Source organism: Anaerofustis stercorihominis, assembly GCF_024623185.1.
GTDB lineage: Bacteria > Bacillota > Clostridia > Eubacteriales > Anaerofustaceae > Anaerofustis.
This window is the reverse complement of sequence record NZ_JANJZK010000005.1, coordinates 1-115,343: the sequence shown is the minus strand read 5'-3', so window position 1 is coordinate 115,343 and position 115,343 is coordinate 1. Positions and strand designations below refer to the sequence as shown.

Annotated in this window: 111 protein-coding genes and 4 tRNA genes (1 of these 115 running past the window's edge); 60 read left to right on the top strand and 55 right to left on the bottom strand. The window is 32.7% G+C overall.

Going from position 1 to position 115,343, the window contains the following annotated elements; all coding sequences use genetic code 11:
- Positions 1-581, bottom strand: partial view of a DMT family transporter gene (locus NSA01_RS04555; protein ID WP_257480327.1) — the 5' portion only. Its footprint begins 280 nt before the window's first position; only the first 581 of its 861 coding nucleotides appear in the window; it begins with the start codon at positions 579-581; its stop codon lies beyond the left edge, outside the window.
- 137 nt (positions 582-718) lie between these two features.
- Between NSA01_RS04555 and NSA01_RS04550 the strand changes: the two genes are divergently transcribed.
- The 3 genes from NSA01_RS04550 to NSA01_RS04540 all read left to right on the top strand — a co-directional run bounded on the left by NSA01_RS04550 (position 719) and on the right by NSA01_RS04540 (position 3,282).
- On the top strand, positions 719-1,741 hold the full coding sequence (locus NSA01_RS04550) for a bifunctional glycosyltransferase family 2/GtrA family protein (RefSeq protein WP_257480326.1): 1,023 nt from the start codon (positions 719-721) through the stop codon (positions 1,739-1,741).
- 104 nt (positions 1,742-1,845) lie between these two features.
- Positions 1,846-2,322, top strand: a complete 477-nt coding sequence (locus NSA01_RS04545; protein ID WP_257480325.1) for a VOC family protein — start codon at positions 1,846-1,848, stop codon at positions 2,320-2,322.
- 225 nt (positions 2,323-2,547) lie between these two features.
- Complete coding sequence (locus NSA01_RS04540; protein WP_257480324.1) at positions 2,548-3,282, top strand: GntR family transcriptional regulator; 735 nt, start codon at positions 2,548-2,550, stop codon at positions 3,280-3,282.
- Between the two features lie 87 nt (positions 3,283-3,369).
- On the opposite strand, the gene NSA01_RS04535 is transcribed toward NSA01_RS04540, so the two are convergent.
- The gene (locus NSA01_RS04535) at positions 3,370-3,792 is read right to left on the bottom strand and encodes a hypothetical protein (protein ID WP_257480323.1); all 423 of its coding nucleotides are present in this window, start codon (positions 3,790-3,792) and stop codon (positions 3,370-3,372) included.
- Between the two features lie 275 nt (positions 3,793-4,067).
- Between NSA01_RS04535 and NSA01_RS04530 the strand changes: the two genes are divergently transcribed.
- The 11 genes from NSA01_RS04530 to pduL all read left to right on the top strand — a co-directional run bounded on the left by NSA01_RS04530 (position 4,068) and on the right by pduL (position 15,064).
- Positions 4,068-4,934, top strand: coding sequence for a class II fructose-bisphosphate aldolase (locus tag NSA01_RS04530; RefSeq protein WP_257480322.1), 867 nt, complete (start codon positions 4,068-4,070; stop codon positions 4,932-4,934).
- Complete coding sequence (locus NSA01_RS04525) at positions 4,927-5,877, top strand: PHP domain-containing protein (protein WP_257480321.1); 951 nt, start codon at positions 4,927-4,929, stop codon at positions 5,875-5,877. The genes NSA01_RS04530 and NSA01_RS04525 overlap by 8 nt, the downstream gene beginning before the upstream one ends.
- Before the next feature lie 12 nt (positions 5,878-5,889).
- Positions 5,890-6,615 (top strand): deoxyribose-phosphate aldolase, encoded by a 726-nt coding sequence (deoC, locus tag NSA01_RS04520; protein ID WP_257480320.1) that lies wholly within the window; start codon positions 5,890-5,892, stop codon positions 6,613-6,615.
- 337 nt (positions 6,616-6,952) lie between these two features.
- A complete protein-coding gene (locus tag NSA01_RS04515) occupies positions 6,953-7,609 on the top strand; it encodes a tetratricopeptide repeat protein (protein ID WP_257480319.1) in 657 nt (218 codons plus the stop codon).
- Between the two features lie 164 nt (positions 7,610-7,773).
- On the top strand, positions 7,774-8,241 hold the full coding sequence (gene trmL, locus NSA01_RS04510; RefSeq protein WP_257480318.1) for a tRNA (uridine(34)/cytosine(34)/5-carboxymethylaminomethyluridine(34)-2'-O)-methyltransferase TrmL: 468 nt from the start codon (positions 7,774-7,776) through the stop codon (positions 8,239-8,241).
- Positions 8,242-8,288: 47 nt separating this feature from the next.
- The gene (locus tag NSA01_RS04505) at positions 8,289-9,989 is read left to right on the top strand and encodes a Na/Pi cotransporter family protein (protein WP_257480317.1); all 1,701 of its coding nucleotides are present in this window, start codon (positions 8,289-8,291) and stop codon (positions 9,987-9,989) included.
- A 10-nt stretch (positions 9,990-9,999) separates the two neighbouring features.
- Complete coding sequence (gene trxB / locus NSA01_RS04500) at positions 10,000-10,920, top strand: thioredoxin-disulfide reductase (protein WP_257480316.1); 921 nt, start codon at positions 10,000-10,002, stop codon at positions 10,918-10,920.
- A gap of 139 nt (positions 10,921-11,059) precedes the next feature.
- Positions 11,060-12,076, top strand: a complete 1,017-nt coding sequence (locus NSA01_RS04495; RefSeq protein WP_257480315.1) for a BMP family ABC transporter substrate-binding protein — start codon at positions 11,060-11,062, stop codon at positions 12,074-12,076.
- A gap of 16 nt (positions 12,077-12,092) precedes the next feature.
- Entirely contained in the window at positions 12,093-13,160 is a 1,068-nt protein-coding gene (locus NSA01_RS04490; RefSeq protein ID WP_257480314.1) for a branched-chain amino acid aminotransferase, read from the top strand.
- Positions 13,161-13,179: 19 nt separating this feature from the next.
- On the top strand, positions 13,180-14,400 hold the full coding sequence (locus NSA01_RS04485) for a peptidase U32 family protein (protein ID WP_257480313.1): 1,221 nt from the start codon (positions 13,180-13,182) through the stop codon (positions 14,398-14,400).
- A gap of 91 nt (positions 14,401-14,491) precedes the next feature.
- Positions 14,492-15,064, top strand: coding sequence for a phosphate propanoyltransferase (pduL, locus tag NSA01_RS04480; protein WP_007049222.1), 573 nt, complete (start codon positions 14,492-14,494; stop codon positions 15,062-15,064).
- 287 nt (positions 15,065-15,351) lie between these two features.
- Here the strand turns inward: pduL and NSA01_RS04475 are convergent, their stop codons facing one another.
- Positions 15,352-18,999 (bottom strand): DNA polymerase III subunit alpha, encoded by a 3,648-nt coding sequence (locus NSA01_RS04475; protein ID WP_257480312.1) that lies wholly within the window; start codon positions 18,997-18,999, stop codon positions 15,352-15,354.
- A gap of 135 nt (positions 19,000-19,134) precedes the next feature.
- Here NSA01_RS04475 and lgt point away from each other — a divergent pair, with 135 nt between their 5' ends.
- From lgt to NSA01_RS04450, 5 genes are all read left to right on the top strand, one after another.
- A complete protein-coding gene (lgt, locus tag NSA01_RS04470) occupies positions 19,135-20,004 on the top strand; it encodes a prolipoprotein diacylglyceryl transferase (RefSeq protein ID WP_257480311.1) in 870 nt (289 codons plus the stop codon).
- A gap of 82 nt (positions 20,005-20,086) precedes the next feature.
- Positions 20,087-20,278, top strand: a complete 192-nt coding sequence (locus NSA01_RS04465; protein ID WP_257480310.1) for a hypothetical protein — start codon at positions 20,087-20,089, stop codon at positions 20,276-20,278.
- Positions 20,279-20,562: 284 nt separating this feature from the next.
- On the top strand, positions 20,563-21,414 hold the full coding sequence (locus tag NSA01_RS04460) for a class II fructose-bisphosphate aldolase (protein ID WP_257480309.1): 852 nt from the start codon (positions 20,563-20,565) through the stop codon (positions 21,412-21,414).
- Between the two features lie 186 nt (positions 21,415-21,600).
- Positions 21,601-22,143 (top strand): DUF6323 family protein, encoded by a 543-nt coding sequence (locus NSA01_RS04455; RefSeq protein ID WP_257480308.1) that lies wholly within the window; start codon positions 21,601-21,603, stop codon positions 22,141-22,143.
- A 13-nt stretch (positions 22,144-22,156) separates the two neighbouring features.
- Complete coding sequence (locus NSA01_RS04450; RefSeq protein ID WP_257480307.1) at positions 22,157-22,951, top strand: DUF6179 domain-containing protein; 795 nt, start codon at positions 22,157-22,159, stop codon at positions 22,949-22,951.
- A gap of 136 nt (positions 22,952-23,087) precedes the next feature.
- Here the strand turns inward: NSA01_RS04450 and NSA01_RS04445 are convergent.
- Positions 23,088-23,163, bottom strand: a tRNA-Trp gene (locus NSA01_RS04445).
- Positions 23,164-23,465: 302 nt separating this feature from the next.
- Between NSA01_RS04445 and NSA01_RS04440 the strand changes: the two genes are divergently transcribed.
- From NSA01_RS04440 to NSA01_RS04385, 12 genes are all read left to right on the top strand, one after another.
- Positions 23,466-24,554, top strand: a complete 1,089-nt coding sequence (locus tag NSA01_RS04440; RefSeq protein ID WP_257480306.1) for an HD domain-containing phosphohydrolase — start codon at positions 23,466-23,468, stop codon at positions 24,552-24,554.
- Between the two features lie 24 nt (positions 24,555-24,578).
- A complete protein-coding gene (locus NSA01_RS04435; RefSeq protein ID WP_257480305.1) occupies positions 24,579-28,211 on the top strand; it encodes a PAS domain-containing protein in 3,633 nt (1,210 codons plus the stop codon).
- Positions 28,212-28,295: 84 nt separating this feature from the next.
- The gene (locus NSA01_RS04430; protein ID WP_257480304.1) at positions 28,296-29,273 is read left to right on the top strand and encodes a biotin--[acetyl-CoA-carboxylase] ligase; all 978 of its coding nucleotides are present in this window, start codon (positions 28,296-28,298) and stop codon (positions 29,271-29,273) included.
- A gap of 314 nt (positions 29,274-29,587) precedes the next feature.
- Entirely contained in the window at positions 29,588-30,073 is a 486-nt protein-coding gene (locus NSA01_RS04425) for a sigma-E processing peptidase SpoIIGA (protein ID WP_257480303.1), read from the top strand.
- Between the two features lie 13 nt (positions 30,074-30,086).
- Positions 30,087-30,788 carry an RNA polymerase sporulation sigma factor SigE gene (gene sigE, locus NSA01_RS04420; RefSeq protein WP_257480302.1) on the top strand — a complete coding sequence of 234 codons (702 nt, stop codon included), beginning with the start codon at positions 30,087-30,089 and terminating at the stop codon, positions 30,786-30,788.
- Between the two features lie 112 nt (positions 30,789-30,900).
- Positions 30,901-32,346, top strand: coding sequence for a UDP-N-acetylmuramoyl-L-alanyl-D-glutamate--2,6-diaminopimelate ligase (locus NSA01_RS04415; RefSeq protein ID WP_257480301.1), 1,446 nt, complete (start codon positions 30,901-30,903; stop codon positions 32,344-32,346).
- 19 nt (positions 32,347-32,365) lie between these two features.
- A complete protein-coding gene (locus tag NSA01_RS04410) occupies positions 32,366-32,926 on the top strand; it encodes a hypothetical protein (protein WP_257480300.1) in 561 nt (186 codons plus the stop codon).
- Positions 32,927-32,941: 15 nt separating this feature from the next.
- Complete coding sequence (locus tag NSA01_RS04405) at positions 32,942-33,163, top strand: hypothetical protein (RefSeq protein WP_257480299.1); 222 nt, start codon at positions 32,942-32,944, stop codon at positions 33,161-33,163.
- Complete coding sequence (gene serC, locus NSA01_RS04400) at positions 33,153-34,226, top strand: 3-phosphoserine/phosphohydroxythreonine transaminase (RefSeq protein ID WP_257480298.1); 1,074 nt, start codon at positions 33,153-33,155, stop codon at positions 34,224-34,226. Before NSA01_RS04405 ends, serC begins: the two co-directional genes overlap by 11 nt.
- 14 nt (positions 34,227-34,240) lie before the next feature.
- Positions 34,241-35,413, top strand: coding sequence for a phosphoglycerate dehydrogenase (locus NSA01_RS04395; RefSeq protein ID WP_257480297.1), 1,173 nt, complete (start codon positions 34,241-34,243; stop codon positions 35,411-35,413).
- On the top strand, positions 35,403-36,644 hold the full coding sequence (locus NSA01_RS04390) for an NAD(P)/FAD-dependent oxidoreductase (protein WP_257480296.1): 1,242 nt from the start codon (positions 35,403-35,405) through the stop codon (positions 36,642-36,644). The genes NSA01_RS04395 and NSA01_RS04390 overlap by 11 nt, the downstream gene beginning before the upstream one ends.
- A 169-nt stretch (positions 36,645-36,813) precedes the next feature.
- Complete coding sequence (locus NSA01_RS04385) at positions 36,814-37,728, top strand: alpha/beta fold hydrolase (protein ID WP_257480295.1); 915 nt, start codon at positions 36,814-36,816, stop codon at positions 37,726-37,728.
- Positions 37,729-37,795: 67 nt separating this feature from the next.
- Here NSA01_RS04385 and NSA01_RS04380 read toward each other — a convergent pair whose 3' ends face one another.
- On the bottom strand, positions 37,796-39,709 hold the full coding sequence (locus tag NSA01_RS04380; RefSeq protein ID WP_257480294.1) for a sensor domain-containing diguanylate cyclase: 1,914 nt from the start codon (positions 39,707-39,709) through the stop codon (positions 37,796-37,798).
- 249 nt (positions 39,710-39,958) lie between these two features.
- Between NSA01_RS04380 and NSA01_RS04375 the strand changes: the two genes are divergently transcribed.
- From NSA01_RS04375 to hxlA, 5 genes are all read left to right on the top strand, one after another.
- Entirely contained in the window at positions 39,959-40,390 is a 432-nt protein-coding gene (locus NSA01_RS04375) for a hypothetical protein (RefSeq protein ID WP_257480293.1), read from the top strand.
- A 70-nt stretch (positions 40,391-40,460) separates the two neighbouring features.
- A complete protein-coding gene (cmk, locus tag NSA01_RS04370) occupies positions 40,461-41,114 on the top strand; it encodes a (d)CMP kinase (protein WP_257480292.1) in 654 nt (217 codons plus the stop codon).
- A gap of 3 nt (positions 41,115-41,117) precedes the next feature.
- Entirely contained in the window at positions 41,118-41,711 is a 594-nt protein-coding gene (locus tag NSA01_RS04365) for a lysophospholipid acyltransferase family protein (RefSeq protein ID WP_257480291.1), read from the top strand.
- Between the two features lies 1 nt (position 41,712).
- Positions 41,713-43,713 carry a bifunctional 4-hydroxy-3-methylbut-2-enyl diphosphate reductase/30S ribosomal protein S1 gene (locus NSA01_RS04360; RefSeq protein WP_257480290.1) on the top strand — a complete coding sequence of 667 codons (2,001 nt, stop codon included), beginning with the start codon at positions 41,713-41,715 and terminating at the stop codon, positions 43,711-43,713.
- 60 nt (positions 43,714-43,773) lie between these two features.
- Positions 43,774-44,403 (top strand): 3-hexulose-6-phosphate synthase, encoded by a 630-nt coding sequence (gene hxlA, locus NSA01_RS04355; protein ID WP_257480289.1) that lies wholly within the window; start codon positions 43,774-43,776, stop codon positions 44,401-44,403.
- Positions 44,404-44,455: 52 nt separating this feature from the next.
- On the opposite strand, the gene NSA01_RS04350 is transcribed toward hxlA, so the two are convergent.
- Both NSA01_RS04350 and lexA read right to left on the bottom strand, forming a co-directional pair.
- Positions 44,456-46,087, bottom strand: coding sequence for a Na/Pi cotransporter family protein (locus NSA01_RS04350; protein ID WP_257480288.1), 1,632 nt, complete (start codon positions 46,085-46,087; stop codon positions 44,456-44,458).
- Between the two features lie 207 nt (positions 46,088-46,294).
- Positions 46,295-46,936: a transcriptional repressor LexA gene (gene lexA, locus NSA01_RS04345; protein WP_257480287.1), complete on the bottom strand. Its 642-nt coding sequence runs from the start codon at positions 46,934-46,936 to the stop codon at positions 46,295-46,297.
- Positions 46,937-47,099: 163 nt separating this feature from the next.
- Here lexA and NSA01_RS04340 point away from each other — a divergent pair, with 163 nt between their 5' ends.
- Positions 47,100-47,447: a LysM peptidoglycan-binding domain-containing protein gene (locus NSA01_RS04340; protein WP_257480286.1), complete on the top strand. Its 348-nt coding sequence runs from the start codon at positions 47,100-47,102 to the stop codon at positions 47,445-47,447.
- A gap of 182 nt (positions 47,448-47,629) precedes the next feature.
- Here the strand turns inward: NSA01_RS04340 and NSA01_RS04335 are convergent, their stop codons facing one another.
- The gene (locus tag NSA01_RS04335; protein WP_257480285.1) at positions 47,630-48,691 is read right to left on the bottom strand and encodes a tyrosine-type recombinase/integrase; all 1,062 of its coding nucleotides are present in this window, start codon (positions 48,689-48,691) and stop codon (positions 47,630-47,632) included.
- 113 nt (positions 48,692-48,804) lie between these two features.
- On the opposite strand from NSA01_RS04335, the gene NSA01_RS04330 reads away from it, so the two are divergent.
- The 8 genes from NSA01_RS04330 (at position 48,805) to NSA01_RS04295 (ending at position 59,926) form a co-directional block, all read left to right on the top strand.
- Entirely contained in the window at positions 48,805-49,509 is a 705-nt protein-coding gene (locus NSA01_RS04330) for an AzlC family ABC transporter permease (protein WP_257480284.1), read from the top strand.
- A complete protein-coding gene (locus NSA01_RS04325; protein WP_257480283.1) occupies positions 49,502-49,843 on the top strand; it encodes a branched-chain amino acid transporter permease in 342 nt (113 codons plus the stop codon). Before NSA01_RS04330 ends, NSA01_RS04325 begins: the two co-directional genes overlap by 8 nt.
- 803 nt (positions 49,844-50,646) lie before the next feature.
- Positions 50,647-52,791 carry a Tex family protein gene (locus NSA01_RS04320; protein WP_257480282.1) on the top strand — a complete coding sequence of 715 codons (2,145 nt, stop codon included), beginning with the start codon at positions 50,647-50,649 and terminating at the stop codon, positions 52,789-52,791.
- 116 nt (positions 52,792-52,907) lie between these two features.
- On the top strand, positions 52,908-54,413 hold the full coding sequence (locus tag NSA01_RS04315) for a class I SAM-dependent DNA methyltransferase (RefSeq protein ID WP_257480281.1): 1,506 nt from the start codon (positions 52,908-52,910) through the stop codon (positions 54,411-54,413).
- Positions 54,403-55,572: a restriction endonuclease subunit S gene (locus NSA01_RS04310; protein ID WP_257480280.1), complete on the top strand. Its 1,170-nt coding sequence runs from the start codon at positions 54,403-54,405 to the stop codon at positions 55,570-55,572. Before NSA01_RS04315 ends, NSA01_RS04310 begins: the two co-directional genes overlap by 11 nt.
- Before the next feature lie 40 nt (positions 55,573-55,612).
- Complete coding sequence (locus NSA01_RS04305; RefSeq protein ID WP_257480279.1) at positions 55,613-55,975, top strand: FRG domain-containing protein; 363 nt, start codon at positions 55,613-55,615, stop codon at positions 55,973-55,975.
- Positions 55,976-56,173: 198 nt separating this feature from the next.
- On the top strand, positions 56,174-56,872 hold the full coding sequence (locus NSA01_RS04300; protein WP_257480278.1) for a type I restriction enzyme endonuclease domain-containing protein: 699 nt from the start codon (positions 56,174-56,176) through the stop codon (positions 56,870-56,872).
- A gap of 18 nt (positions 56,873-56,890) precedes the next feature.
- The gene (locus NSA01_RS04295; protein ID WP_257480277.1) at positions 56,891-59,926 is read left to right on the top strand and encodes a type I restriction endonuclease subunit R; all 3,036 of its coding nucleotides are present in this window, start codon (positions 56,891-56,893) and stop codon (positions 59,924-59,926) included.
- A 435-nt stretch (positions 59,927-60,361) separates the two neighbouring features.
- On the opposite strand, the gene NSA01_RS04290 is transcribed toward NSA01_RS04295, so the two are convergent.
- From NSA01_RS04290 to NSA01_RS04220, 15 genes are all read right to left on the bottom strand, one after another.
- Positions 60,362-61,249, bottom strand: a complete 888-nt coding sequence (locus NSA01_RS04290; protein WP_257480276.1) for a tyrosine-type recombinase/integrase — start codon at positions 61,247-61,249, stop codon at positions 60,362-60,364.
- A 128-nt stretch (positions 61,250-61,377) separates the two neighbouring features.
- Positions 61,378-62,238, bottom strand: a complete 861-nt coding sequence (locus NSA01_RS04285; protein WP_257480275.1) for an alpha/beta fold hydrolase — start codon at positions 62,236-62,238, stop codon at positions 61,378-61,380.
- Between the two features lie 94 nt (positions 62,239-62,332).
- Positions 62,333-62,689 carry a stage V sporulation protein AE gene (spoVAE, locus tag NSA01_RS04280; protein WP_007049257.1) on the bottom strand — a complete coding sequence of 119 codons (357 nt, stop codon included), beginning with the start codon at positions 62,687-62,689 and terminating at the stop codon, positions 62,333-62,335.
- Between the two features lie 11 nt (positions 62,690-62,700).
- Positions 62,701-63,717, bottom strand: coding sequence for a stage V sporulation protein AD (gene spoVAD / locus NSA01_RS04275; protein WP_257480274.1), 1,017 nt, complete (start codon positions 63,715-63,717; stop codon positions 62,701-62,703).
- Between the two features lie 3 nt (positions 63,718-63,720).
- Positions 63,721-64,167: a stage V sporulation protein AC gene (spoVAC, locus tag NSA01_RS04270; RefSeq protein WP_257480273.1), complete on the bottom strand. Its 447-nt coding sequence runs from the start codon at positions 64,165-64,167 to the stop codon at positions 63,721-63,723.
- Between the two features lie 63 nt (positions 64,168-64,230).
- On the bottom strand, positions 64,231-64,983 hold the full coding sequence (locus NSA01_RS04265; RefSeq protein ID WP_257480272.1) for a sigma-70 family RNA polymerase sigma factor: 753 nt from the start codon (positions 64,981-64,983) through the stop codon (positions 64,231-64,233).
- Positions 64,976-65,437: an anti-sigma F factor gene (spoIIAB, locus tag NSA01_RS04260; protein ID WP_257480271.1), complete on the bottom strand. Its 462-nt coding sequence runs from the start codon at positions 65,435-65,437 to the stop codon at positions 64,976-64,978. The genes NSA01_RS04265 and spoIIAB overlap by 8 nt, the downstream gene beginning before the upstream one ends.
- Positions 65,424-65,768, bottom strand: coding sequence for an STAS domain-containing protein (locus NSA01_RS04255; RefSeq protein WP_257480270.1), 345 nt, complete (start codon positions 65,766-65,768; stop codon positions 65,424-65,426). The genes spoIIAB and NSA01_RS04255 overlap by 14 nt, the downstream gene beginning before the upstream one ends.
- A 163-nt stretch (positions 65,769-65,931) precedes the next feature.
- Positions 65,932-66,108: an alpha/beta-type small acid-soluble spore protein gene (locus NSA01_RS04250; protein WP_242648090.1), complete on the bottom strand. Its 177-nt coding sequence runs from the start codon at positions 66,106-66,108 to the stop codon at positions 65,932-65,934.
- A gap of 78 nt (positions 66,109-66,186) precedes the next feature.
- On the bottom strand, positions 66,187-66,672 hold the full coding sequence (locus NSA01_RS04245; RefSeq protein WP_257480269.1) for a MerR family transcriptional regulator: 486 nt from the start codon (positions 66,670-66,672) through the stop codon (positions 66,187-66,189).
- Positions 66,673-66,758: 86 nt separating this feature from the next.
- Positions 66,759-67,913, bottom strand: a complete 1,155-nt coding sequence (thiI, locus tag NSA01_RS04240; protein ID WP_257480268.1) for a tRNA uracil 4-sulfurtransferase ThiI — start codon at positions 67,911-67,913, stop codon at positions 66,759-66,761.
- A gap of 11 nt (positions 67,914-67,924) precedes the next feature.
- Positions 67,925-69,091: a cysteine desulfurase family protein gene (locus NSA01_RS04235; RefSeq protein WP_257480267.1), complete on the bottom strand. Its 1,167-nt coding sequence runs from the start codon at positions 69,089-69,091 to the stop codon at positions 67,925-67,927.
- Complete coding sequence (locus NSA01_RS04230) at positions 69,092-70,150, bottom strand: alanine/ornithine racemase family PLP-dependent enzyme (RefSeq protein ID WP_257480266.1); 1,059 nt, start codon at positions 70,148-70,150, stop codon at positions 69,092-69,094. It abuts the gene before it with no gap.
- 14 nt (positions 70,151-70,164) lie between these two features.
- Positions 70,165-71,517 carry a PFL family protein gene (locus tag NSA01_RS04225; protein WP_257480265.1) on the bottom strand — a complete coding sequence of 451 codons (1,353 nt, stop codon included), beginning with the start codon at positions 71,515-71,517 and terminating at the stop codon, positions 70,165-70,167.
- Positions 71,518-71,527: 10 nt separating this feature from the next.
- Complete coding sequence (locus tag NSA01_RS04220; protein WP_257480264.1) at positions 71,528-71,797, bottom strand: ACT domain-containing protein; 270 nt, start codon at positions 71,795-71,797, stop codon at positions 71,528-71,530.
- A gap of 112 nt (positions 71,798-71,909) precedes the next feature.
- Between NSA01_RS04220 and NSA01_RS04215 the strand changes: the two genes are divergently transcribed.
- Positions 71,910-72,590: an MBL fold metallo-hydrolase gene (locus tag NSA01_RS04215; protein WP_257480263.1), complete on the top strand. Its 681-nt coding sequence runs from the start codon at positions 71,910-71,912 to the stop codon at positions 72,588-72,590.
- A 27-nt stretch (positions 72,591-72,617) separates the two neighbouring features.
- On the opposite strand, the gene NSA01_RS04210 is transcribed toward NSA01_RS04215, so the two are convergent.
- The 11 genes from NSA01_RS04210 to NSA01_RS04160 all read right to left on the bottom strand — a co-directional run bounded on the left by NSA01_RS04210 (position 72,618) and on the right by NSA01_RS04160 (position 81,700).
- Complete coding sequence (locus tag NSA01_RS04210) at positions 72,618-72,953, bottom strand: GNAT family N-acetyltransferase (protein WP_257480262.1); 336 nt, start codon at positions 72,951-72,953, stop codon at positions 72,618-72,620.
- A 188-nt stretch (positions 72,954-73,141) separates the two neighbouring features.
- The gene (gene deoC, locus NSA01_RS04205) at positions 73,142-73,834 is read right to left on the bottom strand and encodes a deoxyribose-phosphate aldolase (RefSeq protein ID WP_257480261.1); all 693 of its coding nucleotides are present in this window, start codon (positions 73,832-73,834) and stop codon (positions 73,142-73,144) included.
- A 13-nt stretch (positions 73,835-73,847) separates the two neighbouring features.
- The gene (locus tag NSA01_RS04200; protein WP_257480260.1) at positions 73,848-74,567 is read right to left on the bottom strand and encodes a GntR family transcriptional regulator; all 720 of its coding nucleotides are present in this window, start codon (positions 74,565-74,567) and stop codon (positions 73,848-73,850) included.
- A gap of 111 nt (positions 74,568-74,678) precedes the next feature.
- A complete protein-coding gene (gene spo0A, locus NSA01_RS04195) occupies positions 74,679-75,452 on the bottom strand; it encodes a sporulation transcription factor Spo0A (protein WP_007049274.1) in 774 nt (257 codons plus the stop codon).
- 80 nt (positions 75,453-75,532) lie between these two features.
- Positions 75,533-76,807 carry a SpoIVB peptidase gene (gene spoIVB, locus NSA01_RS04190; protein ID WP_257480259.1) on the bottom strand — a complete coding sequence of 425 codons (1,275 nt, stop codon included), beginning with the start codon at positions 76,805-76,807 and terminating at the stop codon, positions 75,533-75,535.
- 72 nt (positions 76,808-76,879) lie between these two features.
- A complete protein-coding gene (gene recN, locus NSA01_RS04185; protein ID WP_257480258.1) occupies positions 76,880-78,577 on the bottom strand; it encodes a DNA repair protein RecN in 1,698 nt (565 codons plus the stop codon).
- 4 nt (positions 78,578-78,581) lie between these two features.
- The gene (locus NSA01_RS04180) at positions 78,582-79,037 is read right to left on the bottom strand and encodes an arginine repressor (protein WP_257480257.1); all 456 of its coding nucleotides are present in this window, start codon (positions 79,035-79,037) and stop codon (positions 78,582-78,584) included.
- Positions 79,027-79,890 carry an NAD(+)/NADH kinase gene (locus NSA01_RS04175; protein ID WP_257480256.1) on the bottom strand — a complete coding sequence of 288 codons (864 nt, stop codon included), beginning with the start codon at positions 79,888-79,890 and terminating at the stop codon, positions 79,027-79,029. Before NSA01_RS04175 ends, NSA01_RS04180 begins: the two co-directional genes overlap by 11 nt.
- A 2-nt stretch (positions 79,891-79,892) precedes the next feature.
- Complete coding sequence (locus tag NSA01_RS04170; RefSeq protein WP_257480255.1) at positions 79,893-80,696, bottom strand: TlyA family RNA methyltransferase; 804 nt, start codon at positions 80,694-80,696, stop codon at positions 79,893-79,895.
- The gene (locus NSA01_RS04165) at positions 80,693-81,247 is read right to left on the bottom strand and encodes a hypothetical protein (protein WP_257480254.1); all 555 of its coding nucleotides are present in this window, start codon (positions 81,245-81,247) and stop codon (positions 80,693-80,695) included. The genes NSA01_RS04170 and NSA01_RS04165 overlap by 4 nt, the downstream gene beginning before the upstream one ends.
- A gap of 246 nt (positions 81,248-81,493) precedes the next feature.
- A complete protein-coding gene (locus tag NSA01_RS04160; protein ID WP_257480253.1) occupies positions 81,494-81,700 on the bottom strand; it encodes a hypothetical protein in 207 nt (68 codons plus the stop codon).
- Between the two features lie 73 nt (positions 81,701-81,773).
- Here NSA01_RS04160 and NSA01_RS04155 point away from each other — a divergent pair, with 73 nt between their 5' ends.
- A complete protein-coding gene (locus tag NSA01_RS04155; RefSeq protein ID WP_257480252.1) occupies positions 81,774-82,406 on the top strand; it encodes a DUF421 domain-containing protein in 633 nt (210 codons plus the stop codon).
- Positions 82,406-82,786: a DUF4363 family protein gene (locus NSA01_RS04150; RefSeq protein WP_257480251.1), complete on the top strand. Its 381-nt coding sequence runs from the start codon at positions 82,406-82,408 to the stop codon at positions 82,784-82,786. Before NSA01_RS04155 ends, NSA01_RS04150 begins: the two co-directional genes overlap by 1 nt.
- Here NSA01_RS04150 and NSA01_RS04145 read toward each other — a convergent pair.
- The 10 genes from NSA01_RS04145 to aroF all read right to left on the bottom strand — a co-directional run bounded on the left by NSA01_RS04145 (position 82,773) and on the right by aroF (position 94,757).
- Positions 82,773-83,624 (bottom strand): prephenate dehydrogenase, encoded by an 852-nt coding sequence (locus NSA01_RS04145; protein WP_257480250.1) that lies wholly within the window; start codon positions 83,622-83,624, stop codon positions 82,773-82,775. The two genes, NSA01_RS04150 and NSA01_RS04145, sit on opposite strands and share 14 nt — an antisense overlap.
- A gap of 14 nt (positions 83,625-83,638) precedes the next feature.
- The gene (locus NSA01_RS04140; RefSeq protein ID WP_257480249.1) at positions 83,639-84,802 is read right to left on the bottom strand and encodes a TraB/GumN family protein; all 1,164 of its coding nucleotides are present in this window, start codon (positions 84,800-84,802) and stop codon (positions 83,639-83,641) included.
- A gap of 128 nt (positions 84,803-84,930) precedes the next feature.
- On the bottom strand, positions 84,931-87,894 hold the full coding sequence (locus tag NSA01_RS04135; RefSeq protein WP_257480248.1) for a vitamin B12-dependent ribonucleotide reductase: 2,964 nt from the start codon (positions 87,892-87,894) through the stop codon (positions 84,931-84,933).
- A 254-nt stretch (positions 87,895-88,148) separates the two neighbouring features.
- Positions 88,149-88,643: a shikimate kinase gene (locus NSA01_RS04130; protein ID WP_257480247.1), complete on the bottom strand. Its 495-nt coding sequence runs from the start codon at positions 88,641-88,643 to the stop codon at positions 88,149-88,151.
- Between the two features lies 1 nt (position 88,644).
- Positions 88,645-89,448, bottom strand: a complete 804-nt coding sequence (locus tag NSA01_RS04125; RefSeq protein ID WP_257480246.1) for a shikimate dehydrogenase family protein — start codon at positions 89,446-89,448, stop codon at positions 88,645-88,647.
- 2 nt (positions 89,449-89,450) lie between these two features.
- A complete protein-coding gene (locus tag NSA01_RS04120; protein ID WP_257480245.1) occupies positions 89,451-90,368 on the bottom strand; it encodes a chorismate mutase in 918 nt (305 codons plus the stop codon).
- A complete protein-coding gene (gene aroC, locus NSA01_RS04115) occupies positions 90,365-91,456 on the bottom strand; it encodes a chorismate synthase (protein ID WP_257480244.1) in 1,092 nt (363 codons plus the stop codon). Before aroC ends, NSA01_RS04120 begins: the two co-directional genes overlap by 4 nt.
- Complete coding sequence (aroA, locus tag NSA01_RS04110) at positions 91,434-92,672, bottom strand: 3-phosphoshikimate 1-carboxyvinyltransferase (RefSeq protein WP_257480243.1); 1,239 nt, start codon at positions 92,670-92,672, stop codon at positions 91,434-91,436. The genes aroC and aroA overlap by 23 nt, the downstream gene beginning before the upstream one ends.
- Positions 92,673-93,734 (bottom strand): 3-dehydroquinate synthase, encoded by a 1,062-nt coding sequence (aroB, locus tag NSA01_RS04105; protein ID WP_257480242.1) that lies wholly within the window; start codon positions 93,732-93,734, stop codon positions 92,673-92,675.
- Positions 93,735-93,743: 9 nt separating this feature from the next.
- The gene (gene aroF / locus NSA01_RS04100) at positions 93,744-94,757 is read right to left on the bottom strand and encodes a 3-deoxy-7-phosphoheptulonate synthase (protein ID WP_257480241.1); all 1,014 of its coding nucleotides are present in this window, start codon (positions 94,755-94,757) and stop codon (positions 93,744-93,746) included.
- 381 nt (positions 94,758-95,138) lie between these two features.
- On the opposite strand from aroF, the gene NSA01_RS04095 reads away from it, so the two are divergent.
- Positions 95,139-95,345, top strand: coding sequence for a heavy-metal-associated domain-containing protein (locus NSA01_RS04095; RefSeq protein WP_257480240.1), 207 nt, complete (start codon positions 95,139-95,141; stop codon positions 95,343-95,345).
- 290 nt (positions 95,346-95,635) lie between these two features.
- Here NSA01_RS04095 and NSA01_RS04090 read toward each other — a convergent pair whose 3' ends face one another.
- Positions 95,636-96,745 carry a D-alanyl-D-alanine carboxypeptidase family protein gene (locus NSA01_RS04090; RefSeq protein ID WP_257480239.1) on the bottom strand — a complete coding sequence of 370 codons (1,110 nt, stop codon included), beginning with the start codon at positions 96,743-96,745 and terminating at the stop codon, positions 95,636-95,638.
- A gap of 951 nt (positions 96,746-97,696) precedes the next feature.
- Here NSA01_RS04090 and NSA01_RS04085 point away from each other — a divergent pair.
- The 5 genes from NSA01_RS04085 to NSA01_RS04065 all read left to right on the top strand — a co-directional run bounded on the left by NSA01_RS04085 (position 97,697) and on the right by NSA01_RS04065 (position 102,283).
- Positions 97,697-97,966, top strand: a complete 270-nt coding sequence (locus NSA01_RS04085; protein ID WP_257480238.1) for a sporulation transcriptional regulator SpoIIID — start codon at positions 97,697-97,699, stop codon at positions 97,964-97,966.
- A complete protein-coding gene (locus tag NSA01_RS04080; protein WP_257480237.1) occupies positions 97,947-99,125 on the top strand; it encodes an extracellular solute-binding protein in 1,179 nt (392 codons plus the stop codon). Before NSA01_RS04085 ends, NSA01_RS04080 begins: the two co-directional genes overlap by 20 nt.
- Positions 99,126-99,187: 62 nt before the next feature.
- Positions 99,188-100,345, top strand: coding sequence for an iron-containing alcohol dehydrogenase (locus tag NSA01_RS04075; RefSeq protein ID WP_257480236.1), 1,158 nt, complete (start codon positions 99,188-99,190; stop codon positions 100,343-100,345).
- Between the two features lie 282 nt (positions 100,346-100,627).
- Positions 100,628-101,023, top strand: coding sequence for a hypothetical protein (locus NSA01_RS04070; RefSeq protein ID WP_257480235.1), 396 nt, complete (start codon positions 100,628-100,630; stop codon positions 101,021-101,023).
- A gap of 15 nt (positions 101,024-101,038) precedes the next feature.
- The gene (locus NSA01_RS04065) at positions 101,039-102,283 is read left to right on the top strand and encodes a DUF4153 domain-containing protein (RefSeq protein ID WP_257480234.1); all 1,245 of its coding nucleotides are present in this window, start codon (positions 101,039-101,041) and stop codon (positions 102,281-102,283) included.
- 122 nt (positions 102,284-102,405) lie between these two features.
- Here NSA01_RS04065 and NSA01_RS04060 read toward each other — a convergent pair whose 3' ends face one another.
- The 5 genes from NSA01_RS04060 to sfsA form a co-directional block, all read right to left on the bottom strand.
- Positions 102,406-103,008, bottom strand: a complete 603-nt coding sequence (locus NSA01_RS04060) for a hypothetical protein (RefSeq protein ID WP_257480233.1) — start codon at positions 103,006-103,008, stop codon at positions 102,406-102,408.
- A gap of 10 nt (positions 103,009-103,018) precedes the next feature.
- Entirely contained in the window at positions 103,019-103,774 is a 756-nt protein-coding gene (locus tag NSA01_RS04055) for an exodeoxyribonuclease III (protein WP_257480232.1), read from the bottom strand.
- A 530-nt stretch (positions 103,775-104,304) separates the two neighbouring features.
- Positions 104,305-105,897, bottom strand: a complete 1,593-nt coding sequence (locus NSA01_RS04050; protein ID WP_257480231.1) for a hypothetical protein — start codon at positions 105,895-105,897, stop codon at positions 104,305-104,307.
- Between the two features lie 33 nt (positions 105,898-105,930).
- Complete coding sequence (plsY, locus tag NSA01_RS04045) at positions 105,931-106,548, bottom strand: glycerol-3-phosphate 1-O-acyltransferase PlsY (protein WP_257480230.1); 618 nt, start codon at positions 106,546-106,548, stop codon at positions 105,931-105,933.
- A gap of 131 nt (positions 106,549-106,679) precedes the next feature.
- Positions 106,680-107,369 (bottom strand): DNA/RNA nuclease SfsA, encoded by a 690-nt coding sequence (sfsA, locus tag NSA01_RS04040; protein ID WP_257480229.1) that lies wholly within the window; start codon positions 107,367-107,369, stop codon positions 106,680-106,682.
- A 74-nt stretch (positions 107,370-107,443) separates the two neighbouring features.
- Between sfsA and NSA01_RS04030 the strand changes: the two genes are divergently transcribed.
- From NSA01_RS04030 to NSA01_RS04015, 4 genes are all read left to right on the top strand, one after another.
- Positions 107,444-108,547: an HAD-IIB family hydrolase gene (locus tag NSA01_RS04030; protein WP_373887180.1), complete on the top strand. Its 1,104-nt coding sequence runs from the start codon at positions 107,444-107,446 to the stop codon at positions 108,545-108,547.
- Positions 108,540-109,256 (top strand): class I SAM-dependent DNA methyltransferase, encoded by a 717-nt coding sequence (locus NSA01_RS04025; RefSeq protein ID WP_257480228.1) that lies wholly within the window; start codon positions 108,540-108,542, stop codon positions 109,254-109,256. Before NSA01_RS04030 ends, NSA01_RS04025 begins: the two co-directional genes overlap by 8 nt.
- 36 nt (positions 109,257-109,292) lie before the next feature.
- Positions 109,293-109,368 (top strand) — tRNA-Val (locus NSA01_RS04020).
- 6 nt (positions 109,369-109,374) lie between these two features.
- Positions 109,375-109,449 (top strand) — tRNA-Gly (locus tag NSA01_RS04015).
- A 299-nt stretch (positions 109,450-109,748) separates the two neighbouring features.
- Here the strand turns inward: NSA01_RS04015 and NSA01_RS04010 are convergent.
- The 3 genes from NSA01_RS04010 to NSA01_RS04000 form a co-directional block, all read right to left on the bottom strand.
- Positions 109,749-110,168 carry a DUF2000 domain-containing protein gene (locus tag NSA01_RS04010; RefSeq protein WP_257480227.1) on the bottom strand — a complete coding sequence of 140 codons (420 nt, stop codon included), beginning with the start codon at positions 110,166-110,168 and terminating at the stop codon, positions 109,749-109,751.
- A 356-nt stretch (positions 110,169-110,524) separates the two neighbouring features.
- Positions 110,525-110,833, bottom strand: a complete 309-nt coding sequence (locus NSA01_RS04005) for an MGMT family protein (RefSeq protein ID WP_257480226.1) — start codon at positions 110,831-110,833, stop codon at positions 110,525-110,527.
- Positions 110,833-111,372 carry a methylated-DNA--[protein]-cysteine S-methyltransferase gene (locus NSA01_RS04000; RefSeq protein ID WP_257480225.1) on the bottom strand — a complete coding sequence of 180 codons (540 nt, stop codon included), beginning with the start codon at positions 111,370-111,372 and terminating at the stop codon, positions 110,833-110,835. The genes NSA01_RS04005 and NSA01_RS04000 overlap by 1 nt, the downstream gene beginning before the upstream one ends.
- 298 nt (positions 111,373-111,670) lie before the next feature.
- On the opposite strand from NSA01_RS04000, the gene NSA01_RS03995 reads away from it, so the two are divergent.
- Together NSA01_RS03995 and NSA01_RS03990 are read left to right on the top strand one after the other, a co-directional pair.
- Positions 111,671-111,759 (top strand) — tRNA-Leu (locus tag NSA01_RS03995).
- 632 nt (positions 111,760-112,391) lie between these two features.
- Positions 112,392-112,682: a hypothetical protein gene (locus NSA01_RS03990; protein ID WP_257480224.1), complete on the top strand. Its 291-nt coding sequence runs from the start codon at positions 112,392-112,394 to the stop codon at positions 112,680-112,682.
- An 87-nt stretch (positions 112,683-112,769) separates the two neighbouring features.
- Here the strand turns inward: NSA01_RS03990 and feoB are convergent, their stop codons facing one another.
- Complete coding sequence (gene feoB, locus NSA01_RS03985; RefSeq protein ID WP_257480223.1) at positions 112,770-114,914, bottom strand: ferrous iron transport protein B; 2,145 nt, start codon at positions 114,912-114,914, stop codon at positions 112,770-112,772.
- Positions 114,915-114,979: 65 nt separating this feature from the next.
- Complete coding sequence (locus NSA01_RS03980) at positions 114,980-115,216, bottom strand: FeoA family protein (protein WP_257480222.1); 237 nt, start codon at positions 115,214-115,216, stop codon at positions 114,980-114,982.
- Positions 115,217-115,343: the final 127 nt, after the last annotated feature.

Here is a 115,343-nt window from a genome sequence, read left to right as displayed (position 1 = left end):
AGAGCAGGTTCATTACCTTGAAGCAGTACAGGAACGGAAATCAAGAATATCAAAGCGTTTCCTATTATGCTTGCATCCAGCGCGCTCGAATCGTCGTATGAGTTAAATATAAACATTCCGGAATACCCAAGCCCTGCAAGTATCGCAAGTATATTACCAAGCATTGCTCCGGAACCTACTTTATCTATAAAGAATAAAATAACGCCTATGAATGCTATAGCAACTGTTATAAGCTGTTTCTTGGTCGGAAATTTTTTGAAGAAGAATATACTTAGTATTATTACGAAGATAGGGGCTGTGTACTGGAGTATTATTGCGTTTGCCGCTGTTGTAAGCTTAGTTGCATATACGAATAATATCCCCATGGACACATATGAAAGACTTGCAAAAATCACATGTTTGTTGAATTTAAAATCAAAGGCACCTTTTATCAAAACGAGAGTTATAGTGGATAAAAATGCTCTTACCCCGCTTATTGCCATAGGCTGCCAAGGGATATATTTTATCAGCACGCCGTTGAGGCTCCATAAAAATGCCGCTATTACTATATATATCGCTCCGTTTTTTCTGCTTTTTTCCATATAAATCTCCTAAAATAACAATACTTTTTTATTATAACAAAATTGTTTAGAAAAATATAATTATTTTTTCATTTTCTTTTTATAGTTTTTTTGTTAATATATAATGTGGAAACATGTGAAAAAAAGGTGGAATATGGATGAAGTATAAAAATATCAATCCCATAGTTTTAATTCCCGCATATATGCCGGATGAAAAACTCATCAAGGTTATAAAGGAATTAATAAAAAATGATGAAAAAATACTAATAGTCAACGACGGAAGCGGAAGTGGCTTTGATGATATATTTGATGAAGCAAAAAAACTCGGATGTGTTGTTTTGGAGCATGATATAAATAAAGGCAAAGGAAGAGCTTTAAAGACAGGGTTTAGATACTGTATAGAACATAACTACAGTGCCGTAACCGCAGACGCAGACGGTCAGCATCTTCCAAAAGATATAATGAATATCGAAAGGGTTCTGGATGAAAACCCTGATAAAATGATATTAGGAGTTAGAAATTTCGATGAGACTACTCCGATGAGAAGCATGCTCGGAAATACAATAACCAGAAAAGTATTTAAGGTAATAAATGACGGAGATGAAATAGTAGATACACAGACCGGACTTAGAGGCTTTTCTCTTGATATGATAAAAGAGATCATTGATATTGAAGGGGAGAGATATGAATTTGAAATGAATATGCTTCTGGAACTCAAGGAAAGAAATATAGAAGTGATACAAGAACCTATAGCCGTAGTTTACATAGATGACAACGAATCTTCTCATTATGATACCTTAAGAGATTCACTCAGAGTATATAAGAGGATAATTAAATATATTATTTCTTCGACATCTTCAGCACTCGTAGATTATTTAAGCTTCTGCTTATTTACTTTTTTCGGACTGCCCTTATTAGTTGCAACTTATACCGCAAGGCTTATCTCATCACTGTTTAATTACACTTTAAACAGAAAATACGTATTTAAAAATGATAGTCATATAGGCAAAACCATGTTTAAATATTATATACTAGTTGTCATAGTCGCATTTTTAAGTTACTTTTTCACAAATGTGGTACATAATTATATAGGTATAAACGTCTATATTGCAAAAGCTGTAGTCGATATGTGTTTATACGTAGTAACATACAACGGACAGAAATACTTTGTTTTTAAATAATTATTTGGCATTATAAATTAGAATTTAAATATTTAGCGGACTTATATTGCTCGCTTATATTTTATATCAGTATTATAAAGAATAATCGAAAGGAATAGAATAACATGAAACTAAAAAACCCTATGCTGGTTGTTGAAGATATGGAGAGATCCAAGAAGTTTTATAAAGAAGTTTTGGGACTTAGAGTACTTTTGGATTTCGGAGCAAATATCACTCTGACGGGAGGATTATGTCTGCAGACAAAAGACAGTTATGAAGAATTTATAGAAGTCTCAAAGGATGATATTAAATTGGGGGGCAATGATTTCGAGATTTATTTTGAAGAAAATAAAGCGGGAGAATTTGATAAGTTCATAGAAAAATTAAATAGCATGAATGATATTAAATACGTTCATAAAGTTAAAGAACATTCGTGGGGACAAAGAGTCGTTCGTATATACGACCCTGATAATCATATAATCGAAATAGGGGAAGATATGAAGAACGTTTGTAAAAGATTTGCCGACAGCGGTATGAATAACGAAGAAATAGCCGTAAGAATGGACGTTCCAGTTAAATTTGTAAATAGTTTGCTTAAATAATTATTATATTAATTAGTAAAATAAAACAGTATTGTTTATTTAAGTACTGTTTTATTTTTTTATTTATTATTAATTGGAGTTATCATATAAACGACATAACTTTCGTATTTAATCCGCTTATAAAATATTTTAAATAAAAAAACACTAAATATTTACACCTTTACAAAAATATATTTTATGTGGTAATATCTAGTTATAACCAGTTATATCGGAAAGGCAAATGTTATGCATGATATTGACAGAAACAACTCAAAACCTCTTTATCTTCAGCTTGAAGAGCTCATAAGAGAGAGTATTGAAAAAGGGATTTACAAAAGAGACGAAAAGATACCCTCAGAATCGGAGCTTATGAATAAATATGATTTAAGCAGGATTACCGTTAGGAATGCCTGCAATCATCTTGTCAAAGAGGGGATACTTTACAGAGTAGCGGGGAAAGGGACCTTTGTATCATCTCCCAAGATAATGACTTCTTCTCTTGCTTATATGGGCTTTAGAGAACAGCTTGAAAGAATGGGGTATGAGACTACGACAAAGCTTATGGAGAAAAGTATAATAAGATCCACTCCGATAATCAGTTCTAATTTGAATATAGAGGAAAACAGCGATGTTATGTTCATTAAAAGACTGAGACTTGTAGATAATGAACCTATAAGTTTACATCATACTTATTTAAGCTACGATAAATTCAAGGAAATATATAATTCAGACAGGCTGGAAAGCGAGCAGTTATGCGTTCTTATCGAGGATAAGTATGGTATAACTCCAAAGAAAGTCTTAGAAACACTGGAATCTATGACTACAACGGAAGAAGTTTCTCAGATATTTGAAACCGAGAAGGGTTATCCTCTCCTTATTCTTGAAGATGTAATGTACGAAGAAGAAGGAAATCCTTATGAATATTCAAAAGTGATTTTCAGGGGAGATAAAGTCAAACTCAAATATGAATTTAATAATTAAAAGCTCATATATTAAATCGAATTTAATTAAATAAAGTTTTATAAAAAAGACAATACTTTAGGGTATCGTCTTTTTATTTATTGAATACTATCTTTTTATCATTTTAAATCCACCTTGGACATTATCTATAAGTACCAATTTATATGTTTCATTGTATTTTACATTTAGTTTTATTATATTATCACATTGTACTTCTTTCTTGTTGTTTGAAATCACATAATATTTTATGGAAAATTTTGATAGGTCAGTGTTTTCGGGAAAGTCCTCGGGATAAAATTCATTTGTCAAAACTTCGTTTTTATCCAGTCTGCTGTTATCTGCATTTTCTACATTACCTCCGCCGACAGCTCTTTCGTCAATAAAATATTCATAATGAAGCCCGTAAATTTCTTTACCGCTTTTATTCTTGATGGAAATATTGAATGTATCTTTTGTATTTTTAGCGTTTGTACATGCGATCAGTGACGATAAACTTAAAAGTAATAGTGTTATGCATATAAGTTTTTTCATTATATACCTCTTATATAATATGGTTTATTATTATATCTTACTTTGAATATATATAATAGGAATTAACCCTTGATTAATTTTACATTAATTATTTTATAAAGAAAGTAATGTTATGTTTTAAATATTTTAAAGCAAATAAAAAGTTAGATAATAAAGTAATATTTTTATTATATTTTAAGATATTCTATTGACAAAATCAGTATATATAAATATACTGGTATTAAGTGGTTATAACTAGATATATCCAGTTATAATATTTAAAGGAGGCGTAAAAAATGGCTTATGTTTCAATGAAGAAAATGTTAAATGATGCCAGAGACGGCCACTATGCCGTAGGGGCATTTAATATTGTAAATTATCTTACCGCAAAGGCTGTGGTAGATGCAGCTTCAGATTTAAAAGTCCCGGTAATACTTCAAACTTCCGTAAAGACCGTAAAGCAGTTTGGGATTGAAGAGTTCATGTCATTCTTAAGACCAATATGTGAAAATGCAGACGTAGATGTGGCGGTTCATTTGGATCACTGTACTGATAAAGAATACGCAAAAAGATGTATGGACGCAGGGTGGAGCTCCATTATGTTTGACGGTTCAAAAACTCCTCTTGAACAAAACATAAAAGATACTTTGGAAGTTAAGGATTACATCAAAGGAAGAGATATTTCTCTCGAAGGAGAAGTCGGAAGCATAGTGGGCGTTGAAGATGATATCGTGGTACATAAAGATGACGCAGCTTATGCAAGCAGGGAAGACTGCGAAAAATACTTAAAAGAAACCGGTGTCGACTGTCTTGCGCCGGCAATCGGAACTGCTCACGGAGTATATAAAGGAGAGATTAAGCTCAACTATGATTTATTTAAGGAAATAGATGATATTTCTCCCGTACCTCTTGTTCTTCATGGCGGTACCGGGCTTAGTGACGAGATGTTCAGAAAGCTTATCGATTTAAGGGCAAGCAAGGTAAATATTTCAACCGCCATAAAGATTGCCTACTGTCAGGGAATGTATGCTTATTCTTCCGCTAACAGAGATGAAAATAATCCTCTTAAACTCGATGATTACGTATATAAAAGGATATATGCCCTTGCATTCAAGCATATAAATTTCTTTACCTTAGGAAAGGGGAGCATCGAGGATGACTGATTATAATTTTAAACCCAATTATTTATGTGATATGCACTGTCATACAACTCGTTCGGATGGACTTTGTACTCCAAAAGAGCTCATAGACCTTGCAGCGGGTGCGGGAATGAAAATACTTACCATTTCCGATCATGATATGGTTCCTCCTAACACCGTTGAAGTTGATGGGAAAGAAGTGGACAGTGTGGAATATGCAGCTTCAAAAGGAGTTAAGTTCCTTAAAGCATGCGAATTTTCCTGTGATACGTTTGTAGATGATGTACATATGGTAGCTTACGGATGTGACTTTGAAAACGAGAAAATCAAAACAGTCATGGAAGATATCGCTGACAGTAAGATTGAAAGCTATAAAGAATTTTTACATAGGCTCAATTCTCTCGGATACGATATAACTCTCGAAGAAGTACTTAATTACGGCGGTCAGAAGAGAAACGAAAAGGAAATGCAGAAGAAGCTCATCTTTAATCTGATGGCTGATAAAGGATATACAAGGACCTGGTCTGACGCAAAAAAAATGTCAAAGAAAGATAAAAGACTGGATGTCAGAAGAAGAAAACCAAATCCTATAGATATAATAAAAATAGTACATGAAGCGGGAGGGATAATCGTTCTTGCTCATCCTTATTTGATAGCAGATGAAGTTGAACTTAATGGTGTGAAGGTCTTAAGAAGCGAATATATAGATAATCTTATAGAAAACGGACTTGACGGTATCGAGGCAAGTTACACCTACGATAAAACCAGCTATAACGGTAAGATGAAAAAAGAAGATATAATAGAAGAAGTAAAAGAAGAATATTCTACTAGAGTAAAAATAATTTCCGGAGGTTCTGATTTCCACGGAGACCATAAGAAAGACCCTGATAACCCTAGATTTATAGGAGAATGCGGGATAGACTACGATTACTTTATAAATAACGAACTGTTAAAAAAACTTATTTAAAGGAGATATGAAATGTCGGTAGATTTCACAAAAATGACTAAAAAAGATGTAGGTAAACTTTTTGATTATGCCAGTCTTTCGAAGGACTTGACTGAAGAACAAGTAAGAAAAGGATGTAGGAAAGCTATTAAGTATAATTGTAAGGCTTTCTGTTATTCCTCTTCATACTGGACACCTGTGGTAAAAGAAGAACTTGAAGGGACTGATTTACTTATAGGTGCGGGGATAGGGTTTCCTCTCGGACAGCAATCCAGTGCCGTAAAAGCTTTTGAAGCGGAAGAAGCGGTCAAAATGGGAGCTACTGTTTTAGATAACTGTATGAACGTAGGAAACATGAAAGAAAAGAAATACGACGCTATAAAATCCGAGTTCAAGGATTATGTAAATGCGGCGGGCGGAGTCCTTACAAAGATGATAATAGAATGCTGTATGCTTACGGATGAAGAAATAAAGATTGCCTGTGAACTTTGTGCTGAAGCGGGTATAAACTATGTAAAATCGTCTACCGGACATTATGCAGGTCCTACATTGGAACAGACTGTTTTGATGAGAGACTGTTTAAAGGGAACGGGGACTAAACTAAAAGTATCCGGTGTAAAGGCTCCAAAACCTCAAAATGCTTATGTTTATTTAATGGCGGGAGCAGAGCTTATAGGGACTCAGGACGCACCTATGATAATCGATTCTCTCGATTTGATGAGAGAAGTTGGGATAGTTCCAAAGTATCAAGGTCAATAAAATAATAAGGGATATATTAAATTCCTCCAATAAAACTTATCTCTAACGAAGGAACGCGGGAAACTGCGTTCTTTTAATTTTCCGTAGTATATTGGTAAGATAAAACTTTTCACAATACATAACTTATATTTTATAATCATTTGCTAAAATAAAATTAAAGTATAATAATAAACTTTATCCTAAAGAGTTTTTTTATTAAAATTTTGATGTTTTACAACTTATCTTATTTGTTCATTAAACATTAAATAATTAAAAAATCATTAACATTTTATATCTGAAATTTTTATATTATTTTTTATGATATAATATTTAAAAATTATCAAAAGAGGAATTTGATATGATACAAAGTAATAAAAGAATATTTAAATTTAGTATTTTATTTTTAACTTTATTTATTTTTATTTCCGCTTTTTACGGATGTCAGAAAAAAGAGAGTGCCGAAGAACTGTATGCTTTGGGTGAAAAATATTTTAAAGAACAGGATTTTTATAACACTATAGAAACATTGAATAAAGTTGAAGAAAATGAACTTGAGAAGGATAAAGAAGCAAACAGAAATTATATGACAGGATATTCATACTGGCAGCTTAAGAGATTTGATACCGCTCTCATACCTCTTAAAAAAGCTGATGAGCTGAAACCCAATAACGAAGATTATATGATAGCTTTGGCGAGAGTATATGATATAAACGATAATTTTGAGAAATCAGAGGAGTATTACCTAAAAGTCATCGAAATAAATGAGAAAAACGAAACCGCATATATGAGCCTTGGAAATATATATTTAAAGAAAGATCCTCCCGAGATTAAAAAATCCATTGAATATTCAAAGAAAGCAATAGATATATATCCGGACTGTGCAAATGCTTACGGTAACTTGGCTATTGCGTATGATATGATGAACGATAAGGAAAAGACCAAGCAATATTTGAAAAAAGCAAAGAGTCTCGGATATAATAATTTACCTGCAATAAGAGATATAAAAAACAAATAAAGGTATATTATTATAAAAGTTTGATTAGTTTGTAAAATAATGTAAAATTTATGTAAAATCAAAATAAACAATAAGTAAAATATGAGAAAAGTAAATGTAATATATGTTATATTTATCTCGGTTCTTATATTTTATTTAGGAAAAATAAGAAACGGAGCAGAAAAATGTTTAATATTGTTTTATTTAATCCTGAAATTCCGCAGAATACCGGAAATATTGTAAGAACCTGTGCAGTAACAGATACAAAACTTCATCTTATAAAACCCCTCGGTTTTAGTATAAAAGATAAATACTTAAAAAGAGCCGGTTTAGATTACTGGGATGAGGCAACAATAAGTGTATATGAAAATTTTGAAGATTTCCTAATGAAAAATGATGTGAAAAATCTTTATTTGCTCACAACAAAGGGAGATAAAAACTACACTGATTTTAAATTTAAAGAAAATGATTATTTTATGTTCGGAGCCGAAACGAAAGGGCTTCCGGATTATATTCACCAAAAATATCCGAGTACAAGGCTTAGGATTCCTATGATACCGAAAGAAAATGCAAGGTGTTTAAATCTGTCGAACAGCGTGGCAGTTCTATTATATGAAGCACTTAGACAGCATAATTTCGAATCTATGAAATAAACTATATTAAGCCTGACCTTTTTTTGGTGTAAAGGGGAGGAAAGAATATGGATATTATGATGTTGATTCAGCTCTTCGGAGGTCTGGGGTTATTCCTTTACGGAATGGATCTTATGGGTGAAGGGCTAAAGAAAGCTGCAGGGAACAAACTAAAGGACATACTTAACAAGGTTACCAGTAACCCCATAAAGGCACTTGCTTTGGGTACGGTTGTGACAATGATAATTCAAAGTTCTTCTGCCACGACGGTGCTTGTAGTAGGTCTTGTAAATGCAAATCTTATGACTCTTGCGCAGGCGGCAGGGGTGATTTTAGGGGCGGATATCGGTACTACGATAACGGGACAGATAATTGCTCTTAATCTATCGGACTACGCGCCTTTATTTATAGGTATCGGTTCAGCCATACTTATGTTTGCAAATAAGGATAAACTAAAACATGTTGCAGAATGTATTCTGGGTTTTGGTATATTGTTTTTCGGCATAAGCGTTATGTCTACTGTTTTAAAACCTCTTGCAGACAATCCATTCTTTACCAATATGCTTGTAAGTTTGGGACATTACCCGATCCTCGGTCTTCTTGCAGGCGTCTTTGTAACGGCAGTTATTCAGTCTTCTTCAGCTTCTATCGGTTTGCTTCAGGCTCTTGCAATCGGCGGTGCTTTTGCGGGAGTTGAAGGGTATGAAGCCCTTGGTGTAGTCGTACCTATAGTTTTAGGTATGAATATCGGTACATGTGCAACGGCTATGATAGCTATGATAGGTGTTGAAAGAGAGGCTAAACAGGCGGCGGTATTTCATCTTATTACCAAGACAGTCGGAGTAATATGGATGATGTCTTTATTATTCTTAACTGGAGCGTTTGCAAAAGACGGACATAGTTTTATTTTTAATTTTATATTATCTATATCGGGAAGTGATCCGACTCAGCAGATCGCTAACTTCCATACTATGTTCAACGTGATCAATGCGTCATTGTTATTATTCTTAAGCAAACCTATCATCAAGTTTATAGAGAAAGTTCTGCCTGTGAAAAAAAAAGACGAGGAAGGCGATTTTACACTCAAATTGAATGATATTTTGTTGGAAAATCCCGCATTTGCTGTTTCGGAAGCGTTAAACGAAGTCGAAACGATGTCGGAAATCGCCTATAAAGCGGTAAATCTCGCTTCGAATGCATGTATAAACAATGAATTTGAAAATATCGAAGAGGTCGAGCTTTTAGAAAATTTGATCAATAAGTACGAAACGGGGATTGCAGAGTTCGTTATAAAGATTTCCGCTTTGGACGCAAGCATTCAAAGTGCGGATTTTACCGTTCATCTTCATCAGGTAATTCACGATATCGAAAGGATAGGTGATTACTGTATGAGTATGGTGAGAATTGCACAGAATAAAAAAGACGACGGCGTGGTCTTCAGTGAAAATGCAACAAATGAATTAAGCGGAATGTATGAAATGGTGAGGAAAAATTTAAGACTTGCTATCGATGCATTTAAAGAAAAAGATTTAACAAAGGCCGTTAAAACGGACCTTATGGAAGAAGAAATAGATAAAAAAGAAGATGAACTTAGAAAAGCACACATAGACAGACTCAACAGAAAGTCTTGCACTCCTGAAGCCGGTGTTGTATACTTTGATATAGTAGCCGATCTTGAAAGAATCGGAGATTACAGTGCACATATTGGAGGTTTTGTAAAGGAATACGTGGAATTATTATCACGCAGACAATTTGACATGCTTCCATAAGGAGGTAAAAATGAATTATGATGTAATTATTATCGGTGCGGGTCCCGCAGGTTTGAGCGCAGGACTTTACGCATCAAGGTCTACACTAAATACTTTGATTATCGAAAAGGCTGTGGTAGGAGGACAGATAACTACTACTACTGAAATCGAAAACTATCCCGGAGCCAGTGAAGTTACGGGACCGGAGCTTGTAGAAAAAATGAAAGAACAATGTTTGAGTTTCGGAGCAAAAATAGTAAGTGACGAAGTGATTAGTGTTGAAAAAAAAGACGACGGGATGTTTTACGTTAAAGGAAGCAGGGAAGAATATATAGGAAAAACTTGTATTATCGCTTCAGGCTCTACTCCTAAAGAACTCGGTATAAAAGGAGAAAGAGAATTCAGAGGTATGGGAGTTTCTTACTGTGCAACCTGTGATGCAGGTTTCTTCACCGGATTTGAAGTATGTGTGGTAGGAGGCGGAGATACCGCTTTGAAAGAAGCCATATACCTAACGAAGTTTGCAAAAAAAGTAACTATCATTCATAGAAGAGACCAGTTCAGAGGCGGAAAGAGCTGGGAAAAGAAAGCCAGAGCAAATGATAAAGTACATTTCTTATTAAGCCATGAACCTGTGGAGATATTAGGTGAAAACGGCATGGTAACGGGAATAAAAGTAAAAAACAAGAAGACAGGAGAAATATACGATTATAATACAGACGGTGTTTTCATGTTCGTAGGTCATAATCCTAACAGTACTCTTGTTAAAAACTTGGTCGAAGTGGATGAAAAGGGATATATCGTGACCGATAATTCTTTAGAGACGTCCGTAAAAGGACTTTTTGTTGCCGGTGATGTAAGACAGAAGAATTTAAGACAAGTCGTTACAGCGGCTTCTGACGGCGCTATATGCGCAACAGGTGCCGAAGAATATATAGACGAACTAAAATAAATAAGAATTATATGAATATTAAAAGCGTTAAATTATATTTAGCGCTTTTTTCTTTACAAAAAACTTGAAAAAAATATGAAAAAAGCATAAAATAAATATATTATACAGTATGGAAGTATAAAAGTTTATGAGGTTTGATATGAAGAAAATATTTAGTATATTAATAGCTTTCTTTTTTGTCCTGACAGTCGTCGGCTGCGGAAATAAGAAAGACAGTACCGATCCCAACAGTAAAAAATTTAAGATAGCATATATTTCGGATACATACGGAGAAGAAGATGTTAAAAATAAAGAAATCATCAATGGTGTAAATGAATCATTTAAAAATTACGATTTCTCTTTTGATATAAAAGTTCCTAAATCTTCGGACAATTACGAAACCGTTGCTAACGGATTATTATCATCCACAAAATATGATTTGGTCCTTGCAAATTCTCCTGCGGTATGTTCATCCCTTCTCGCAGTCCATGGTGATTACCCGACAAGTAATCTTGGATTTATAGGGTACGGAGATGAAACAAATAACTCAATGAGCATTACTTTCAAAAATGAAGAAGGAGCGTTCCTGTCGGGGTATTTGGCCGCAAAGACTACAAAGACCAATGTTGTCGGATATATCGGTGCATATGAAAATAAAAACCAAGACTATGAATATGGATTTATGAGCGGTGTAAAAGCTGCAAATGAAAAAGTAAAAGTGGAAAAGGCATTTACAAACTCTTATATCGATGCACAGGCGGGAAGTAAGATAGCGGAAGGACTTATTTCAAAAAAAGCCGATGTTTTCTTTACGGTTTGCGGTGCGGGAGCTATAGGAGTCGATAATGTTATAAGAGAAAAGGGTCTTAAAGTAATTGATTCTGACCTATATAATAAATCCGACAACGAAATAAAGCTCGGTGAGATTTATAAGGATTATAAAAACGCTTCTATGACTATATGTGATTCGGTTATATTCGAATCATTCGATACAAAGGTAAACAACTTAGGTGTCGGTGATTCCGTTGTCAATTTAAAATTAAATCAAAACTTCTTTAAAGAAGGAGACAGTATCACATTAGGTTTGGAAGAGTGTAAAAAAGATATTGCGACAGGTGCTTTAAAGGTACCAAAAGACAATAAGTCGTTTGAGACTTTCAAATATAAAACAAAATAATAAGGAGACGACCAAAATGGATATAAAATATGAATTAGTAGAGAAAAGAAAACAAAAACCGGATGAAAACAATTTAGGATTTGGTAATTATTTTACCGACCATATGTTTATAATGGATTATACCGAAGGAAAAGGATGGCATGACGCAAGGATAGTTCCTTACGGACCTTTATCCATCGACCCTGCAACCATGGTCCTTCACTATGCACAGGAAACTTTTGAAGGGCTTAAAGCTTACAGAAACGATAAAGGAGAAATCCTTTTATTCAGACCTGAAATGAATGCAAAACGTATGATAAACTCAAATAAGCGTATATGTATGCCGGGAGTACCGGAAGATATGTTCGTTAAAGCAGTTGAAGAGCTTGTTAAATGCGAAAAAGACTGGGTACCTACAAAAGAAGAAACTTCATTATACATCAGACCTTTTGTATTTGCTTCAGAAAGCAGTGTAGGTGTTCACCCCGCAAAATCTTATAAATTTATAATCATCTTATCTCCTGTAGGGGCTTATTATCCCGAAGGAGTAAACCCTGTTAAGATTTGGGTTGAAGATGAATATGTAAGAGCGGTAAAAGGCGGTACCGGATTTACTAAATGCGGGGGAAACTATGCGGCAAGTATCGCGGCACAGGTAAAAGCCGAAGAAAACGGTTATACTCAAGTTCTTTGGTTAGACGGCGTACATAGAAAATACGTTGAAGAAGTAGGGACAATGAATGCAATGTTCGTTATTGACGGAAAAGTTGTTACAGCAGCCCTTGACGGTTCTGTACTTCCGGGAGTTACCAGAGATTCTATAATCCATATATTAAAAGACTGGGGAATCGAAGTAGAAGAAAGAGATTTAAGTATCGACGAACTTATGGATGCGGCAAGAAGCGGTAAATTGACGGAAGCATTCGGTACGGGTACCGCAGCGGTAATATCTCCTATAGGAGAGCTATGCTATAAAGGCGAAGCTGTAGAAATAAATGATTTTAAAACAGGAGAACTTACTCAAAAATTATATGATACTTTAACGGGTATACAGTGGGGCAAAATTGAAGATAAGTTCGGATGGACAAGAAAAATAGATTTATAAAAGAAAAGGAATAAATAAAATGAGTGAATTACTTGCTCCAGCCGGAGATTTAGAAAAGTTAAAATATGCGTTTACTTATGGTGCGGACGCTTGTTACCTAGGTGGTAAAAAGTTTTCCATGAGAGCGAATGCGGGAAACTTTACTATAGATGAAATACGTGAAGGAGCTGATTTTGCTCACAGTAAGAACGGAAAAGTTTATGTTACTATCAATATTTCAGGGAGAAATAATGATTTTAACGAACTTGCTAAGTATGTAAAAGATTTAAATAATGCCGGAGTTGACGGGATAATTGCCGCCGACCCCGGTATTATCATGACCGTAAGAGATACTCTTCCGGATATGAAAATATCTCTTTCAACTCAGTCCAGCACAACGAATTATAAAAGCGTGGAATTTTGGAAGCGTAACGGAGTAAACAGGATAGTTCTTGCCAGAGAACTTTCTTTTGAGGACATCAAAGGCATATGTGAAAATAAGCCTGAGGAAATGGAAATAGAAACTTTCGTTCACGGAGCTATGTGTATCTCTTACTCCGGAAGATGTTTACTAAGTAATTATCTTACAGGAAGAGATGCAAACAGGGGAGACTGTGCACAGCCATGCAGATGGAAATACTCTCTTATGGAAAGCACGAGAGAGGGAGAATACTTCCCTATAGAAGAACATAAAGAAGGCAGTTTTATTTTTAATTCAAAAGATTTATGCCTTATAAATCATATCCATGAGCTTATTAAAGCAGGAGTAGACAGTTTCAAGATAGAAGGCAGGATGAAGAGCATATTCTATGTTTCGACCGTTGTAAACGCATATAGGAATGCTATAGACTCTTACGAAAGAGACAGGGAAAATTATAAGATAGATGAAAGCTTATTTGAAGAGCTTACTAAGGTAAGCCATAGGCAGTATACCGAAGGATTTTACTTCGGGAATGCCGACTCTTCTACTCAAAACTACGGGACAAGCTCTTACACCAGAAATTACGATTTTGTAGCTCAAGTAATCGGATTCAATAAAGAAAAAGGTATGTATGAAATAGAGCAGAGAAATAAATTTTTCGTTTCCGACGAATTGGAACTTGTCAGACCGAGAGAAAAAAGTATTACCTTTAAAATTAAAAAAATGTTTAACGAAAAAGGAGAGGAAGTCGACAGTACTCCGCACCCTAAAGAAAGGTTATTTATTCAAACCGACGGCACCGAACTCAGCGAGTTTGAGCTAATAAGAAAAAGAGTATAACTTTGTAAAAATTGTATACAAATTATATGATTTGTGTTAAAATAATCGTGGTAAACATATTAATTTAATTATTGAAGGAGAATTTAAATAGATGAAAACTAGAGTACCTGTAGGGCTTTCAAATAAACATGTGCATCTTAGCAGAAAAGATATCGATGCATTATTTGGTGAAGGCTACGAATTAAAGATCAAAAAACCTATTTCACAACCTGGACAATTTGCTGCGGAAGAATTTGTCGATGTAGTAGGACCAAAAGGTACAATAAAAATGAGGGTTTTAGGTCCGGCAAGACCACATGCTCAAATCGAAATTTTGGCAAGTGATACTTTTAAGCTTGGTGTACCTAAAGTTATCAGAGATTCCTGGGATTTGGACGGAACACCGGGCTGTATCTTAAGAGGACCAAAAGGTGAAGTGGAAATCGATAAAGGTGTAATCGTAGCGAGCAGACATATTCATATGACTATTTCTCAGGCAAAAGAATACGGAGTTAAAGACGGCGATATCGTTAAAGTAAGAGTTCCGGGAGAAAGAGGACTTATATTTGAAAATGTACTTATCAGATCCAACGAAAGATGCGGACTTGAAATGCATATAGACTTGGAAGAAGGAAATGCCGCAGGATGTAAAAACGGCGATATGCTTGAAATAATCAAAGACTAATTAAATACTTACTTAAAAAGACCGCATATGCGGTCTTTTGTTTTATATAGATATAAATAAAATAAAAGCACTCATCAGCTAATGAATGCTTTTTATTTATTATGAGGTTGGGGTAGCGGTCGTTTCAAAAATCCCGGGTAGGGATTTTTAGAAAATCCGAACGCGTAAAGAGCCTTCACGGCAATTGAGTGAAAGATTTTTATCCAATATTTTTATCTTTGGAAAAATATTGGCGAGTAGTAGGGCAGCGCCCTACAAAGGGTTAAAGGGGCAGAGCCCCTGATGTACTATTTAATAATAATATTATTCTTCCCAATAAGTTCCGCAAGCTCGTCTATAAGCCCGATTTCCAGCTTGACCCACATGCTTTTGTCCGCAACATAAGATTTTTTTGAAACAGGGGAGAAAAGTACGACTTTTTTATCTCCCTTGTACTTTACAAAAAGCTGTCTTATATCACTCATAGTTCTTTCGTTTATTTTATTGAGTACCAATGTAAGAGAATTACCTATTATTTTCTTTGAATTAGCTTTCTTGATTTCGGGAGATACCGCTTTTTCCTTTGCCTTTTTTATCCTTGGCTGGATCACATCTTTTTTTCTTATTGCAGGCGGTCTGCTCCTTTTGTCTTCCATATCCCATATCTTATCTGCGATTATAGACACGCTTTTTTCTTCGTCTTCTTCTTTAACGCTTATTTGTCCTTTTATTATAAGCTTATTATCTTCTTTTAAAATATCCTTATATTCGTCAAATGTTCTCGGGAATACGACTATTTCCATATCAGAAGTCAAATCTTCAACCGTCATGAAAGCCATTTGTTTATTGTCTTTTTTCGTATATATAACTTTTACATATGTTACAAGTCCGCCTATCGTAATAAGCTCTCTTTTATTTTTATTGAATTTATTATATTTATTATTAACGGGAACCTGAGGTTCGGCTTCTTCCTCTTCTTCCGAATTCTTGTTTCCATACCTGTCATATACTTCATATAGCTGCATACTAGTATACTTATCAAGGTCTTCTTCATGTTCGGCAAGGGGATGTCCGCTAATGTACATTCCCATTACCTCTTTTTCAAATTTAAGCTTTTCTTTTGCTTCAAATTCTGCCATTGTAGGTATAGTCATTTCAATTTGTTCGTTTTCTTCCTGAGAAAGCATTTCAAGGAGAGTGGTCTGACCTGCGATATTTTGTTTTCTCTGTCTTAAAGTATCGTTTAAGAAGTCTTCATATACACAGTAAAGCTCTCTTCTGTTATTTCCGAGACTGTCAAAGGCTCCCGATAATATGAGGCTTTCCACTCCTTTTTTATTTAGAGAATGAAATTCAATTTTATTTACAAAATCAGGGAATGAAGTAAAGTCTCCTTTTTCTTCTCTTGCCTGTATGATCTCTTCGATAGCTGATTCACCAAGTCCTTTCAAGGCAAGCAGACCAAATCTAACGCTTCCGTCATCAACCGTAAAACGAGAGTAACTCTTATTTACATCGGGAGGTAGGAGTTTGATATCTTTTTCCTTTAAGTGGTTCATATATAACATCCTGTCATCGGAACCGATATAAACAGTTATAAGGGCAGCCATGAATTCAGCAGGGTAATAAGTCTTTAAATATGCAGTCTGATAGGAGATGACTCCGTATGCCGCCGCATGAGATTTATTGAAACCATATGACGCGAATTTTTCCATCAAGTCATATATTTCATTACCCGTTTTTTCATCTATCCCTATAGCTACACAGCCATGAACCTTTTCTTTGTCTTCACCTTTATTAAAGGCTTCTTCATTACCGTGAAGGAATATTTCTCTTTCTTTGGCGATAACTTCATGCTTTTTCTTACCCATGGCTCTTCTGATAAGGTCACTACGCCCCATTGAATAGCCCGCCAAATCCCTAACTATCTGCATAACTTGTTCCTGGTAAATGATGATACCATATGTTACGTTAAGGATGGGTTCCAATGAAGGGTGAAGATAACTGATATTAGCAGGGTTATGTTTGTTATCTATATATGTAGGTATCATGTCCATAGGACCCGGACGGTAAAGCGAAATACCCGCTATGATATCTTCAAATGTATTTGGTTTAAGTCTTTGCATGAAGCTTTGCATTCCGGGACTTGCAAGCTGGAATACACCTATCGTATCGCCTCTGCTTATTGTATCGAATACGTTCTGGTCCGTAAGACTTATATTATCTATATCCACATCAATGCCTTTGGATAGTTTTATATTATCCAAAGTATGCTTGATTACGGTTAAGTTTTTTAGTCCCAAGAAGTCCATTTTTAATAGTCCCAGTTCTTCTACCGTGGTCATGTTGAACTGTGCGGCTATACTGTCTTTGTTTAAATACAAAGGTACATAATCACTAACGGCTCTGTCGGAAATGATGACCCCCGCCGCGTGAGTAGATGAATGCCTTGGCATACCTTCCACCGCTTTAGCCGTATCAAGAAGTTTCTTTATCGTAGGGTCTTCATCGTACATCTGATGAAGTTCGGGGTTCATTGCAATGGCTTTTTCTATGGTTATCTTCGCTTCATCAGGGATGAGTTTAGCGATTTTATTGGATTGGTCAAAGCTTATCCCCATACTTCTGGCTATATCTTTAACCGCCGCTTTAGGTTTAAGTGTTCCGAAGGTAACTATCTGACTAACATTGTCAAATCCGTATTTTTCTATAACGTATTCTATCGCTTCATGCCTTTTTTCGTAGCAGAAGTCAATATCTATATCGGGCATTGATACCCTTTCATTATTTAAAAACCTTTCAAAAATAAGTGCGTATTTAATTGGGTCTATTTGAGTTATATCAAGGGTATAACTTACTATACTTCCCGCGGCACTTCCTCTTCCGGGACCTACGGGGATATCATGAGTTCTTGAATAATTGATGAAATCCCAAACGATAAGGAAATAATCGTTAAAGCCCATATCGTTGATTACGCCAAGTTCGTATTCAAGTCTTTCAGTTAATTCTTTTGTTACATTATCGTACTTCTTATGTAAGCCATCCATACAAAGCTTTTTAAGGTACTGCTGAGATGTCATTCCTTCGGGAAGAGGGAATACCGGCAAATGGTAATGCCCAAATTCGATTTCTACATTACATCTCTCGGCAATTTTATGAGTGTTTTCAATAGCTTCCGGACAGTATTTAAAAAGCTCACTCATTTCTTCCGGAGTTTTTATATAAAACTCATCATTAGGAAAACGCATCCTGTTTTCGTCGCTTAAGTTACTTGCGGTCTGTACGCAAAGAAGGACATCATGAGCTTCGGAATCGGATTTTCTTAAATAGTGGGAGTCGTTCGTGGCAATAAGCCCTACTCCGTACTCCTCAGCCATTTTTATTAATTCTTCGTTTGCTGTTTTTTCTTCTTCAAGACCATGGTCTTGGATTTCAAGGAAAAAATTATCTTTTCCATATATATCAATAAATCTCTCAAGATATTTCTTTGCTTCTTCTATTTCTCCGCTGTTTATCTTTCTCGGTATAATACCCCCGATACAAGCACTTGTAGCGATAAGTCCTTCGGAGTATTTTTCAAGCAAGTCAAAATCGGCTCTCGGTTTATAGTAAAACCCTTCTGTATATGCTATAGATACGACTTTCATAAGGTTTTTATATCCGATTTCATTTTCCGCAAGTAGGATAAAGTGAAAGCTCTGCTTGTCATTCATCGGGTCTCTGCCTTTTCTGTCACCCATAGTCATATATATTTCACATCCAAGGACAGGTTTTATCCCTTCCTTTCTGCACGCTCTGTAAAATTCTATAACACCAAACATATTTCCATGATCGGTTATGGCAATACTATCCATGCCCATATCTTTTACGAGCTTAGGCAGTTCTTTTATCTTACAAAATCCGTCCAATAATGAGTATTCTGTATGTACATGTAAATGTGTAAATGGTATAGACATTTTTTATCTCCCTATCTTAAAACTAAATTTTATTATATAATATTTGGTCAAAAAAGGGAATAATATATTGATAAAATTATTTATTATAAATACAATATATGGTATAATTCTTTTAATTTACCAAGGAGGAAATTTATGTTAATGACACCTAATCCTATAGCTTTTACTATAGGCTCCATAGAAGTAAGATGGTATGCAATATGTATCTTGACGGGGATACTTCTTGCACTGTTCTTTATCGCTAAAAGACTTAAAAAGCTAGGTATAGATCCCGATATACTCTACGATTTTATAATCGTATGTCTGCCTCTCGGAATAATATGTGCGAGACTTTATTATGTAGCATTCGAATGGGAATACTACAGCGAACATCTCAATTTGATATACAGGACTTGGAACGGAGGACTTGCAATACATGGAGGTCTTATAGGTGCATTCCTCGGGGTATATCTGGTATGCAGACATCACAAACTCGATTTTCTAAAAATGCTTGATGTTGCGGCTCCGTGTATACTCTTAGCACAGGCTGTCGGCAGATGGGGAAATTACTTCAACATGGAAGCTCACGGAAGTATAACGAATGTACCATGGGCTATAAATGTAATAGATCCGACACTTGGTTCCATAATGGTTCATCCAACATTCCTTTACGAATCGATTTGGGATTTGATCGGATTTTTCCTTCTTTATTTTATTATAGATAAGAAATTTAAAAAGTTCGACGGAGAGCTTATTTGTTCATATTTTATCTATTATTCCATAGGAAGATTTTTTATTGAGGGGCTCAGAACAGACTCTTTAATGTTTTTAGGGCTTAGAATAGCTCAGTTTGTAAGTCTAGGTTTGATACTTGCAGGAATTATAGGTATATATATAATAAGAAGAAAACATAAAATCAAAGATAATGATGTTAGCACAATGAATGAATTGAAAATCGAAAATAATAACATAGATACTAAAGAAAAAAATATTATAACAAGCAAAGAAGCAAAAAGTAAGGATTAATATAAAATTAAAAAAGACAGTGATGTTTTTTATATAGGAATATAACATTAATTCGATAAATATGGAGCTATGGAGATTAGAAATGGATAAGAAAAAAGTAAATACTTTATTATTTATTTCAAGTGTTGGTCTGATTATAGCAGGAATTATTTTTTTGTTGATAGCTATGTTTGATCAGGAAAAGAATAATTGGCTGCTTGCTTCGGCACTTTTTTGTACCTTGCTTTCAAATTTGTTTAATATAATTCGTGTTCAGCTAAATAAGAAAAAGTAGTGTCAAATTCTGATATCAAAGCTATTTTAGTACATCTTATTAATATAATGTATGAACCGTTCCTAATAGTTAAAAAAGTGTTTAGCATTACTTATAAAAGGATTTTACGTGTACTTTTTATTACGATTACGTGATTTGGAAAACGTCTATTTTATATGCATTAGCGGAACCTTTCTATAAAGAAATTGTTATCTTATTATGATTAAAATAGCTATTAACAATAGAAAATATAAATTTAAAAATAATAATATTTAAATATTTAATAAAGCTTAAAGGAGAAAGTCATGCCACTCGTTACGTCTAAAGAAATACTACTAAAAGCAAAGTCAGAAAATTATGCTGTTCCCGCATTCAATTTTGAAAATATGGAAATGGCAAGAGGGATAATAGAAACATGTGAAGAAGAAAAATCTCCCGTTATAATGCAGACGACAACTTCTACACTTAATTATATCCCTCCCGAAATAGCTGCCAGCATAGTTAAATACTATGCAAAAGATACGAGAATACCGATCGTACTTCACCTGGACCACGGAGCAAGCTTTGAGCTAAGTAAAAGGTGTATTAAAGCAGGATATACTTCAGTAATGATAGACGGCTCAAAAATGGATTTTGAAAACAATATAAAAGTATCGAAGGAAGTCGTGGATTATGCTTTGGATTATGATATACCGGTAGAATGTGAGCTTGGAAGAGTAGGGGGAAAAGAAGACGAAAACGAAGTATTGGATAAAGATGCTATATTTACTTCGCCTATAAAAGCTAAAGAGTTCGCTGAAAAGACAGGGTGCAGTTCACTTGCCGTTGCAATAGGGACCGCTCACGGTCCTTATAAAGAAGAACCGAATCTGGATTTCGAAAGACTTAAAGAAATAGAAAGCTTGGTTGATGTACCTCTTGTCCTTCACGGTACCAGCGGAACGAATGATGAAGATGTTAAAAAGGCAATAAGTCTTGGGATATGTAAAGTAAATTACGCAACAGACCTTAGAATGGCGTTTACAAACGGCGTAAGGATGAGGCTTGAAAACAGAAATATTTACGACCCTAAAGAATATAACACAAAGGGGATAAAGACAATGAAAGATAAGGTAAAACATTTGATAGGTGTATGCGGTTCTAAAAATAAAGATTGATAATCATTTGATAATATATAGGTTAAATCGATAAAAATTTACTGAATTAAATATGAAAGGAGATAAATAATCAAATTTATCTCCTTTTTATGTATTTATAATACCATAAAATCAGGAAAATTTCAAGTCTTGTTATGAGAGTACCTAAAGAGTATAATTGCGTCCTTAAAGGAAAAGGAGGCTATTATGGATATTGGAAATATGGATCTGATACTTTATAACATCACAAAGAAAGAAATTGATTTAATAGGAAAATCAAATGTAAATATAAATAAGTTTGGTTTATCTATCACAAGAGAAGAAGCAAAAGAAATTATTATCAGTAAAAATGAAACACTAAAGAAATATAAGAGGATAGAATTTTCATACGGTGTGACGGAAAAAATAATCTATATATTCTCAGACAGTGAATATATAGACAGGAATAATTATATCGACACTATAAAAGACCTCGTGGATATATTTTATAACTTTAAAAACGAGACCGAAGATAAGCTCACGGATGACGAACTTTTGAATTTTATGAGAGAACAGTTTGATGATGTATGTTACGGAGATTTGGAATACCTTAGAGATACTTGTTTGGAAAGATTTTCAAAAGCTGTAAGAGATGAGAGTTTAGACTATATTTATTCCCAAGGTAAAAATATATATGAAAATTTAAGTGAAGAACAAAGATGGGATAAAGATTTATATCAAAGTGTAATTAAAGAATTATTTTGGGAATAAATGGAGAATTAAAATGAAATATGATTATGAAAAAATATTTCCTATATTGATTGATTTAATGGGTAAATACACTTCAAAGGACAGTTCGTCCGTATCTTATGAAACAGCAGAGATATTGTTACAAGGTATATTATATTGTATCGAAGAAAATTTCAAAGATAACAATATCTTGGATAGGAATGTAAGTGTGGAGTTTTTATATGAAAATGGGCTTGATATAGTAAATAACAAAGTATTGGAGGCAAAAGGTATATATGAAGATATTATAAATGATTTTGAAGATTATGGAGTAAGGAATTATAAAGACATGATACTTAAAGGTATACCTATGTTTTTTATAAAATATACACCAAAGTATTTTCCTCAAAATAATATCCTTACTCTTGATTATCCGATTATAAAAGGAAATCCGAACAGTAAATGCGGTATAGATTTGATTTTGGAATACCTAAACTCCGTAAAGATAGAAAAAGAATTCCTAAGCTTATTCAATAAAGATATGATCATAGATTTTATGGAGTACTCTTTTAATGACTATAGAAATTTGTATCTTGACAATATTTGCTTTCCAATACTGTTCAATACTATTTGCCGCTTTATTTCAGGCAATGAGATAAATAGTCTGATACTATCAGATAAGGATATCATGATTTTAAATAATTTTTTCGTCGGATATTCAAAAGATAAAATAAAAAATAAAATAGAAACTATTATGAATACTATCTTGAATAAAAAAATGTCGGATTATTTTATGTATTTAAGTGACGATTATGCATTCTTTTTTTATAATAAGAGATATAGATTTTAAGTAAAGTTTTATATGTATAATTGATTTAACATAAGCAGTAATACTAAAAATTTCTCTAAGCTTAAATAATACAATCGGAAATATTAAGAAAATAAATATAAAAAAAGCTGCTTATCAAGCAGCTTGAATTTACTTATGGCAGGGGCAGAAGGACTTGAACCCTCGGCACATGGTTTTGGAGACCATTGCTCTACCAACTGAGCTATACCCCTATTTTTGACACTTTTACATTATAACAAATTTTAGAAAAATGTCAATATAATTTTATATATCCTTTTTATTTATATAAAGGTTACAAAAGTAATGTTAAATAAAAATAATAATGATAAAATATAACCTCTTCGACAAGTTTCTTCATATTACATCATATTGTTGGTGATAATATTTTACGCACCGCATGTTATATCTAAACTTAAAAATATTGATTAAATACATAAAAAGTAACTTTATATTGGTAATGGCTCTTTAATTGTGATATAATTTATCGTAGTTAATTCATTATTGAGGAAAAGTTATGAAGAATAATAAAAATGTTATTTTAATTGTAGATGATATAGAAATGAACAGAGTGATTTTAAAAGAATTATTTAAAGATCAATATATAGTCTACGAGGCTTCTGACGGAGAAGAAGCTTTAGATTTAATTGATAAGTTAAAAGAAAGTATCGATATAATACTTCTGGATATAATCATGCCAAAGGTGGATGGTTTTGAAGTTTTGGAAGAACTCAACTCTTCCGGATTGATGGATAGAATTCCGGTATTTTTAGTAACCGCCGCAGATGCTGCTGATATGATAAATAAAGGTTATGATATGGGAGTTCAGGATATAGTCCAAAAGCCTTTCAATCCAAATATTATAACCAGACGTGTAAAAAATGCCATAGAGCTATACAATCGTCGTTTCAGAATGGAAGATACCATTTTTAAGCAATCGGAAGAAATCAAGCTTCAAGACGAAAAATTAAAAGAACAAAGTTTATCTATAATCGACTCTTTGAGTACTGTAGTAGAGTTTAGGGATTTGGAATCGGGAGAACATGTTAAAAGACTTCGTCAGATAACTCAGCTTCTTCTAAGTGAAATCTCAAAAGTAAAACCGGAATACGGATTTACCCCCGCACTCATCGAAACTATATCTATTGCTGCCGTTATGCATGATATAGGTAAAATAGCTATCCCGGACAATATACTTAATAAGCCGGGGAAATTGACCGATGAGGAATTTGAAATAATGAAGACACACACGGTCAAAGGATGCGAAATGCTCGATAGTTTTAAAGATATTTTCGATAATGAAAATTACGAATATTACTACGGGATATGCAGATGGCATCATGAAAAATGGGACGGAAGAGGATATCCCGACGGTTTAAAAGGAGAAGACATTCCCATTTGGGCACAGGTAGTATCAATAGCAGACTGCTTTGATGCACTTATATCCCCAAGGGTATATAAACCGCCTTATGACCCAAATGTTGCGGTGGAAATGATTTTAAACGGGGAATGCGGACAGTTTAATCCTATATTGCTTGACTGCTTTAAGAAAGTTTCTAACACTCTTATTAATTTTGTAACCAAAGACAGCGATGCTATAGCTTAAACTCTGTTTCACAGGGAGTTAAGTATGAAAAACTATGGGATTAAAGAAGTCTTTAAAATAAAAGAAAGAGCTAACAGCGAAAACGATATGATAAAAACATTATATGATTCGATGCCAGGGCAATTATTTGCCTTAGAAGATCATTATCCGTATCGTGTTTTATTTATTAATAAAGAAGCTCTTTCTTTTTTTTGTATAAAAAATGATACAAATATAAATAATCTGACTTTAAAAGACTTGGTAAGCCCGGAAGAGTATGACTACATATTGAATGATATAAAGAAAATAAATAATGGTAAGAAGATAATAAACTGGAACAGGAATTTTAGTGATATCAGAAATAATATCGTTCATTTTCTCGGGAGAACTTCTTTGATAGAAAAGCCGGACGGGACATCTTTTATCCAAATATATTATTACAATATGAATACAATAAATCATTTGCAAAACTCAATAAATCAAATAGAGTATCATGTTAAAAATATTGCCGATAATGTAAACGACGGACTTTGTTTTTATGAAGTGAAGAACGGAGAGTTATTTCCGCTATATGTAAACGAGGGGTATTTAAATATAATAGGCTGTAACAGAAATAATTATGATACGACCTCACCTATAAAAGATAAAGTTCATCCCGAGGATTTAATTGCTCTATCATCAGCAATAAATGAATGTTTGACATCGGGGAAAGTAAGGGAATTTAAACTCAGGGTGATAGATTTTAGTAATGAGTATCACTGGATAAATGCAAAAGCACACAAACTCGACGATTATCCGGGTACGAACAATCCGGTCATTTTTGCTCTTGTAACCGATGTAACGGAGAAGAGAAGAGCCGAAGCAGCTTTAAGAAAATCCGAAGAAGCAAAAAGAAAAACATTCGAAGAATTAAGGAAGAAAAATCAGCAGATAGAATTGATTCTCTCCTCTATAAGCGGAGGTCTTGCTTCTTATGAATGCGATACATATGATTTCTTTTATGTCAGCGATGAATTATGTAAAATGCTGGGGTATTCAAAAGAAGAACTTTTAAGTATCACAAAGGGAAATGTACTAAATTTAATTTATTATATCGATAAGGTAAAAGCAGTTAAAGATTATCACACCTCATTTTTAGAAAATGAAAAGAATTACGCGGTCAAATACAGGGTTGTTTGTAAAGACGGTTCTCTAAAATGGATATTAGACAGCGGATACAAATGTAAGTCTCACGACGGTAAAGATATAATCAACTGCTTGTTTTTAGATATAGATGAACTTCAGCAGTCTACTTTGAAAGTGACGGAGCAGAAAGACTTCCTTGATAGTATCTACAATTCCGTAATGTGCGGGATACTTCGCTATCATAATGTAGGCGGTGAATTTGCATTTATAATGATGAACAATGAAGCTTTAAAAATACTGGGATACGAAACGGAAGAAGAGTGTTTGAAACTCGGCAGGGAAGAGTTCTTAAGCAGGATTTACTACGAAGACAGAGATTATATATTAAGTAAAATAAATGTCTTAAAATATGTGGGAGAAAATTTCAGCGAAGAATATAGAATAAAAAGACCGGACGGTGAAATACGATGGGTCTATGCAACAAGCGAAATGGTAAAAGACGCCAAAGGAAATATCCTCAACCAAAGGGTAATGATGGATATTACCGACAGAAAAAAACTTGAAATGGAAGAAAGACTAAGCGGTATAATACGTACCGCTTATGATGTTGTGGTAGATATAGATTTAAATACCGGTGAATACATAGAAAATGATTTCTCTGAAATGAGTTATTTCAAGAAAAACTATGGAAATTACAAAAGATCGTTCCTACATATGTTAAGGCATGATATAGACCACCGCGATACAAAGTACGTAGCAAATACTTTAGGTATCAAAAATTTAATATGTATAGCAGAAGATAAGCCGGATGTAAGAAAAATATCATGTAAATACAGACTAAAAGAAGACGAACACAAGTGGATCGAAGCTACTGCCATATTTAACTCAGGTAAAAACAGAAACAGAATAAACCTTATTATAAGAGATATAACAGATCAGGTAAAGCAGGAAGAACTGATTGAAGCGCAAAACAGAGCGCTTGAAAAAGCTTTAAAAAAGGCAAATGCAGCAAATGAAGCAAAATCTTTATTCTTATCAAGTATGTCACACGATATAAGAACACCTATGAACGGTATAGTCGGCATGACTACAGTAGCTAAAGAAAGTATCAAAAACGAAGACAGGATAAAAGACTGCCTCGATAAGATAGATGTTTCCTCTAAGCATTTATTGAGCCTCATAAATGACATTTTGGATATGTCAAGGATAGAAAGCGGAAACTTGATTTTAAAAGAAGAAAACGTAAATATCTCGGATTTATTCCATGATACTTTAACTATTATCCTGTCACAGGCTAAAGGAAAAAAACAGCATATCCGCCTTGATATAGATGTAGAACATGAAAATATAATAGTCGATTCATTAAGGCTTCAGCAAGTATTTATAAATATACTATCAAATGCCATTAAATTTACCGATTACAATGGAAATATCAATATTAATATATATGAACTTCCCCAAACAAGGGATGGATATGCAAATTATAAATTTGAATTTATTGATGACGGGATAGGGATGTCAAAAGAATTTGTCGATAATATATTTGAACCTTTCGAGAGGGAAAACAAGGAAATGTCAGGGAAGATCCAAGGTACAGGACTTGGAATGACTATAACAAAACGTATACTGGATATGATGGGCGGAAAAATTTCCGTAAAGAGCGAGCTTGGGAAAGGGACTTGTTTTACTGTTTATGCTTCTTATAAATTAAATCATATAAAAGAAACTAGAATCAATGACTCGGTTAAAGACCTTCGAGTGCTGATAGCCGACAGCAGTCAAAAAAATGCTAAAAGACTTAATTTGATACTAAATTCACTGGGAATAAAAAATGATTTTACGACTTTGGGAGCAAAAGCTTTGGAGATGACTGTAAAAGCATATGAACATTCTATGCAGTATGATGTAATTTTAATTGATTTAGACATGAAAGATATGGATGGTATTGAAGTTTGTAAAAATATAAGAAAGGCTTTGAAAAATAAATATGATCCAACTCTTGTTTTGTCTGACGTTTTAGATTCTGAAGATTATATAAATGCAGATAAGGCGGGATTTGATATAGTAGCAAACAGACCTATATTTAAATCGGATATAATCAAACTCTTTAACGGTTTAATTGATGAAGATATAAAAAGAGAAGTACATAAAAATAATAAATCATCCTTATCCGGTAAAAGGATACTGATAGCCGAAGATAATGAATTAAACAAGGAAATAGCAGTAGAGCTTATAAAAGGAATAACGGGGAATATCGATACTGTTGAAAACGGTAAAGAGGTTCTGGATAAACTTGCCGTTCATGAAGACGGATATTACGATTTGATACTCATGGATATACAAATGCCTATATTAAACGGATACGAGGCTACAAAACAAATAAGAAAAGCTAAAAATGAGTATTACAAAAATATCCCCATTGTGGCAATGACCGCCAATGCTTTTGACAGTGATGTAAAAAAAGCACTGGACAGCGGTATGAATGAACATCTTTCAAAGCCTATAGATGTAAAGAAGGTAAATGAAGTATTGAAAACTTACTTAGGAAATTAAACAATAAGACTGTCAACCTTTTTATTATTTATAGTTGACAGTCTCTTTTTTTTATTTTAAACTACTTATATAAAGGAGTTTAAAATGAATAAAAATAATATACTTGAAATATTAAAGGAAAACAGCGGAAAAGTGATTTCGGGGGGATATATAGCTTTGAGACTAAATATATCCAGAAATGCCGTTTGGAAGAATATCAATATTTTAAAAGAAGAAGGATATAATATCGTTTCTGTCAAAAACAAAGGATATATGCTTGACAGCAATATAAGCTATTTAAATAGGAAAGAAATAGAAAAGGGACTTAACACTAAATTTATAGGAAATATCATAGAAATAGTGGAAGAAACGGACTCTACGATAAACTATTTAAAAAACTTAAAAGAAGAAGAAAAAACAGAAGGCAGAGTAATCATAGCCAATTCTCAGACAAGCGGTAAGGGCAGAAGAGGAAGACCTTTCTTTTCACCAAAGGACAGCAGCATGTATTTAAGCTTATTATTAAAACCTAAACTACCGATCGAAGAAGTTAATATCATAACAATAATATGCGGGCTGAGTGTAGTAGAAGCCCTTAAAAATGCAGCTGGGATAGACTGTGATATAAAATGGGTAAATGATATTTATAAAGACGGACTTAAACTATGCGGGATACTTACTGAAGGTATAATAAGCTTTGAGAGCGGAAGTATGGAAAATGTAGTTTTGGGGGTGGGTATAAATATAAACAGACCCGAAAATGAAGAAGTTCCCGAAGAATTCAAAGATATTATAGGTTTTGTTCAGGACTTTACCGGAAAAGCCCTGAACCGAAATAAAATAATAAGCGAATTCTTAAATGTGTTTGAAAGTAAATATCTGAATTTCGATAAGAATTCTCTCTACAAAGAATACAAGGAAAAGATGTTATACATAAATGAAGATATAACATATATCCAGGGGAATGAAAAAATAAAAGCAACTCTTCTCGATTTAAATAAGGATTTTTCGATAAAAATAAAGACAAGTGACGGTGAGATAAAAAATTTTAACAGCGGAGAAATAAGTATCAGAAGCATATGATTTAATTTTAATAAGCCTGTATGGGCTTATTTTTTTACATTTATATTTCCTTTATCTTATAAATAAATCCAATAAGTCATTTATACTTTTAAAAATATAAATTGCTTTGAATATTTTAAGTTTGGTCATATTTTTATTAAAAGTTAATATAAATGATATATGTCATTACAAAAGGAAAATTTATTGTAATACATAGGAAGTAAATAATTAGAAATGAGAAATAATTATATTCTTTTATAACATATTCATATAATTTCTTTATGACAAATTGAGTATTGGTTTATATATAAAATACTCATTAAGAGGTGAAGGATATGATTAAGAAAAAGAATATTTTTATTAGCATTATTTCTGCGTTCGTAGCATATAAATTACTTAGGAAAATTAATGATTTAAAGTTGGGACTTGAATATATCTGCACTCTGTATATAAAAGATAAGAGCATTTCTTTTAAAGGATACCTTGACACCGGTAATTTGGTAAGAGGTATAAACGGAGAAGGTGTAATAATAGTTCATAACGGTATAATAAATAAAATCTTAGATACAAATCTTTCATACGAAATAGAAGACTATAACGACTACTTACATATTTATAACAACCTTCCCATAACCATAAAAGACTCACTTTCATACACCTTTTATAACACCACAAAAGAAAAACAGATCCTTCCCATACTTAAATTCGATAAGATCGTGATAAAGAACAGAAGAAAAGAAAAAACGGTTTATAACCCATATATAGGTATACTGGGGATAGACTCTTTAGGTGCCTTGATACCAATATCCATATTAAAATAACTCGGAGGTTTACATGATTAATTTATTTAAAATTCTAAAAAGGAAGAAGCATAAAAATAATAAATTATTTTATATTTCCGGCTCATATATGCTCCCGCCTCCGCTTACGAAAGAAGAGGAGCAGGAAGTCCTTAAAAATCTTGAATCGGATGAGACAAATGCTACGAAAACCATACTTATCGAGCGTAATCTAAGACTTGTGGTCTACATAGCAAAGAAGTTCGATACATCATCAGCGAGTGTTGAAGACCTTATATCCATAGGAACGATAGGTCTTATAAAAGCGGTCAAGACATTCAAGGTCGAAAAAAACATTAAACTTGCTACATATGCTTCAAAATGCATAGAAAACGAAATCCTTATGCATCTTAGAAAAGTAAACAGGATAAGAGGAGAAATATCCCTTGATGAGCCATTGAACGTAGATTACGACGGAAACGAACTCTTGCTGTCGGATATACTCGGTACGAACGGAGATCCGGTAAAGGATAAAATAGATAAAGATGTAAACAAGGAGATAATGCTCCTTGCAGTGGACAGGTTGAAAGAGAGCGAAAAAGAAATAATCAATTACCGCTTCGGACTGAACGGAAAAGAAAAGAAAACTCAAAAAGAACTTGCTAATATGCTAAACATTTCACAGTCTTACATTTCCAGGTTGGAAAAGAGAATAATATCGAATTTGAAAAAAGAAGTAAATAAAATGTGTACATAAGAAGGCTTATAGCCTTCTTTTTTATTATAATTGAATTAAGTTTATTTAAAGGTATTTATTTTATCATAAAATAGTGTTATTATTTTAAGGATGAATTCTAAGGAGTTTTGATTTGAAATTAGCAGATATTATAAAAGGATATGATTATTCTTTAAACGGAAATAAAGATATACAAAATATAGATATAAATAGTATCGTTTTTGATTCGAGAAAATGCATAAAAGGTTCTATGTTTGTCTGTATTGTAGGGTATGAAACAGACGGACATAAATATATAGAAAGCGCCCTAAGACTGGGAGCAAAGGTGATTTGTCACTGTGAAGACTTAGAAGAGTATAAAGATGATATTACATATATAAAATGCGAAAACACCAGAAATGCTCTTGCATATTTCGCAAACAGATTTTATTCTTTTCCAAGCAAGAAACTAAAATTGATTGGAGTAAGCGGTACCAACGGAAAGACGTCTTTTTGTGATATAGCAAATACGCTTTTTGAAAACCTCGGCTTTAAAACCGACTATATAGGTACTTTGGGCAGAAAGGACACAAAACTCGAAGGACAGATAATAAGGACTACTCCCGAAATAACCGAGCTTACAAAAGATTTTAGTGATATGGTAAATAGTAATGTAGATTATTGCTTCCTTGAAGTATCTTCCCATGGGCTTGTTTTGGACAGGGTAAGTTATCTCAATTTTTATGTAGGTGTTTTTTCCAACCTTTCAATGGATCATTTGGATTTTCATAAGACGATGGAAGAATACTATCAGGCAAAGAAGAAACTCTATTATATGGTAGATAAATTTTCGGTAATAAATATTGATGATGATTACGGTCACAGGCTCTACAGCGAACTCAAAGAAGAGAAAAAAGACGTCATCTCATTCGGAGAAAAAGAAGAAAGTGACTATAAAATTACAATAAAAGAACTTTCATTAAGTAAATCTTCTTTTACCCTTACAAAAGAAAACAATGAATATGATTTCGTCATCAATTCCATAGGAAAATTTAATATATATAATGTTACCCCGGCTATAATAATAGCTCTTGAAGAAGGTATTGGATATGAGAAGATAAAAGACGCTATACTGGGGTATCACGGTACCAACGGAAGGATAGAGCGAGTAGAAAAGGATATATTCATAGATTATGCTCATACTCCGGACGCAATGGAAAAGATATTAAAGCTCATAAAAGAAGTAAGCAGTAAAAAAATAACTCTTGTTTTTGGCTGCGGGGGAAACAGAGACCATGGTAAAAGACCTATAATGGGAAGCCTTGCAGAAAAGTATGCGGATAATATTATCCTTACAATGGATAATCCCAGAAAAGAAAATAACAAAGATATAATAAATGATATATTAAAAGGTATAGAAAATAAAAATGATACACAGATAATCTATGACAGGAAAGAAGCCATAAATAAGGCTGTTAGAAATAAAAAAGATGATGAAATAGTTTTAGTCCTAGGGAAAGGCCATGAAACTTATCAGGAAATCGGAGATATAAAGACTTATTTTTCCGATAGGGAAGAAATCTTAAACGCATTAAAATAACATTTAAAAGAGAAAGACAATGGAAACTAAAAAAATTTATATAGTGCTTACAAGCACAAGAACGATTTTAGCGAGAATAATAAGATGCTGGGTCAAAAACCCATACAATCATGTTTCGATATCCCTTGACAGGGAACTGAATGAAATGTACTGTTTCGGGAGAAGAAGACCCAGAAATCCTTTTATAGCAGGCTTTATCAAGGAAGACTGGGAAACGGGATTTCACGCAACATTCAATAATATCCCATGTCTCGTATACGAATGTGAGATAGACGCAAAGATATATGACAATATCAAAGAAATAATAGATGAGTTTTATATGGACCATTTGAAATATAAATTCAATATAATAGGGCTTATAGGAAACGCTGTAGGATTTGATATACGCAGGGAAAAACATTATTACTGTGCAGAGTTTTTGTCTTACCTCTTTGAAGAAAGCGGGCTTTATTCTTTCAACGAAGCTCATACAAGAAGAAGACCCATGGATTTCAGCGGTTTTTTGAACAGCAAACTCATATACGACGGATACATAAACGATTATAAAGAACAGAGTGAAGTAAAACAAATCATACTATAATTCGAGGAACAAATAATGAAATTGGTTTTAGCAGTTTTTGCAGGTCTTATATTTATATTCTTAGTTTTTCTATATGCTAAAGCTTTTACGGATAAATATAAGAAGAGGATCGACAATGTAGCCAAACATTACGGCTACAGAGATTATGAGCACCTTAAAAAAGTCGGCGAAAAAGAAGAAGAAAAGATGATAAGAATGAAAATGAGAGAGGACAGGAGAAGAAAATATGGAAAATAAAATTAATTTTTCTGCGTCTTCACCGGTAATGCCAAAAGAAGTAATCAATAGAATAAATAAAAATGTTTTAAACTTTCATTCTCAGGGATTTTCAGCTCTGGAACTAAATTATAAGAATGAATTTTTTATTTCCCTTATGGAAGATACGATTAGGCTAATAAAAAAACTTCTTTATTTAAATGATGATATGGAAGTTTTATTCATAAACGGCGGAGGAAGCATGCATTTTGCAATGGTTCCCATGAACTTTTCAGGTAAGGACGATACAGCAACAATAATAAACAGTGACCTATGGACAAATAATGCTGTTACCGAAGGGAAAAAGCATACAAACATAGAAGAGATAAATCTTATCGGATATAAAAAGCCTCTTCCCAAAATAACTTTAAATGATATAAATAAAAATTCCAAATATCTCTTTATGTGTACGAATAACACATCTTCGGGGTCAAAATTCAATAAAGATAAAATACCTGAAATAGGGGATATACCGCTAATAGCGGATATGACGTCTAATTTACTCAGTGAAACATATGATATAAATAAATTCGCATTATCCTTTGCAAGTTCAGCAAAGAACATGGGCACAAGCGGGATAAGCGTTGTAATAATAAATAAAAATATGCTTGAAAAGGAAATCCCAAAAAGTGTTCCGAAAATCCTTTCTTACAGGGATTATTACAACTCGGGTAATTCCTTTACTACCCCGAATACATTCGCGGTATATATAATATATGAAATGTTAAAATACTTGGATGAAAACGGCGGAGTAGAAGAAATTGAAAAAGTCAATATAGAAAAATCAAATTTACTATACGACTTTATAGACGAGAGTATATTTTACTCTAACGATATTATAAAAGAAGACAGATCTGTCACATCTTTAATATTTAATGTGAAAAATAATAAAGACTTTATTCAAAAAGCCAAAGAAAATGATATAATAAATATCAGTACCTCTATGAATGGGAAAATAAGGGTAGGTTTATACAATGGTGTAACCTTATCCAATGTTAAAGACTTAATCGATTTTATGTATAAATATCAAAAAAACAATATTTAAGGAGAGTATAGGGAATGTACAAAATTAAAACATTTAACAAAATTGCAAAAGAAGGTTTGACTCAATTAGGTGAAAACATCAGAGTTGACAAAGGCGAAGATTACGACGGCGTAATTTTAAGAAGTTATAACTTACATGAAGAAAAACTATCTGATAACTGTAAAGTTGTAGTAAGAGCCGGAGCAGGGGTAAACAACGTACCTGTAGATAGCTGTACAGAAAAGGGCATAGTAGTAATGAATACTCCGGGTGCAAATGCAAATGCGGTTAAAGAACTCGTTATCGCAAGTTTGATTATGACTGCGAGAAACCTTGACAAAGCAACAGACTGGGTTCAAACTTTAAAAGATAAAAACGTAGATGTAGCAAAGACAGTTGAAAAAGAAAAATCAAACTTTAAAGGCAATGAGCTTCAAGGCAAGAGAGTAGGCATAATCGGGCTTGGAGCTATCGGTGTTTTGGTCGCAAATGCTTTATATGAACTCGGTATGGAAGTTTACGGATATGACCCATACTTATCTATAGAACACGCTTGGAGCATAAACAAAAACATCAACAGAAGTTATGATATAGAAAGGATTTTCCAAAGATGTGACTTTGTTACTATCCATGTTCCTTTACTTGAATCTACCAAAAACCTTGTAAACGAACAAGTTCTAAGAAACGCAAAAGACGGAATCAAAGTACTGAACTTAGCAAGAGGCGGTCTGGTAGATGAAGACGCTATATTAAAAGCCGTTGAAGACGGCAGTGTATCTTACTACGTAACAGATATACCAAACGAAAAAGTTTTAGGCAAAGAAAATGTTATCTGTATACCTCACCTTGGTGCTTCAACTGTTGAATCAGAAGCGAACTGTGCAGTAATGGCAGGAAAAGAAATCAGAGATTTCTTGGAAAACGGAAATATCAAAAACAGTGTAAACTTCCCTGAATGCGATTTGGGCGCTATGGCTTCAAACGCAAGGATTTGTATCATACATAAAAACATACCTAATATGGTAGGTCAAATATCTTCTCTTCTAGCAAGTAACGATGTTAATATCGCAAACATGATAAACAAATCAAGAGGCGAAAACGCTTATACTATGATAGATGTAGATAATGATGTGAATGATTATATCGAAAAAACATTGAAAGAGGTAGAAGGAGTTACTTCCGTAAGAATTTTAAAGAATGACAAATAAGAGAGATGTAATAATAATAGGCGGGGGAGCTAGCGGCTTAATGGCTGCTATCTCCTCTTTAGAATGCGGCAAAAAAGTAACACTCATAGAAAAGAACGAAAAAGCTGGAAAAAAGATTTACATAACGGGAAAAGGAAGATGCAATGTAACAAACAATAAAGATATATCGGAGTTTTTTGACCATATCGTGAAAAACAAAGAATTTCTTTACAGTGCATTATATACCTTTGATAATACAATGCTTCTCGAACTTCTACATTCGAACGGACTTAAAACCAAAGTTGAGAGGGGAGACAGGGTATTTCCCCTAAGCGATAAAGCCAGTGACGTAACAAAAACATTGCTTGGTATCATAAATTCAAATAAAAACAGCGAGATATTATATAACACTTCTGTAAAAGATATAATAATCAACGAAAATAGCGAAGCCGAAGGCGTGATACTGGATGAGGGAAGTAAATTATATTCCGATAATGTTATTATTGCAACGGGAGGAAAGAGCTATCCTTTGACAGGGAGTGACGGTTACGGATATACTTTGGCTAAAAAACTTGGACATAAAGTAATAAAACCATTTCCCGCACTAGTTCAGATGTTGTCGAATGATAACTGGGTACATGAATTAATGGGGCTTACCCTTAAAAACGTCGATGTGAGCTTAATAGTAGGCGGAAAAGTAAAAAATTCTCAGTTTGGAGAACTGCTGTTTACGCATAAGGGTATTTCGGGACCTACGGTGCTTTATTTAAGTAATTTTATAGATATGAACAAAATACACGATACTAAGGTAAAAATCGATTTAAAACCGGCTCTTGACGTTAAAACCCTTGAAAAAAGAATGATCAAAGATTTTGAAAAGAATAATAATAAAATGGTAAAAAGTTCTCTTGATTTGCTCCTACCTAAATCACTTGCAATAAAAATAATAGAACTCAGCAAAATCGACAAAGAAAAGCAAATAAATCAGATAACAAAAGAAGAAAGAAAGATTATTTTAAATCTAATCAAAAACCTTGAAGTGAATATAACAGGGCTTGGAAGCTTTAAAGAAGCTATCATTACAAACGGAGGTGTAAGCGTCAAGGAAATCAATCCTTCAACAATGGAATCCAGACTTATAAAAAATCTTTTCTTTGCGGGAGAAGTAATAGACGTCCATGCAACTACGGGAGGATATAATCTGCAAATAGCGTTTTCAACCGGGTATCTTGCAGGGCAGAATTTACATTAAAAGAGATATTAAAAATTAAAGTTGATTATCTAAATACAAATAATAAATGTCTATAAATAATTAAAATTTATTTAGAAATTCAAAAGTTATATATATAAGTCAAAATGAAATATCAGCAATATTCAATGTTATGGAAAATCAGTTTTACAATATAAGAAACGAGAAAGAAATGTATATTAATGAACAATCAAAAATTGAACTGAACGGTAAAAAGCAATATGTTTCCATAAGAGCCGAGAAAGAAAATTTACCATTACTTCTTTATCTTCACGGAGGTCCGGGGGACAGCGCTCTTCCGTTAGTTCTAAAGTATAACAGGGAACTGGAAAGTCATTTTACCGTCGTAGTTTGGGAACAAAGGGGTGCGGGTAAATCATATTATGACTTTAAAAACAGCGAAATCACCATTGATATGTTTTTAGAAGATATTTACAAATTATCAAAATTACTAACAAAAAGATTTAACCAAGAAAAATTATATATATTGGGTCATTCATGGGGTTCTGTACTTGGGCTAAAATTTATACGAAAGCACCCTGAAATGGTAATAAAATATATAGGCTGCGGACAAGTAGTAAACATGAGAAAGTCATGTAAAGCTGCTTATGATTATGCACTTACACATGCTGACGAAAAGACAAAGGAAAAACTAAAGAAAATAGACTGCACTTATGTTGGAGATGACTGGCTAAAAGATTTACTGTATGTCACAAAACAGGTTGTAAAATATAAAGGTTCACTATATGGAAAAACAAATTATAACTCACTGGTAACACCATTTTTATTTTCAAAATATTATTCAGTACCGGATTTATATAAACGCCAAAAGGGGAGTTTGCAGTCCATAAAGTATTTATGGCAGGAACTTATGAAAGTAAATTTTGAAAATCAAGTAAAATACGAAGTCCCTGTTATATTTATTGAGGGAGAACACGACAGACATGTATCATCTAAATTGGTCAAAGATTATTTTGATACCATAGAAACTGATAAGCAATTTTTTCTTTTTGAAAAATCATGTCATTTCCCGCAGTGGAGTGAGAATAAAAAGTTTAACGAACTTATTATAGATTTATGTAAATAATAAATACAGAAAATAAATTTAAAACTACAATAAAAAAGAAGATACCTCTAAAGTATCTTCTTTTTTATTATTTTATCTCAGCATACAAAGTAAATCCGTTCTTTCCGTTTTCTTTAGTTTTATAAAGTGCCTTATCTGCATTTTTATATAGGCTTTCAAAATCTCTTTCGCTTTCAAATGTGGTAGATACTCCTATACTGGAAGATATATTCACTTTACCTTTTTCATCGGTGTATTCATAACTTAAACTTTCCAGAATACTCATTGCTTTCTTCTTGACCATATCCATATCAGTACATGGTATAAAGGCTGCAAATTCATCTCCGCCTATCCTACCTATTATGTCATTATCCCTAAATTCGTCTTTTATTGCATTTGCAAAATCATATATGACCTTATCACCGGCAGCATGCCCAAGTGTATCATTGACATTCTTAAAGTTATCTATATCAAATATGAAAAATGCATAATCTTTATTATTCTTGCTGTTTGATAATATATCATGGATATAATTTTGCGTCGCAGCTTTGTTATAAAGACCGGTCAGAGAATCACTTTCCATTTTTTCAAATAATTTTGACTCTCTTGATTTTTCTTCATCGATATTTTGCCTGTAAACCAGCATCCTTATGGATTTATCATCATCCCAATAAAATATCCTTGTCGTTATTCTTACCCAGTGGTATACTTCTTCGCTATTTTCTCTTGTCATGAAGTCATAATATAAACTCTCTATCCCGTTATTATATTGTTTTAAAACATTTTTGGGACTGAAGGTATTTAAGTAACCTGACCGATATTCTTCCTTTATTTGTTTTTCTGCTATGATATCAAGTGCTTCATTAAAAGGAGTATTTACGGGTACGCCGAGGCTTTCAAAATACTCATCAGTCTCTTCACTTGCTGACTTATTATGCGTTATATCTATTTCATATATATTTTCGTAAATCTTTGCGGTCTCGGTTTGGAATACTGTACGATGCTTCTTTTCTTTTTCTATTGTAAGTCGTTCGATGTTATCTCTGTAATTTCTAATTATTTTAGTTATTATTAGAATTATCAAAATTATTACTACGGTCACAGTAAGAATTCCAAACATCATTTGATTTCTGAAACTGTTTTGTATTTTTGTCATATCATTATCTATTATTAAATGCCAGTTTAGATTTTTTATATAGTTATTTACTATATAACTTTTCTTTTCACCTGAAGAAAACCAAAAAGATTTTGTATTTTTATCGTTAAGAAGCATTTGTTCTTTTAACGATTTTAAATTATCTAACTCGAATATATTTGTATTTTCATAACCGGTATTCGAAGTCGATATTTGGATATCTCCTTTAGAATTAATCAAATAAGCCTTTACGCCGAATTTGTTTTCATAATCCCTAAATAATTTCTGAAGATTATCCACCTTAAATCCTACACCTACAACTCCTAGATTATTGTTATTTTTATCCTTTATCCTGCAGTTTATAAAAACCGTTATTTCATTATTTAAAGCTTCATTATTATCTATATTGATAGAATATTCTTCTTTTGAATTTAAAAACTCATAATACCATTTATTTTCGGGATTACTTTTACCAAGGATCCTGTCTATACCATTATAATGATAATACTTATTTGTCTTTACTGACACTAAAAAGACAGAATCGTAATCATACTTTTTCTTATAAGTATAAAGATAATCTTTAAGAGTATTTATATAGCTTTTATCATTTCCTCTTTTATTTTCGTTCATGAGAAAGTCTTTAAGAAGAGTGTCGTTTGCCATGGTCAGAGAAATATTGATAGGTTTTGTAAAATCAGCATCTATTTTATGATAAATTATCTCCGCAGTAAGGTCTGCAACGTTTTTAACATCTTCTCTCATTATTTTTACATTATTATAATAATTAACAAAAGAAGTGATAAGAAAACCCAATACTATTATTATACCTATTAAAATGTTTACTTTAAGCAGTGTATTTTTTTTCATGATCGTTATTTCTTTCTGATATATTTATATATATTATATAGGATTTAATCTTAAATTATCAATGGTATGCCAAAATAAAAATAAGTTTATGCTCAGTATAATGTAACCTTACTAATGAATTAAATATTTAAATCAATATTAATCAATAATCATTAAAAAGGTTAATTAAATAAAGTGACTTGTAAAGTTAGATTTAAAGTATTTTTTTCTGCCTGATACATACAATATAAATAGGAAATAGGTGGTAATATGGTTTTTAAATTTGAAAAATTTTTATTTAGTTTTATTGTTATCTTAAGTGTTTTATTCGTAGGTCTTAATATCATGAATAAAAACGAAGTCTTATCTACAGTCAGTAACGGTTCTTCAAATGAAACAAAGCTGGTAAACTCCGATAATTATTTAAAAGCCGGAGTCATTAAAATGTCATTGAGCAGTACGAAGAACGTAAAAATTCTGGTAAACGGAGAAGAAAACTTTAATTATACTCTTAAAGATAATATTATGACGCTTGCTGTAAGTGATAAAGATGTAGTGGAAGTGGACCTTAGGAATTTTAAAGAAGGTACACTTGATATTTTGATACTAAAAGTATCAGATGGACTTACAAATCCTCCTGTCAGTCAAAAATATCAGTTCAGTAAAGGAATAAACAAATTATTTGATGTTAAAATGAACTAAAAAAGCTTGTTAAAAATAAAAAGATATTATATAATAAAGCGTAAGTATTTGTATTATTTAGAGGTAATTAATGGATAACATAATAAATATTGCAGTGGACGGTCCCGCAGGTTCGGGAAAAAGCACCGTTGCAAAAATAATAGCAAAGAAATTAAATATAACTTATTTGGACACAGGCTCTATGTACAGAGCGTTTACTTATTATGCTTTAAATAATGATGTAAAAGCTAATGACAAAGAAGGTATAAATGATCTTTTAGACAGTATAGACCTTGTTTTAGACAAAGAAAATGTTTTTGTAAATGATAAAGACGTAACAAAAGAAATAAGATTTGAAAATATAGATAAAAATGTATCCGATTATGCCGCAATAAAAGAAGTAAGAGAAAAAATGGTAAATATCCAGCGCAAAATATCTAAGGGTAAAAGCGTTATAATGGATGGCAGGGATATAGGAAGCGTTGTTCTTCCAAATGCGGAGTTTAAATTTTACCTTGACGCTTCAAGCAAAGAAAGAGCAAAGAGAAGATATCTGCAAAATATCGAAATAGGAAAAGAAGTCCCTTATGAAGATATATTAAAAGATATCGAGATCAGAGATGAACTTGATAAAACAAGAGAAGTAGACCCTCTTGTAATATGTGAAGACGCAGTAGTAGTTGATACTTCTGATATGAATATAGATGATGTAGTTGAATTTATAATTAATAAGGTTAGTAGGTAATTTATGTTATATGATATTCTAAGACCTATAATAAGGGTTTTATTAAAAATTGTATATAAAGTAAAGGTCACGGGGCTTGATAATCTTCCCGATAATGATACATCTTATATCATTTCCGGAAATCACATACATATTTGGGATCCTGTTTTAATGGCCGTACAAATAAAAGGTAGGCATCTGCACTTTATGGCAAAGGATGTCTTATTTAAATCCAAGTTTTTAAACTGGTTTTTACATAAAGTATATGCTATTCCGGTAAAAAGAGAAGATAATGATATCGTAGCTATTAAAACAGCTATGAAAGTTTTAAAGAATAAAGAAGTTTTGGGTATCTTTCCGGAAGGGACAAGAAATCTCACAGAAGAAGAAATGCTTGAACCCAAAGGAGGGCTTGTATTACTTGCAACAAGGATGAAAGTTCCCATAGTTCCCGTAGGTATCAGGGGAGAATACAAATTCAGAAAACCTCTCATAATAAATTACGGAAAACCGATATATTTGGATGAATACTACAGTAAAAAATTATCTTCACAGGACTGCATAGATATATGCAAAAAAGAAATCTATCCTGAAATCATCAGATTAAAGGAGATGTAAGATGAATATAAGAAAAGCAAAGAGTGCGGGTTACTGCTTTGGAGTAAATAAAGCCGTTAATACCGCTTATGAGGCAAGTGAAAACAGCAATGGAACAGTTTATACACTCGGTCCTCTTATACATAATGTTCATGTGACAAATGAACTTAAAGAAAAGGGAGTATCCATAATAGATAATCTCGACGATACAGATGAAGGAACGGTCATAATACGTTCTCATGGGGTCGGTAAGGAAATTTATGAAAAAATCAAGAAAAAAAACTTAAAATTGATTGACGCAACGTGCCCTTATGTAAAATCTATTCAAAATAAGGTTGAAAAATATCACAATAAAGGTTATACTATAGTAATTGTAGGAGATAGCGAGCATCCTGAGGTAAAAGGTGTTAACGGCTGGTGTGAAAACAAAGCTAAAGTAATCTTTTCCAAGGAAGAAGCTAAAAACTTCGCTACAGACGAAAATGTCTGTGTCGTTGCTCAGACTACAATAATAGAAGCTCTTTTTGATGATATTACAAATATAATAAAAGACAACTGCGCTAATGTAGTGATTTTCAACACAATTTGTAATGCTACAAGCGTAAGACAGGAAGAAGCCAGTTTAATAGCATCAGAAGTGGAAGCTATGGTAGTAGTTGGTGATACTCATAGCTCGAACACGAAGAAACTAGTAGAAATCAGCAAGTCAAAATGCGATAATGTTTTCTTTGTAGAAACTGCTTCGGATTTGGATGATGCTATAAAGAAATATAACAATATTGGACTAACGGCTGGAGCATCGACACCAACCCAGTTAATAGAGGAGGTAATTAATACTATGGACAACAACATGGTGGATAGTTTTGAAAAAAACATCGAAGAATCAATGAAAGAATTTAGAGAGGGAGATATCGTAGAAGGCGAAATCGTTGCGGTAGACCACAACGAAGTAACTATGAACATCGGTTATAAATCAGATGGTATCGTTAAAAAAGCCGACTTTTTATACGACCTAATGGAAGATTTGACTTCTAAAGCTGCTAAGGGCGATAAAGTCAAAGTTATGGTCATGAAGATGAATGACGGAACAGGCAATGTTTCACTTTCTAAAATCAAAGTTGACGAACTTGGTGCTTTAGACGAAGCTAAAGAAAAATATGATTCCAAAGAAACAGTCAAAGCTAAAATAACAAAAGTAGTTAAAGGCGGTTTGATCGTTGATTTAGGATTTATCAAAGCATTTATGCCTGCTTCTTACTATGATGTAAGATTTATCAAAGATTTTGACAGTCTTCTAGGCAAAGAAATCGAATGCAGAATCGTTGAATTTGACAAACAAAAGAACAAAATCATCGTTTCAAGAAAAATCTTACTTGAAGAAGCATACAAAGAAAGAAAAGCAAAAGAAAAAGAATTAAAAGAAGCTGCTATAGCCGCTCTTGAAATCGGTAAAGTAGTTGAAGCTCCAATCAAGAACATCACAAACTTCGGTATGTTCATTGACTTAAACGGAGTTGACGGCTTTATCCATATTTCAGATATAGCTTGGAAAAGAGTCGGAAACATCAACGATTTATACAAAGTTGGTGACAGCGTAAAAGCTATCGTAACAGAATTAGACAAAGATAATTACAAAGTTAAATTAAGCGTTAAGGACTTAACAAAAGAACCTTGGCAGGAATTTATCGAAAATTATTCTGTAGGTCAAACTGTTAAAGCTACAATCAAAAATACTACAAACTTCGGTGCATTTGCTGAAATCATACCTGATGTTGAAGGTTTAATTCATATCTCTCAATTATCACATGACAGAGTAAATAATGTTGAAGATGCAGTTAAAACCGGTGATGAAGTAAATGTTAAAATCATTGATATTAACAAAGACAAAAGAAAAGTTTCTCTTAGCATTAAAGAAACTATGGATCCACCAAAAAGAAAGATCGAAAGAAACAAATTATATCATAAAGAAGACAGCAATGTAACTTTAGGCGATATCTTCGGAGATCTTTTAAAATCTGAATAGTATTATAAAATATTCCCTGCATCTATTAGGTGCGGGGATTTTTATTAAAAGGAGAATAAAATGAAACAATTACAAATTGCTTTTGATACCAAAAGCTTGGATGAATGCATTAAAATAGGTAAAGAATGTGAAGAATATTTGGATATCATCGAATTCGGTACTCCTCTTGTATATAAATACGGAGCCGAAGGTATCACAAAGCTGAAAGAAGCTTTTCCTGGTAAGAAAATCCTTGCCGACTTTAAAATAATGGATGCAGGCGAATTTGAAACAAAAATTGCTCTTGATGCGGGTGCGGATATAGTGACAGTACTTGCCGCAGCAGATAATCAAACTATAGAAGACTCTTTAAAAGCGGTAAAAGAGGTCGGTAAAGAATTGCTTGTCGATTTGATTTGTGTAGATGTTTTCGAAGAAAGAGTATCTTATCTTGAAAAAATCGGGGTAGACTATATATGTGTACATACCGGTTCAGATACTCAAAAGCTGGGAGCAAATCCTCTTGAAGATTTGATTAGAGTTAAGAAACTCGTTAAAAATACGAAAGTAAGCGTTGCCGGGGGAGTAAAAGTAGATACTATAAAGAGTATAAGCGATGAATGTCCCGACGTTATAATTGTCGGAGGGGGACTTTATAATGCTGAAAATCCCGGTGAAACAGCTAAAAAAATGGTTGACATTATAAATTAAGAAAGACATAAAAAAGGATAGGATTAAGTTTCCTATCCTTTTTTTATTTATTTTATATCGTTCTTAAAACTTCACTGTCCTGTCTTGCTGCACATGCAATATTATAGGCATGGTCACCAACACGTTCAAAATCGGTTAAAGACTGGATATAAAGCATTCCCGTAGATACTCCGCATCTGCCTTCTCTAAGTCTCAATACGTGATTTTCCTGTGCTTTTAGAGTAAGTTTATCTATCTCTTCTTCTATGCTGTATAATTCAACTTGTTCATCTTCGCTTATTTCCTGATTTGTAAATGATTCAACTGCTTTATCAAGAAGTTCTAAATCATTATCCAAAAGAGATTTTAATTCTTTTCTTGCATTATCGGAAAATCTAACTTCTTTTTTTACTGCTTCTTCGCTTTTTTCCATCAAGTTTACCGCATGGTCGTTTATTCTTTTTATATCGTTTATCACATAGAATATCCTTGATAGATGTTCGGAGTCTTTACCTTGAAGTTCCATGGAATTTATTTTAATAAAGAACTCTGTTAAATGTTCGCTCAGCCAATTCACCAGTTCTTCGTTTTCTTTTATATGGTCTCTGTCTGTGGACTTTGAATATATAAAATCATTTCCTGCTATAAAAAGACTGTCTTTTGCAATATCAGCCATCCTCTTTATTTCACTTATGATTTGTACCAATAAAGATGCTGAGTTTGTTACGATTTGAGGGTCTAAATAGTAAAATCTAAGATTACTAGAATGTTCTCTGTCCGGTATAATTTTATATGATAAATTAACTATCGCGTTTGTAAACGGAAGAAGAACTAACGCCGTAACTATTTTGAATATGATATGTATCATTGCCACTTGAGCTACTGGAGCCGAGAATGTACCGGTAACAAAGTCCGCAAAGGGAGTAAACATACCTATCGGAACGAAAAGGACTGCTCCAAATAAGTTATAGATAAGGTATATAAAAGAAGCTCTTTTAGCATTTGTCTTAGCATTTATAGCTGATAATAGAGGAGGTGCAGCAGAACCTATATTAACACCGCAGACTAAATATATAGCAAAGCTTGCCGGCATAAGACCTTGAAGAGCCAAAGCCTGAAGTACACCTACTGCCGCAGATGAAGACTGCAGTATAGCACAAAGTATAGTTCCGACCAATACTCCGATAATAGGGGAGTTTGCACTGCTTATGAAGTCTATGAAGGGCTGATATGTCCTTAGGCTTACCATTGCTCCGCTCATTGTGCTTAAGCCTTGGAACAATATACCAAAACCAAGGATAATCTGTCCTATATGTTTTTTATTTTGTTTCTTTGCAAATAAAAGAAGCATTGCTCCGATAAAAATGCATACCGGTGCTATTGCCGAAATGTCAAGTGCAATGATTATACTCGTAACGGTCGTACCGACGTTTGCACCGATAATGATTCCAACGGCTTGGTTCAGCGTCATCATTCCTGCGTTTATGAAGCCCATTACCATAACGGTGGTAGCGGAAGAAGACTGTATTACCGCAGTAACTACAAGACCGACAAGAAAGCCCATGACAGGGTTACGGGTAAGTGCCTCCAGGAGTTTTTTCATTTTTGCTCCGGCAGCAAGTTCTAGACCGTCGCCCATGTATTTCATCCCAAATAAAAAGAACCCGAGGCCCCCGCATAACGTAAGAATATTAGTAAATGTCATATGCTTATACCCCTAAATTTTAAAATATTATATATATGAATACAAATTAATTACTATTTTTAATATTATTTATTTAAAGTATACGACAAAAAATGACTATAATCAAGATTATTTTTACCGATAGTTTACTATTATTTTACATTTTGTTTACATTCGCTTAATAAAAAAACACCTAGAATAGGTGTTTCACTTTATATAAAAAAGTTATTAAAGCATTCTCATTACCCCGATAACTTTACCCAGGATCTTTAAATCGGTGGAATAAATAGGGTCATAAACGGAGTTTTCAGGCTGTAGCCTTACTCTGTTTTGTTCTTTAAAGAAAGTCTTTACCGTTGCTTCATCATCGATAAGTGCAACTACTATATCATGGTCATTTGCGGTGTTTTGTTTTTTTACTACAACCAAATCTCCGTTTAGTATACCTGCATTTATCATGCTGTCGCCTTTTACGTGAAGCATAAAACATTCGTTTTTCCCTACAAAAGAGCTGGGAAGGGGATATGTGTCTTCCACATTTTCCTCCGCAAGTATGGGATAACCCGCCGCAACATTACCGATAATAGGTACGTTTATTACGTCATCCACTAAGCTTACTTCGTCCACTTGATTTTCGTCTTTTGTAAAAGGAGAAAACCCTACTACTTCTATTGCCCTTTGTTTTGACACTCCTCTTTTTATGTAACCTTTTTTTTCTAAATTGTTTAATTGATTATGAACAGATGAGGTCGATGTTAAACCCACATTTGAACCAATTTCTCTTACTGAAGGGGGATAACCCTTATCCTTTAATTCAGCTTTAATAAAATCTAAAATTTTAATTTGAATTTTCGTTAAATCGTTATACATAACATTAACCTCCTATGATTATATTATACATAAATTTCCGGTAATGTCAAACTTATGTTCTAACTTTTTCAAAAATTTGTTCTAAATATATTGACAAATAGAACGAACGTTTGCTATAATGATAACGAACAAAGGTTCTTATTTCGATAAGGAGGACGAAACAATGACAAATTATGAATACAATGTATATAGAAATAAACAAAGAAGGATAGAAAGAGCGAAAAGAAAAAGAGCGTTAAGAAGAAAAAGAAGGATTATGATATCCGTTTTGGTTTTAGTTGTGCTGATAAGTGTTCCTACGTTCTTCTATTCCGCTAAAGCAAAGCCTTTACATCAGGATACATATCCTGTTTATACTGTTCAGGCAAATGATACCTTATGGGATATAGCCAAGGATATAACAGATGACAATACTGACGTAAGACAGACTATTTATGAAATAGGCAGGCTTAACAATATAGATGAAAATCAGTCTATAGAAGTAGGACAAAGGATTTTACTTCCTTACTAATTTAATATTTTATTTTTTTTTGATATATCATTCGAACATATGATGTAAACATATGTTTATTAAACTGATTTTTGTTCGAATATAATAGCCCACTCCTCATATATTCTTTAATATATGGGTAATATATAAATTATCAATCAATAGTAAACGCTAAAAAAGACCTTACCCGGGTCTTTTTTAGTTTAATCATCTCTTAATTTGGTTACTCTTGCCGCTATTTTTCTTCTTTCTTCTTCTATTGCCGCGTAATGTTTCTTGGTTGTATTGACATCTTTATGACCGAGAACATCTGCCACAAGATATATATCTCCCGTTTCCTTATATAGATTGGTCCCGTAGGTACTTCTAAGTTTATGGGGTGAGATATTTTTAAGGGGTACCACTATCTTCGTATACTTCTTTAACATCTTTTGTATGCTGCTTTGAGTCATCCTTTTATTTTGAAGGGATAAGAATAGGGCACTTTCCTCCGTATCAATTTTGTCTCTTGTCTCTTTTAAATATCTCAGCAGAGCTTCTCTTACTTCTTCAGGCATATAAAGTATGGCTTTGTTTCCGCCTTTTCTGGTAACAACAAAGCTGTCATTGTCAAAATCCACGTCGTTTACATTCAGTCCCACACATTCGCTTATACGTATACCCGTACCGACAAGAAGCGTTACGATGGCTAAGTCTCTTACTTTGGTTTTGTTATGATATTTAAGCTGGGCGGGAGTAAGGCTTTTTCCGCTTTCTATTTCATCCAAAAGGTTAGCCACTTCGTTCGGTTCCAGCCTAATGATAGGCTTTTCATAGTTCTTCGGAAGGTCAACGAGGACAGTCGGGTTTGTCTTTATCATTTCTTTCTTAAAATAGTATTTATAGAAAGAACGAAGAGTTGAAAGTTTCCTCATTTTTCCTCTGTTGGAATTGGAAAGCTGGACTTTACTGTTCTCATTCTTATAATGTTCTTTTGTGTAATATGAGAGATATTCGGTAAAGTCTTCCAAATCCACTGCTTTTATATTATCCAAATCACTCAGAGAAATATCTTTTATATCTTTTAAATGAGTGAATAGGGGATGATTTTCTATCAGATATTCAAAGAAGATTTTAATATCCATAGCGTATGCAATCCTTGTCTTTATGGAGGTGTTGTTTGTTATACCTCTGAAGAATGCATTTGCAAAGCTTGGAAGCTCTTTTATTTCTTCTCTCAGTTTTATATTAAGTTTGTTTGAGACTTCTTTTGTATAATCGGCCATGTTAACTCCTATATAAATAATATATCTAATTATATTACAATCCTCTTAAAATTCAAAGTTTTATGTGGTATAATGGTAAAAGTTTGATAAATTGATAGTATTAGGGGTGTAGAATGAATAAGACATTTAAAGAGGCATTTAAGGTTACTATGCCGGTACTTCTTGGATATCTATCCATTGGTTTTGCATTCGGACTGATGATACAAAGCATCGGTCTTAATTTTATTTGGGCAGGGGGAATGTCCCTTACCATATATGCGGGAACTCTTCAGTATCTTGCAGTCGTTATGTTTCAAGGCGGCATGAGCCTTATAAGTGTTGCTCTGATGAGCTTTTTCGTGAATTTCAGACATATGGTCTACGGACTTTCTTTAATCGAACCTTTCAAAGGTATAAGTTTCTTTAAAAAGTTATATATGATATTTGCCTTGACAGATGAGACATATGCACTTTTGACTTCTTCCACCGTTCCGGAGAGTGTGAAACATGACAAGGAAAAATATTATTTTTACATAAGTATCTTAGACCAGAGTTACTGGATAATAGGCTCTATACTGGGTGCGACTATAGGCTCTATCATAAATATCAATACCAACGGGGTTTCATTTGCCATGATAGCCTTATTTTGTGTATTATGTGTAGAACAGTGGATGAATTTAAAAGACAAGACTCCTGTTTTCATAGGAGGTTTTTGCGGTATCCTATCACTTGTTATTTTCGGTGCTGATAATATGATGATACCGGCAATCATAGGGATAATAACTCTTTTATTATTAGATAAGAAAAGGGAAGAAAAGGAGGGGATACTGGATGAATAAGTATACATTGATTCAAGGGCTCTTGGCGATTGGGATCATGTGTATCATTACATTTATAACAAGAGCTGTCCCTTTTGTCCTTTTCTCGGGAAAAGATAAGAAACCCGGCGATACTATACTATATTTAGGTAAAGTCCTTCCTCCGGCTATGATGATAATGCTTTTGGTGTACTGCTTAAAGGATATGTCGTTAATAGTTTATCCTTACGGTATCCCCGAAATAATAGGAGTAATTTTAGCAGTGGGACTTCACATATGGAAGAGAAATAACTTTATAAGCATATTCGGTTCTACAATAGTGTATATGATATTGGTTCAGGCGGTTTTTGTGTAATAAGGTAAATTATTTTTATTTTAAAATAAAAATAACTTATATCAAAGATTAAGCATTGCCTATATATCCATAGCATAGAAACTAAAAATTATATTATTTAATGTGTTAAAGAACGTTTAGATTTTATTAAATTTTTAATTCGATATCTATGCAAAAGCGGTTAAATGATGTTATAGCGAGGCACAGAGGCTTAATGCAAGGAATATTAAATCAACTATGGTATTATTCCTTATACTAATTATATAAAATAACTATTTAGTTAGTATAAAGAAATAAATTTTAAAGATAATAGCAATTACTTTTTTAGGTAGATAATTTTTATGACTATTGATCAATTTACTATGCTTAAAGAAAAATGTGAATGTTCTTTATTGATTATTTCTAATATATAAAATAGCTTTTTATACTAAAATCCAAAAAATAAAAGCGTTAAACTGTTTTAAAAAGAACGTTTAAAATATAGTTGATTGTGTTACTCTGAGAGAAGATATTCAATTAATTCTAAAATGTTAGGGTACGTAAATTACTATATAATAAAGAAATTAAATAAATTACGAATTAACAAAAACAATATTTAGTAAAAATAGGGAAGAGTAGAAAAGGTTATTTGTAAAAAATAAGAGTTTTTAAAATTACATTTAAAAACAGATATTTGGTAGGAAAATAATTATCAAATATTAAAAATAGAATATAATAATCTTGGAATAAATAAATTTATAAATTATTACTTATTATAAAATAGAGCATACACTTCACAAAATATTTATTTAGTGAAGTAATAATATTAAATAAAGAGGTATAAAATGCAGCAGATAATTGAAACTTTAGCAAGTGAATTTAATCAAAACAAAAAACATATTGAAAATGTTATTGAACTTTTAAACAAAGGGGATACAGTTCCTTTTATAGCAAGGTATCGTAAAGAACTGACAGGTTCTATGGACGATCAGCTCCTTAGAGAGATAACAGACAGACTAAATTACTTGATAAACTTAAATGAAAGAAAAGAGGAAGTCAAAAAATCTATTGCTTCTTTGGAAAAGCTGACAGTAGAACTTGAAAAATCCATAGATGACGCAAAGACGCTTTCAGAGGTAGAAGACTTATACAGACCATATAAACCAAAGAGAAAGACCAGAGCTTCCATTGCAAAGGAAAAAGGACTGGAACCTTTATCGGACTTGATAATTTCTCAAAAGGCAGACTTAGGTGATATCACTGAACTTGCAAAAGATTATATCAATGAAGAAAAAGGCGTAAATAACGAAGAAGAAGCCATAAAAGGTGCTCTTGATATAATCGCGGAAAGTATTTCCGATGATGCAAGTATAAGAAAAGAATTGAAGCAATTTGTACGTCAAAGAGGAAAAATAGCAAGTAAAAACGCTAAAGATGAAGACAGTGTTTACGCCACCTACTACGATTTCAGCGAAGGTATCAAAAAACTTGCTGGACATAAAGTACTTGCACTTAACAGAGGCGAAAAAGAAGGCTTCTTAAAAGTGGGGATAAGCGTAGATAAAGAACAAGCTCTATATATAATCCATAAGCATATCGTTAAAAACCACAAAAGCAGTGCATATAAATATATTATAGATACATGTATCGACGCTTTTGACAGACTATTATTTCCTTCTATAGAAAGAGAAATCAGAAATGATTTGACAGATACTGCCAACGAATCAGCAATAAAGACTTTCTCTACTAACCTAAGACAGCTTTTAATGCAGCCTCCGGTAAAAAACAAAGTGACTTTAGGCTTAGACCCTGCTTACAGAACGGGTTGTAAAATTGCGGTCGTAGACGGTACGGGTAAGGTATTGGATACTACAGTTATATATCCTACTCCTCCTCATAATAAAATAGAAGAATCGGAAAAGATAATAAAAGCCTTGATAGCTAAGTATAACGTAGAGATAATATCTATCGGGAACGGGACTGCCTCAAGGGAATCTGAGAAATTTGTAGCCGATACGATAAAGGGAACGGACGTAGCTTACATGATAGTAAACGAAGCTGGTGCTTCGGTATACTCCGCTTCAAAACTTGCGGCGAAAGAGTTTCCTGATTTCGATGTAGCACTAAGGAGTGCAGTATCTATTGCAAGAAGGCTTCAGGACCCTCTCGCAGAGCTTGTTAAAATAGATCCGAAGAGTATCGGTGTGGGTCAGTATCAGCACGATATGCCAAAGGCGAGACTCAATGAAGCATTGACAGGCGTGGTAGAAAGCGTTGTAAACAGCGTAGGTGTGGATCTTAATACAGCTTCTGTCTCTTTGCTTGAATATGTTGCGGGGATAAGCAGTGCTGTAGCTAAGAATATAGTCACTTACAGAGAAGAAAATGGGATATATAATAAACGTTCCGAGCTTTTAAAAGTCCCTAAACTTGGTAAAAAGTCTTATGAACAATGTGCGGGCTTCCTAAGAGTTGCGGAGAGTTCAAATCCATTGGATAATTCCGGAGTACATCCGGAGACTTATAAAGCGGCTAAAAAGGTACTGGAACTGACAGGGCATACTTTAAAAGAGATAAATACCGATAACATATCCGATTTGGAAGAAAAAGCTAAAAAGATAGGTTTAGGTGATATAGCGGAAAAATGTGAAATAGGTATCCCGACACTCAAGGATATTTTAAAAGAACTCATCAAACCGGGCAGAGACCCAAGAGAAGACATACCTGCTCCGATACTGAGAAGCGATGTTTTGGAAATGGAAGATTTGATAGTGGGAATGAAATTAAAAGGAACGGTTAGGAATGTCGTGGATTTCGGAGCATTCGTTGATATCGGAGTTCATCAGGACGGTCTGGTTCATATATCTCAAATATCAAATACATTCATAAAACATCCAAGCGATATATTAAAGACGGGGGATATAGTTGAAGTGACGGTTTTAGATGTAAATAAAGATAAGAATAGGATTTCACTTTCGATGATAAGGTAAAATCAAGCCGTGTTATATCACGGCTTTTTTGTTTATTATAGTAAAAAATATGATATAATTAAATAGAATTTATCGAAAGTTTTATAAATATGTAATTTATTTTTAGGAGATATAAAATGTCAGAAATCAATAATGCAAATTTAGGATTTGAAAAACAAATATGGAATGCAGCTTGTGTTCTTTGGGGACATATTCCCGCCGCTGAATATAGAAAAGTAATAGTAGGGCTTATTTTCCTTCGTTACATATCAAGTGCATTTGAAAACAGATACAATGAACTTGTTGAGGAGGGAGAGGGCTTTGAAGACGATAAGGATGCTTATATAATGGAAAATGTTTTCTTTGTTCCCGAAGAAGCAAGGTGGGATAATATTGCTAAGCATGCACATACACCTAAAATAGGAAGCGTTATTGATGAAGCCATGGATATAATAGAAAAGGAAAATAAAACCTTAAAAAATGTTTTACCGAAAAGCTATGCAAGTCCCGACCTTGATAAAAGAGTTTTGGGAGAAGTTGTTGATTTATTTACAAATATGGATATGGGTGATACCGATAACAGCAAGGATTTGCTTGGAAGGACATATGAGTACTGTATAGCTCAGTTTGCGTCTTATGAGGGAGTAAAGGGCGGTGAATTCTATACCCCTGCAAGCATAGTTAAAACAATAGTTGAAATATTAAAACCTTTTCAAAACTGCCGTGTATATGACCCTTGCTGCGGTTCGGGCGGAATGTTCGTTCAAAGTGCAAAGTTTGTAAGTGCACACAGCGGAAACAGAGGGGAAATATCCGTATTCGGACAGGAATCCAATGCGGATACATGGAAAATGGCGAAGATGAACATGGCAATAAGAGGGATAGATGCAAACCTTGGAAACTATCATGCAGATACTTTTTTTAATGATTTGCATAAAACCCTTAAAGCGGATTTTATAATGGCAAACCCTCCTTTTAACCTTAAAAACTGGGGACAGGATAAATTAAAGGATGATGTTCGTTGGAAATTCGGAACACCTCCTGCAGGTAATGCCAACTATGCCTGGATACAACATATGATACATCACCTTGCACCAAACGGAAAAATCGGTTTAGTCCTTGCAAACGGAGCTTTATCTTCCATGACATCGGGAGAGGGGGATATAAGAAAAAATATAATTGAAGCAGACCTTGTGGAAGGTATTATTTCCATGCCTACACAGTTATTTTACAGCGTAACAATTCCCGTTACTCTTTGGTTTATAACAAGAAATAAAAAACAAAAAGGAAAAACCTTATTTATTGATGCCCGTAACATGGGGTATATGGTAGACAGAAAACACAGAGACTTTACAGATGAAGACATAAAAAAACTTGCTGATACATTTTCAGCATTCCAAAACGGAACCCTTGAAGATAAAAAAGGATTTTGCCACGTAGCAGATTTAGAAGAAATAAAGAAACAAGATTATATTTTAACACCCGGCAGATATGTTGGAATAAAAGAAAGCGAAGAAGACGACGAACCTTTTGAAGAAAAAATGAAACGACTTACGGAAGAATTATCTCAAATGTTTAAACAGTCCCATAAACTTGAAGAAGAAATACGTAAGAACTTGGAGGGGATTGGGTATGAAGTGTAAGTGGGAAAGGAAAAAAATTGGAGATGTAGTTGATATAAGACGAGGTGCATCACCAAGACCTATTCATAAGTTTTTAAGTAATATTGGTATGCCTTGGGTAAAAATTGCCGATGCAACATCAGACTCTTCTAGATATTTGAGCAAAACAAATGAATATATAGTTGACGATGGTATCAATAAATCAGTCAAAGTTGAACCTGAAACTTTGATTGTATCCAATAGTGCTACACCAGGATTGCCAAAGATTATGAAAATCACAGCGTGTGTTCACGACGGATGGTTGGTCTTTTCAAATTATAGGGGGATAACTCGAGACTTTCTTTACTATAAGTTTATAGATATTCGTCTAAAACTTGTTAATCAGGCAAATGGAAGTGTATTTCAAAACTTAAAAACAGATATTGTGAAAGACTTTGATATATATATTCCAACTATACAGACTCAAAACAAGATAGTTGATATTCTATCAAAATTAGACGACAAAATAGAATTAAACAATAAAATAAATGAGAATTTGGAAGAGCAGGCTAAAGCGATTTTTAAATCATGGTTTATTAATGTTGATAAAATTCCAGAAGGTTGGGTAAAAGCTTCTCTACTTGATATTGCAGATTATACCAATGGTCTTGCAATGCAAAAATATCGTCCATTAGATAATGAAATTGGAATTCCTGTTTTAAAAATTAAAGAACTTAGACAAGGCGTGTGCGATAATAATAGTGATTTATGCTCTCCTAATATAAAGCCTGAATATATTGTTAATGATGGAGATGTAGTTTTTTCTTGGTCAGGAAGCTTACTTGTTGATTTCTGGTGTGGGGGAAAATGTGGATTAAATCAACATTTGTTTAAAGTTACTTCTACAAAGTACGATAAATGGTTTTATTATTCTTGGACAAAATATCATTTAAATAAATTTATTGCGTTTGCATCTGCTATGGCTACAACAATGGGACATATTAAGAGAGAAGAACTTGCAAAATCAGAAGTTCTTATTCCATGTATCTCTGACTATAAAAATATTAATAATATGCTTAAACCTATCTATAATTTAATTATAACAAATCGTATTGAAAATAGAAATTTAACGAAACTTAGAGACACTCTCTTACCAAAACTAATGAACGGTGAAATTGATGTTTCTGATATTAAAGTTTAAAATATATTTCTATGAGAAAGGAAAGTATTTATAAGAAATTATGTTACATGAAGAAATAAAAACAAATGAAGATAATGAAATTGATTCAGTAGGTACATTTATAAATAAAATAAAAGAATTAAAAGAAGAAAATGCTGGAAAATCACAAGAAATATATTTTAGAGGACAAGAGGTTGACTTTTGGGATATAGAACCAAGTATTTTTAGAAATGACATGTTAAGTATTGAACATGATCTTATGCAAATACCGTTACAAAAAATTCCCAATGAATTTAAGGGGTTTGATAACAAATTTGATATAATGGCAAAATATCAACATTATGGAATGTGTACAAGACTATTGGATTTGACAACCAATCCTTTAGTTGCTTTGTATTTTGCTTGTAAAATACATGGAGAATAACCGGAAATAATAAAAAAGGAACCGAATGGAATAATATATTATACTGACCAATTTTACCCCTCAAAACCAACAGATAACGATGTACAAATTATTTCCAGTTTAGCAAGTTACGATTTATCTAAAGAAAATAATATTACTTCTTTATTAACTAAACTAAATACAGACAATATTATTAGTGAAACGGATATGAATTATTTTATGTCATCACAACAAGGCTTAGATAAATTTATCAACATTATTCAAACAAATTATATGGTAATACCTACATATACAAATGAAAGATTAATTAAACAAAATGGAGTATTTTTATTAACAAGCTTTTTTTCAGTAAATATTAATGAAGAAATTGGAAATAGTATTATAAATAAAACAAAAGGAAGTTTAAAAAATCAATTTTCAGAGCAATATTTTTTCATAAAAGGAGATAATAAAGAAGAAATTTTAAAAGAATTAGATCTATATAATATAAATGAAGCTACATTATTTCCTGAATTGGAACATCAATTAAATTATATTAGAGATATAAATGAAGAAAATACACAATTTGTTGCAAGCTTTATTAAATATGAAAAAGCTGAGAATGATAATAAGTCGTATATATATGCAAATAGCAATGATACCGAACTTAATGACTATATTATAGAAAATATAGAAAAAATATTAAAAAATATTGTAGAAAAGAAAGATATTCGAGATATTAAAAATATAATTCAAAATAATTTCACAGTAGATTGGTATTGTAAAGAAAGTATACAAAGTAAAATTAAAATTAAAATAAAAGAATTTTATAAAAAAAATTACCCTGATACAATAAAATTATCAGAACAAGCTGAGGCAATTTTAGAAGCAATAATTACTGAAGTCAAAAATTTTTATAATAATAGACTAAATGATTGATAAATTGGAGGAATAAAAATGTCAGCATTCTACACCGAATCCGACTACGAAAAATCAATAATAGAATTGTTTACCGATAATTTAGGTTATGAATACATATACGGACCTAAAACCGAAAGAGATAAAAACAATCCGTTATATGAAGATGTGCTTATTGACTGTTTATATAAAATCAATAAAAACATGCCGAGGGAAGCAATAAATGATGCCATATTCAAATTAAAAAACATAGAAAACGGGGAGCTTGTACAAAGAAACTCTGTTTTTATGGACTATTTGCAAAACGGTGTTCCGGTAAGATATTTTGTAGACGGAAAAGAAAAATCTTCTATCGTTTATCTTGTAGATTATAGCAATGCAGACAATAACTCTTTTATCATTGCCAATCAATGGACATTTATTGAAAACAGCGAAAAAAGACCTGATATAATTCTATTTGTTAATGGGCTGCCCGTAGTGCTTGCAGAGCTTAAGTCTCCGTCTAGAGAAGAAACTAACGTAACAGACGCTTACAGACAAATTAAAAACTATATGAAAGAAATACCTTCAATATTTGTATATAATGCAATTTGCGTTATAAGCGACCAAGTAATATCAAAAGCGGGAACCATAACGTCAGGAGAAGACCGTTTTATGGAATGGAAGAGTAAAGACGGAGATTATGAAAACAGAAAACACGCTCAGTTTGATACATTCTTTGAAGGAATGTTTGAAAAAGAGAGACTTTTAGATATAATAAAGAATTTTATATGCTTTTCAAACGAAGTCGTAAAATCTTATAAAATTTTAGCAGGATATCACCAATATTTTGCAGTAAAGAAAGCGATAAAATCAACTATCAATGCAACTGATACAGACGGAAAAGGCGGAGTTTTTTGGCATACTCAAGGCAGTGGAAAGTCTTTATCCATGGTATTTTATGCTCAACTTATCAATCAAACCTTAAATAGCCCTACAATCGTTGTTATTACAGACAGAAACGACCTTGACAATCAGCTGTATTCTCAATTTGCAAAGTGTAAAGACTTTTTAAGACAAACACCCATACAAGCAGAAAGCAGGGAAAATTTAATAGAACTGTTAAAAGGAAGAAAAGCAAACGGTATATTTTTTACGACAATGCAAAAATTCACAGAAACAGGCGAAGCTCTTTGTGACAGAAAAAATATTATCGTAATGGCAGATGAGGCACATAGGGGACAGTATGGGCTTAACGAAAAAGTGGACGCTAAGACAGGAAAGCTAAAAATAGGAACGGCAAGAATAATTAGAGATGCTCTTCCAAATGCTACATATATCGGCTTTACGGGAACTCCTGTTTCGCAAAAAGACAGAAGCACAAAGGAAGTATTCGGTAATTACATAGATATATACGATATGACGCAATCCGTTCGAGATGATGCAACGAAACCTATTTGTTATGAAAGCAGAGTTTTAAAATTAAATCTTGATGATGATATTTTAAAACTGATAGATAAAGAATACGACAAAATGGCATCGAATGCAGATGAGGAAGTAATAGAAAAAAGCAAGCATGAACTTGGAAAGTTAGATGAAATATTGGGAAATGATAAAACAATCCTTTCTTTAACATTGGATATTATTGACCACTACGAAAACAACCGAGAACATCTCCTTACCGGTAAAGCAATGATTGTTGCTTATTCCCGTCCGATTGCAATGAAAATATATAATCAAATACTAAAACTCAGACCGGATTGGAAAGATAAAGTTGCGGTTGTAATGACTTCAACAAACAATGACCCTGAAGAATGGCGTGAGATTATAGGTAATAAAAATCATAAAAATAAGATTGCACAGGAATTTAAAGACAATGAAAGCCCTTTAAAAATAGCAATAGTTGTCGATATGTGGCTTACGGGATTTGATGTTCCGTCTCTTTCTACAATGTATATATATAAACCAATGGAAGGGCATAACTTAATGCAGGCAATTGCCAGAGTAAATAGGGTATATAAAGATAAAGTGGCGGGACTTATAGTCGATTATATAGGTATTGCCGGAGCGTTAAAAAAAGCAATGAGCGATTATACTCCAAGAGATAGGAAAAATTATGGCGAAACCGATATTTCAAAAGTAGCTTATCCGAAATTTGCAGAAAAACTTGAAGTATGCAGGGATATATTCCATAAATTCGATTATACAAAGTTTGAAAAAGAAAGCGAACTTGAAAAAGCAAAAACAATAAGCGGTGCCGTAAACTTTATAATGGACAGAACGAGGTTAAAAAATAAAGAATCTTTTATGAAAGAAGCACTGATTCTAAGCCAATCATTGTCGCTTTGTTCTTCCATAGTTCCTAAGAATGAAAGAATAGAAGCATGTTTTTTCGATTCGGTAAGAGTATTCATTTTACGACTAAATGACAACGGAACAGGTAAGAAAATATCTTTAAAAGAAATGAACACCAGAATAAACGAACTATTAAAACATTCAATAAAAACCAGTGGAGTAATTAACTTATTTTCTGATATAAAAGAAGAATTCTCAATTTTTGATCCAAAATTCCTTAAAGACGTGGCAGCAATGCCTGAAAAAAATCTTGCAATAGAACTTTTGAAAAAATTAATTAATGAACAAATTTCTGTATATAAAAGAACAAATATAGTTAAATCAGAAAAATTCAGTGAAATAATAAAACGTTCATTAAATTCATATTTAAACGGAATGCTAACAAATGAAGAAGTTATAGAAGAGATGCTAAAACTTGCAAGAGAAATTTCAAAAGCTCAAAAAGAAGGAGATGAAATGGGTCTGACAGTAGATGAATTAGCATTTTACGATGCACTAACAAAACCAAATGCAATAAAAGATCTTTATGAAAATGATGAACTTATAACAATCACAAAAGAACTCACTGAAACCCTAAGAAAAAATAAAACCATAGACTGGAAAATGAGAGCATCGGCAAGAGCAAAAATGCGAATGATTATTAAAAGACTTCTAAGGAAACATAAATATCCACCTGAAGGAATGGAAGATGCTGTTCAAACAGTTATGTCTCAATGTGAAATGTGGGCAGATAATTTATAAACGGATTTATAAGGTAAAGTATTGTCCGACTTTTCAATATTAAAATTTTCAAAACCTAAATAGCAACAAACATAAAAAACGGTTCTTTAGCGAACCGTTTTACTTTTAGGGGAATACGCATTGATGTTATAATATATTAATTTAACTTTCCGCTAAAGACAACTTTAACAAAAACTTAAACATATTTTAATTATATAATAAGTATATTTTAATATAAAGCTAATGCCTTTGTTATTAATGGTTCCCGCCGATATTAGATTTTGATTCTTGATAATTATTTGTTTTTAACTTTATTATTGTTATCTTTTTATATTACTCCTACCATTTAACTTATAATAAATTATATTTAAATAATTTAATTATTCTCTTCGTTATATTTATTTATATCTTAATTATCTTCTTTTTTATAAATTTTCTACACTGTTAATCGTTGGTTTAAAATTTACTGAAGGGATTTTTATTCATATCAAGTTCATTTAATTCTTTGCTGTCTTTTAAATACTTCTCCACTTGTTTATCTGTCTTTATCCCAAGGAAATTTTTTATATCCATAAAGCCTGCGGAGTTATACTCTTTTATCATCTTTACAGAGGTGTTCCTTAGTATCCCGGTAGATATACCTCTCTTGTTTATACCTATTTTACAAAGTGCATTTTTTACTACTTCCTGAATACGTCTTTCTGTAATCGGCTTATTATTACGTCCGTTTAACAGGTATAACTGGTCGACTGATTTTAAAAAGTCGCTTAAAATGGCTCTCAGAGCGTCATTTATTTTAACTATTCTTTTGTTTTCACCATTATTATCGATTAGTATAGAATTTTCATAAATATCTTTGATTTTTATATTTTTTAGTTCTTTCACCGTAAGTCCGTTAAATAAAATTAAAAATATTATGATTTGATTTTTGATCGGTTCATGACTTTTGGTATATTCAATTAAATCTTTGATTTGCTTATCATTTAGTACTTCATTGTTAAAATTAGTATTGTCATATTTGAATTTAAAAGTTACGACTTCGCTTGAAAAAGAATATTTTTTGTTTAGATACTTATATAAATTTTTTACTGCAGATATTTTTCTTGCAATAGTCTTTTCGGAATTGTTTAGTGTTGATTTTAAATGATTTACGTAAGCGTACATATCAATATTATTAATGCTTTTAAATAAATTCAATTCTTTATCCAAATCATTGGAATTATTATAAGAATTCCTTTCTTTAATAAACAAAAAGAAGGTATTTAAATCGTACAAATACCCCTTTTTAGAATTCTCATTTATATTTAAATCATTTAAATACTCTTCTATCACAAAACTATTCATTCCACTACCCTATTTACTTCACTAAATATTTATTTTGTGAAGTATCTTTCTTGTTAAATCTGATTTTTATATACTATAAGATAATATATGTTATAAAAATTTTTATCTATTTTTAATTTTATATTTTTTTATTTCAAAAAATCTATTATCATTTGTTTTTCTTTGTTTGTCAGAAGATGCATATGTCCCCTGCCCTTCAGTTCATATAGCCTAACATCAGAAATTATCTCTTTTGCTCTTTTTAATACTTTTCTTGAAGGAAACAAACAATCGTACTCTCCCGCCAAAATGAACGCAGGAGATTTAAAATTCTGCATTCGTTTTTTATCTACATTGCTTGGCATTGCCACTTTTGTTTTTACATTGTCAAAACTGTCTTTTAATATATCTCTTGTATCTTCATCTATTATATCTTCTCCGTTTGTCATATACATAGCTGTTTTTATTATAAAATCTTCATTTTTTGTAATAATATATTTTATCAAAGGTATCATCATTTTTGCACTGCTTATCGGAAAGGCATTATTTATTCCCGATGGGACTTCCAGGACACATCTTTCCACCTTTTCGGGACTGACACACATCAATTTAGCCAGTACTCCTCCGCCGAAAGAACCACCGTAACATCTCATCTTTTTAAATTCAAGCTTATCTATTAACTCACTTGCCCACTCCCCGTAAGAATAACCCCTTGAAGATAAGCTCACCTCATCACTTTTCCCCGGATGACCTATTATATCTACCGCATAAATATTAAAATCATCAAGCAGGAATTTACATAGAAGCAAATTGTAAGCAGAACTGGAATTCCCTCCGTGGAATACCAATAACGGTTTCCCGACTTTATTCCCGGTCCTTACCAAATGTGTTTTTCCAAATGAAGTATTTACATAAATATCTTCGTAAGGATTTCCTAATTTTTCAAGCTGTCTATTGTATAACTCAAGGCACTTTTTCTTTCCTTCTTTGGTTTTATATATGCTTTTCATATTAATTATCCTTTATCAAATTAAGTCCATTATAACATTTTTTAAACCAAATAACATAAAAAAAAGAGACATCTTGTTCGACATCTCTTTTATTTTATTTCTTGGTTTTAGGAGAAAATATGACCGCAAATACATATCCGAATATTATTGCTGCAGCAATTCCGCCTCCCGTTGCAGTAAGAGGTCCGGTAAGTACTCCCAGAAGCCCGTCCTGCTTGACCGCAAATATAGTCCCTTTAACAAGACTGTATCCGAACCCGGTAAGAGGAACCGTAGCACCTGCCTGACCGAACTTTACTATAGGTTCATATAGCCCAAGAGCAGTTAAAATTACTCCCGCAACAATATATATAACTAAAATCTGTCCCGAAACGAGTGTAGTGTTATCCATGATGATTTGAGCAATCAAACATAGTATCCCTCCGGTTATAAATACATATAAATAATCCATTATTATCTCCTTTATTTAGAATTCTCGATTGTTACCGCATGAGCTATACAAGGAATGTTTTCCTTTTGTCCGGTTGAAATCGGACTTAATAATGCTCCCGTTGCCACAAGTAAAATCTTATTTAATTCTTTACTTTTAAGCTTATTGTAAAAGTAACTCGTAAAGACCGTAGAGCTGCATCCCGCACCGCTTCCGCCGCACATAACATCCTGATTTATTATGTCGTAAACAAGCATACCGCAGTCTTTATATTTGTTTTCTATATTCACACCTTTTTTCTTTAAGAAATCTTTTGTGATATTATATCCGACTTCGCCAAGGTCACCCGTAACGATAAGGTCATAATCTTCCGCACTCACATCCAAATCCTCTAGATGTGTCATAATCGTGTCACAAGCGGCTATCGCCATTGCACTTCCCATATCATTGGGGTCACTTTGACCGAAGTCCATGACTTTACCTATTGTCATATGAGTAACGAAAGGCCCTTCCAGGCAGCTCTTTTCCAAAATCATTGCCCCGGAACCGGTTACGGTCCTTTGTGCACTTGGAGGAGACTGTGTACCAAGCTCCAAAGGGAACCTGTACTGTCTTTCTGCGGTAGAAAAATGACTTGCCGTACTTATTACTGCTCTGTTTATAAAATCTCCGTCAAGAAGGACTGCGGCTGCCTGAATTGCTTCCACAAAAGTAGAACAAGCATTATAAAGTCCCCAGTAAGGGATCTTAAGGTCTCTTGCTGTTAGATTTGTAGTAATGATTTGATTTAATAGATCTCCGCCGATATAAATATCTATATCGGTTTCATTTAATTGATTTGTTTCAAGTAAAGATAAGATATTTCTAAGACACATTTGGTGCTCGGCTTTTTCAAATGAATCCTGCCCAAGTAAATCATCTTCAAATGTTTCATGAAAATAACTATTCAAAGGTCCCTGACTTTCGACGGGACCTGCTATCGACCTTGTGTCTCTTATACATATCCTTTTACCAAATTTGTAACTTTGTCTTCCTATTTTTTTATTCATCTCTTACCTCGTTAAAATAAAATATATAAGTCCCACAACAGAGCTTGAAGTAACTCCGAACACTATTACAGGTCCCGCGATCTTAAACATATTTGCTGCCATACCGAAAATGTAGCCTTCTTTTTGAAATTCCATTGCACTTGATACTATACTGTTTGCAAATCCGGTTATGGGAACGATAGAACCTGCTCCGGCTTTTTTACCGATATTGTCATATAATCCAAGTCCAGTTAATAAAGAACCTAAAAAGACCATTACGATTGATGTCATATTTGCGGCTTCAAGCATAGAAAAGCCCCTTCTAGAAAAGAAATTATTGATAAACTGACCAATCATACATATGATCCCCCCAACAATAAAAGACATATATAAATGACTCTTATTGGGAGTGGGTTTATTTTTCTTAACGACTTCTTGATAATCTTTGATATTTTTTTTATTTGATTCCATTTATAAACTCCTAAATAAAAATTTATTTTATTTTCCCCGAAAAACAAAAAAACTTTCAAAAATTTAACTTTCGAAAGTTTTTTTCATATTTTCTATTATTTTTTTCTCTAATCTGGATACCTGCACCTGTGAAAGTCCCAGAACTTCGGCTACTTCTTTTTGAGTTTTATTTTTAAAATATCTAAGCACTATTATCTGCCTGTCTCTTTTTTCAAGGTTCATAATAGCATTTTTCAAATCTAGCTTTTCAACTATCTTTTCATTGCTGTCGTTCTCATCTTTTATTTTATCCATTAATAAAATAGGAGTATTTTCATTGGTATTTAATTCTTTAGATAGACTTTCCGGCTGTCTGCAAGCTTCCAGAGCCATCAATACATCTTCCGATGAAACTCCGATTTTTTCGCTTAAATAGTCTATACTCGGTTCCACACCGTTTTTCTTTACATAATCTTCTCTGATTGTCTTTGTTTTTAAATAAATAGTCTTTAAATTTCTTCCTACTTTTATTATTCCTTCATCTCTGAAATATCTTTTATATTCTCCGTTTATGACGTATACCGCATAGGTTGAAAATTTAGTATTGAATTCAAAACTAAATCTTTTAATCGCCTTTATAAGTCCTATCGCTCCGATTTGAAACAAATCATCATAGCTTATGGAATATGAAAGATATCTCTTAAGTATGGAATTTATAAGAGGTGTGTTTATAACAGTCAGTTCTTCTAAAGAATTTTTATCTCCGTTTTGTGCGTTTACTATAAGTTCTTTTATCTCATCTGAAAAATAATCAATTTTTGCAGATTCGCTATTCATTATATGTATTGTTCCTATTAGAAATTTTTTTACTCATTATTAAAGTAGTCCCGTCGCCTTCTTTTGATGTGATACTTAGCTCATCCATAAAACTTTCCATTATAGTAAAGCCAAGTCCGGATCTTTCAAGTTCGGGTTTTGAAGTATATAAAGGTTCCTTAGCCTGATCTATATCTTTTATACCAACTCCGTCATCTATGATTTTAATCGTAACTTCTCTTTCTTTTATAAATGCTTCCATTGTTATCAAATGATTATCTTCATTGTTGTATGCATGTATTATTGAATTTGTCACCGCTTCCGATACACTGGTCTTTATATCATTTAGCTCATCTATAGTCGGATTTAACGGAAGTACAAAACTTGAAATGATAAGCCTTGCCAAAGATTCGTTTTCGGATATGCTTTTAAACGAAACATTTAAAAAATTATCTACTTTATTACCTATTTTCATATTTTTCTATCCCTTCTTCTAATGTATTAAATAAATCAAAAATCGAAAGTATTCCAGACATCCTAAGTATTTTTATAATTTGTTTATCTTTTGTGACCAAACCGCATTTTCCGTTTTCAGCAGATATTTTCTTATATCTTCCCATAAAAAGTCCTATACCCGCAGAGTCCATAAAGGTAAGTTCACTTAAATCAAAAATCAAATTTTTTATTTCTTTTTTACATAATGCGTAATCGATGTTTTCTCTTAAATCCAAAGTAACATGATCATCCAAATCACCCTTGATTTTGACAGTCAGAGTGTTACCTGTTATATTTATTTCAAAATTCATGATTTAACCTCTCTATATTATTTTTGCCTACATGATAGTACCAAAATATGCATGTAGAATTTTGAAAAATTTAGGGTTAAATCCAAATGTTTAATCATTTTTAAAAATAAAAAAGGAAGCAGATTATCTGCTTCCTTTTTATATCATACAAATGCTATCTTACTTATTTCATTGAATTTTCGTAAGATTCAACCATTCTTTTAACCATTTCACCACCGATAGAACCGGCTTCTTTACTAGTTAAATTACCATTATATCCATCTTGAAGATTAATGCTAAGTTCGCTAGCAACTTGTTTCTTAAATTGGTCTAAGCCTTTTTTAGCTTCTCTGTTGTTCATCTGTTTCACCTCCATTTATAAGTGTTATAATTCTATTATGGACTTTTGAAACAAAAATACACTGGAAAGTTCTGCCTGTTATTCAAATTTGAATAAACTTCGCTTTTTAGCCTGCTTTAGAGCGTTATATTTTTCTTTTAAAATCGATAATTCATATGATTTTTCTTTTAATTTCATTTTTAGTCTTGCGTTTTCGGTTATAAGTTCGTCCCTTTGTTTGAATGCGTCCTGCTGCTTTAAATTTTCGATTTCTTCACGTAAAGAATTTATCGTTTTTATTAGGCACGTAATATTATTATCTTCTTCTTTTGGTTTTTCTTCTTCGATTTCTTCAAAAATAATTTCATTTTTTGAACTATGAAGAGTTTCTTTTATTTCTTTATTTCTTTTTCCCTCGCCTTTTAAGGCTTCTATGTAACGAAATATGTCGATTTCCTTTGTTGTATAATATCTTCTGTTGTTCGAGCCTCTGGGGATTTGAAGTTCGAATTCGTCTTCATAAAATCTTAATAAATAAGGCTTACAATCTAAAATATTGGATGCTTGTGTAATAGTATATTTCAAAACTCTACTCCTTAAACAGTTTTTATATATATTACTCCAAATAATTTAAAAAATAAGCCTAAATTTGTCGTTTATTCAGTTTAAATTTATAATTTTATTATTTCTATATCATTTATCGTTTCTTCAATCAAATCTTCCACGTCTAACTTTGCTTCTTCTTCCAAAACTCTGGATAATTTAGGTTTTATTATGGGATGTTTGGGTACGAATATCGTACAGCAGTCCTCATATGGTCTGATAGAAATATCATAAGCATCGATTTTTCTGGAAATATCTACTATTTCGGTCTTGTCATAAGCTATAAGAGGTCTTAAAATCGGAAGAGCGGAACATTCATTTGTACAAGAGATACCTTCTATTGTCTGCGATGCCACTTGTCCCAAGCTTTCTCCGGTAATAAGAGCCTTCAAATCAAATTTATTTTTAAGTCTGTTTGCGATTTTTATCATAAATCTTCTAAGTATTACCGTTAGATATTCGCCTTCACAGTTAGATATTATCTGTTCTTGTATCTTGGTAAGACTGATATTTACAAGAGTTATGCCCATATTATAATCGCTTAAAACTTCCGCTAAATCTTTGACTTTTTCTTTTGCGTCCATACTCGTAAAAGGATAACTGTGAAAATGAAGTCCAACGATTTTCATACCCCTCTTGTTCATCAAATATCCCGCAACGGGAGAATCAAGTCCGCCGGATAAAAGAAGTCCTCCGACACCGCTTGAGTTCACGGGAAGCCCAGCATTACATCTTATATCTCCCGCATAAACATATGCATTCTCTCTTATTTCCACCTTTAAAACCGCTTCAGGGTTTCTCACATCGACTTTTAAGTCTTCAGTATTAATAAGTACATATGCTCCCACATCTTTGCTTATTTCAGGGGATTTTAAAGGATACTTCTTATCGCTTCTTTTTGTTTCGACCTTAAAAGTCTTATATCCGCCTTCTTTCATTACCATCAAAGCCACTTCTTTGATTTTGTCCATATCTTTTTCGACTTCGTAGCATTTTGTCAAATAAACTATTCCAAAAACTTTTTTAAGCCTTTCGATTATTTTATCCTCGTCTTCATTGTTATAACCGCTTACGATGATCCTGCTTTGTATCGTATGTACTTTGATATTTTCAAATTTTCTGAGAGAAAGTCTTATATTCTTTGCAAGTAAATCTACAAAGTATTTTCTGTTAAGTCCTTTAAGACTTATTTCCCCATACTTTACCATTATCATTTTCTTCATAAATTTTATCCCTACTTATATTTATTTAAAAGATTTAATCTATTTATACATTCTTTTAATTTTTCTATGAAATAATCTATTTCTTCTTTTGTATTAAATTCACTGAAACTTATCCTTATAGTTCCCTTAATAAGTTCATCTTCCACTCCTATTGCCTGTAAGATAGTGTTTACACTGCTGTTCCTTGCGGAGCATGCACTGGATACCGAAACGTAAATGTTGTATTCCTCCAGCATATGAAGAAGTACTTCTCCTTTTATACCCTTAAAACTTACATTTAAAATATGATAAGATATATCTGCTTTTTCGTAAGGAGTGTTTATTTGAAAATCTTTAATATTATCATTTAGTTTTTTGACCGCATATTCAAATAATTCTTTATAAATATTTTTATTTTCTTTATAATTTTTATTCGTAATTTTGATTGCTTCGTTAAATCCCGCAATCAAAGGAGTATTTACCGTCCCGCTCCTGAAGCTTTCCTGCTGTCCTCCGCCGTGAATAAGAGGAGTAAGAGTAATGTTTTCTTTGAGTACAAGTGCACCGACACCCTTCGGACCATGGAATTTATGAGCACTCAAAGAAATCATATCAGCTTCTTTTAAATGTAAGTCCACTTTTCCCACAGCCTGTGTTGCGTCTATATGTACTAAAACATTTTCATTCTTTTCTTTTATTTTTTTTATTATACTTTCTATATCCTGAACCACACCGAACTCATTATTTACATAAATAATGCTCACAAGTTTGGTATGCTCGTCAATATTATTAATCAGTTCATCGATATTTACTACACCGAATTCATTGACTGTAATATATTTCGTAGTTACATTCAAGCTTTCAAAATATCTAAATGTGTTCGTTACACAGGGATGCTCAATATTGGTGGTTATTATATTGACATCTTCAAGATTTTTATATTTAGCCAAAGTTCCTTTTACTGCAAGATTGACCGATTCGCTTGCACCGGAGGTAAAGATTACTCTTCTTTTACCGTCGATACCAAGCAATTTTAAAAGATTATCTTTTGTTTCTTTAAGTATCTTCCCCGCTTCAAACCCTTTTTTATGTACAGCGGAAGGATTTGCGTATTCTTCCAAAAAGTATTTACTGACTTCTTTTGACACTTCTTCATAACAAATAGTAGTAGCGGCATTATCAAAATAGATTTCTTCCATTTAAATAAACTCCTTAACCACATATTTTGAAGTAAAAGCCCTTAAAGCCGCAGTATAATACATATAAAGTTCAAAAGTATCTCCGATTTTATAATCTTTACTGCTGTCTGTGATGTCTATTATAAGATGGTCACTGCTTCCTCCGAGGATTTTTGTATCCTTATCCAAAGGGAACATATCCATATCTATATCCTGCTTCCCTACGGATAATATCGCTCTCTTTCTCATACCTTCATCTATGAACTCAGGCTTTGAATTAAGAGCCGAAAAGCCTCTTTTACCGATTGGTATAGATGGTTTTTCTTTTATTTCTATTATTTCTGCTTTTATTATAAAAGCGTCTTTATTCATTCCTTCGATATGACTTCTGTAAGTACAGTCCCTGCCAAATAAAATGGTATCACCTATCCTGATATTGGTTACACCTTTAACGGGATTATCTTCTCTGAACAGTGTATAGCTTGTAGAGTTACCTCCAGAAACTATATCCAGCTTGGTATTTAACTTATCTTCCAGAAGCTCGTTTACTTTTACCAGATTTGTAAGGTTGTTTTCATCGGGAAGCACTCCCCCGTAACAGGTAAGATTTGTGGCTACTCCTCTGAGTTTAATATTAGTCAAGTTTTTTATTCTTTTAGCACTGTCGACTATATCTTTTTTATCAAAATATCCTTCTCTTAAATCTCCAACGTCGAACATAAGAAGAATATCATGAACTTTGTTTTGTATTTTAGCTTCTTCATTAAGAGCTTCGACTGTTTCATATTCACTGTTTAGAGATATATCGCTGTACCTTACGACTTCTTCGGCTTCTGAAATACTAGGAAGCCTCATAAGCCATTTTTCAGCGTCGATATCTTTTATATTTTTAAGATTATCTATCCTTGAATCACCGAACTTATTTATCCCTGCCTGCATTAAAGTATCAACGATAACGGGATTACAGCAGTGAAGCTTTGTAACAGAAGTTATATCTACGTTATATTTATCTAAAGTATTCTTTACGATCTTTGCATTATCGTATATTTTATTTAAGTTGATTTTTAATGTAGGTTTCATGATTTTTATCCTTATTAGTTTTTAAATGAATGCACGGGAGCAGGTATCCTTCCGCCCCTTTGTATGAAGTCACCGCTGCTGAAGCTGTTTACTTCCATTATAGGTGCAGAACCGAAAAGTCCGCCCCAATCTACTTTATCGCCGACTTTTTTACCGTAAACGGGTACGACCCTTACGGCTGTGGTTTTATTATTTATTACTCCTATTGCCGCTTCATCGGCAATCATAGCGGAAATTGTATCTTCCGGAGTATCCCAAGGGATAGCTATCATATCAAGACCTACCGAACATACGCTTGTCATAGCTTCCAGTTTATCGAATTTAAGACATCCGTCTTCCACTGCGGCTATCATCCTATTGTCTTCACTTACGGGAATGAAAGCTCCCGATAGACCTCCAACATGACTTGAAGCCATGATACCGCCTTTTTTCACTGCGTCGGTAAGCATTGCAAGAGCAGCCGTACTTCCATGAGCACCGCATCTTTCAAGCCCCATTACTTCAAGTATCTCAGCAACACTGTCTCCTATAGCAGGAGTAGGTGCTAAAGATAAATCAAGTATCCCGAAAGGAACATCCAGACGCTTGCTGACTTCATGACCTATCAAAGAACCGGCTCTGGTTATTTTAAAAGCAGTCCTCTTGATAGTTTCAGCTATTTCATCTACAGTAGCACCTTTCATGCCTTCAAGAGCAGTCTTAACAACGCCCGGTCCGCTTACACCAACGTTTATGACTTTTTCCGCTTCTCCCACACCATGGAAAGCGCCTGCCATAAACGGATTATCTTCAACGGCATTTGCAAACACTACAAATTTTGCACAACCGAAGGAATTGTCATCTCTGCTTAAATACGCAGCCTTTTTGATAAGCGGTCCCATTTTCTTGACCGCATTGAAATTAATACCGGATTTTGTGCTTCCGAGGTTTACACTTGAACACATATTCGTAGTTTCCGTAAGAGCATAAGGGATAGACTCCAAAAAGCTTTCGTCGCTTTTTGTACATCCTTTTTGAACAAGAGCGGAATATCCTCCGATGATATCAACGCCAACTTCTTTTGCCGCATTATCAAGTGCCTTTGCATATTCTATCCATTCATCTACATTATTTGCACAGGCAAGAGCTATCGGAGTTACGGAAATCCTTTTATTTACGATAGGTATCCCATATTCGTCCGCAACGGTATCGGCTGTTTTAACCAAATCTTTGGCTAATGTGGTAATCTTATCATATATTTTCTTAGTAGCTTTTTTATAATCGGAATCGAAGCAGTCAAGCAAAGAAATACCGAGAGTAGTAGTTCTTATATCCAAATTTTCGACTTCCAGCATTTTAATAGTATCAAGTACGTCTTTGTATATCATAACTCACTCCTTAAATCTTATGCATGGTATCAAATAATTCTTCTTTTTGAAGTCTTATCGATAACCCAACTTCTTCTGCAGTCTTATCTAGTTCTTCCTTTAAAGATTTAAATGCAGTTTTTTCTTCATCTATAGTAACGAGCATCAGCATTGTAAAATAATCCTGCATAACGGTTTGAGAGATATCTTCAATGTTTACTTTAAGTTCGCTTAGCACTTTTGAAACATTATAAATGATACCTGTTTTATCTTTTCCTATTACAGTAATAATTGCTTTCATATTCTCCTCCGAGTTATGTATTTTTTTGTTTTAAACTAAATTATATATTACCATATTTAGCTTTATATTAAAAGCATTGTTTGATATAATTTAGTTATAAGGAGGCAAAAAAATGAAAGTAAAATATCTATATAACAGCGGATTTATAATTGAAACCCATAAGTATATTTTAGTAATAGACAGCATGCATAAAACAGAAGTAGAAAATAAAAACAACAAGAAAGAATTATATTTTGCGACCCATTCTCATATGGACCATTACAATAAATTTATTTTGGAAAAGGAAACAGTGATACTTAGCGATGATATAAAAGTAAAAGAACACGACCGTAAAAATAAAATTTATTTTGTAAAGCCATATGAAAAATTGAGAGTAGGTGACATAAAAATCGAAACCTTTGGTTCGACCGACCTCGGAGTAAGCTATTTGATAGAAGCTGACGGGAAGCTTATTTTCCACAGTGGTGATTTGAATTGGTGGCACTGGGAAAACGACGATAAAGAAACCCAGGAAAAAGAAGCGGTTGATTACGAAAAAGAAATACTCAAATTAAAAAATGTCCTTGACGGTAAGAAGCTTGACCTTGCTTTCGTCCCGGTAGACAGAAGGCTGGGCGAAAATTCAATTCTTGCCATAAACTTCTTCCTTGAAAATATCGCCTCTAAAGAAGTATTTCCAATGCACTTTGGCGGAAACTACAGATATATAAAGGATTTAGAGCAGGTAATAGAAAAATTCAAAAATGTTCATATCCATATAATAGAAGAAGAAAATCAAATATTTAGTATTTAAAAAGCACAACTAATTGTGCTTTTTGTTTTATAGTATTTTCTTAAATAAAATTCCCTCGTCCCCATGTCCCTCATAAACAAACCCGTTACCCGTTAATACCTTTTTAGATATTACGTTTTCTTCGTTGGTTTGAGCACAAACACATTTAACACCATTTTGTTTTAATGCCCACTCGGTAATACCTTTTACCACTTCGGTGGCATATCCATGATGTTGATAGTCTTCATTAATCCCATATCCGATTTCTACACTACCTTCATTATCAGGTTTACACTTAAAACAAAGACCTCCTATGGTCACACTCGATTTTAATTTGATTTCCCAGTTAGTACCCCACTCTTCAAAACCATTAAGTTTTTCCATATTGGTTATCATTTCTTTATATGCCTAATTTCATTACATTATTTTTTCATTTTTATACATGATTTTAAGTTCATCGATTTCAAGAGGGACTATATCAAGTCTCTCGTTTTTTACTATTATGTTTTTCATACTTATATTTTTCTTTAACCTACTTAATATAAAAAAGCGAGGATATACCCCGCTTAAATTTATTTACCAAGTATTTTATATGCGTCTTCCATGATTTTTACCGCAGAAGTAAGACCTATTCCAAATCTTGAACAGCCTGCGTCTATCATGTCGTAAACGCTATCCAAGCTTCTTACTCCGCCCGCAGCCTTTATCTTTGCGTCGTTACCCACTACGGATTTTATAAGTTTGATAGTTTCCACCGTTGTAGGTTTATCTGCCCAGCCGGTACCGGTTTTAACGTATGTAACCCCGCTTTTAACGGCAATTTCGCTGGCTCTTTTTATTTCGTCGTCCGTTAAATATGCAATTTCCAGTATTGATTTTACAGGCTTACCGTCAGCTGCGTCAACCACCGCTTTTATATCGTCGGAAACGACATCGTACATTCCCGATTTTAAAGCTCCCACATTTATTACCATATCAAATTCGTCAGCACCTAGCTTATGTCCGTCTTCGACACCTATTATCTTCATCTTTGTAGGTTCTGCACCGGAAGGGAAACCAACTGCAATACCCAGCTTTGTATTAGGCACTTCTTTTAATTTCTCTGCAAGATACTCTTCAAATACGGGCATAACGAATGCTGCTATGAAATCATATTTTTTAGCCATTTCAACCAAATTATCGATTTCGTTTATCGTTACATCGGTCCTGACCGCACTTATATCAATCATCCTGCTTAGATTTTCAAGGTCTTTATATTCTCTCATTTGATTTACCCCTTTATTTTTCTCTTCCTACCATTTCTATTTCAAGTTCATATTTACTTCCGACTATCTTAGAGTGGTCTATACATATAGGGTTATCGCCCATATAGCAAGTCCTCTTAAGTTCAATGAGTGCATTGCCCACGGGAACATTGAGCATTTGACTTTCCTCGAAAGTAGCGTTTTTTGCCGATATAAGTTCGGTCGCAGAATCGAAATTTATTCCATATTCCCTTTCCAAAAAAGCGTAAAGAGAATATATTTCATCCTGTCTCTTCATGATATCGGGAACATCTTCTTTTCTTAGGTAATTCTTTACTATAGCTATAGGCACTCCGTTCGCAAGCTGTATCCTCTGGATCCTTATAATAGTCGTACCGTTTTCTATCCCAAGCCTGTCACTTATAAAGTCATCTGCCGCAACAGTATCTATAAAAATATTTTTAGGCTTAACATCATAACCTTTGTGTCTCAATGTTTCCGATACGGATGTAACGTGATTTAAACTCTGCATTGTTTTATTGTCCGTTACAACGGTACCTTTACCCTGCTGAGCCTTTAAAAACCCTTCGCGTGAAAGTAGGTCAACTGCCTTTCTTACCGTAGTCCTGCTGACGTTGAACATCTTTTCTATCTCGGGTTCCGGGGGTATCAAATCTCCCGGTTTATAATATCCGTTTTCAATTTTTTCTTTGAAATATGTATATAATTTACTGTATTGGTATACTTTGTCCATTTCTTTACCCCCTACTGTTAACTCTATTCTAATATAAAAACGTATTTAAATCAATAAAAAAGAGTGATAAACATCATTATCACTCTAAATTATTTGATTTAATATTCATACTTAAGCGTATTGTCCGATATCCAGTCTCATTTTATCGGCAACCATAGCAATAAATTCCGAATTTGTAGGTTTTCCTTTGTTTTGGTCGATAGTATATCCGAATATCTTATCTATTGTTTCTACTTTACCTCTGTTCCATGCAACTTCGATTGCATGTCTGATTGCTCTTTCAACTCTGCTTGGAGTTGTATTATACTTTTCTGCAATCATTGGATAAAGAGTTTTTGTGATACCTCCGAGCAATTCAACATCGTCGATAACAAGTTTGATAGCTTCTCTTAAATATATATAACCTTTGATATGTGCAGGTACTCCGACTTCATGTAAGATAGAAGTCACGGCTACCTGATAATTTTTATCTTTTTTCTGCTGTCCTTTTTTAGGTGTATCTAAAACATCAGGAGAAAAATATGCATCGATTTCTCTGGATAGTTCCCCTAAGTCAAACGGTTTTAAGAAATAATAATCCGCTCCTAAATTTACTGTTTGTCTGGTAAAAGATTCTCCTCCCACTGCAGACATCATAACAACATGAGGTGAATAATCCTTCATATTTTTCTTGTTTAATTTTTCTAAAACTCCAATACCGTCAAGCATAGGCATGATAGTATCTACCAGTAAGATGTCGGGTCTTTCTTTTTCAACCACATCTATAAGATCCTTTCCGTTACCTACTACGCCCACAACGTTGTAATTTTCTTTTTCTTCAAAATGGTTTTTAACAGCCAAGGCAAATTTTTCATTATCATCTGCTATTGCAACTTTGTATACCATATTTCTCCTCCTGAATAAATATTATTTTGTTTAATTTTAATTTCTTTTAAAGATTACTACAATTTATATGCAAAGTTTGTCTAATTTTGTTTAGCTAATAAATCTTCTAAAAGCCATTCTATATATATTCCATAACCTTTTGTGGGATCGGAAATGAAAACATGTGTAACCGCGCCGACAAGCTTACCGTCCTGGATTATAGGGCTTCCGCTCATTCCTTGAACGATACCTCCGGTCTTACTTAAAAGTTCCTTATCGGTTACTTCTATAAGCATGCTTTTGGTATTTTTTTTGGTTTGTTTGTAAGTTTTTTTAATTTTTATATCAAATAATCTAGGTCCGCTGCTATCAATGGTAGTCAATATCTGAGCTTTTCCTTCTTTTATTTTATCCTGCAGGGCTATGTCCAAAGCGTTACTTGTAGTAACTTTTTTTGTAACATCTCCGTAAAGTCCGTAATCATTGTTTAAATGAATAGACCCGATAATATCTTTTTTATCTGCTTTAAGTACACCTCTGAGTTCGCCGGGAGCATTTCTTTTCCCTTTGACGATACTGATAAGCTCACTTTCAATCACGTTTCCGTTTTTGACCGGCATGATTATCCCGGTATCAACATCATTGATACTGTGTCCCAAAGCAACAAATCTTGATTTATCTTCATTATAGCAAGTAAGAGTCCCAATCCCCGCAACGCTGTCACGTACCCACAGACCGATTTTATATTTATTGTCTTTCTTAGCCTTTACAGGTGTGATTTTAATGGTCTCTTCGGTATTCTCTCTCTTTATGACCATAGATAAATCTTTATGATTTAGTTTATTCAGCTCGCTTATAACCTCTTTTGCGTTATAAACTTTTTTATCGTTTATTTTTACAATGATATCTCCCATTTTTATTCCCGCATCTTTTGCGGGACAAACTTCATTGTCGTTTACATCTATAATAGACTGGAACTGAACGGCTATAGCGCCTTTTGTGTTCATGCTGACACCGACCAAATTCCCCGACGGATGAAGTTTTACATTGGGGTATACGTTTATGTTATAATTATTTATTGGAACTATTCCAAACAGCTTCGCCTTTAATTTATATTTACCTGTGGAGGAAGAATAAACATCTATTTTGTCATTATCTACATTATAGTTTTTTTCACTCTTACCGTTTACCTTTAAATCTTCGTTTTCATTTTGAATACTGCAGTTTTTAGGTAAATTTAAAGAAACGCTCGTTGTTTGGCTGGATAAAACAGTTATTTCCTTTGTCGAAAAATTAAGATAAAGAATATAAGCTGATATTATTAATATTAATGATAAAAATCCAAAAAGAATTCTTTTCTTTTTTACTGCATTCACTTTTTATACCTCGTTTGTTTTTTCTCTATTTTCCCCAATGAAAGGAAAAATATAAACAAACTTTAAAAGTGATTACTGTTTTTTTGATTTTTTTGCGTTATCAAGCATGTCCTTTGCATACATGAACGCATTATCACTGATACTTTCTCCGCTTATTATCCTAACCAACTCATTTACTTTCTCTTCTTCATTCAATCTCTCAAATGAAGTATATGTTTTTTCCCCTTTTATTTCTTTTTTTATGAAATAATTGGTATCTCCCATTGCAGCTATCTGCGGAAGATGTGTTATTGCCATGATTTGATGATTTTTGGAAAGCTCCCACATCTGCTTCGCTACTACAAGTGCGGTCTGTCCGCTTATCCCTGTGTCTATTTCATCAAATATCAATGAGTCGATATTATCACTTTCTGATAATATCCTCTTGAAAGAAAGCATTATTCTCGATATTTCACCTCCCGATGCAATTTTACTGATAGGTTTCAAGCTCTCCCCTTTGTTTGTTGATATTAAAAATGTAATATCGTCAATGCCTTTTTTATTAAAACTCTCATTTTCCGTCAAATCTTTAAACTGAGCTGTAAAGACAGTCCCTTTCATCGACAGAAGTTCGAGGTTTTTACTGATTTTTTCACAAAAATCTTTTGCGATTTTTTTTCTCTTATCCCTTAAAATATAAGAATTATCGAGATAAGTCTCCCTTTTTTCTTTTAAATCTTTTTCTAATAATGTAATCTTTTCGTCATAATTATTTATAAGCTCCAATTCTTCGCTTATATTTTCCTTATACTCCAAGATTTCTTCAATGGTAGAACCATATTTTTTCTTTAAATTATTGATTTTATTGAGTTTACTTTCTATGTCATTGAGTTCTGACGGATTAAAGGTTATAGAATCCCTGTAGTCCCTCAAGAAGAATATGACTTCATCTATCAAAGTTTTCCCTTCTGAGAGCATTTCTATGCTTTCTTTCACGCTGTCATCAAACCTTTCGACTTCCGAAAACATCTTCTCCGCTTCGGCAAGATTGATTGAAACATTATTTTCTCCTTTATAAAGAAGAGAATAAGCACCATCGATATAATTGTAGATATTTTGAGAATTTAGAAGAAGCTTTTCTCTTTTTGACAAAGCTTCGTCTTCTCCGATTTCCAACTCTACTTCGTCTATTTCTTTAAACTGTCTTGTAAGCAAACCCAAATTATCTTCATTTTCTTTTGCTTTGCTTTTTATATTTTTAAACTCTTTTTCTGCCTTTTTATATTCAAAATAAGACCTTTCGACATTTTCAAGATCATCGTTTATTAAATTATTTCCGTAAGCATCAAGAAAAGATAAATGAGTATGCTGATTTAGTAGTTTTTGATGTTCATGCTGACCGTGGATATCGATTAGATGTGTACCTATTTCTTTGAGGGTAGAAACATTTACAAGGGAGTTATTGACTCTGCATATATTCCTTCCCTTTGATGATATCTCTCTGTTTAAAATAAGTGTACCGTCGCTGTAGTCGATAGAAAGGTCGTCCAAAATATTTTTAAGCTCCAAACTGTTATCATCAACGGTAAAAAGTGCTTGGATATTAGCTTTATCCTGTCCCGTCCTGATATTTTCAAGTCTTGCATGTTCTCCGAGAACAAGGGAAAGGGCTCCTATGATAATTGATTTACCGGCACCGGTTTCCCCGGTTATGATATTGAGTCCTTCGTCAAAATCAATACTTAATTTATCTATGATCGCATAGTTATTTATATTAAGTGATAAAAGCATATTTCTATCCTTTCTTTAATAATGATTCAAACTTTTTAACAAGTGCCTTTGCGTTATCTTCCGTTCTGACTAAAATAAATAGTGTATCATCCCCTGCAACGGTCCCTATTACCTCATTCAATTTAAGTGCGTCTATAGCAACTCCCGCAGCCTGAGCCATTCCTGTTATGGTATGCAAACATACGAAATTAGCCGCGTAATCTATAGTCAAGACCGCTTCACGGAATACATTTACTATCCTGTCATCAAGTTCGGAACTCTGATTTGAATAAGCGGCGTATTTGTATTTTCCGCTTTTAGTCATTACTTTGACAAGTTTCATCTGTCTGATGTCCCTTGAAACTGTTGCTTGAGTCACGTTTATGCCGGCTTCTCTCAAGTGCTCCGTCAAATCTTCCTGAGTTTCAACTTCGTATTTATTTAAAATTTCTAAAATCTTAGAATGTCTGTCAATCTTCATTATCCAAATCTCCTTCCGCTATAGGATTTTTAATTTTATTTACAAGTAAAGAATAAAAGTTATAATCGTCAAATCTTATGAAATGTGCTTTCATATCGCTCTTCTTAACGATTATTTCATTATCCGATATTTCAGGTTCGAAGCTATCTATGAACACACTGGTTATCTTCGGATTAAATTTTATTTTAACAACATCTTTGGAATTCACTATAATACTTGTGTTGTTCAACGTATGAGGACAAATAGGATTTATAATAAATAAATCACAGTTTGGATTTACGACAGGTCCTCCGCTTGAAAGGTTATAGGCTGTAGAGCCCGTAGGTCCTGCAATTATAACTCCGTCCGCAAGATAATCCGCAAATACTTCGTCATTTATAAATACTTTATATTCCGCAACCCCGTAATGATTTTTTCTGAACAGTACGGTATCATTTAGAGCAAAACCGAGTTTCATACCATTTTTATCGTATACATCTAGAAGCATCCTGTCATCAAGGGTATAATTTCCGTCTATAGCCTTATCTATATATTCTTTCCATTGATTTTTTTCTACATTGGCAAGAAATCCAACGGTACCGAAGTTTATACCAAGTATAGGTTTTTCATATTTCCCCACCTGAGAAAGAGCCTTTAAAATAGTTCCGTCTCCTCCGATAATAATTAAAAATTCCACATCTTTGATATTTTCTTGATTCAATATGGAGAAATTATCTTTATCAGGGTCATTCAAAGGTTCTTCCAAGTATATATGTATACCTTTTTCATATAGGTAATGTACTATTTGCTTTGTGAAGGTCAAATATCTGTCTTTTTTATTATTAGTTATTATTCCAACATATCTTTCTTTCATTATCACTTAAGCTCCTTATGTGCATCTTCAACACATTTTTCTACAGTCGTTTCTATATCAATTATATTATCTTCATTCTTGGTTACATATGCAATAAATTCTCTGTTCCCTTTGGGACCTTTTATCGGAGAATAATCCAATTTTTCTACATATAAACCTTTATCTTTAAGTCCGTATATCACATCTTTAACTACTTTTTTATGGATATTTTTATCTTTTATAATACCGTTTCCTACCAAATCTTTTCCCGCTTCAAACTGCGGTTTTATCAGACAGATATAAAATCCATCATCTTTTAGGAAATTTAATAAGTTGTCCGCAAGTTTTAAAATAGAGATAAATGATACGTCCATTACGGCTGCATCTACCAATTCTCCTACTTTTTCAAATTCCATATTTCTGAAATTCGTCTTCTCCAAGCAGACTACTCTCTCATCCTGTCTCAGTTTATAGGCAAACTGTCCATAACCGACATCAATGCTATAAACTTTCTTTGCTCCGTTTTGAAGCAGACAGTCGGTAAATCCTCCGCTGGAAGCTCCCACATCCATACAAATTTTATCAGTTACGTCGGCACCAAATACTTTAAGTGCCTTATCAAGCTTAAAACCTCCTCTGCTTACAAAGGGGTTATCGTTTCCTTTTATTATTATATTGGAATATATGTCAACTTTAGTCCCCGCTTTATCTACTCTTTGGTCATTTACGAAAACCACACCTGCCATTATTAGCCTCTTAGCTTTCTCTCTGCTTTCAGCCATACCGCTTTCAAACAAGAGAACGTCTAATCTTTCTTTGCTTTTCATTTTTCGCTTCTCCTTTTGAATGAAAACAGTTCTACAAAGACAGCAGCCTTTCTTACTATTTCCGTGGAATTCGCCATTGCGATATGTTTACCGAGAGCTTTTCCCCCTACGGTAAGCGCCGCAACGACACCGTTTAAGATTATGCTTATGACAAAAGTCTCCGATAAATTATAAATTGCAGCTATTTTTACTATTATAATGGCAACCGTAGCACCACTGATGATACCGCAGATATCACCGATAACATCGTTACAGATATTTGAAACCTGAGAGGCCTTGGAAACCAAATCCACTGCTTTTCTTGCTCCCTTTACTTTATTTGCCGCCATTGCATTGAAAGGTGCCACCCCCTCTGTTGTAACGGCTGTACCGACCATATCGCATATGATACCTATAGCAATAATGGCTACTAGAACGAATAAAGCACCCACCAAACCTGCATTCCCCACAAGTGTTTCGCTTATAACATTAAAGGCCATTGATAAGCCGAAGGTCAAAAAGGTTATCTTTATTGCCCAGCTCCTGCCTTCATTTTTTTTATCTTTTGACATCTTTCCTCCAATTTCACTATATTATAGCATATTTTTACATTTTTTTAATACTTATATTCAAATGGACAATTCTATATCAAAAACAGGTCAATTTGATGTAAATAATCACAAGATGTAGTATTTATTATTTTTATAATATCATCATATAGTATATCATAAATACATCATCAAGTCCATTTTTATAGGGTTAAATCCCCTTTAAAACGGCTTTTCTGACCATAAATCGACATATTATTTTTCATTCATTTATCTGTAAAATCCCTCTGTATTATTCTTGTCATTATCCGCCATTCTTTCCAGATTTTTTGAAATATCTTTTATATCGCCGAAAAATCCGTCAATTTTTACTCTTAAATAACTTAAAAAAGAAATAATGGAAATAAAAACGACAAATAATAAAACGGGATTTATTATATTAATTATTTTTGATAAACTTTCTAAAAAACCGCTCATATTTATACTCTCCATGTTATAAAAATTCATTTATATCATATACTAAAACTAAAAAAAAAGAAAGGTTTTAATTATGTTAATTTGTTTTATCAGAGCAAGTGTGATTTACTTCTCGGTCCTTTTCGCCATTAGATTTCTGGGGAAAAGACAAATAAGTGAATTTCAGCCCTTTGAACTAGTAATAACGATAATGATAGCGGATATAGTAACTCAGCCCATAGGAGATGTAAATGTACCGCTTTTAAACGGTATAATCCCCCTCGTGGTACTCGTGTTCCTTCAGACTTTGATTTCTTTTATAACTTATAAAAACGAAAAGCTTAGAGCATTCATCTGCGGTAAGCCTGAGTATTTGATTTACGACGGAGATATAATGCAAAAGCAAATGTCAAAAATGCTTATCGGTATTGACGACTTATGCGAACAGCTTAGAAATAATGATATCGTAGATTTAAATGAGGTTTCATATTTGATATTGGAATCAAACGGACAGTCGAGTTTTATAAAGAAAATGGACAACGGTATCCCGGTAAGTCTAATAAAATACGGAAAGAGGATGTACGAAAGTTTTAAACTTGTAGGTTATACAGATGAAAGACTTACGGAAGAACTTAAAAAACGAGATATAAAAGAGGACAAAGATGTTTTTTGGGCTTATGTTTATGATAACGTACTTTATATTATAAGAAAGGATAAATTAAAATAATGAGATCATTCAGTTTTGCGGCATTACTGCTTGCGGTCTTACTCGGACTAAATATTTTTTGTTATAATTTTATCAGGACAAGCGTCAGCGATATAGATTCAAGTATCGATAAAATCATATCACACGCGGATAAAAAAGACTTTAAAAAAGCAGAAAAAGAATTTCAACAGTTAAAGAGCAAATCGGAAAAAAGTAAAAAAATTTGGTATATAATAATCAATCACCAGGAAATAGACAACGTAGATATTTCTATGAGACAAAGCGAAGCATATTTAAAAAAAGAAGCTGAAAGTGACCTTATAGCTTCTTTGAATACTCTTAAATACAATGTAAATAATGTTTACGAAAGAGAAAAAGTCAACATAGTCAACATTTTTTAGAATGAACTAAATTACTTTTTTCCTTTAAAATACGACCTTCCTTAAGTAACTCTTCCATGTATTGGATATCGTCATTTTCGAGAGCAGCTTTATACTTTTCAAGTTCCTTTATTATATTCTCCACTTCAAATAACAAAGGTTCTTTATTCATTATAAAGAGTTCGCTCCACATGTATTCATTAAGCTTTGCTACCCTGGTCAGATCAAGAAAACTACCCGCGGAAAAGCCTTTTTCTTCAAGTAAAGAAGGGCTTTTTACATAAGCGTTGCTTACAACATGAGCAAGCTGAGAAGTAAAAGCGATTATCTTATCGTGCTCTTTTGGAGTTGTGATGACACTTTCTTTAAATAACATCTCCTCCGCTAAATCTCTCAGCATTTCTACTTTTTCCATATTGGTATTTTCCGTCTTTGTAATTATAAAACTTGCACCTTTGAATAAATCATTGACTGCCGCATCATATCCCCAAAGCTCTCTTCCCGCCATCGGATGAGTCCCGATATAATCGACTTCGGCTTTTAGTGCTACAGGTTCTATTTCGTCTATGATACTGCCCTTTATCCCACACAAATCAACTAAGGTGGAACCCTTTTTCATCGTTTTAAGAACGTCTTTGCAGACTTCGATTGTATTTACCGGATAAAGAGCAACGATTACCATATCGTAGTCTCTCATGTTATTCATAAGGACGATATCATCGATAGTCCCGTCCCTTTTTGCCTTTGTCAGCGTTTCGTTATTTATATCAAACCCAAATACTTTATTATTCGTATGCTGTTTTATCCCTTTTGCAAAAGACGCACCTATAAGTCCAAGTCCTATTACCGCTATATTCATATAAAACTCCTTAATTAAAATATACTCAGAAAACTTTTAAAAATATCGGCTCCCGCAACAAAAGTCCCTATCATACTCCCTAAATTTGCGAAAGTTACGACTAATAATATCTTAGTTATCCTATTTTTCCATAAGCCTCTGAAACTCTCCAAATCACTGCTCAAACTTTCGAAGTCGGATACCTTAGGTTTTCTTATATGAGCTTCCACAAGCCCCGCAAACCAGCCTGCCGCAAGAAGAGGATTAAGAGAAGTAAAAGGCGCTGCAATAAACGCCGTTATAATAGAAGGGATACTTCCAAGAGCAAGAACTACACCAAGAGCACTTAAAGTACCGTTGAATAATACCCAGCTTACTATTTGCGACATTCCCGTTGAAATACTTTTAAAGAAACTTACGAATATCATAGCAAGTATTAATATAGGTATGCCAAAACCGATTATTTTTCCTGCTTTGCCGCCTTTTGGTATGGTATCTATTTCACTTAAATCAATATCTTTTTCGATATTTTTTATTATCCCGTTCATATGTGCGGCTCCGACAACAGCGACCACTCTTTCTCCCTCGGCATTTTTTATCTTTTGTGACAGATACTGATCTCTCTCATCTACGAGGTAAGTCTTTAAATCGGGGAAATCTTCGCTGATTTCAAGCAAAGCATTTTCTATAAAATCCCCTTCTTTTATATTTTCAAGGTCTTCTTCGGTAAGTTCTTCATCTTCAAAGAAACTTAAAATAAGTCCTGACAGAAGTTTCATCTTTTCCCACAAAGACATCTTCCTGAATATCCTTAAAAAAGTAGTCTTTATATCCCTGTCGGCAAGAGTAAGTTTACATCCTATCTCCTTGGATACGTTTATCGCATTTATCATTTCCTGTCCGGAATTTATATCAAAGCTTTCCGCTATCCTCTTTTGATAAGAACTCAAAATAAGATTTACCAAAAGTAAAGTAGTCTTCTTCTCCTTTATTACATTTACTATATCCGTATCCTGCCATGATTTATTATTTTCCAGAGAAGAATATCTTCCTTCGTCCAGTTCTATACACACATTGTCGGGTTTTATTTCCCTAATTAAATTTTCTACTTGAATGGCACTTTCCTTTGATACATGAGCAGTACCAATCAAAGTTATGTCTTTGCCATTTATAGTAATATTCCTTACCGTCTCAGACATAATTCCTCCAAATCTAGCTTAGATTAACATAAAACCCTTTAAAATCAATTAAAGGGTCTTGAACTATCATATATTTTACCATTTTTATAATGATTTATAAAGGGTTTAACCATTTATTTACATTTATTTTAACTGCATCCCGTAGTCGAACCGCATTCTCTGCACACTTTACATGTACCGTTGGTAAATAATTGTGTTGAAGAACAAACAGGGCATACCTCTCCGTATACTCTCTCTGTATCGGGATCATCCTTTATTTCATCATAAGTAACACTTTTTTCATCTGCTTTTTCTTCATTTTTCTTAACTGAGCCGCTGTACAGTTTTTCTTCCATATCCGTTGGTTTGATTTGCACTCTAGAATAATCTCCAAGTTCGATATCGATTATTTTACTTAGTAAATCCGCGATACTCGAAGCGTTCTTTATATAAGGATGTCTTGATACAAATCCGCTTGGTTCAAACTGCTGACCTCTGAGTAGTCTTGAAATTTCCTTTGCAGGGATATTATACTGAAGCATATTTGATATGGATTTTGAAAGCGAAGCGAGAAGACCTTTTACTACGGTCCCTTCTTTATCCGTTGAAACGAATAGCTCGGACATTTTTCCGTTTTTATAAAATCCTATTGTCACATATAATTCGATATCCCCTATTTTAGCCGCATGAGTCCTGCTCGTCCTCATTCCGTCGGGTTTTACTCTGTGAAGACTGCCTTTCTTACAGTTTCTCGCATAATCAAGAAGTGCGTCATAAGTAAGGTTTTCCAATGAGTCGCTGTCTTCACTCAAGGCTGTATTAAGAGGCTGGCAGGCTTTTGACCCGTCTCTGTATACGGAAATCGCTTTTACCCCCGTTATATAAGAAAGCTTATATATATCGCTTATTTCTTTAACAGTAGCGTTAACAGGCATATTAACGGTCTTTGAAACGGAACCGCTTATCATAGGCGTTACCGCCGCAACCATTAGAACATGTCCGCTAGGAGAAATATCGTTGGCAGTTTCGAATATTTTTTTATCTTCTTCTCTCAAATAAGGAGCATTATCTAAATTAAAATGAACGAACATTCCGTTTTCATCTTTTTCAAGCAAATAATCTTTTATTTTTTCTACTTGTTCCGAAGAATATCCCAAATTGATAAGAGCGTCTTCCAAAACAGGATTTACCAGCTCCATCATACCTCCGCCCGCAAGTGATTTGTAAACAACATTTGAATAGAATGGTTCAAGTGAGGTAGCTCCGCAGTCCATAGCAAAGGAAATAGTTCCCGTAGGAGCGATAACGCTTACCTGAGCATTTCTTACACCGTAACGATTTGCACCTTCTATAGCTTTTATCCAAAGTATTTTTCCCGCATTCAAGACTTCTTCTAGCCCCATTTCCGTCATCAAATCTTCATCGAGACGAACGGGAGAATAGTCAAGCCCTTCAAAATTATCATCTAAGGCAAGAGAACATCTTGCGGAATTTCTAAGTACTTTTAATAAGTGTTCCTTATTTATATCAAACTTCTCGAAAGGACCGACTTCTTTAGCCATCAAAGAAGAGACTAGATAAGACTGAGCCGTCATTATAGAACATAGTGAAGCCGATAGGTTTCGTCCTTCATCACTGTCGTAAGGATATCCTAATACCATTAGAAGCGATGCCATATTGGCAAGCCCCAAACCTGTGGTTCTGAACAAATGACTCTTTCTTGCTACTTCTTTTGTAGGGAACTGTCCCCAATGTATTGAAGCTTCAAGAACCAGCTGGATCAATGAAATCAAGTGGATATAGTCATTTAATTTAAATTTCCCTTCTTCCTTTGAGAAAAATCTGTAAATATTTATAGAAGCAAGATTACACGCGGTGTTATCCAAGAAAGCATATTCACTGCATGGATTGGTCGCATTTATCCTATTGTGTTTTGCACCGACTTTACCGTCTTCGCCTGCAGGACAAGTATGCCAGTCATTGAACGTATCGTCAAACTGAACCGCAGGGTCTGCACAGTTCCAAGTAGACTGACAAATTAAATCCCATAATTCTTTGACTTTTACTTTTCTGTTTACCCTATCGTCGACTCTGCCTTTAAGTTCAAAGTCCACATCGGGGTTCTCATCCAAATGGAGGACCTTATCCATAAATTCTTTATTCAGTCTTACAGAGTTATTACCGTTCTGCCCGCTGACCGTAGCATAAGCATCTCCGTCCATAGACATATCATAGCCCATTTTTCCAAGAGCTCTTACTTTGTCTTCTTCTCTCGCTTTCCAAGTGATGAAGTCTTCTATTTCGGGATGATCAATATCGGTAATGACCATTTTTGCGGCTCTTCTTGTCGTTCCGCCGCTTTTGATAGCTCCCGCATTCCTATCGAAACCTTTAAGGAAACTCATAAGACCGGAAGATTTTCCTCCGCTTGAAAGCCCCTCATTTATGGCTCTTAAATTCGAGAAGTTGGTCCCAACCCCTGAACCTCCTTTAAACAGTTTCGTTTCTGTTATGTACTGTTCTGATATAGAGTTGTCTCCTAGAAGAGTATCTTTTATGGAGAGGATAAAGCATGCCGAAGCCTGAGTCCTTGTATATCTGTCTTTACTTTCTTTGACTGTCCCGCTTTTTATATCGTAGTAATATAAATGGTCGCTTTCTCCTGCTATACCGTAATTCCTTTTTATCCCCGTATTAAACCACTGAGGAGAGTTCGGAGCCCACATCTGATTTATAAGGGCATAAACAAGTTCATCATAGAATATGGAATACTGTTCTTTGGTTCTTATAAGACCTTCATCGACAAGTGCATCAGCCCAAAATCCGACCATTCTGTCAGCAACTTGCTTCATGCTCGTTTCGTGTCCGTTCTTTGAACCTACTCCCGCACGTCTGAAATATTTGGAAGCGATTATATTACACGCATTCTTAGAATAGAATTCAGGGAATTCCAAATCTTTCATTTCAAATATATTTTTATTTGTTTTATAATCAAATATTTCTACGTCGACTTTTTTATATTCAAATAAGTCAAAAACCGTCTTATTTGGATCTCTTTCCAATTCTTTAGTAAATCGTCTGGTAAAAATATTACTTATACTCAAATTATCCATTTACCGTTTCCACCTTTATTTATACTTATTATACCTAAAATACCATATATTGTATATTATCTGAAATCAGGTACAATTATTAGTATATCACTAATATTACTTTTTTCAATATATTTTTTATACCACAAAATTATACTATTTAAGTCAAGTTAAGATACAAACGAAACATATTTATTTATATTTGTATTAAATATCAAAAAAGCATGTATTAATTATGACACATGCTTTTTATTTTATTATATTTTGTCGAAAATTTATCTTATTTTTCTCATTATTTCTTCTACACAATTTTTAAAATATCCGTTGTTGTCCACTTCGATATCGGCATACTTCTTATATAATCCTATCCTGTCGTTGTATAAATTATATATATGGTTTTCATTATCTTTAAGTAAAGGTCTGTTAGCTCCCAGATTTTTAGACTTAAGTAAATTTTTAACGCTTCTGTTTATAAAGATGACCGTAGAAGTTTTCTTTAAATAATCCATATTTTCTCTTCTTAGGATTATTCCCCCTCCGCCGGAAATAAGCATATTCTCCCTATACGATAGTTCCTTAGCACACTCGGTTTCGATATCCCTAAAATAGTCTTCACCTTTTTCAAAAAGTTCGCTTATGGCTTTTCCCGTCTTTTTTTCTATATAATCATCCATATCTATATATTTTAAATCCATGCTTTTTGATAAGGCTTTCCCTACACTGCTTTTACCGCAGCCTGGCATACCGATTAAGAGAATATTCGTCTTCATACTATATTTCCTTTTTTACTTTATTTACTATTATATTTATTTCTTCTTCTGTAAACTTAAAATCATTCCATATTTCTTCAGACTTAAGCCCCTGCATTATAAGCATCGTAAGTCCCGAAAAGGATTTTTTACCTAAGCTGTCTGCTATTTTCATAAGTTTGGTTTCAAGAGGATTGTATACGACATCCACTACATTATTAAAGTTACTTATAATATCTTTGCCTACCGGAGAAAAATCCGTTTTTGGATACATTCCCACCGGAGTAGTATTTATAAGAACTTCTCCTCTTATATCCTTTAAATCGTTATAATCAATTAAGGCTATCCCGTCTTTGGTCTTTTTGTCGGCTTTGTTTCTGCTTACCAGATATATACTTTTTGCTTTCAAATCTTTTACACACTCTACGACAGCTTTGCTTGCACCGCCGCTGCCCAGTATTACAACCGTTTTGTTATCTATATTTATATTATTACTGTTTAAAGTGTATAAAAATCCGTAGTAATCGGTATTATATCCGTAAAGTTTACCGCCGACATTTTTAATAGTGTTGACAGCACCGATTTTTTCAGCCTCTTCACTTATATGGTCTAGGCTTTCCATTACCATTTCCTTATATGGGATAGTCACATTTATCCCGTCAAGTTCATTTTCTATCATAAATGACTTTATATCCTTAGCAGTATTTAAATCTATCTCATATAAATCATATCCATAATCTAAATCTAAGACTTCAAAAGCTATGTTATGGAGTATCTTTGAAAAGCTGTGAGGAAGCTTTTCTCCTATCAAACCGAATTTTTTCATACTTAACCCCTATAGGCACCGACAAGTCTTAAATAAGGAACATCCCCCTCTAAACCGGAAAGCATTTTAAGAATGTTCTTATCTTCAAGACTTCCGTCAAAATTGATAAAAACGCTGAAATCCTTAACGGAACTGTCAGCTTCTCTCGAATCGATCTTATTTATATTGATATTGTAGTTGGAAAAATATTTTACAAGGTGTCCCAATGATTTAGGCTCGTTATCTATCCTGACAATCAAATCCACCTTATTGCTGTCTTTTATAAATCTCTTATATTTGCCGAGGATTATAAATTTATTATAATTTTCGGTGTTTAGTCCATGAACATCTTCCAGTCTGTTTCCGTCTTCATCCGTAACAAACTTATCTTTTATGTAAATATCATCGTATTTTTCAAGCAGATTATAAAGTTCGGCGATATGACCTTCCATGGCATTATCTACAGCCAAAAGCACATAATCCAGACTTTCGCCGATTAGTCCCGACATTATATCATCATAAGAACTAAACTCTATTTTTTCGGTTTTATCCCCGAAATATATATCGCAAGTTTTTTTTGTAAGAGGATTTATCATCATACTGTATCCGACTTTTGACGCTGTTTGTCTTATATCTATAAATATACTTTCCTTAAGATTATTAACTATTTTTTTAGCGATAGCTTTTCTTTGAAAGTTTTTACTTATATCCATTAAATGATTAAAGAAATCTGCCACTTCTTCCGCATATTTTTTATCACTGAGATTATTTATAGCTTTTTCAACTACTTCCGCTTCTCTGTTTTTATTCAAAACATTCACGTTATGTTCTTTTTTATATTTCGCAACATCTACGACGGTATTCATTCTCTCTTCAAAAAGTCTTACCAATTCTTTATCTATTTCGTCTATTCTTTTTCTGCTTTCTTCTAAACTTCTCATAAAACCACCTGCTCACTTAATAAAAAATCATATAAACATATTGCACTTACGGCTTCTATTACCGGAATTGCTCTTTTGACGATTACAGGGTCATGTCTTCCCACGACTTCAAGCTTAGTATTTTCTTTCTTTTCTACGTCGATAGTACGCTGAAGTTTTGATATACTTGCCGTAGGCTTTATCACAGCCGAAAAGAGGATAGGCTGACCGTTTGAAATCCCGCCGAGGACTCCGCCGTTATGATTATCATACGTTTTTACATTTCCGTCTTCATCGTAGTAATATTCATCTTTTGCTTCGCTTCCGAGTAAATCCGCAAATCCGAAACCTTCTCCGAACTGAACACCTTTTACGGCAGGAACGGAAAATAGAAGATGAGATAATCTTGATTCTATACTGTCAAAGAAAGGAGAACCTATCCCTGCGGGAAATCCCAGCACTGCACATTCGATTATACCTCCGACACTATCATGGTCATTCTTCGCCTTTAAGATAACGTCTTCCATTTCAGTTAGTTTACTCTTATCAAGTAAAGGAAAGACTTCTTCTTTTAAAGAAATAAGCTTATCTTTATCAATATTGACCTTGTCAAAAGAAATATCTTCCACCTTGTTTATTTTCTTTATATGAGAGCCGATATAAACTCCTTTTTCTTCCAAAAGCTGTTTAGCGACCGCACCCGCAAAAGTAAGAGGTAAGGTCAGTCTTCCGGAGAAGTTTCCCCCGCCTCTGTAATCATTATTTCCTTTATGTTTTATATATGCCGGATAATCCGCATGAGAGGGTCTCATTTTTACTTTTAATTCGCTGTAGTCTTTGCTTCTTGTGTTGCTGTTTTCAAATATAGCACAAAGAGGAGAGCCTGCGGTTTTATCATCAAAATAACCGCTTATGATTTTCGGAGTATCGGCTTCTTTTCTTGGAGTAGAAAACTTATCTCCCCCCTGTCTTCTTTTAAGTTCAAAATCTATTTTATCGAAGTCAATCTTTATTCCTGCGGGCAAACCGTCTATGACTACCCCTATCGCCTCGCTGTGAGACTGTCCGAATATTGTAACTTTGAAATTATTCCCAAATGTCGCACTCATGAATTTCTCCTCCCAAGCTTACAAAATCCTCAAAGAATGTAGGATAAGATTTTCTTACACACATATAATCTTTTATTATTATATCATCTTTTGCCGCTGTTGATGCGACTGCCATACTCATTGAAATCCTGTGGTCCTTATGAGAGTTTACCGGTCCGCCATTTAGTTCTTCTACGCCTTCTATAACAAGATTATCTTCGTTTTCTGTTATCTTCGCTCCCAGCTTATTGAGTTCACTGGATATCGCAGAAAGCCTGTCACATTCCTTTATCCTCAGTCTTCCCGCATTTATTATCCTTGTCTCACCCTTTGTAAGAGCGGCACATACGGTAAGTACAGGAATTATATCCGGACAGTTCGTCGAATCTATAATCTTTTCTTCAGAATTTTTTAAGACATCCAGCCACTTGATGATTTCTTTATCCCCCTGAAGAGATGTCTCATCAAGCCCCAAGACATCTATATCGCTTCCCAAATAGTTAGCGGATAGGAAGAATGCAGCTTGAGAATAATCTCCCTCCACAGTGTAATCCATGGCTTTATATTCCTGGTTCCCTTTTATTATAAATTCCTTATAGTCATTATTTATGATTTTTATCCCAAACTTTTCTAACATTGATAAAGTCAAATCAAGATAACTTTTAGATTCCAAATCGGTGGTAATAATTATTCTTGAATTTCCCTCAAGCAAAGGTAGAGTAAACAGTAATCCCGTTATGAACTGAGAGCTGATATCTCCTCTTACTTCAAAGGTATCAGGTTTCAATCTTCCTTTTACTGTTAAGTTTAAAATATCTTTTTTATAAGAATACTTTACCCCCTGCTTATCGAAGATATTATAGAATACATCCAGAGGTCTTTTTCCTAAGTTCCCCTTACCTATAAAAGTCTTCTTAACGTTTAAAAGCATTGTTATGGGAACAAAAAACCTTAATGTAGACCCCGACTCATTACAATCAATGGTAAAGTCATCCTTACTTGAAGAATTGAATATACCATTTATAGTCACTTTTCTGTTATCTACTATAACTTCAGCTCCCATACTTTTTACTGCCGATATGGTTGCGATTATATCGTCGGATAAATCTATATTATCTATTACTGATTTTCCCTTTGAAAGTGCCGCACATATGATCGCTCTGTGAGCCATACTCTTTGAAGGAGGTATATTTACTTTTCCTTTAAGCTTATTGGGTGTGATTTTTATGTTGTCCATTTATTCATCCTTAAAAAATTCTAAATTTGTTTTATAAATATAACAGCTTCCTATTTCGTCTAAAAGGATAACGTTCAACACGCTGCCTTCATTTTTCTTATCCGTTGATATATGAGATAAAATATTTTCATTGTGTACTGCGTTTATATCATAGTCCATACCGAAGTTCACAAGTATATCTCTGATTTTATCACTTGTACCTTTTTTTGTAAGACCTTTTTTTTCACTCAGAGCTGTTATTTCATACATGCCTATAGCTACCGCTTCGCCGTGAGTGTACTTTTCATAATTATAATACGCTTCTATCCCGTGAGCAAGAGTATGACCGAAATTTAATTTCATTCTCTCCCCGGTATCCTTTTCATCTTTTTCAACCACTCTTCTTTTTAAATCGCAGCTTTTATATATTATATGTTCTATATGCTCTAAGATATCTTCCCTTGAATGCATTGAATATAACAGTTCAAAAAATTCTTTATCGAATATACAGCCGTACTTTATGACTTCCATAAATCCGTCGTTTACTGTCCTGTCATCAAGGGTTGCAAGTACATTTGGGTCTATTAAAACCAGTTTGGGCTGATGAAAACTTCCTACCAAATTTTTGCCCTTAGCCAAGTCTATTGCAACTTTTCCTCCTACGGAGCTGTCAACCTGAGATAAAAGAGTGGTAGGTATTTGTATGAAATCCAAACCTCTTAAAAAAGTTGAAGCTACAAATCCGCCGAGGTCTCCTATGACCCCTCCGCCAAGGGTTATGATAAGATCTTTCCTAGTCATCTTAAAATCTATCAAAGCATTGTATATCACTTCCAGCGAAGAAAGAGATTTTGTACTTTCTCCGTTTGGAAGAATTATACTATCGACCAAATATCCTCCTGATTTCAAATCCTCAGATACTTTATCCAAATAGAACTTTGAGACGATATCATCGGTTATTATAAATATTTTTTCGCCGTTATAAACCTTTTTTATCTCCTCGGAGACCTTCTTTAAGATACCCTTTTCTATTATGATATCATAAGAATTTTCTCCGAGAGCGACATGAAGTGAGTTACTCATTGATTTCTCCTAAACTGTTCTGTTTACGATTGGAGCAAGTTTTTTGATATCAGACATCAATTCATCGAATGCTTCGGGTTTAAGCGATTGCTGACCGTCACATAGTGCATTTAAAGGATCGTTATGTACTTCTATTATAAGTCCGTCCGCACCTGCAACTACCGCTGCTTTTGCAAGAGATTCAACCATCCACCATTTACCCGTAGCATGAGAAGGGTCGATTATAATAGGCAAGTGACTTAATTTTTTGATTGCAGGGATTGCGCTTAAGTCAAGGGTGTTTCTTGTATAATTTTCGAAAGTCCTTATACCTCTTTCACAAAGGATAACATTTTCATTCCCGCCTGCCATTATGTATTCAGCTGACATTAAAAGTTCTTCAATGGTCGCGCTTAAACCTCTTTTAAGTAAAATCGGTTTTCTGATTTTTCCAAGTTCTTTTAATAAATCGAAATTTTGCATATTTCTTGCACCGATTTGAATAACATCAACGTCTTCAATGAATTTTTCAAGGTCATTTGCAGACATAAGTTCGGTCACTACAGGAAGTCCGGTTTCTTTTCTTGCTTCTTTTAAAAGATCAAGTCCGTCGTATCCAAGTCCTTGGAAAGCGTAAGGTGAAGTTCTCGGTTTGAACGCTCCCCCTCTTAGGAAGTTTGCGCCCGAAGCTTTAACATCCTTTGCAACTTCCGTGATTTGCTCTCTGCTTTCTACCGAACAAGGTCCGGCAATGATTGCAAGTTTTTCTCCTCCGATTACCTGGTCTCCGATTTTGATTTCACTGTTATTTGGATGAAACAGTCTGTTGGCTTTTTTGTAAGGTTCTTCTACGTGAAGGACTCTTCTTACCACATCATTGGCTTCAAGAATTTTAGCGTCTAAAATTGATGTGTCACCAACAAGTCCAAGTACCGTTAAATCCTGACCTTCGATAGGTTGGATCTTAAGATTTTTGCTTTCGATTAGGGCAACTAGTTTTGCCACTTCCATTTTGTCTGCATTCGGTTGTAATACTACTATCATTTTATTTTCTCCTTAAAAATTGTGTATTTGTAAAATAAAAAAGGGAACTCCTTTTAATGAGTTCCCTAATATTTTTACATAAATTTTTATACATAAAAGTTGATACTCACTAAAAGGCTAAACTGTACATGAAAAAGAACCTGCAAAGAAATAATAGTTTGCAAAGCTAAAAAAGTTATAAAATTTAAAGCTGTTAAGTTCTTTTAGACCTTTCATTTTTTCTTCTCCTAATGTATATCTTGTTTGATATAATACACCTCATTTTCATAAATGTCAAGAAAATTTAGTAAATTATTGAAAATTTTTCATTTATTTATTTTCTATGTTAATTTGAAAGCAATTGATATATAATAATAAAAAAAGAATAAGGAGAAGTAAAATATGACAAAAATAGTTTTAAACGTAAACGGGATGTCTTGTTCTCACTGCGAAAACAGAGTAGTAGAAGCTTTAAAGAAAAACGAAGCTGTGAAAAAAGCTAAAGCAAGTGCTAAAAAGAATACAGTTGAAATCAAATATAATGAAGAAATGGCAAGCAAAGAAGAATTAGAAAAGATAATAACAGAAGAAGGTTATGAAGTAATATAAAAAAGACTGCATAAGCAGTCTTTTTTGTTCCTATTTAACTTTTACTTTTTTAACACTGATCCAGTCTCCATAATATTTCTTACCGGACACAGTTTTGTACGATCTAACTTTTACATAATATACTTTTTTACTGGATAATTTAGTAATTTTCCCAGAAGAAGTTTTATATCCTTTTACAGTCTTAAGTTTTTTACCTTTTGTAAATTTAGAGTTTCTTGCCATATATTAATGTTATCTTATTTATATTACTTTTTACAAAAAAGAGACATTAATAAAATGTCTCTCAATTATCAAGGAATAAGGTTTGTAAATTTTTTAAATAAATTTTTAAAGTTATAAAAGGTTCCTTTATCTTCTTTTTTTACACTAAGTTCTTCGGAGTAGTTATAAGTCTCATCTCCTGCTTTTATACTGTAGTCGGCTATATAGTTATCACTTCCGGAGTTGTATACTTTACTATACTTGACATCTGCCGTTTCATCACTCTTTAAAGGAAAATACACATCACTTCCCGCAGATAGTTTTATTATTCCGTTCTTACTGTCCTTCATTGGGACCGTCTTGACATAATCCCCCTTTTCGATCACCTTTTTCAAAGTGAAGTTATTGAATGCCATATCCAAAAACATCTTGCTTTCCTCATAGTGGTTCTCTGTATGCAAAAGTACTCCCACTACCTGCATATTATTTCTCTTCGCAGCAAGGACAAAACACTTCCTTGCTTTCTTGGTAAATCCTGTCTTTACTCCGTTTGCACCTTCATAACTCTTTAAAAGTTTATTTTTATTATATATCGTCCTCTGATTGGCTTTTCCTTCATAAGGCATGCTCCATTTTTCATCGTTGATTATCTTTACAAAGTTTTCATTTTTCATCGCATAAGAAGCAAGGAGTGTGAAATCGTAGGCAGTCGTATAGTGATCGTCATCGGGAAGTCCGTTGGGATTTGTAAAATGAGAATTTTTCATCCCAAGTTCTTTTGCCTTTTTATTCATCATCTTAGCAAAATTATCAATAGAACCACCGATATAGCAGGCGATGGAAACCGCCGCATCATTCCCCGAAACAAGCATCATCCCATGAAGCAGATCCTCCAAAGTAAGTTTTTCGCCTTCTTTTAAATATATGCTCGTACCTTCTATCCCCGTCCATTCTTTCTTTATTTCTATTACATCATTTAAATTTCCCTTTTCCAAAGCCAAGACTGCTGTCATTACTTTAGTGGTCGACGCCATTGGAAGTTTTTCATTCATATTGGAACTGTATAATACTCTGTTGCTCTCCGCTTCCATAATGCAGTACGCCTGGGCACTGACATTTGCAGCTTTTATACTGCCAAAAGCAGGCAGATTTATTAATAACATCATTACAATAATAACAGCTATACTTTTTTTCTTCATTATCTATTCTACTCCCGTTTTTCTACTTGTAAAATATATGAGGATATTTATAAAGTATGCAGGGTATAAGAGATGGTATATCTTAAAATAATACTTAAAATATTTTTATAAATATTGGCAGATATTGTTAAAGCCAAATATCACAAGCATTAAAAAAATTTACAAACGACATTAAATGAATCGAAAAAAAGAAAGCATTATTTAATTATATAAAACTAAAGTTATATTTCCAAAAGTCTTAAAAAATTAAAAGCCTGTCAAGTAAAATTCTTTTACATAGTCATCATAGCATTTCCAAATGTTTCTTTTAAGAAACACATCTTCTTTCATTGGAAGGAATGCTAACCTAATCCTATTAATAGATAGTTACATCTTTTATTGAATATAATAAATATTTTAGTGAATAGCGGATTAATGACTTAAATATGTTGAAGATTTATATTGGAGAAGACTAAATAATACATATTAATGAAGTATTTAACTATTTATCCATTTAAAAATTGGTTGGGTTTTATTAAAAATTAAAATTTACCTTTCTACTTTAAATAACATGATTTATTAGTTTTCCATATAGTTGATTTACATAAGCCATATATATGAATTGCTGATTATCCGACTGTAAACAAGCTTTCGAAGAAAATAAAAAAAACACTTCATATTATCGTGACTATTTAAAATCTTTTTAAGAAAATTTATAGATTTTAATCAATTAAAATCTATATGTATGAAGTATTATAAAAAACAAGATTTCGAAGTTATGCTATGCAGTGAATTTACTCCGGTGAAATTTGCAAATTAGAGCTGACAAAGATTAACGTAGCTTAGTGTAACGTCTCATAGTTCATTTTCAAGTGTAAAACCCTTTAATAATTCTTTATGAATAAAAGAAATCAATTTACATTCATAACTTTACTTAAAATACATATCTTTAAATTAAGTGAGGAAATGAATATGTTAGAAAATATTAAACAAAGAGTTATTAGAGAAGCCGAGTATATAGTTAAAGAGGAGTCCACCATACGAAAGTGTGCGAGTGTATTTAAAGTAAGCAAAAGCACAGTACATAACGACTTATCAAAGAGGCTGGAGAAAGTCGACAGGGAGTTATATTTAAAGGTAAGGGATATAATAGAAACCAATAAAAAACTTAGACATATCAGAGGCGGGATAGCGACTAAGGAAAAGTATAAGGAATTAAGACATGAAAAGGAAGAAAGCTAAGTTTATATCTGCTTTATTATTAATTGCCTTTTTGTTTTCTTATAAGTTTTTTATAAGAGATTTTTACATAAGCAGATTTATAAACAAAGAAACCACAAAAGCATATCAGGGAATGATTACACTATGGGATAACCCCTCAAGAACAGTAATCGGAAGTAACTATGGATTTATTAAAAACGCAGTGGATAAATTCGAAGATGATAATTCTCTTTTACAAATTGAACTTAGAGAACTTAGTTTTGACGGAGCAAGCAAACTTGCAAACGAAAAAGCGATAAGCAAAAACCATCCCGATATAATGAGTAAGTACGTAGAGAACGATATAATAAAGACTGACAATATAATGTATGACAAAGAATTTGTAAATAAAATGAAAACCACATACACAGTACCTAAAATAGCAGAAGATGAGGAAAGGTGTATATTCCCTGTATATGGTTCTTTTAATGTTATCATTGTAAACAAAACCGCATTTAAAGAAATGGGGATTAATTTACCCGAAGAGAACTGGAGTTACAATACCCTTATAAAAACAATCAAGGAAATAAAGAAAAAAGATACAAAGAAAGAAAAAATACCCTTCGATATGGTGGTAAACAAAAATAGCTATGCTTACATGAACTTCATACTAGACAGCGGTTATTCCAACATGAATTACTCAAAACTGGAAAACTTGAAAAAAGAATTGAAAGGGTATAAGTGCTTAAGTAAGAAGAAAAGTGAAGAAAGCGTACATTACGATCTATATAACAGCAAAACAATGATATATGCGGGAGATTTGACCGATGTAAATTATCTTATAAGGACTAAAAACAAAGAAAACAGCTTTGATTATGCAGTGTACCCCTACCCTTACAGTGAACAGCAGATAAATTTCGTAAGCGGAGTAAAAAGTTATTACTTAATGAACACCGATGATAATTCAAAAAAGGCAGTGCTTCAGGATTTTATAGAATCAATTTATCAAAATGAAGGGATGAATATACTAAATATCCAAGGAAAAGTCCCTTTATTTCATGTAAACTACATAAAGAAGGATTTAAAATATCCTCATTTAAGTAAATATATAAATTTAACAAGTTACTATTCTACCGAGGATAACGGTTTTGTCATGAACAGAAAAGATATATGGGGAAAAGTAAAAGATATATTTAAGTAAAGTTTGATTTAAACGTTTATATGAGTTAAAATATATATAAATAAACTTTAAGGAGAACGTGTATGAATAATTTTAATTTCTACTTACCTACCAATGTATATTTCGGGAAAGGTCAAATCAAACATCTGCCCAAAGTATTAAAAGAATGCGGAAATAAAGTACTTCTTGTTTACGGAGGCGGAAGCATCAAAAGAAGCGGACTTTACGATGAGATAATGAACTTATGTAACGAAAATAACATCGAAGTATTCGAACTTTCGGGAGTAGACCCAAATCCTAGAATAGAATCGGTAAGAGACGGAAGCAAAATATGTAAAGAAAATGATATAGACGTAGTTCTCGCAGCGGGCGGAGGAAGCAGTATTGACTGTGCAAAAATGATTGCGGCAGCGGCAAAAAGCGACCTTGACGCATGGGAACTAGTAATCGACCCCAATAAAATAAAGGATACATTACCTATCGTATCTATCCTTACACTGGCTGCTACAGGCTCTGAAATGGATCCGTTCGCAGTAATAAGCGATATGAATGCTAATATGAAAGTCGGAGTAGGCTGTGATTTATTAAAACCTAAAGCTTCCATAATGGACCCAAGCTATACTTTTTCTGTACCTAAAAAGCAAACTGCTGCGGGTACAGCTGATATAATGTCTCATATATTTGAAAGTTATTTTTCAAATGTAAAAGAAGGATTTATGCAGTCAAGGATCGCTGAAGCACTTCTTAAGACTTGTATCAAATACGGACCTATAGCATATAACGACCCTGAAAACTATGAAGCTAGAGCCAATTTGATGTGGGCTTCTTCATGGGCAATCAACGGACTTTTGAAAGCCGGAAACGAAGTTGAATGGTGCGTTCATCCTATGGAACATGAACTCAGTGCTTACTATGATATAACTCACGGCGTTGGACTTGCGATACTTACTCCAAGGTGGATGGAATATGTATTAAGCAAAGATACATTAGATAGATTTGTAGAATACGGATTGAACGTTTGGGGTATTTCTCCTCATAAGGAAAAAGAAGAGATTGCAAAAGAAGCTATAGAAAATACTTATAAATTCTTTGAAAGCCTCGATATACCTATGACTCTTAAAGAAGTTGGAATTGATGAAACTCATCTTGAAGAAATGGCATCCAAGATAGATAAAATAGAAACCGCATACAAACCTTTATATAAAGAAGATATGTTAAAAATATATAAGATGTCTTTATAAAATAAAAAGAAGACTTAGGTCTTCTTTTTTATTTGTTTTACCATATATAAATTAAAATAAATAAACTTAATTAGATATATAACTCGCTTAATATACGTTAGGGGCGCGGATTCTGCCAAAGGCAGGCGTAGTGCCCCGGTTTGTTAATAAAAATCATTAATATTTTCTAAACAAATTTAAAAGTAATACATCATTTTATTAATTTCTTATTAGGTAACTATTAAAATAGGAAAATTGTATAAATTAAATGATATAATCAATTAAACATATACGGAGGAAATTATGAAAGAAAATTTTCAAATCAAGATTTTGAATAAGAAATTAAAAGAAAGTATTAATAGATTTATACCTACATTCATATTTACCATAATACTATTTTTATGTACTTTAATTACAAGTATTGGTTTATTTAAATATGATATATCAGAATTTATGATGAGTTTGAGCCCGGGAATAATTGTATCTGTACTTATCAATATATTTTTTGAGTATAGAAAACAGAGCATTGATAAAACAAAAAATAATATTATATCTATTATAGTTTCATCTTTTGTAACAATAATATTTTATATACTTCTTTTAAATACAAAAGGTGGTTACAATGATTTAGTATATTTAGCTTACTACGGTATAATCTCTTCGAGTTTATTTATTATAGTATATATAATGTATACTTAAGGAAATAAAGAAACCTTGTTTACACATTTATTTACTTCATTTCTGCTTACTTTTATTATATCTATGATAATATATTTAGGTCTATCTATATGCTATTCCGCTTTTGAACTTCTTGTGTTTAAATTTAAATATCTAAACATGTTCTTTATTATTGCTTCATTTTCCTTTGCAATAATATTTACAAATTTCTTTTTGACATTTATACCAAAGAAAAACGAAGAAGTAAAAACGCCCAAAATATATACAAATATTATAAAAAAAGTGATGATACCTTTATACACCATACTTATTGGTGTATTGTATCTTTATATTTTTAAAATCATTTTTACAGGAACCATTCCCGTCGGAGAAATGAACCCTTATGCTTCACTGGCGCTTCTCGGATATATATTTTTATATCTAAGTATTGATGATGTAAATAATAAATTTACACTATATTTTAAAAAATATGGTAGTTTTGTACTTATACCTATAATTATCACGCAATTGATTTTTATAAGTATAAGAATAAATGCCTATGGTCTTACTTCTTTAAGACTTCTTTCATTGATACTAATCTTTATAGGGATCATGTTTTTAATTTGTATAATAACAAAAAAGAGTATAAAATACCCTTTTTTGATTGGAGGAATCGTAATTTTAATTTTTACAATATCTCCGTTCAATTTATATAGCATACCGAACAAAACACAGGAAAACAGATTTATAAGAGTGCTTAAAAAAAATGATATGTATAAAGAGGGCATAATAATAAAATCGAGTAAATTAAGTGAAGAAGATAAAAATACGATAGAAAGCTGTCACAATTACCTGATTTCATCCCCAGGTATCAAATCAAATTTAGTAAAATATATATCCGATAAAAAAGATACAAATTATCTATACGGCTTTGCGTTTAAAGAAAATAATGATGAGTACTCGGATATAGCAAATAATGATAAAATCACTTATTCATTTGACTATGATATAGACGATAAAGGTTTAAATATAGACGGCTACAGTAAAATGTTTAAAATAGAAAATAACTCATTAGTTTATAAAAATAAAAATATCAAATATAAAAATGGAGAAAAAGTAATTTTGGACTTTACTGATTATTTTAATAAATTATATGAAAACAACAAAAAAAATAACAATAAAACAATTAAAATGATATATGAAAAAGATAATGTCAAAGTATTATTCACTTATCTGGATTTAACGGTTAAAGATAAAAATATTATAAACTGTTCATACGAAGGCAAATTATTTATAAAATAATAAAAGTAGGGTCTTTCCCTACTTTTTAGTTCTAAAGTTAAATACACAATTTATTATTTTATTGATTTTAATTAAAAACACGGGGCACTACGCCTGCCTTCGGCAGAATCCGCGCCCCTAACTCACATCATTCCAAGCTCTTTTAATCTCTTATCATCAAGAAGTTCATTATTTAAAATATCATCTAAAAAATTATCTATCCTATCATTTGATTTGATATTTTTAATATAAATAAGTGTTTTAGTTATATCATATAGAACCAGTCCCCTGCCGCTTTCTCTGAAAATGGTAAGATCAATATTTATTAGATAATCCGTTACTTTATCAATAAGCTCCGGATAATAATCTATCCATATGGGAATTGACTGAATGCACTGTCTAGCAGTGGAGTATTTTTCATCCTTACAGCACTGAAGATATCTGTCTAAAACATATATAAATTTATTGTCGTCATATTTCTTTGAATACTTTGCATTTTCCGCAATCAAGTATACCGCAATATGTTTATGATAAGAATTCCTGCTTGTAAGCATATCCTTAAAAGTATCGAAATAATCATATACATCTTCATAATCCTTGCTTCGCTCTCTAAGAAGCAAAAATGAATTATATCTTAAATTATTATTTTTTTCTTTTAAATTAGAAACCAAGTATTGTATATTTTCCTTGCTTAAAGTGACCGCCAGTTCGGGGATTTCATTTTTATCAAAATCGATTAAGTTCATTTTTACACCATTAAAATTCAATATCAAGCATTACCGGACAGTGGTCTGAACCCATTACATCAGAGAATATTTTTACATCTTTGATTTTCTCTTTTATCCTCTCACTTACAATAAAGTAGTCTATCCTCCACCCTGCATTATTCTTTCTTGCATTAAATCGATACGACCACCATGTATATACCCCTTCGGTATTTGGATATAAATATCTATAACTGTCTACAAAACCTCTTTCTAAAAGGGCGGTCATTTTATCTCTTTCCTCAATTGTAAAACCCGCATTCTTTTTATTTGTCTTTGGATTTTTGAGGTCAATTTCGGTGTGAGCTACATTTAAATCTCCGCACATTATAACAGGTTTGCTCTTATCAAGTTCACATAGATAATCCGCAAAATAATCTTCCCACTCCATACGGTAATCTAAGCGCTTAAGCTCGTTTTGAGAATTTGGAGTATATACATTTACCAAATAAAAATTTTCATATTCCGCGGTTATGACTCTGCCTTCGGTAGAAAATTTTTCTTCGCTAAGTCCGGTCCTGACACTGATAGGTTTGATTTTTGAAAATGTTGCCGTCCCTGAATAACCTTTTTTCTCGGCATAATCCCAGTATTCTTCATATCCTGGGATATCCATTTCTATTTGACCTTCCTGAAGTTTCGTTTCCTGAACATTAAAAATATCAGCGTCTGCTTCATTAAAAAAGTCCATAAATCCTTTATTTACACAAGCTCTAAGCCCGTTTACATTCCACGTTACAAGTTTCATAATTGCTCCTTATAAAAGTATTTTATTAAATCAATAATGATTATTAATTATTATTACATGTTTTTATGATACTTTCAATAAGAAATATTTTCTTTTTACTTATTCCAATGATATTTTATCAAATACTTTAATTTTCATAATTTAAATTTTATAATTTATTTGTTTGTGTAAAATCTTTCAAAATTTAATTCAGTGTTTTATAAAATCCTTAATAAATACATAACTCATATTTATAAATAATATGAAAAATAATTTTTATTTTAAATACAATAAAATATAATTTATCTAGTCAAATATAACCGCTAAATAATTTTTCGTATAAATCAAAATAAACAGTTTATTAAAAACTCAATTCAGAGTAAATATATAATATAATATAATAAATTAAAAATCTAAAATAAATAAACAGCAATGTACTATTATCAATGTATTTATAAAAAAAATTCTTTCTAATTTTATTATCAACAGTTTAAAACATATTAAAGCAAAATAAAAAAAGAAGGTATTATGACCTTCTTTTTTATTTATTACTATTTATCATCTTCTTTATCATCTGTCTCATTCAAGACTACATCTTCAGCTGTTTCATTTATATCTTCCGATTTAGTTTGTTCACTATCGGATAGTTCTGTTTCATCAGACGACAGTTCACTTTCTTCGGATGTGATTTCTGAATTATTTTCTTCAAAATCTTTTTCCATTGGTTCTGATAAAGAAACATTTTCATTTTCCTTATCAGGATCTTCTTTTTTATTTCTTTTTTTGAATAATCCTTTTTTCTTAGTTTTATCTTCTTCTTTTTCTGAAGTATCTTCTATCAATAGACCTTGTTCTCTTAACTTATCTTCACGTTCTTTTCTTCTTTTATCTCTTTGTGATTTTGTCTCTGTTATATATCTGTAGTCTTTTTCCTCTTCGATATAATTTGAAGTGACCTTGCTGAATACGTCAAGTCCGTTATAGACTATCGTTTCTTCATTTAAAACATTATTTATATCACTGTCATCTATTTTTAGTAAAGCAGCGTTTCTTTTCTTTAAATAAATTAAATCTTTATCTTTCTTTTCATCAAAATCAAAGTTTGACATTTTTTCATATAGATCATTAGCTTTTTTGTAGTCTTTTCTTTTAATAAAATAAGTCACGATATGATGACAAACGACTAAATATTCTTTGATATCATCTTTTAAAGGAGATATTTTGTTTACTGCAATATCATCAAAATTTTCATATAAAAAGTTAATATACTTACTGAACCCAACATTAAGTCTCCCAAACTTTACATCAAGATAATCTCTTAAGACAAAGTCTACAGTATACATATCCTCAAAATCGAATTCTTCCAACGTAAAATCTCTGTTCAAATAATCTGAAATCTTTTTAAGCAGGTAGTTTCTCTTAATATCTTTATTTTGAAGGTTATAACTTCCGTAAAGAAGGAATTTAGACGCTACAAGGTAATCATATTGTTCTTCAGTCAAAGAATTTTTAACAATGTGATGTCCTTCTTCATCTTTCTCTCCTGTATCGATTTTATCATTTGGGATATCCAAGCATTTATCGCCTTCAAGAAGGATAAATAAAATTTGTGTTGATGTAAATAAAATTAAAAAAATCAAAGCTACATCAATAAAAAACAGTATTATATCAGAAAATATATAAACGAAAAGGAAATATACAGATATACAAGCTAAAACGAGCAATAGTAAATTCCCGGCTATATTTTCAAAAGTAGTAAAGGTAAAGTTGTTTTTTAATTTATTGAATTCTTCATCATTTTGAGGATATTTAAATTTCGGAACGGTTACCCCGAGTGAAAAATAATGTTTATTATGAAGTCTTCCTCTATATTTTTTATCCGGATTTTTATATAAAACATAAAAAGGATCCATATATAGCATCGTAGTGTCATAACCTTTTTTATTATATATAATGCTGTATGATTTATATTTAAAATATAATGATAAATAATACATAAGGATTATAAGTATAGGGCAAATAGGTGCGACCCAGTATAACTTATGACCGATAGCAAAAGAAATCAATATCCCTCCGCTTATAAGTCCGAATAAAAGTATTACCAACCAAATTATTTTTAAATTTTTCTTAGAACTTGTTCTCATAAATAAATCCTCAAATCTATTATTTTATATAAATTATTTATCTTTTTTACCAAAACTTAATTTATTTTCATTCCCGTTAATTATTCTTTTTATATTAAGTCTATGCTGATATATGCTTAAAATGCATAGAATGCAAGATAAAATTATGTAATAAGTATCTACTTTAAATACAATAAAAAATACTGCACTTAGGGTAAGTGCTGTAAGAGAACCCACGGATACCATTCTTGTGATAAGTGCCAATATAAGACCTATTAAAATAGCCATTAAAGCTAATCTATAATCTACCATTACAAGGATACCCGCACTGGCAGATACGCCTTTTCCCCCTCTGAAACCCATAAATATAGGCCAGTTATGTCCTGCAACACAAAAAAGCGACGCAATCAGAATTACAAAAGAACTTTGATTAAATATATAACAAAGTCCCACAGCAAGCATCCCTTTAAAAAAATCTATTAAAAAAACCAGAAGTCCGGAAAAAAAGCCATATGTTCTAAGGGCATTCGTAGCCCCGGCATTACCGCTTCCGTAAGTTCTTATATCCTCTTTTTTTACGCTTTTTGAAAATATATATGCACCATTTATACACCCTATAAAATAAGATGCGATAATTATTACCAAACTTAAAAAAGTAAACTCTATATTCATAAAAACTCCTAGTATCAGTAATCATTTTACTTTTAGTATTATAGCATAATAAAAGTTAAATAAAAGTATGTTTAATGAAAAATATGTAAAATATTACAAAATTTTCATCAATTCTTAATAATTAAAGTGAATTATATTTTAACGTCTATTTTTTTACTTATTTTTATCTCATCACCGGTTACATCACAGTCAAAAGCAAGTATATTTACACCATTTTCTTTTGCATTTTTAAGTGCATTTATAAAATCATCATGCACGGGATTAGGTGTAAAACACTTTGCACCTTTAAACTGGATTATGAAAATCATATATGCTTCATAACCGTCTTTATGAGCCGTTACCAGTTCATTGATATGCTTTATCCCCCTTATTGTCGGTGCATCGGGAAACATAGCTATCCCCTCTTCTTCTAATGTTACCCCTTTTATTTCTATATATGCTTTTCGCTCTTTACTTTCAACATAAAAATCAAATCTTGAATTACCGTAAGTACTTTCATTCTTTATAAAGAGTTCACCATCAAAACCATCGAGGTTTATAATTTTATTTTCAAGTGCTTCCCTAAATATTTTATTTGGGATTTGACTGTCCATATTGAATAGGATATCGTTTTTATACACACTTATTAAGTCATACTTTGTATTTCTGTTTGGATTATCCGATTTTTCAAGATAAACAGCCGCACCTTGTTTTAATAACTCTCTGCATCTTCCTGTGTTCTTTACGTGTACAGTTTCAACTATATCTCCTATTTTACATTTGGCTATAAATCTGTTAGGTCGGTTTATAAAAGTCGCTTTAACTATATTTTTATATTTCATACTCTCCTCTTTCACTATCAGGTATTATACAAGACAAGCTTGAAAAAATAAAGGATTTGATTTAAAATTGTTTTATGGAAAATTATAAATTTATAAATCATGAAAAATGCGAGTTCTTCCCTTGCCATAAAACAGATGATAAAGAAAATTTTAATTGCTTATTTTGCTACTGCCCGCTGTATTTAATGGAAGATAAATGCGGTGGTAATTTTACTTACACAAAAAATGGGATAAAGGACTGTTCAAATTGTCTGCTTCCTCATAAAAGAGAAAATTACGATTATATAAATAATAAATTATATGAATTTACAATATCTCAAAACAAAGAACGATTTGGTAAAATAAAAGCGGTCGCAACAGACCTTGACCATACTTTGATAAAGCATGAATTTGCAATTGATGATATCTCGGTCGAAACCTTTAAAAAATTAAAAGAAAAAGGATATAAAACCATAGTGGCTACGGCAAGAGGTTTCTATCAGGCATATTATTTTACGAAGAAATTAAATCCCGATTATGTAATCAGTGACAACGGAGCACTCGTTACAAAATTTATTAACGGGGAAAAAGAAATAATTTTCAAGGTAAATATTCCTGACGATATAAAAAGAGATATTATATCTTCGATTGAAGAGTACGATAATCTTATATTTATGCTTGAGTCCGGAGATGATTTATATGTAAATCCTTGCGAAGCGGAACCGGATTTTTGTGATAAACATGTAGAAATATTTACGAAAGTCCAACAATTTGACAAAGACTTGAGAGTAAATATAATGAGAAATTTAAAAGATTTCCCTAAGGATAAACCACTGACGAGGATATGTATTTTCGATTTCCTTCAAACGGATGAAGTCCAAAATAAACTTAAAAACATTGCTGAAAAATATAAAGGGAAAGTAAAATATGCACAGTCATTTAAAACTGTTTTTGAGTTCGGATGTTCGGATAAAGGAAAAGCTCTTGATTTTTTAATGGACTACGCAAATATAAAAAAAGAGGAACTTATTAGTTTCGGTGACAGCCTGGCAGATATACCTCTTTTAGATAAGTCGGGAATACCCGTAGCGGTTGAAAATGCCAGAGATGAGTTGAAAAAGCATGCAATGTATATTGCGGACAGCGTATTTGAAAATGGAACGGATAAATTCATAAGGGAAAATTTATTAAATGAATAACAGTTATGATAAGTTCAGCGAATATTATGATATATATACCTCCTTTGTAGATTATGAATTATGGAGCAAATATATATATGCCCTTGCCGATAAAGATTTAACAAATAAAAACATTTTGGATTTGGGCTGCGGCAGCGGAGAAATGCTTCTAAGTATTGATGAAATGACAAATGCTAATTTATATGGAGTCGATATAAGCGAAGAAATGTTAAGTATTGCAGACCAGAATGCTTTTTTTAAAAACAAAAAACTAAATCTAATAAAATGTGATATGTCCAAATTCATATGCGATATAAAATTTGATTTGATATATTCTGCCTGCGACAGCATGAATTACCTTTTAAATGAAGAAGAATTTATAGATACTTTAAATAATGCTTATGAAATATTGAATGAAAATTCTATTTTTACTTTTGATATCATAAATAAAGATCATATAGAAACAAATGACGATTTCTCATATGAAAATATCTATTTTGTCATAAAGAGAAAAAAAGAAGAAAATTATCTTTATACAGATATAAAAATATATGAAGATAAAAAAGAAGCAGAAAATATCAGTCATAAACAAAGGTTATATTCAATAGATGAAATAAAAAAAATGTATAACAAAACTAAATTTGACGATATATTATTTTATGATTTCCTTACTGCAAAAGGGATTGAAAAAACAAGCGACAAAATTCAAATAATTTTAAAAAAATATTGACAAATATCATTTTTTACTTTATACTATAACGTGCTTGGTCGCATAGCTCAGCTGGGAGAGCACCTGCCTTACAAGCAGGGGGTCATAGGTTCGAGCCCTATTGCGACCACCATTTTATGCGAAAGTGGCTCAGTGGTAGAGCATCGCCTTGCCAAGGCGAGGGTCGCGAGTTCGAATCTCGTCTTTCGCTCCAATAATATAAACATAAATCAATCTGAAATATGATTGATTTTTTTATTGCTAAAATCATATATCCCCAAATATAATAAACATATTTTGAATTCAATCAAAGTCATAAATGATATTTGCTTTTTATATTATAATATTAAACAAATTATCTTAAATTAAATATTTTCTAATATCAAATAAGACCTATGATTGTATTCCCGATTATATATTAATATTATTAAATTATACTAATAATTTTTATTTTAATTAATACAATAATCGTTTTATTTATAAAAATTTAGATAAAACTACTAAAATAAAAATTTATCTTAGTAACCCCATACTCCCGGTCAGTTTATTTATAAGTTTCTTATTACCGTAGAGCGCTAAGCCAAAGTAAGTCATCTCACTTGAATTTACTTTACTTATTTTTTCTATATATTTATCGTAAATATTACAAGACTGAGCAACATCAGAAAAATCAGCAACCACAATACCTTTATATTTTTCATCACTTAGTTTATTTATCAAATCGCTTAATACATCTTTATTACCCTTTAAAATTGGGATAGGTATGCTTATGATACCCATATGCTCATTTCCATCTTTATCTGTCACATCTACTCCTACTAAATCGGGATAATGACTTCCAAGAGTATTACCGAGTATAGCCGCAGTATTGGCAATGAAACCCAGAGGTAATGTTTCATCAATAACCATTACGCATTTTTTTTCTTCATTCATTTTTATGTCCTTTCCAAACAATTTAATTAAGAAAAAGTATACATTAAAAAAATTTAAATACTATATTGATAATATTTTTAAATTTTATACTCTTCCCTTTTTTCATAATCTACAAAAGATAATATCATTTTATGAAATTTATTTATTGTACAAAATTGATAATAAAGAAAATCCTATATACATTATCAAAAAGTCATATAAAATTGATATATAGAAACTAAATCAAGGAAATTAATGTATAATTCAAATCATAAAACACATTCTTAGATTAGTATTAAATCATAGGTTTAAATAAAATAAAAAACACATGGTCATATTAAACCGATGTGTTTCCTATTTTATCAATTCATATTTTATCATATAATCCATTTATGTTTCTTCATATCAACATGATCATCATCTTTTAATGTTACGCCTTCATTTTTAAGCAGTTCTTTTTGAGAATGGAAATTAGGTGCAAGCCTTCCATTATGATTAACGACTCTATGACAGGGATATTCACCGTAGTATTCAGACATGGAAAGTATCTTCCCAACCAATCTGGAATTCTTTGGTCTGTCTGCCAAAACTGCGATTTGCCCGTAAGTCGCAACTTTTCCTTTTGGGATTTCTTCAACTATGGAAAGAACAAGAAATATCAAATCATCATCCAATACTTTCCCCATTACAATGCAGTACCTTTCTTTGGGATAAATAAATTTGACATATCAACATCTTCAAGTTCCAATAGTTTTATCTTTTTTTCTATCCCGCCGGCATATCCGGTAAGACTCCCGTTAGAACCGACTACTCTGTGACAAGGGATGATTATGGATATCGGGTTATGGGATACTGCACCGCCCACTGCTTGTGCAGACATAGTCTCTATCCCTTTTTCTCTGGCTATTTCTTTTGCGATGTCATTATATGTGATAACTTTTCCGTAAGGTATTTTACAAAGTATTTTCCATACGCTTTTCCTAAAGTCACTTCCTGCCGGTTCTAATTCCAATTCATTTATTTCGGGTCTTTCATTTAAAAAGTATCGATCTAACCAATTCTTAGTTTTATTTAGAATTTCAATGTTATCATTTTCCGTAATTTCTTCTTTTAATCCGGCTAAATAATATTTTTGATTTTCTATCCATAATCCAATCAGTTTATCATTCTTTGACGCAATCAGTATATCGCCTATGGGGGATCTATAATGTGTAGTATAAATCATTTGATTCACTTCCTTATTGAAAATTAACTTTATATCACATAAAATTTTAGGTCATTTTTATTATATCTCTTTATTTAAATCAATTATAACATTATATAACCATAAATTATATTTAATATTTATATTTCATATTAACTTATAACAATAAATGTCTAATCGGCTTATATAGTACCTCCTCAATATAATATTTTTTTACTTTTTTTTGACAAACTATTGTAAATTTGGAAACATTTGATATAATAAGCTAGTAACTGATCATTTTAGTTCCAAGGTATTATTTAAGATAATATCACACCATGCCGAAGTGGCGGAACTGGCAGACGCACAGGACTTAAAATCCTGCGATCCTTACCGATCGTACCGGTTCGATTCCGGTCTTCGGCACCATTAAAATCAGAAGGTAAAACTTCTTTTTTTATTATTTAACGCCTTAAACTTGTAAATTCTTAACCGACTACCCTTTTAAGAAATGCAAGGAAAAAGACACCTTTTGGTGTCTTTTTTACTTTTTATATAAACAAACCATAATATTATTACATATATTTTATTTTTACTCTTATTATTATATAAAAATAATAAATTTTATCTTAAATTTAAAAAATATATATCATATAATAGTATATATTGATTTATTTAACGATAATTTAATGAATCAAACCCTCTAAATTATCATTAAGCATAACAATTATCCTTTATTAATATTTGATTAAAAATATCTGAATTTCGGGATAAATATTTGCTTTTATCCATAAGAAGTGTTATCCTAATAAAGAATATTGTATCCCTTGAGATTTATAATTATTAAAACTTATAAAATACAATATTTTTTCCCTTCATGTAAGGTATTAATTTACCTTACATGTTTTAATTTTGAATATAAACAAATCTAAAAGGTATCGATAATTATATTGATACCTTTAATTATTGTCCAAAAAGTAAACTTCACGATATGACATAAAATAAAAATAGGTTATTATTGTATAATCAAATTTAAACAGTTCTGTGTAAAGGAGGATTATATGGACGATAGACAAAAAAGAAATATAATTCACAATGTAATGAATGATATAAGTAACATCATAGGGCTTAATAATTTATTGATACTGGAAGACAATAAATCCGACAGAAAGAGAATAAAGAAAAAAATAAAGTTATATTATGAATTTATATATAAAGAATGCAGACCGATTATAGATAATAAAGAAGATATAAATGAAATTTCCACTGCATTCGAAGGCGAGTATCTAAGAGTATTTAAGAATGCAATAGAAAAGAATATTAAAAGCACTGAAAATATTAAAGAGCAATAATATATCGGTGTTTTATTTTTGAAATTAATAGCTTGATTATAGCTTCATTAAAAGAAAAAAGGAATGGTTTTCCATTCCTTTTTTAGTCTATATAATTATATGATAAATAAGATTTGTAAACATACAAAGTGCTATACCGCAGACCGTTGGGAGAATAAATGCCAGCGCAGTCCATTTAAAGCTTTTGGTTTCGCTTTTAATGGTCATTAAAGTCGTAGCACATGGAAAATGCAGTAAAGTAAAAATCATTACATTGACTGCGGTTAAAATCGTCCATCCGTTTGCTATAAGGACCTTCCCTATTTCCATAGTATTTTCTATGTCTACCATAGTTCCCTTTCCGAGATAACACATGAGTATTATAGGAAGCACTATTTCATTTGCCGGAAGCCCCAAAATGAATGCAGTCAGGATATAGCCGTCAAGTCCCATAAGCTGAGCAAAAGGATTTAAAAAGGTTGCTATATGAGTAAGGATACTGGCATTCCCTATCCCAATATTTGCCATGAGCCATATGACTATCCCAGCAGGAGCCGCAAATACCATTGCACGACCGAGAACGTATAATGTCCTATCAAATATCGACCTTACCAAAATCCTTCCTATCTGCGGTTTTCTGTAAGGAGGAAGCTCCAATGTCAAAGTGCTTGGCATTCCCTTTAAAACAGTCTTCGATAAAAATTTGGAAATAAACAAAGTAAGTATTATTCCAAGGATTATTACAAGAAGCACCGCTAAAGTAGATAAGATAGAGTTTCCGAAACTAAATCCTACACCCCCGATAAATATTGAAGCTACCGCTATCAAAAACGGGAACCTTCCATTACATGGAACAAAAGCATTTGTCAATATCGCAATAAGCCTTTCTCTTGTGGAGTTTATTATCCTGCATCCGATAACCCCTGCGGCATTACATCCAAAACCCATACACATTGTAAGTGCCTGCTTACCGGACGCACAGGCTTTTTTAAAGTAATGGTCGAGATTAAATGCGATCCTCGGAAGATATCCAAGGTCTTCAAGTATCGTAAATAGTGGAAAGAATATTGCCATCGGCGGAAGCATAACGCTTATGACCCATGAAAGCGTATTATACATCCCATCTATCAGAACTCCTTTTAAAAAGACAGGAGCATGCAAATAATCAAACAGAGCATACAGTTTATCACCTACATAACCAAAGAAAACGGAAAGCATTTCGGAAGGATAATTTGCCCCTGTGATAGTTAGCCAGAATATTACACCGAGGAACAATATCATCAGCGGTATACCAAAAGTCTTAGACGTTAAAATCTTATCTACTTTTCTGTCCCTGTCATTATAATCCCTTACTTCATATTCTAAAACATCTTCACATATTTCCTCATCGTTTTGAAGTATCTCTTCGACTACTCTGTCTCTGAAATTATTCTTTGTTATATTGTTGGTCATAAGTTTTACTTTAGCCTTTTCGACTAATAATGATATATTTTTATCAGCAAGTAAATCTATATCAAGATAATTTTTAAGAGACTTGAGTATTTTCTCATCCCCATCTATGAGTTTAAGTGCTATCCATCTGTATAAATATGTATTTTTGATATTGGTTTGTTTTAATTTTTCCGTTATCTTTTCAATAGCTTCTTCTATGTGTTCGTTATATTTTACACATTTTGGACTAACTTTCATTTTATTGGTACAAACGCTGTAAATAGCACTGAGCAAGCTGTTTAAAGTCTTTGGACGCCTTGCGGTGACACCGACCACAGGAACGCCCAAATACTCGCTTAACAGTTCCAGATTGATTTTTATACCTTTTTTCTTTGCTTCATCAAGCAAATTTACGCATACAATTACATTATTGGTTATTTCAAAAGTCTGAAATACCAGATTTAAATTTCTCTCCAAAGCAGTTGCATCGACGACGACGACGGTGACATCTGCCTGACCGAAACATATATAATTTCTTGCTATCTCTTCTTCTTCGGAATTAGACATCAGTGAATATGTACCGGGTATATCTACGAATAATAAGTCTTTATCTTTATATCTGCATTTCCCTACGGCGTTACTGACGGTTTTTCCCGGCCAGTTCCCGGTATGCTGGTGCATTCCCGTAAGTGCATTGAAGACAGTGGATTTACCTACATTCGGATTTCCGGCAAGACCTATTGTGAAATCGCAGCCTATGGCCTTTTCAAAAACATCCGCTTCCAAAACCTTAGCTCCGGTTGAGCTTGAAGTGAGCCCCATAATCTCCCCCCTTTTACATTATTTAATATTATAATATGTAAAAAGTTAAAATTATGTTACAAGAATTATACTTCAAATACCTCTATTTTATCAGCATCCTCTTTTCTGAATGCTATTATACTTCCTCTTATTTCGTATGCTCTCGGGTCTCCCAAAGGGCTTATGAGTACAGGTTTGATTTTGGTACCTTTTACTACACCTAAATCTAGAAATCGTCTTCTGTCGTCTCCCTCACAATTAATATCCAGAACTTTACCTAAATTTCCTATTTCAATATTACTTAGTACCTTACGTTTTTCCATTTTGCCCTCCTAGTACTTTCCATTACTATAGTATGAAACATCGGTTTTTTTCGTTACAATTTACACTTTAAGGGGCTCTGCCCCTTTCACCCTTTATAAGGGACTCCGTCCCTTATGAACCCTGCCC

What these genes read in the sequence shown, in the direction of transcription:
- NSA01_RS04550 (WP_257480326.1), top strand. Translation starts at nt 719, where the DNA reads ATGAAGTATAAAAATATCAATCCCATAGTTTTAATTCCCGCATATATG.
- NSA01_RS04545 (WP_257480325.1), top strand. Translation starts at nt 1,846, where the DNA reads ATGAAACTAAAAAACCCTATGCTGGTTGTTGAAGATATGGAGAGATCC.
- NSA01_RS04540 (WP_257480324.1), top strand. Translation starts at nt 2,548, where the DNA reads ATGCATGATATTGACAGAAACAACTCAAAACCTCTTTATCTTCAGCTT.
- NSA01_RS04535 (WP_257480323.1), bottom strand. Translation starts at nt 3,792, where the DNA reads ATGAAAAAACTTATATGCATAACACTATTACTTTTAAGTTTATCGTCA.
- NSA01_RS04530 (WP_257480322.1), top strand. Translation starts at nt 4,068, where the DNA reads ATGGCTTATGTTTCAATGAAGAAAATGTTAAATGATGCCAGAGACGGC.
- NSA01_RS04525 (WP_257480321.1), top strand. Translation starts at nt 4,927, where the DNA reads ATGACTGATTATAATTTTAAACCCAATTATTTATGTGATATGCACTGT.
- deoC (WP_257480320.1), top strand. Translation starts at nt 5,890, where the DNA reads ATGTCGGTAGATTTCACAAAAATGACTAAAAAAGATGTAGGTAAACTT.
- NSA01_RS04515 (WP_257480319.1), top strand. Translation starts at nt 6,953, where the DNA reads ATGATACAAAGTAATAAAAGAATATTTAAATTTAGTATTTTATTTTTA.
- trmL (WP_257480318.1), top strand. Translation starts at nt 7,774, where the DNA reads ATGTTTAATATTGTTTTATTTAATCCTGAAATTCCGCAGAATACCGGA.
- NSA01_RS04505 (WP_257480317.1), top strand. Translation starts at nt 8,289, where the DNA reads ATGGATATTATGATGTTGATTCAGCTCTTCGGAGGTCTGGGGTTATTC.
- trxB (WP_257480316.1), top strand. Translation starts at nt 10,000, where the DNA reads ATGAATTATGATGTAATTATTATCGGTGCGGGTCCCGCAGGTTTGAGC.
- NSA01_RS04495 (WP_257480315.1), top strand. Translation starts at nt 11,060, where the DNA reads ATGAAGAAAATATTTAGTATATTAATAGCTTTCTTTTTTGTCCTGACA.
- NSA01_RS04490 (WP_257480314.1), top strand. Translation starts at nt 12,093, where the DNA reads ATGGATATAAAATATGAATTAGTAGAGAAAAGAAAACAAAAACCGGAT.
- NSA01_RS04485 (WP_257480313.1), top strand. Translation starts at nt 13,180, where the DNA reads ATGAGTGAATTACTTGCTCCAGCCGGAGATTTAGAAAAGTTAAAATAT.
- pduL (WP_007049222.1), top strand. Translation starts at nt 14,492, where the DNA reads ATGAAAACTAGAGTACCTGTAGGGCTTTCAAATAAACATGTGCATCTT.
- NSA01_RS04475 (WP_257480312.1), bottom strand. Translation starts at nt 18,999, where the DNA reads ATGTCTATACCATTTACACATTTACATGTACATACAGAATACTCATTA.
- lgt (WP_257480311.1), top strand. Translation starts at nt 19,135, where the DNA reads ATGTTAATGACACCTAATCCTATAGCTTTTACTATAGGCTCCATAGAA.
- NSA01_RS04465 (WP_257480310.1), top strand. Translation starts at nt 20,087, where the DNA reads ATGGATAAGAAAAAAGTAAATACTTTATTATTTATTTCAAGTGTTGGT.
- NSA01_RS04460 (WP_257480309.1), top strand. Translation starts at nt 20,563, where the DNA reads ATGCCACTCGTTACGTCTAAAGAAATACTACTAAAAGCAAAGTCAGAA.
- NSA01_RS04455 (WP_257480308.1), top strand. Translation starts at nt 21,601, where the DNA reads ATGGATATTGGAAATATGGATCTGATACTTTATAACATCACAAAGAAA.
- NSA01_RS04450 (WP_257480307.1), top strand. Translation starts at nt 22,157, where the DNA reads ATGAAATATGATTATGAAAAAATATTTCCTATATTGATTGATTTAATG.
- NSA01_RS04440 (WP_257480306.1), top strand. Translation starts at nt 23,466, where the DNA reads ATGAAGAATAATAAAAATGTTATTTTAATTGTAGATGATATAGAAATG.
- NSA01_RS04435 (WP_257480305.1), top strand. Translation starts at nt 24,579, where the DNA reads ATGAAAAACTATGGGATTAAAGAAGTCTTTAAAATAAAAGAAAGAGCT.
- NSA01_RS04430 (WP_257480304.1), top strand. Translation starts at nt 28,296, where the DNA reads ATGAATAAAAATAATATACTTGAAATATTAAAGGAAAACAGCGGAAAA.
- NSA01_RS04425 (WP_257480303.1), top strand. Translation starts at nt 29,588, where the DNA reads ATGATTAAGAAAAAGAATATTTTTATTAGCATTATTTCTGCGTTCGTA.
- sigE (WP_257480302.1), top strand. Translation starts at nt 30,087, where the DNA reads ATGATTAATTTATTTAAAATTCTAAAAAGGAAGAAGCATAAAAATAAT.
- NSA01_RS04410 (WP_257480300.1), top strand. Translation starts at nt 32,366, where the DNA reads ATGGAAACTAAAAAAATTTATATAGTGCTTACAAGCACAAGAACGATT.
- NSA01_RS04405 (WP_257480299.1), top strand. Translation starts at nt 32,942, where the DNA reads ATGAAATTGGTTTTAGCAGTTTTTGCAGGTCTTATATTTATATTCTTA.
- serC (WP_257480298.1), top strand. Translation starts at nt 33,153, where the DNA reads ATGGAAAATAAAATTAATTTTTCTGCGTCTTCACCGGTAATGCCAAAA.
- NSA01_RS04395 (WP_257480297.1), top strand. Translation starts at nt 34,241, where the DNA reads ATGTACAAAATTAAAACATTTAACAAAATTGCAAAAGAAGGTTTGACT.
- NSA01_RS04390 (WP_257480296.1), top strand. Translation starts at nt 35,403, where the DNA reads ATGACAAATAAGAGAGATGTAATAATAATAGGCGGGGGAGCTAGCGGC.
- NSA01_RS04385 (WP_257480295.1), top strand. Translation starts at nt 36,814, where the DNA reads ATGTATATTAATGAACAATCAAAAATTGAACTGAACGGTAAAAAGCAA.
- NSA01_RS04380 (WP_257480294.1), bottom strand. Translation starts at nt 39,709, where the DNA reads ATGAAAAAAAATACACTGCTTAAAGTAAACATTTTAATAGGTATAATA.
- NSA01_RS04375 (WP_257480293.1), top strand. Translation starts at nt 39,959, where the DNA reads ATGGTTTTTAAATTTGAAAAATTTTTATTTAGTTTTATTGTTATCTTA.
- cmk (WP_257480292.1), top strand. Translation starts at nt 40,461, where the DNA reads ATGGATAACATAATAAATATTGCAGTGGACGGTCCCGCAGGTTCGGGA.
- NSA01_RS04365 (WP_257480291.1), top strand. Translation starts at nt 41,118, where the DNA reads ATGTTATATGATATTCTAAGACCTATAATAAGGGTTTTATTAAAAATT.
- NSA01_RS04360 (WP_257480290.1), top strand. Translation starts at nt 41,713, where the DNA reads ATGAATATAAGAAAAGCAAAGAGTGCGGGTTACTGCTTTGGAGTAAAT.
- hxlA (WP_257480289.1), top strand. Translation starts at nt 43,774, where the DNA reads ATGAAACAATTACAAATTGCTTTTGATACCAAAAGCTTGGATGAATGC.
- NSA01_RS04350 (WP_257480288.1), bottom strand. Translation starts at nt 46,087, where the DNA reads ATGACATTTACTAATATTCTTACGTTATGCGGGGGCCTCGGGTTCTTT.
- lexA (WP_257480287.1), bottom strand. Translation starts at nt 46,936, where the DNA reads ATGTATAACGATTTAACGAAAATTCAAATTAAAATTTTAGATTTTATT.
- NSA01_RS04340 (WP_257480286.1), top strand. Translation starts at nt 47,100, where the DNA reads ATGACAAATTATGAATACAATGTATATAGAAATAAACAAAGAAGGATA.
- NSA01_RS04335 (WP_257480285.1), bottom strand. Translation starts at nt 48,691, where the DNA reads ATGGCCGATTATACAAAAGAAGTCTCAAACAAACTTAATATAAAACTG.
- NSA01_RS04330 (WP_257480284.1), top strand. Translation starts at nt 48,805, where the DNA reads ATGAATAAGACATTTAAAGAGGCATTTAAGGTTACTATGCCGGTACTT.
- NSA01_RS04325 (WP_257480283.1), top strand. Translation starts at nt 49,502, where the DNA reads ATGAATAAGTATACATTGATTCAAGGGCTCTTGGCGATTGGGATCATG.
- NSA01_RS04320 (WP_257480282.1), top strand. Translation starts at nt 50,647, where the DNA reads ATGCAGCAGATAATTGAAACTTTAGCAAGTGAATTTAATCAAAACAAA.
- NSA01_RS04315 (WP_257480281.1), top strand. Translation starts at nt 52,908, where the DNA reads ATGTCAGAAATCAATAATGCAAATTTAGGATTTGAAAAACAAATATGG.
- NSA01_RS04310 (WP_257480280.1), top strand. Translation starts at nt 54,403, where the DNA reads ATGAAGTGTAAGTGGGAAAGGAAAAAAATTGGAGATGTAGTTGATATA.
- NSA01_RS04305 (WP_257480279.1), top strand. Translation starts at nt 55,613, where the DNA reads ATGTTACATGAAGAAATAAAAACAAATGAAGATAATGAAATTGATTCA.
- NSA01_RS04300 (WP_257480278.1), top strand. Translation starts at nt 56,174, where the DNA reads ATGTCATCACAACAAGGCTTAGATAAATTTATCAACATTATTCAAACA.
- NSA01_RS04295 (WP_257480277.1), top strand. Translation starts at nt 56,891, where the DNA reads ATGTCAGCATTCTACACCGAATCCGACTACGAAAAATCAATAATAGAA.
- NSA01_RS04290 (WP_257480276.1), bottom strand. Translation starts at nt 61,249, where the DNA reads ATGAATAGTTTTGTGATAGAAGAGTATTTAAATGATTTAAATATAAAT.
- NSA01_RS04285 (WP_257480275.1), bottom strand. Translation starts at nt 62,238, where the DNA reads ATGAAAAGCATATATAAAACCAAAGAAGGAAAGAAAAAGTGCCTTGAG.
- spoVAE (WP_007049257.1), bottom strand. Translation starts at nt 62,689, where the DNA reads ATGGATTATTTATATGTATTTATAACCGGAGGGATACTATGTTTGATT.
- spoVAD (WP_257480274.1), bottom strand. Translation starts at nt 63,717, where the DNA reads ATGAATAAAAAAATAGGAAGACAAAGTTACAAATTTGGTAAAAGGATA.
- spoVAC (WP_257480273.1), bottom strand. Translation starts at nt 64,167, where the DNA reads ATGGAATCAAATAAAAAAAATATCAAAGATTATCAAGAAGTCGTTAAG.
- NSA01_RS04265 (WP_257480272.1), bottom strand. Translation starts at nt 64,983, where the DNA reads ATGAATAGCGAATCTGCAAAAATTGATTATTTTTCAGATGAGATAAAA.
- spoIIAB (WP_257480271.1), bottom strand. Translation starts at nt 65,437, where the DNA reads ATGAAAATAGGTAATAAAGTAGATAATTTTTTAAATGTTTCGTTTAAA.
- NSA01_RS04255 (WP_257480270.1), bottom strand. Translation starts at nt 65,768, where the DNA reads ATGAATTTTGAAATAAATATAACAGGTAACACTCTGACTGTCAAAATC.
- NSA01_RS04250 (WP_242648090.1), bottom strand. Translation starts at nt 66,108, where the DNA reads ATGAACAACAGAGAAGCTAAAAAAGGCTTAGACCAATTTAAGAAACAA.
- thiI (WP_257480268.1), bottom strand. Translation starts at nt 67,913, where the DNA reads ATGAAGAAAATGATAATGGTAAAGTATGGGGAAATAAGTCTTAAAGGA.
- NSA01_RS04235 (WP_257480267.1), bottom strand. Translation starts at nt 69,091, where the DNA reads ATGGAAGAAATCTATTTTGATAATGCCGCTACTACTATTTGTTATGAA.
- NSA01_RS04230 (WP_257480266.1), bottom strand. Translation starts at nt 70,150, where the DNA reads ATGAAACCTACATTAAAAATCAACTTAAATAAAATATACGATAATGCA.
- NSA01_RS04225 (WP_257480265.1), bottom strand. Translation starts at nt 71,517, where the DNA reads ATGATATACAAAGACGTACTTGATACTATTAAAATGCTGGAAGTCGAA.
- NSA01_RS04220 (WP_257480264.1), bottom strand. Translation starts at nt 71,797, where the DNA reads ATGAAAGCAATTATTACTGTAATAGGAAAAGATAAAACAGGTATCATT.
- NSA01_RS04215 (WP_257480263.1), top strand. Translation starts at nt 71,910, where the DNA reads ATGAAAGTAAAATATCTATATAACAGCGGATTTATAATTGAAACCCAT.
- NSA01_RS04210 (WP_257480262.1), bottom strand. Translation starts at nt 72,953, where the DNA reads ATGGAAAAACTTAATGGTTTTGAAGAGTGGGGTACTAACTGGGAAATC.
- deoC (WP_257480261.1), bottom strand. Translation starts at nt 73,834, where the DNA reads ATGAGAGAATATAAAGACCTTGAAAATCTAAGCAGGATGATTGATATA.
- NSA01_RS04200 (WP_257480260.1), bottom strand. Translation starts at nt 74,567, where the DNA reads ATGGACAAAGTATACCAATACAGTAAATTATATACATATTTCAAAGAA.
- spo0A (WP_007049274.1), bottom strand. Translation starts at nt 75,452, where the DNA reads ATGGTATACAAAGTTGCAATAGCAGATGATAATGAAAAATTTGCCTTG.
- recN (WP_257480258.1), bottom strand. Translation starts at nt 78,577, where the DNA reads ATGCTTTTATCACTTAATATAAATAACTATGCGATCATAGATAAATTA.
- NSA01_RS04180 (WP_257480257.1), bottom strand. Translation starts at nt 79,037, where the DNA reads ATGAAGATTGACAGACATTCTAAGATTTTAGAAATTTTAAATAAATAC.
- NSA01_RS04175 (WP_257480256.1), bottom strand. Translation starts at nt 79,890, where the DNA reads ATGAAAGAAAGATATGTTGGAATAATAACTAATAATAAAAAAGACAGA.
- NSA01_RS04170 (WP_257480255.1), bottom strand. Translation starts at nt 80,696, where the DNA reads ATGAAAAGCAAAGAAAGATTAGACGTTCTCTTGTTTGAAAGCGGTATG.
- NSA01_RS04165 (WP_257480254.1), bottom strand. Translation starts at nt 81,247, where the DNA reads ATGTCAAAAGATAAAAAAAATGAAGGCAGGAGCTGGGCAATAAAGATA.
- NSA01_RS04160 (WP_257480253.1), bottom strand. Translation starts at nt 81,700, where the DNA reads ATGAGCGGTTTTTTAGAAAGTTTATCAAAAATAATTAATATAATAAAT.
- NSA01_RS04155 (WP_257480252.1), top strand. Translation starts at nt 81,774, where the DNA reads ATGTTAATTTGTTTTATCAGAGCAAGTGTGATTTACTTCTCGGTCCTT.
- NSA01_RS04150 (WP_257480251.1), top strand. Translation starts at nt 82,406, where the DNA reads ATGAGATCATTCAGTTTTGCGGCATTACTGCTTGCGGTCTTACTCGGA.
- NSA01_RS04145 (WP_257480250.1), bottom strand. Translation starts at nt 83,624, where the DNA reads ATGAATATAGCGGTAATAGGACTTGGACTTATAGGTGCGTCTTTTGCA.
- NSA01_RS04140 (WP_257480249.1), bottom strand. Translation starts at nt 84,802, where the DNA reads ATGTCTGAGACGGTAAGGAATATTACTATAAATGGCAAAGACATAACT.
- NSA01_RS04135 (WP_257480248.1), bottom strand. Translation starts at nt 87,894, where the DNA reads ATGGATAATTTGAGTATAAGTAATATTTTTACCAGACGATTTACTAAA.
- NSA01_RS04130 (WP_257480247.1), bottom strand. Translation starts at nt 88,643, where the DNA reads ATGAAGACGAATATTCTCTTAATCGGTATGCCAGGCTGCGGTAAAAGC.
- NSA01_RS04125 (WP_257480246.1), bottom strand. Translation starts at nt 89,448, where the DNA reads ATGAAAAAATTCGGTTTGATAGGAGAAAAGCTTCCTCACAGCTTTTCA.
- NSA01_RS04120 (WP_257480245.1), bottom strand. Translation starts at nt 90,368, where the DNA reads ATGAGAAGTTTAGAAGAAAGCAGAAAAAGAATAGACGAAATAGATAAA.
- aroC (WP_257480244.1), bottom strand. Translation starts at nt 91,456, where the DNA reads ATGAGTGCGACATTTGGGAATAATTTCAAAGTTACAATATTCGGACAG.
- aroA (WP_257480243.1), bottom strand. Translation starts at nt 92,672, where the DNA reads ATGGACAACATAAAAATCACACCCAATAAGCTTAAAGGAAAAGTAAAT.
- aroB (WP_257480242.1), bottom strand. Translation starts at nt 93,734, where the DNA reads ATGAGTAACTCACTTCATGTCGCTCTCGGAGAAAATTCTTATGATATC.
- aroF (WP_257480241.1), bottom strand. Translation starts at nt 94,757, where the DNA reads ATGATAGTAGTATTACAACCGAATGCAGACAAAATGGAAGTGGCAAAA.
- NSA01_RS04095 (WP_257480240.1), top strand. Translation starts at nt 95,139, where the DNA reads ATGACAAAAATAGTTTTAAACGTAAACGGGATGTCTTGTTCTCACTGC.
- NSA01_RS04090 (WP_257480239.1), bottom strand. Translation starts at nt 96,745, where the DNA reads ATGAAGAAAAAAAGTATAGCTGTTATTATTGTAATGATGTTATTAATA.
- NSA01_RS04085 (WP_257480238.1), top strand. Translation starts at nt 97,697, where the DNA reads ATGTTAGAAAATATTAAACAAAGAGTTATTAGAGAAGCCGAGTATATA.
- NSA01_RS04080 (WP_257480237.1), top strand. Translation starts at nt 97,947, where the DNA reads ATGAAAAGGAAGAAAGCTAAGTTTATATCTGCTTTATTATTAATTGCC.
- NSA01_RS04075 (WP_257480236.1), top strand. Translation starts at nt 99,188, where the DNA reads ATGAATAATTTTAATTTCTACTTACCTACCAATGTATATTTCGGGAAA.
- NSA01_RS04070 (WP_257480235.1), top strand. Translation starts at nt 100,628, where the DNA reads ATGAAAGAAAATTTTCAAATCAAGATTTTGAATAAGAAATTAAAAGAA.
- NSA01_RS04060 (WP_257480233.1), bottom strand. Translation starts at nt 103,008, where the DNA reads ATGAACTTAATCGATTTTGATAAAAATGAAATCCCCGAACTGGCGGTC.
- NSA01_RS04055 (WP_257480232.1), bottom strand. Translation starts at nt 103,774, where the DNA reads ATGAAACTTGTAACGTGGAATGTAAACGGGCTTAGAGCTTGTGTAAAT.
- NSA01_RS04050 (WP_257480231.1), bottom strand. Translation starts at nt 105,897, where the DNA reads ATGAGAACAAGTTCTAAGAAAAATTTAAAAATAATTTGGTTGGTAATA.
- plsY (WP_257480230.1), bottom strand. Translation starts at nt 106,548, where the DNA reads ATGAATATAGAGTTTACTTTTTTAAGTTTGGTAATAATTATCGCATCT.
- sfsA (WP_257480229.1), bottom strand. Translation starts at nt 107,369, where the DNA reads ATGAAATATAAAAATATAGTTAAAGCGACTTTTATAAACCGACCTAAC.
- NSA01_RS04030 (WP_373887180.1), top strand. Translation starts at nt 107,444, where the DNA reads ATGGAAAATTATAAATTTATAAATCATGAAAAATGCGAGTTCTTCCCT.
- NSA01_RS04025 (WP_257480228.1), top strand. Translation starts at nt 108,540, where the DNA reads ATGAATAACAGTTATGATAAGTTCAGCGAATATTATGATATATATACC.
- NSA01_RS04010 (WP_257480227.1), bottom strand. Translation starts at nt 110,168, where the DNA reads ATGAATGAAGAAAAAAAATGCGTAATGGTTATTGATGAAACATTACCT.
- NSA01_RS04005 (WP_257480226.1), bottom strand. Translation starts at nt 110,833, where the DNA reads ATGGGGAAAGTATTGGATGATGATTTGATATTTCTTGTTCTTTCCATA.
- NSA01_RS04000 (WP_257480225.1), bottom strand. Translation starts at nt 111,372, where the DNA reads ATGATTTATACTACACATTATAGATCCCCCATAGGCGATATACTGATT.
- NSA01_RS03990 (WP_257480224.1), top strand. Translation starts at nt 112,392, where the DNA reads ATGGACGATAGACAAAAAAGAAATATAATTCACAATGTAATGAATGAT.
- feoB (WP_257480223.1), bottom strand. Translation starts at nt 114,914, where the DNA reads ATGGGGCTCACTTCAAGCTCAACCGGAGCTAAGGTTTTGGAAGCGGAT.
- NSA01_RS03980 (WP_257480222.1), bottom strand. Translation starts at nt 115,216, where the DNA reads ATGGAAAAACGTAAGGTACTAAGTAATATTGAAATAGGAAATTTAGGT.